Source organism: Paenibacillus lignilyticus (assembly GCF_017942085.1).
Lineage (GTDB): Bacteria > Bacillota > Bacilli > Paenibacillales > Paenibacillaceae > Paenibacillus_Z > Paenibacillus_Z lignilyticus.
Genome location: NZ_JAGKSP010000014.1, coordinates 1 through 115343 on the forward strand (window position 1 = coordinate 1; position 115343 = coordinate 115343).

The following is a 115343-nucleotide window of genomic DNA, read 5'->3' on the forward strand; positions in this document are numbered from 1 at the left end:
AGGCACGCCGCCAGCGTTCGTCCTGAGCCAGGATCAAACTCTCCATAAAAGTGGTAAGCCCGAAGGCTTGGCCATTTTTAAGAATTCGCTTGGTAGCTCATTCAAAAAACTAGCTTTGCGAAACGTTCGTTTCGCGATTTATGACCATTTGACTGGTCGCTCATTGTTCAGTTTTCAAAGAACAAATACTTCGTGTTTTATGCGCCCATGTCTCAGCGGCGACTTGATTAATATATCACATTCGGTCAGTTAATTGCAAGCACTTTTTTTAAATTGTTTTTGCAACTCATGTTCCATTAAGTGACGCGAGAACTAATTTAACATATCCGCGCGCCCCCGGTCAAGTGTTCTTTTGCATTTCGCGCATTCTAATGTTATCCACTTAGAATAGTGTCATTTGCAGACCCAGAATTAATGCAATGCCCGGGATACCGAGCAGCACTGTAGTCCCGATCGTTACCGGATTCAGCGGCACTTCCATCCCCGAGATCAATCCCGAATAATTCAGAACGTACAAGGTTAATGCTGCCGCAATAAGATGCAAAGCAAATCGCCTTACCCACTGCAGCGGCAATCGATGCCTCAGCATAACAGCAATTAAGAGCAAGGAAGATACAATTAGACTAACCAGCCAAATGATTTTCATCCACTAACTCCCCCCTTTAAGGTCGACCATTCGACTGGTAATCGTTTCGCTTTTCTGATCAGCATTTCATAACGCTTCTCCGCTGCCCCAATCGCAAATATGGCATAGTCGATTTGATCTTTGCCAAGAGCGTTGTCGAAGTACCGGTAAGCATTATCCCACTCTTGCTTTGCTGTCTTAATCTCTGCATAAAGCTCCACCTGCTCATCCTGTTCACTCTTCTTTAACTTCAGTGCGGCAGCCTGTTTCTTCGTACGCAGCCATTTCGCCCACATCGCATTCACTCCTCGCTCATTCCTGTTTCCCTTACAGCTCGCAATTGGCACGGCATATAGTTGAAATGTATGAAAGAGAAAGAGAATTAGAACAAGCTTCCCACGCCGCTTCAAAAAGCAGCTCAAATCAGATGAACCGGCGATCGCCCCCTATTCATCGGTGCAGCGTTTGCTTCTTTCCGGAGAAATAAAAAAAAGCCCCGGGAGAGCGATCTCTCACGGAGCTTGTCTTCAAACATGATTATCCTAATTCTCTGCGGCCTTCAAGCGCCTTGGACAAGGTAACCTCATCGGCATATTCCAAATCGCCCCCGACAGGGAGCCCATGCGCGATACGGGTTACTTTGATGCCAAACGGTTTGACGAGCCGCGATAAGTACATCGCAGTCGCTTCGCCTTCAATATTGGGATTCGTGGCGAGAATCATCTCTTGCACCCGTTCGTCGCTCAATCGTCTCAATAGTTCAGCAATGCGGATTTCATCGGGTCCAATCCCCTCCATCGGCGATATCGCTCCTTGGAGGACATGATATTGTCCCTGAAACTCCTTCGTGCGCTCCATGGCAACCAAATCCCGCGACTCCTGAACGACACAGATAACGGAGTTATCTCTGCTCTTGTCCTGGCAAATTCGGCAAGGATCGGTATCGGTAATGTTGCAGCATACGGAACAGTAATGCAGGTTACGCTTGACGCTGACCAGCGCCTTCGCGAAATCTATAACGTCGTCTTCCTTCATTTTCAAAACATGAAAAGCCAGTCTGGCCGCCGTTTTCGGACCGATGCCCGGCAACCGGCTGAAGGCATCAATGAGTTTGGCTATCGGTTCGGGATAATACAAGGCGCAGCTCCTCTACTCGTTTGGAACGTTTCAAGGTGAAACGGCTGTCGCCTTGGTGACGCAGCGCGTTTCAATCCGGAGAATTCTAAGCTGATTTATACATGTGAAACCTATAAATTCCTAGAATTTAGAATAGGCCCGGGATCTTCATGCCGCCCGTGAATTTGCCCATGTCTTTGTTAGCCAGCTCATCTGCTTTAGTCAGCGCATCGTTAACCGCTGTCAGAACAAGGTCTTGCAGCATTTCGATATCGTCCGGATCTACAGCTTCCGGCTTGATGATGATGCTTTGCACATTCTTATGGCCGTTTACTTGTACAGTAACGACACCGCCGCCCGCAGAACCTTCGATCAGCTTAGTTCCTAGCTCCTCTTGTGCTTTAAGCATTTGCTCCTGCATCTTCTTAACTTGCTTCATCATCTGGTTCATGTTGTTCATCGTGAAAGTCACTCCTCAATTATAGTTAGATTCAAACACTCATTACGTCGCATGACATCAGTTGTCTTCAATAACAACAAGGTCTTCGCCAAACAGCTTAACAGCCTCTTCAACCCACTCCGGCTCCGCCGGCGCCGCACCCGCTTCATCTTGCTGGAGCATGAGCAGCTCCCCTGCAGGAGCAGGTCCGTTCTCGGTTGCCGTCTGCCATTCTTTCAGCATGACGGTGGCCAGACGAATCGGGCGATTAAACGCCTCATGCAGAACCCGTTCGATAACCTCGCGATTGGCAGGCTTCTCTGTCGTTTCCCGGTGAATGGAGTTCTTGAATGCAACAAGGATGGTATTATCAGCGGCTGAGACGGGATCGCCATTCACAAACCAAGCATGTGTCGAAATATTATTCCCTTTCACACGCTGCAAAATGTCGCTCCACCTCATGCGCACCTGCCCTGTCGCCTGGCTCTCCGCCGCGGCAAGGAATGGATCCAGCTTGACGCGGGCAATCGAGCTGGTTCCACCGCCGGCGCCGCTCTTCGCACCGAAGTTCGAAGAACCTCGCGCACCGCGCTGCGCAGCTCCCGCCTGATCGCCGCTTGGTGCAGCGCCGGCCTCCGGACGCACGCCGCTGGCCATTAGCTGTTCAATCTTGCGTTCCAGCGCATCGATGCGCTGCTGCAGGCGCTGAACTTCTCCCGCAGGCGCGCCGCCGCCCGTTGCAGATTCACCTGCGGCGACAGACGCCGATGCGGCAACCTGTGCACCGCCTGCCTCCTGCATCGTGCAGATCTTCATAAGCGCGATCTCGAATATCGTTTGCGGCAGTGCGGCATGCTTGATCTCCAGCTGATAGCCGTTTAGCACGTCTATCATGCGAAACAGCAGCTCGGCGCTAAACGCTTCGGCAACCTCTCGGTACTTCGCCTGATCAACGATTCGCTCCGTTGCGGCTTTCCCTTGCGGAGCAAGCTTCAATACGAGCAGGTCCCTGAAATAGTATATTAAGTTCTCCAGACACTTATCTGCACTCTTGCCGGCTTGCATCAGCCCTTCCACCAAAGGCATTACAGCCCCGGCGTCACGGGCTCTGATCGCATCGGCCAATTGCTCGAACTGTTCCGCAGCTAGTCCACCGGTTACATCGACGGCATCGTTCAGCGTGATTCGTTCCCCGCTGTAAGCCGACACCTGCTCGAGCAAACTGATTGCGTCCCGCATCCCGCCGTCCGACAATCTCGCAATATAAGCGAGTGCATCGTCTTCGGCTTGGATGCCTTCTTCGGTACAGATTTGGCGGAGACGCTCGGTCTGCTCCGGCAAAGAGACTTGACGGAAATCGAACCGCTGACAGCGTGAAATAATCGTAGCCGGCAGCTTATGAGGTTCCGTCGTCGCCAAGATGAAGATGACGTGAGACGGCGGTTCTTCGAGCGTCTTCAGCAGGGCATTGAATGCTTCGGTCGTCAGCATGTGCACTTCATCGATAATGTACACTTTGAAGCGTACTTCGGAAGGCGCATAACGAACCTTGTCCCGAATATCCCTTATTTCGTCTATACCGCGGTTGGATGCCGCATCGATCTCCACAACATCCATAATCGTGCCGGCGGTTATGCCTCGGCAAGCGTCACAGACGTTGCAAGGCTCGGTCGTCGGTCCACGTTCACAGTTGATGGCTTTGGCCAGTACTTTAGCCGCGGTTGTTTTCCCCGTTCCTCTGGGGCCGTTAAATAAATAGGCATGGGATACACGATCTTCGCGTATCGCATTCTGCAAAGTTTGAATGATATGCTGCTGGCCGACCATGTCCTGGAACGTCTGCGGACGCCAGGCACGATATAAGGCGATATGTGACATACGTTCCGTTCCTTTCGGCTGCTTTCGTTCGCGGGGCTTAAATGCCCGGTCCTTCTATTATACACGATGCCGCCAGCCAAAAAAACCGTTCTCCTGCACGTTTCTTCCTTCCCTTTAGCAGAAAGCGCGCAAAGCGGGGGTTAGCAAGGGAGCACAACCTGCAGAAGAGCCCCTGTCTGTTTGTCCGCTGCTGTAATACTTCCGCCAAAGTCATGCAAAATGCGCTGGCAAACCGAAAGACCAAGCCCGGTTCCGTTCTGTTTCGTCGTTACGAACGGATCGAATATTTTATCAATCAGACCAGGAGGAATCCCCGGACCTGTATCTTCTATTTCAATAAGCAGCTGCGACTTTCTGCCTGCCTTTACAACGGAACCCCTCACCGTGAGCGTGCCGCCTGCGGACATCGCTTCGATGCCGTTCTTACATAGGTTCAGAAACACCTGCTTCAGCATTTCGGCATCAGCCAGCACCCGGGGGAGCTCCAGTTCCTCGTCCCAGATTACGTTTACATTATGTAGCAGCGCTTCACTTGCTACGACAGGCATAATATCGCGCAGCACGGATCCCACTTGCACAGAGCTTGTCATGACTTCCTTCGGCTTACTCAGTAATAGAAACTCGCCTACAAGATGATTAATTCGGTCCAGCTCGCCCAGCATGATGTCCGTGTATTCCTTTTCTTTGTTCATTTCGCGTTCGATCATCGTTTTGCGGAACATTTGCAGGAAACCCCGAATCGCCGTCAGCGGATTGCGGATCTCGTGCGCAGCCCCCGCCGCGATTTGTCCGATCATGGCGAGTCGGTCGCTTCGCTGCACCTGCGTCTCAAGCGATCGCAGATTGGTGACATCCTTGAATATGATATAGGCACCCTCTCCGCCTTCTCCACAGCTGCGAAGCAAACCAACATCCATAAGCAGGTCGCTTCGCTTCTCATCGTGGATCCAGGTGATCGGATAGTTCCGGACCGGCTCTCCGCTCTCCAGCGCCTGACAAATTAGTGCATATTCCTTCTCCGCGCTTGCGAAAAATGACGACAGCTGTTCATTAACGAGAGCCGTCTTCGCAACGCCGAGCAATTGACAAGCAAGCGGACTGATGTCGAAAATTTGCAGCGTCTCCGGGTGAAGCAGGATCACGCCAATATGCTCATCTTGCAGCATCGTTTCCCCGAAACGCTCAATGAGGCTCGCGCCTTGCCCGGCTTCTTGATTATATAACAAGAGCAGACAACGAATTCCCTGCTCGGTTTGTGCGATAATAGGCACGGTCGTAGTGTGCATAACAGTACCGCCGGTTTTTCGTATATGTAACGAGATGGATTCTCGCGAAGGAAGAAGCAGATGGTTCACGATTGCTTCAATAGTACGTTCAGGTTCAGAGCGAAAGAGCTTGCTCTCCGCAATGCCGCGGAATGCTGTATGGAGCAAATCCATTTCCGTATAGCCCGTTTCTTTCATAAACTGCATATTTACATGGACCATGCGGGCGAACTCGTCCAATACAACAATCATTGTACCAGCAAACTGCGCACAATAATTCTCAAGCGCCTGCAAACTCAAGTGAACAATGGGAGCAGAAGGTATATCGTACATGCGTTATCCCCTTTACGTAGATCCAATCCGTCTCTATTCCTTTCGTCCACAAAAGTTGATAATCCTGCCAGAAAATAAAAAAACATCCTTATCGACCCATAAAGAGTCAAACAAGAATGTCGTTTATTGTTGTTTAATAGGACCGTGCACCTAACTTCGATTGATGTGACATGGACGGCACTTCCACTCCCAGCTCTGGTCAAGCACTCCTCCGGCACATGAGCTAACTTGCTTATGGCTGCTTCCTTCCGGACCTGACCCGTTCACAAGCGCCCATTGCGGAGGACCCAACCGTCAACACTGTTCATGAACACCAGCCCCACATCAGCATAACCTCAGAAAAGGGATTCAACCTCGCTACAGCGGATTGCGAGCTACAGGGCACCGCTACCTCCCCGTCTAGCACGGCAAAAATAAGTATAGCTTGTTCTATCTCAAAGTGCAACCGCCTATTGGCTGGAAGTTGTCACTGGGTTGTCGGGAGGCCCTTTATTATTACCCTGCCATTCGGACATGCACCTTATATCTCGGGAAGTTATCCCGCAATACGGCTAGCGCCTTTACGCGTAGCTTCTCTTTGTCGACACCAGGCTTAGCCTTGATGTTTACGTACATTTCAGGTCCTTGAAACATAATATTGGTTCGCTCGATGCCGCTAACCTGCTTCAGCTGACGCTGCGCAAATTCCCCGTCGCTATCATAATTCAGGAATTGACCGTTGCGGTTGGGCAGATGCGGGTTGCTGTTCGAAAGCCCCATATAGCCATCATGGCCATAGGAGTTCGAATTATAATTGTTGGTTGCGTCTTTATTGTTTCCGCAAGCGGATAACGAAATCGCAGTCATAAGTGTTAGTGCGCTAAGCAGAAGATGCTTCTTTCGCATAAAAAAACCTCCCTTTAACCATTAGGATGGCTGAGGGAGGTTCTTGTATTCTGCTAATTTCCGGAAATCCCGGCCAATAAGGCTTAGATACCGTATTTCTTTTTGAATTTGTCGACGCGACCGCCGGCATCCAGGAACTTCTGCTTACCCGTGAAGAATGGGTGACAAGCGGAGCAAATCTCTACGCGCAGGTTCTGTTTAATCGAACCAGACTCGAAGCTGTTGCCGCAAGCGCAAGTTACCGTCGTGACGTGGTATGTCGGATGAATACCTTGTTTCATCTCGTTCACCTCTTTCTGCCCTGAATCAACATGCGGACCCAGAGTGTATTACAAAACATAAGGAGAGTATAGCATGGACGCCCTTATGAAAGCAATGCTTTTGTCGATGACCCACAGCTTACCAAAAAAGCTCTATAACGGCTGCTTCACAGGCGCCGGAGGCACATGGGTGTAAGATCCGATGACTACATCGGGCAGCTCATCCGCGAAAATCTCCAGCATTTGCTTCATGCCGTAGATCTCCCCTTGCGGCTTCGGAATAAGCTCCAGATAGCTTTCCGGATCGATATTCAGATTCCGCATTTGGATAAGCTTGAGACCCGTGCGTTTGACGAAACCGAGCATCGCTTCGATTTCTTCCTCACGATCCGTAACGCCGGGGAAAATGAGATAGTTGATGGAGGTGTAGACCCCTTTATCCGTCGCGTAACGAAGTGATTTCTCGACATTCGCCAGGTTGTAGCCGCGTGGCTTGTAGTACGCATTATAATGATCATCGAGCGCGCTAATGGTACTAACACGCATCAGGTTAAGGCCGGCATCCACGATGCCGCGGATGTGATCCGTCAGCCCCGCATTGGTGTTGATATTAATATAGCCCATCGAGGTCCGTTTGCGGACTTCGCGCATGGCATCAATAATAATTCTGGCTTGCGTCGACGGCTCGCCTTCGCAGCCTTGTCCGAAGCTGATGATGGATTCCGGCGTGATAAGATGCTCCATCATCACATCCACGATTTCTTCTACCGTCGGCTTAAAGTTCATGCGCGTCTGCGGTGCAGGGAAGCCGCTGTCGTCAGGCTGCTCCGAGATGCAGCCATAGCAGCCGGCATTGCAGGAGAAGGAAACGGGCACTGCGCCTTCCCAGCGCTGCAGAAACGTATTGGATGCGGTTAAGCACTCATAACCGAGCGCGCAATTCGACAGATGCTTGTAGAGCCGGTTCTCCGGATACTTGGCAAGCAATCGCTCGACCCCGACATTGAGTTCATTCGTGTCGCAATTCAGCGGATTCCAGCGTTCCGGATCGTCGCATTTCTGCGCCGTCACGTAGAAGCCGTCTTCCTTCCAAACGACAGCCGAATACCCAAAGAGCGGCAGCTTCTGCGTCTTGTCACTCTTCATATAACCCGGGATGCATAGACGAGTATAGCCTTGCGGCAAAAGCGCTCCAACTGCCTGCACATTGCCCGGCAGCGGACGCATCTCACCGGACGCATTATGAATGCCGATCGGCCGCGTATGCGGCAGACCGACCATCGTTGCGCCTTCAGGAAGAGGAATCAGCTCATCCTCCATCAGCTCGACGATCATATCGCCGCTGCGGCCCAGCCCCGTCCAATCGGGATGATCGAACAAATTACCGTGTTCGTCTGCGTAAACGAGATTCATGATGTACCTCCTAAAAGTTTTGCTGCATGCATAATGTAATGCTGCGTGAGCAAAACGACTTTCAATCTATGTGACAGGTGTCGTACGTGTAGACGGTCTTCGCGAAGCGCTTGTTGCACCGCTGCTCGAGCCTGAGCTAGGTCTGCTGCTGCCCCCGGTCGTGCCGGGTCTGTTTCTCGGCGCCGGCGGCGGCGTTACGGCGGAAGTGTCCAGCGAGGCCAAGAACTCCTCGTTATCCTTCGTGTCGGCGAGCTTCTTCAAGAAGCCATCCACGAACTCCATGGAATCGTTCATGTTCTTGCGAATCGCCCATACTTTATCCAGCTGTTCTTTGGTCAGGAGCATCTCTTCGCGGCGCGTTCCCGAACGGCGAATATCCAGTGCAGGGAAAATACGGCGTTCCGCGAGCTTGCGGTCCAGATGAAGCTCCATATTGCCCGTACCCTTAAATTCTTCATAAATAATATCATCCATACGCGAGCCCGTTTCAATCAGCGCAGTTGCCAGAATCGTCAAGCTGCCGCCTTCCTCCACGTTACGTGCCGACCCGAAAAACCGCTTCGGACGGTGGAAAGCTGCCGGATCGATACCGCCGCTTAGCGTACGCCCTGATGCAGGTACAACCAAGTTATAAGCACGAGCAAGACGCGTGATGCTATCCAGCAAAATAACGACGTCTTTCTTATGTTCCACAAGACGTAACGCACGCTCCAGCACCAATTCCGCAACTTTAATATGATTTTCGGGCAGCTCATCGAACGTCGAAGCGACAACCTCGCCTTTTACCGAACGAGACATATCCGTTACTTCTTCCGGACGCTCATCAATGAGCAGTACAAATAATTCGATCTCCGGATTATTGGTGGAAATGCTGTTGGCGATTTCTTTAAGCAGCAATGTTTTCCCCGCTTTAGGCGGTGCTACGATAAGTCCGCGCTGGCCAAGACCAACCGGCGCAAGTAAATCCATAATCCGTGTAGATAATTTAGGCTGGGCGGTTTCGAGAACTAGTTTCTTTTCGGGATAGAGAGGAGTAAGGGCTGGAAAATGAAGGCGTTCTGCAGCATGTTCGGGGCTTTCTCCATTAACGGCATTTACTTGAAGTAATCCAAAAAAGCGTTCGTTTTCTTTGGGAGCTCGGCATTTGCCTGAAACTAAATCTCCTGTGCGGAGGTCAAACTTGCGGATTTGCGAGGCTGAGATGTAGATGTCCTCTGGACTTGGCAAATAGTTAATCGGTCGTAGAAATCCGAAACCTTCCGGTAAAATCTCAAGTACACCCTGCATAAACATAAGTCCGCTCTGCTCTGCTTGCGCGCGCAGTATGGCAAAAATCAATTCTCTCTTCTTCAGCTGACCATAGCCCTGTATTTGATGCTGTTTGGCCAGTTTATAAAGCTCTGTGAGCTTCATCACTTCAAGATCCGCGATCTGAAGTTCAGACATAGTATCACCACTTTTATCAAGGTTCACAAAATAATTCCAAGCCTCATCCATCATTGCCGGAATCGGCCCACTCTATTCCAGAGGCCGATTCCTATAGCGGAATAGCTTCCGGCTATCCGCCTATTCTACTACTCGCGCCAAACGTCCGCGCCGAGCATCCGTAAATTCTCGACCAAATTGTCGTAACCTCGATCAATATATTCCACACCCGTGATCTCCGTAACGCCATCGCTCACCGTCAATGCCGCTACCACAAGCGCCGCGCCTGCACGCAAATCAGCTGCACGCACTTTAGCCGCATTCAACGGACCACCTTCGACGATAGCCGAACGGCCTTCCACCCGAATGTTAGCGCCCATTCGCGTTAATTCCGGAACATGCTTGAATCGATTGCTGTACACATAGTCGCTTAGGATACTTACTCCCGTCGTCTGTGTCAGCAGGCTGGTCATCGGGGATTGCAAATCCGTGGCGAAGCCGGGGTACACCAGGGCTTTCACATCGATTGCTTCATACTTCGGCTGTCCTACAATGCGAATGGACTCGTCCATTTCATAGACATGAACGCCCATCTCTTGCAGCTTAGCCGTTACTGCTTCCATATGCTTCGGAATGACATTATCAATTAATACGTCGCCGCGCGTTGCCGCTGCGGCAATCATGTACGTGCCTGCTTGAATTCGGTCAGGAATGATGGAGTGTCTGCAGCCATGCAGCCGCTCTACGCCTTCGATACGAATCGTTTCTGTTCCGGCACCTTTGATCTTGGCGCCCATCGCGCTAAGAAGCGTAGCTACATCTATGATTTCAGGCTCTTTTGCCGCGTTTTCGATAATGGTAGAGCCTTTGGCCCGGGAGGCCGCAAGCATAATATTAATCGTCGCCCCTACACTTACAACATCGAGATAAATCTTCGCGCCGCGCAGTTCCTTCGCCACAATCCGTACGGAGCCGTGGTCGTTGGTTACTTGAGCACCGAGCGCTTCAAAGCCTTTAATATGTTGATCGATCGGACGCGGCTCAAAATTACAGCCGCCCGGCAAACCGATTGTCGCTTCGCCAAATCGGCCAAGCAGCGCACCCATCAAGTAATACGATGCACGAAGCAGCTTTACTTTTCCGTTGGGCATCGGAATGGATTGCATGGCAGAAGGATCAATGACGATGGAATCCCCGCTCCAATGCACATGTCCGCCAAGCTCTTCTAATATTTCACTGTATACGGCCACATCGCTAAGGTGAGGCAAATTGTCCAGCGTGACTGTTGATTCTGCCAATATTGCCGCAGGAAGTAAGGCAACTGCACTGTTCTTCGCGCCGCTGATTTGCACGGTGCCGCGCAGCGGACGTCCGCCGCGGATCATTAGTTTATCCATCAGTTCTTATTATCCTCCCATCCGGAAGAGAGCAACGAAACGAGCAGCCGCTATCCGGCGCATAACATAAACCCTATATGCCACAAAGCAAGCGCTCCTTCTATCAAGAGATTTCTTGACGGACGGGAGCGCCTGCTTCTGATTCGCGCTAAACGCGGCTGTTCGATTCTATAGCTTTCGGAAGTTAAGCCTGGTTGCTGCTGCCGAACAACCGGATTTTCTCTTGTACGACTGCTTTCATTGCGGAACGAGCTGGTACCAAATATTTACGCGGATCGTAAACGGATGCGCTTGCGCCAAGCACTTCGCGGATCGCGTTCGTGCAAGCCACTTGGTTCTCTGTATTTACGTTGATTTTGCCTACGCCTGCAGCGATGGACAAACGAATTGCTTCGTCCGGTACGCCGGAACCGCCGTGCAATACAACCGGTACCGGAATAGCATCCGATACTTTTTGAATGATATCATAATGAATTTTCGGTTCGCCTTTGTACATACCGTGAGCTGTACCTACAGCAATCGCCAAGCAGTCAACGCCTGTTTCTTCGTAGAAACGGATTGCTTCAGCCGGCTTAGCAAGCGATGCATCTTCTTCGTCAACGCTGATATCATCCTCAACGCCGCCGATTGTGCCAAGCTCGCCTTCAACGGATACGCCCATAGCGCGAGCCGCTTTAACAACTTGTTTAGTCAATTCGATATTTTCTTCTAGTCCGTAGTGGGAACCGTCAAACATAACGGAAGAGAATCCTGCACGGATACATTTCATCGCAACTTCAAAGCTGCTGCCGTGATCCAGGTGAAGGGCGATCGGCAAACCGGATTTCTTCGCTGCTGCTTCAGCAATAGCAACGGTGTACTCAATACCCATATATTTAAGGGCGCCTTCGGATACACCAAAAATAAATGGCGCGTTTTCTTCCATTGCGGCTTCTGTGATCGCTTGCGCGAACTCCAGGTTGTTCATGTTGAACTGACCGACCGCGAATTTGTTTGCTTTTGCCTTTGGCAGGAATTCATTCATCGAAACGAGTGGCATGGTTCTCTACTCCTCCTAGTGTTTTATGAAGCTTACCGCTCCATAAATTTGTCTTTGATATGCGACGCTTCGCAAAACCGCCTCAGCACGGATGCCGACAACCGGCATTGAAGACATGCGCTTAAATAACGAAAACACGCTTCAAATATCGCACCAAATGATTATAACACAATCATGAATCGTTTGGTACAAGTCTTGGAAATCGATGAATCGCTTCCGTGTTATGCGGGATTGGGTAAAAAAAAGCAGCAGGATCCTTGGCTTAGGATCCTACTGCATACCAGCCGCCTGCTTCTTCGCTGCGCAGCTGCAAGTTAACCGCCATTCGCATCTCATCGATATCGAACGGCTTGGTGAAATGCATAAGCGCGCCGTGGTCAGTCGCTTCTTTAATCATGTCAAGCTCGCCATATGCGGTCATCATGATGACTTTAATGTCTTTGTTGATCGCTTTGACATGCTTCAATATTTCCAATCCGTCCATACCCGGAATTTTCATATCTAGCAAAACGAGATCCGGTGCTTCGTTTCTCACGATCTCCAGCGCCAGCTTGCCATTAGGCGCCTGGAAAGTAGTGTAGCCTTCGCTGCTAAACACTTCCATGAGCAAGATACGAATACCATTCTGATCATCGACAATTAAGACTTTCTTGTTTTCCAACTTGAAACCCTCCTATGAATGTACGACAATCATCGTCACGATTGGATTTGAATTCCATATTCGTTAATGATTTCGCGCCCTGCCACTCATATTCCTGCTTTCACTGGAAAAAAACTTCAAACGATTTATTTCTCCGCTTTCTCAAGCGCCGCTCTTACGAAACCGCGGAACAACGGCTGCGGTCGGTTCGGACGGGAAGTGAACTCCGGATGGAACTGAACTGCCAGGAACCACGGGTGACCCGGAAGCTCGACCATCTCAACAAGGCGGCCATCCGGGGACGTTCCCGTAATGCGCAGACCAGCGGATTCGATCGTTTCACGGTACTCATTGTTGAACTCATAACGGTGACGGTGACGCTCATAAACAAGCTCATCATCGTACTCACGCGCGGACAGGGAGCCCGGCGTCAGCTTGCAAGGATATAGTCCAAGGCGCATCGTGCCGCCCATATCTTCAATGTCCTTCTGCTCCGGCAGCAGATCAATAACCGGATATTGCGTAAGCGGGTTGATCTCGGAGCTGTTCGCATCCTTCAAGCCCGAAACATTTCGTGCATATTCGATAACCGCAACTTGCATACCCAAGCAAATACCGAAGAACGGTACTGCGTTCTCACGCGCGTAGCGAATCGCGATGATTTTGCCTTCGATACCGCGATCGCCGAAGCCGCCCGGCACCAAGACGCCATGCACGCCGTGCAATTTGTCCGCAACGTTCTGATCGGTTAATTCTTCCGCATTAACCCAGCGCACCTTCACATCCGCATCCGCGTCGAAGCCTGCGTGGCTTAGCGATTCTACGATACTCAGATACGCATCGTGAAGCGCAACGTACTTACCGACAATCGCAATTTCGGTTGTACGGCTAAGCTGCTGCACACGGCGAACGAGCGCTTCCCACTCCGTCATATCCGGAGGCGTAGTTGTCAGCTTCAAATGATTGACAACGATATCGTCGAGGCCTTGCTCTCGCAGATTCAGCGGCACTTCGTAGAGTGTCGACGCATCGCGGCATTCCACAACGGCATTCGCATCAATATCACAGAATAGCGCGATTTTGCGTTTCAAATCGTCTGCCAGCTCATGCTCCGTACGACAAACGATCACATTCGGCTGAATTCCGATGCTTCTCAGTTCCTTCACGCTGTGCTGTGTCGGTTTTGTCTTCACTTCGCCTGCCGCTTTGATGAACGGAATCAGCGTAACGTGAATGTACATCACGTTATCACGGCCGATATCGCTCTTAATTTGACGAATCGCTTCCAAGAACGGAAGGCTCTCGATATCGCCTACCGTACCGCCGATCTCCGTAATCACAACATCCGCGCCCGTTTCTTTGCCTGCGCGGAATACGCGATCTTTGATCTCGTTCGTGATGTGGGGAATAACTTGAACCGTTCCGCCCAAATATTCACCGCGACGTTCTTTCGAAATAACGGTGGAGTAGATTTTACCCGTTGTCACGTTGCTGTTCTTCGACAAATTAATGTCAATGAAACGCTCATAGTGACCCAAATCCAAATCCGTCTCCGCGCCATCGTCCGTTACGAAAACTTCGCCATGCTGGTATGGACTCATCGTTCCCGGGTCCACGTTGATGTACGGGTCGAACTTCTGGATGGTCACTTTAAGACCGCGATTCTTGAGCAAACGTCCGAGCGATGCGGCTGTGATCCCTTTGCCCAGCGATGATACGACACCGCCTGTTACAAAAATGTACTTAGTCACTGATGATACCCTCCACGCCTGTATGTTAAGTATAGGTTCTCCAATTTCCGAAGAAAAATGGTCGATAAAAAAGAAAAAAGTGACACCCGTATAAACGGGGCACTTTCTGTTTTTGGCTTATTGCTTGCATGTCCGAACTTGAAGCCCATGCAATAGTTTACTCTGCGCGGATACCCCATGTCAAGAGACTCAGGGGTCCCGCAGAATCGAATCTATTTGTCTTCCTCTTCATCCTCATCGTCGAAGTCATCCTCAGCATCTTCTTCGTCCGTCGCGCCATCTGCGCCTTCAACATCGTCAATGCCGTCTTCTTCAAGTTCTTCGTCGTCGATGACAACTTCTTCGTCCACTTCCGCTTCTTCTTCGGCTTCGTCGAAGAGCTCTTGATCCTCATCATAAGAATCAAAGTCATCTTCTTCAGCAGCGTAAGTTTCCTCTTCCTCATCCGGATAGAGATCGTCGTCGTCCTCTTCATCATTGATGATGCGCGAACGCTTCGCATTACCGACCGGATCCTCGTTCTTCTCAACCGGATACCAGCGTTTCAATCCCCACATATTGCTGCCGACGCACGCGAAACGTCCGTCGATATTAATTTCCGTATATACTTGCGCAATCACTTGGTTGATTTGATCTTGGGAAAAGCCCCGAACTTTTGCAATTTCCATCATTAGGTCGCGATAGTAAAACGGCGTATTAGCCGCTTTCAGCAATTCAAATGCCAAATCAACCATCGGCATTTCCTTGATGCGCTCTGGATCGATTTTCAACACAATCTCGCTGCTCATTTCGGACACTTCCTCTCATGTCAAACTGCTTGAACGCTGGAAAACCGACTTCGCTGTCCTAGCAGGAGAAATCGTTTTGTGCGTTAGCAATCCATTATCAAATTATAGTAAAACCTATTTCTTTGGAAAAAGCAAGCGTACCTGCTTACGAGAGCAAAAAGAAAAAGCGAAGGAGGCGCCTTCGCTTTGACTGTATCCTTCCGGATGAGGCGTTGCCGCCGTTTCCGGTAATAAGAGCCCGTTAATGACTCTTGGTCTATACTATGTGCCCGTACGGCGAATGACACGGTTTGCAGCCTAATTATGTGAAAAAAGGCAAGTTGCTCATACAGCTTGTTGCGCTCGTTCATACAATACTGCAGCATGATTCGCCATGGAGGGGAAGCCAACTTGGACAGATCCGCAGTTCTCCGCCTGCTGCACAGCGCATTAACGCAAACCACATCGGCCGCCAAGCGACGAATCGTCCGCTTCCGGCAAAAGAGCGACTACGAGCGCTTCCTTCAAGAATGGTCGAATATCGACAAAACCGTGGCGAATGCGGCCGATGCTATCCGTCACCTGCCATTCATCCAAGGTTTCTCTTTGCGCGTACCGAATGATGTGCTTCGCTCTCATACCCATGACGGAATTTGGATCGAGAATGACCCGCTCCTATCGGTGCATTCCTCCTCCATATATAAACCGGTGATCCGTGAGAAAGGTATTCCTTGGGGCGTGCAGGAGATTAAAGCACCGCTGGCCTGGAGTACAACCACCGGGCACCGCGTGAAGGTCGGCGTCATCGATACCGGCGTTGATTTCAGCCATCCGGATTTGAAGCAATCGCTGGGCCGGGGCATCAACCTGCTCAATCGGGGGTCGCTTCCGCATGACGACAACGGTCACGGCACCCATATTGCCGGCACCATCGCCGCAGCCAATCAGGTGCATGGCATGATCGGCGTCGCTCCGCGCGCGACGGTCTATCCCGTGAAAGCGTTCGATCAGAACGGAAGCGCCTTTGTCTCCGATATCGTACTCGGCATCGATTGGTGCGTGCGCAATAATATGGACATCGTGAATATGAGCTTCGGCATGAAAACGCGGAGCAAGTCGCTGCTAACGGCCGTGACCAATGCTTATAACGCAGGCGTCATCATCGTCGCTTCCTCCGGAAATGACGGCAAACGGAAGTCGATCGACTATCCGGCGCGGTATCCGCAAACGATTGCCGTCGGCGCAACGAACCGACTGCGAAGAATCGCCCCGTTCAGCAACCGCGGATTATATATCGACGTCTATGCGCCGGGCGATAAAATTCTCTCTTCTTGGCTGCGAGGCAAGTATAACGAAATGAGCGGCACCTCAATGGCCACTTCGCACGTGAGCGGCGCCATTGCCTTGCTTCTTGCCCACAGGCCCGGATTATCGCCAAGCGATATCAAGGCTGTGGTGAAACGATCCATGCTGCCTTTAAGGGGCACAAAAGCTCCCCGGATCACCGGAGAGCTCGATGTAATGCGAATGCTGCAGGCCGGGGACCGATAAGGTTCGCGGCCTTGATTATTTGTAAGCCTGCTACATGCGCTCCGGCGCGGAAACACCGACAAGACGCAGCACGTTCGCGATTGCCGTGCGAGTCGCACCCAGCAAAGCGAAGCGCGCTTGCGTTTGTGCCGCGTCTTCGGTAATGACGCGATCCGCGCGGTAGTAGCTGTGGAACAGAGAAGCCAGCTCGTAAACATAGCGAATCAGGCGATGTGGCGCGTATTGCGAAGCGGCATCCGCGATTTCCTGCGGCAGCTCGCCGATTTTGCGAAGAAGATCGAATTCATGTTCCGTTGTCAGCTGGCTCAGATCCACTTGATCAAGCGGCAAGATCGCGATGCCTTGCTCTTCGGCCTGACGGAAAATGCTGCAGATCCGCGCATGCGCGTATTGCACATAGAATACCGGATTCTCGTTGGAAGTCGAGATCGCGAGATCCATATCAAAATCAAGATGGGAGTCCATCGAACGCATGGTGAAGAAGTAACGGATCGCATCGATACCCACTTCCTCGCGCAGATCCTCCATCGTAACGGCTTTACCTGTCCGCTTGGACATCTTGACCTTCTCGCCGTTCTGGAACAAGCTCACCATCTGTGCGATGAGGACAACCAACTTCTGCGGATCGTTGCCCAATGCTTCCATAGCCGCTTTCACGCGCGGAATGTAGCCGTGGTGGTCAGCGCCCCAGATGTTAATCATTTTGTCGAAGCCGCGGCCGAATTTGTCGCGGTGATAAGCGATGTCCGGCGTCAAATAGGTGTACGAGCCGTCATTTTTCACGAGCACGCGATTCTTGTCGTCTCCGTAAGCCATCGTGTTCAGCCACGTAGCGCCGCCTTCTTCGAACACTTGACCGCGCTCGCGAAGCGCTACCAGTGCTTGCTCGACTTGACCGGATTGGTATAGCGAAGTCTCGCTGAACCAGACGTCGAATTCCACGCGGAAGTCGCCGAGGTCGCGTTTGATCTTATTCAGCTCGCGCTCCAAGCCGTAGTCGCGGAAGAAGGTGAAACGCTCTTCGTCTGACAGCGACAGCAGACGGTCGCCCTCAGAAGCTGCCAGCTCCTTGGCGAAACCGATAATGTCTTCGCCATGGTAGCCGTCTTCCGGCATAGCCGCATCTTGGCCAAGCGCTTGTTTGTAGCGCGCCTCAATGGAAAGCGCGAGGTTCGCAACCTGGTTGCCTGCGTCATTAATATAGTACTCTCTTGTAACCTTGTATCCGGCAAAATCAAGCACATTACATAGAGCGTCGCCAACCGCGGCGCCGCGAGCATGGCCCAAATGCAGACTGCCCGTCGGATTCGCGCTGACGAACTCGACTTGCACGGTTTCTCCCGCTCCGGTATCGATACGTCCGTAGTCGGCACCTTGCTCAAGCACCTGGCCCACTACCGGATACAAATAGCTGCGGTCCATCCGGAAGTTAATAAAGCCGGGACCGGCAATCTCAGCGCTCTGAATGGAAGCCTTCTTCGTATCCAGGTTCGCAATAATCGCCTCCGCGATTTGACGCGGGTTCTTCTTCGCCAGCTTCGTCAGCTGCATCGCCGCATTGGTTGCGAGGTCGCCATGCGCCTTATCCTTCGGTACTTCCAGTACAAATACCGGAAGCTCTTCGCGGGCCGCCAGCCCTGCCGTTACGACCGCATCCGCGATCGCTTGTTTCACCTGCTCATGCAGCTGTACGATGACATTCGTTTTCATGTAATTCTTCAATCCCCCTGGTTCGCTTATCAATCTGTAAGTTAAAGCATAATCGGTATCGTTATGACGGTATGTCCTAGGCCAACAACAGCTCTTCCGCCTGCAGCCGAAGCCGGAACTCCCCTGTCGGTTCATCATTTACAAGCAGCGTATAATGCCATTCGATCAGCATCGGCAGATCCGGCTTCAACTGGCCATCGCTCGGTCCCGTCTTGGTCAAATCGCCAAACTGAACCCAAAGCAGCTTCGTCTCCGTCTCCAAATGAAAAGCGGCATGCGCCGATTCATAATGACCGGTCCGTTTCGTGCCTGCGACAAACGTCTGCAGCGACTCTACATCGCCGCGGCGCGTTACGCTAAGCTCGCCGTCGCGATAGCGGATAATCGTCCGCACGACGCTGTCGCCGTCGCCTTCGCTCGTTTCCTCGTATCGGACAAATACGGAGGCGCCTTTTCGAAACCATTCGCCCTTAAACGTATTCTGTTCCACTTCCCCGTCGATGTCGCTTCTCAGCGATATCGTTACATTCGCTCTGTCTGTCATGATCACGGTCTCCCGTCGCCTGAAATGCTTATGTCCTCACTATATACAGGAGCACCTCTAATTTCAATGCCTGCGCGTAGGGACGCAAGCGTCTAGATCTGTTCCGGTGTCCGCAGTCCGAGCAAGGCCAGCCCCGAACGAAGCACGCCGGCAACCGCCGCGGTCAGCAGCAGCTTCGCCTCGGTGTCCGCCGGATTCTCCGTCAGAATGCGCTCCTGATGATAGAAACGGTTGAAGCGTTTCGCCGCATCGAGCAGAAAACGCGCCACAACCGCCGGTTCATTCTGACGCAGCGCGCCGGCAATCGCTTCGGGATAGGCGGCCAGCAGCTTCATGCATTCCCACGCCGCAGTCCCTGAGAGATAACGCCCCAGATCGCTTCCGCTCACTGCACCGGATAAGCTGCGCGTTTCGGTTTCGGCTAACGTCAGCTTCCCTTTGGCCAGCAGTTTGAACGCTCTTGCCGCCGTGTATTGCACGTAAGGGCCGGTCTCCCCTTCGAAGCGAAGCGCCTCATCCAGCGAGAAATCCACTTCCAGCATGCGATGATGAAGCAAATCGCCGAACACGATTGCACCGATCCCAACGGCTTCAGCGGTATCCCGCGCATCTTCCAAATCCGGATTCTTCTCGGCGATAATGGCTGCAGCCTTGGATACGGCCTCGTCCAGCACCTCATCCAGGAAGATGACCTGACCTCTGCGCGTGGACATTTTGCGGCCTTCGAATTTCATCAGCCCAAACGCGAGATGACGGCATTGGTCTGCCACTTCCTCGCCCATGCGCTTCAAGACGGCAAACACTTGTTGAAAATGCAGCTTCTGCTCCGCCCCTACCACATACAGCAGTAAATCCCCGCCCATCTCGTTCTTCCGATAGAGTGCCGTAGCTAGATCGCGCGTCGGATAAATGGTCGTGCCGTCCGACTTCAGAATGAGGCATGGCGGCAACCCTTCCTCTTCCAAACGAACAACCTGCGCGCCGTTGCTTTCCTCCAGCAGTTGCAAATCTTGCAGGCGCGAGACGACGGCAGCCATTTTATCGTTATAGAAGCTCTCGCCGAGCGTATAGTCGAACCGCACGCCAAGACGTGTATACACGCGGTCAAATTCCTCCATGCTGAACGAGACAAAATATCGCCACAGCCGGTGCGCTTCCTCATCGCCGTTCTCCAGCTTCCAGAACCAATGACGCGCTTTGTCCTCCAAAGTCGGATCCTTCTCGGCTTCCTCATGGAAGCGGACATACAAACGCAAGCTCTCGCGAATCGGCTCTTCCTTGAGCTTCGCTTCATCCCCCCAGCGCATATACGCTTCCATCAGCTTGCCGAACTGCGTACCCCAATCACCGATATGGTTGACGGTCACAACCTCGTAGCCGGAGCTGCGGTACATCTGAGCAAGCGCGTTGCCGATCATCGTCGAACGCAGGTGGCCGACGCCGAAAGGTTTGGCGATATTCGGAGAGGACATATCCATGATGACGCGCTGACCCGTCCCGGCCTGCGATTGCCCGAAATCGGCCAGCAGCAGCGGAGCGAGCAGCCTCGGTGCCCACTCTTCCCGAACGAGGAAGAGATTCAGGTACGGACCTTTGGCTTCGGCGCGAATCGTCGGCGACGTTCCGGAATCGGCTCCGGCACCGATCCGCTCCGCGAGCTCTGCGGCAATCGCCGCCGGCGCGCGTTTCAGTTCACGCGACAGCGCAAAGCAAGGAAATGCGACGTCGCCAAGCTCCGGGTTTGGCGGGAGCTCCAGCAGCGCCACGATGTCTTCATAGGTCAGCGATGGTACATGCGGCTGCAGCTGTGAAGCTGCCCATTGCAATAACAGGTTCATCATGTTCATCCTCCCCGATTTGTGGTTAGAAACAAATAAAACCCCCGTCTCTAATAAAGAGACGGAGGTTCATTTCCGCGGTACCACTCTTCTGGTTTTCATTATGGCTGCACGAACAACGAACAACAAACAGCGGCGGCCATGCCGAAAACCTCTCAAGCACGATAACGGGGTGACCGGATTCATCTACTTACAGAGGCGCACTTCAACAAGCTCCCCGCATGTTCAATGGATCTACTCCCGGGTCCGCTTCCCTTACGCCGCTGCGCCGGCTTTCACCAAGGATGATTCGCTCATCCAGCCCGGCTCGCTGCTAGCACCGATCTGCAAGGTACTGTCCCGTTCATCGTATGTAGCTGTTATTACTGACTGTATTTTCCCTATTATATGCAACCTCGCGAAAAAAGCAAGCCTCTTGTGAAGGTTTGCCTAGGTCTGTTCGAGCGGAATTAAGTATGGCAGCAAAATGCGCCAAGCTTCGATCCGGTCTGCAGTCGTGCGCATCGCGGCCGTTGGAATCGGACTGGTCGACGGCAGCTTGAGCAGCGTAATGCCGCCGAGCTCGGGCAAGCTTTTGAAATACTTCAAGAACGTGTCATGCGACTTCGCCCCGTTGCACACAATGCAGCTAATTTCCGGATACTCCGCCAGCAAGCCGGGAATGTCATTGGGACGCTCCTCCCGGATGTTCACATCGAGACTGCCCTCCCGCTGACAGGATTCAATGACATCCCAGAGCGCAATTCCACGAGCCTTGGCAAAAGCGAGCCGTTCCTCATAGTCCGCATCCGGCGTTAGGCCGAACAGGCCATACACCACCGGCCATAAATGATTGCGCGGATGGGCGTAATATTGGTGCTTCGCGAGCGAAGCCGTTCCCGGCATGCTGCCTAGGACAAGCACCCGCGCACGATCGCCGATCTCCGGCGGAAATGAATGTACTCTCATCACGCAGTCCCTCCCCTCATCTCCATAGGAAACCAGAAAGAGACGTTTATTTCAAGCCCCGGCTAGAGCTGAGGCGATGCCGGCGGCGTTCCGGTCAGCCGTTCGATTTTGCGGCATATATCGTGCTGCCATTCCGTATCGCCTGTCATCGAAGCCAGCAGCGAGAGATTGTACAAATTCGCAACTTGTCGGCAAATCATCGCGTTCACCGCCAAGCAATGCTCAAAGTCTGCCAGCTCCTCCGCCGAGAGCTGTCTCTTGCTTCGAACCGTCCACAGCTCCGCGAGCCGCTCGTGAATTGGCAATAGGCTCATAACTTGCTCGCCCCCTTCAATTGTTAGACTACTACTATTCATTATGACCAAAAAATGAAGCCCTAAGCGGCGGGCATGCGGTAGTCCTCTAACCGGAGCTGCTTTATTGTTATTTTATAGCTGATTCCGGCACTCTGAAACTTGACCGTCGAAAAAGAAGAAGCCTGATTTGGGAGGCTGAATAGAGCGACGAAGGCTATTTAGAAAACAACAAAAAAGGACGGGAGCATCGCTCCCATCCTTCGCTATTATTTAATAAAGCCAAGCAGCATTTCGCGGATGACTTTCGCCGCGACGATCTGTGTTTGTTCCGTAGGGTCATAAGCCGGCGCTACCTCAACAAGGTCACAGCCGACAATATTAACGCCGGAACGAGCAATGGCGTGAACCGCGTCAATCAATTCCTTCGACGTGATGCCGCCGGCTTCCGCCGTACCCGTTCCCGGTGCCGCCGATGGATCCAGCACGTCGATGTCGATCGTCAGATAGACAGGACGGCCTTCAAGCTCAGGCAATACTTTCTTCAAAGGCTCAAGCACTTCGAACGGGTGGAAATTGATGTTCTCGCGCGCATATTGCCACTCTTCGCGGGAACCGGAACGGATACCGAATTGGTAGACGTTCTTGCCGCCGATAAGGCCGGCTGCTTTGCGAAGCGGTGTCGAGTGGGAAAGCGGCTCGCCTTCGTACGACTCACGCAGATCCGCATGAGCATCAAAGTGAATGATCGCCATGTCCGGGTACTTCTTGTACACCTCTTGGAAAATCGGCCACGACACGAGATGCTCGCCGCCAAGTCCGACAGGCATTTTGCCGTCGTCCAATACGCCGCGAACGAATTCACCGATCACTTCAAGCGAGCGAGCCGCGTTGCCGAAAGGCAGCAGCAAATCGCCGGCGTCGAAATATTCGATATCTTCCAGGCTGCGATCCAAGTACGGGCTGTACTCTTCCAGACCGATCGACACCTCGCGAATGCGCGGAGGGCCGAAACGGGAGCCTGGGCGGAACGATACGGTAAAGTCCATTGGCATGCCGTAAATAACGGCTTTGGACGTGTTATAGTCATCCGAGCTAAGGATAAACACATTGCCGGAGTATTTCTGATCGAGTTTCATAGGTTGCGTCGGTCTCCTCTTACTTCACCAGGTCTTCCACAAATTTCGGCAGTACGAAAGCCGCTTTGTGCAGACGCGGGGAGTAATATTTAGTATCGATTTCCGGGATGCTGGACTCGTCCACTTCAAGCGGATCGTATTTCTTGCTTCCCATTGTGAACGTCCACAGGCCGCTCGGGTATGTTGGCACGTTAGCCCAGAATACGCGAACGATCGGGAACACTTCTTTCACGTCGCGGTTAACGTTCGAGATCAGCTCCGGCGTAAACCAAGGGTTGTCCGTTTGTGCTACGAAGATGCCGTCTTCCTTGAGGGCATCATAGATCCCTTGGTAGAAGCCGCGTGTAAACAGGTTCACCGCTGGGCCAACCGGCTCCGTGGAGTCAACCATTACGACATCGTACTCGTTCTTGTGATCGTGGATGTGCATGAAGCCGTCATTCACGATCACTTCTACGCGAGGATCGTCCAAACCGCAAGCGATTTGGGGAAGATACTTCTTGGAGTACTCGATAACTTTGCCGTCGATATCAACCAGAACAGCCTTCTCTACGTTCGGGTGTTTCAGGATTTCACGGATTACGCCGCCGTCGCCGCCGCCAACAACGAGCACTTTGCGCGGATTCGGGTGCGTGTATAGAACAGGGTGAGCGACCATTTCGTGATAAACCCACTCGTCTTTGTCCGTTGTCATAACCATGCCGTCCAGAACAAGCATCGTGCCGAACTCTTCCGTCTCGATCATATCAAGCTGTTGGAATTCCGTTTGCTCGCTGACGTAGGTTTCTTTTACTTTCATCGTAATCCCATAAGTCGGGGTCTGTTTCTCCGTGTACCACAATTCCATTGTTAAATCCCTACTTTCGTTTATGTAGTGGTGCTATTGATCATATGGTCCAATGTATCAATCTGTATTATAAGTTAACGGGGGGAAAAAGCAACCTTTTGCCACCCTCGCACAAAAATTTCATAATACGCAAACGCTCTTTCTGAATAGGGTGTCCCATTGTTTTCCATACTAGTTGGATGAAGCGGACTTTCTTCCGGTTAGGAGACTTGCAGATGAAAAGATGGTTGAAACCCATATTCAGGCAGGGCGGCGGCATGAAGCGCCGACTGCCTGTTTCTATTCAATTGGAAAAATGGATGCCGCTGCTGAAGCATGTGAAACGGTGGCTGGTTTATTCGGGCGTGGCGTTGCTGCTGCTGTTCATATGCGCCTTCGGCTTCCTTTATTATTTGCGGGAGCAGGCGCTCCCCGCTTCGGCGATCAGCCAAACGTCGCAGATGCTCGACGCGCAGGGCCATATCATTGACACGTTTCATGCCGGCGAGAACCGCCAATCGGTGCCGTTAAAGCAAATTTCGCCTTATCTTGTAGAGGCTACGCTCGCCATCGAGGATCAGCGTTTCTACGATCATCTCGGCTTCGATATGAAAGGGATGGCCCGTGCGGCGGTCGTTAACGTTGAAAATATGTCGCGCAAGCAAGGAGCAAGCACGCTGACCCAGCAGCTCGCCCGCAACCTGTATTTGACGCATGAGCGGACCTGGTCGCGCAAGCTGAAGGAAGCGATGTATACGATTCAGCTGGAGATGCATTACTCCAAGGATGAGATTTTGGCGATGTATTTGAACCAAATCTATTACGGCCACGGTGCCTACGGCGCAGAAGCCGCAGCGGAGCTGTATTATGGAAAACACGCGTCGGAGCTCACTTTAGCTGAGAGTGCAATGCTGGCGGGCATTCCGAAAGGCCCCAAGTACTACTCCCCCTATATGGATATGAAAAATGCCAAGGACAGGCAGCGCACCATCCTCCAAACGATGGTGGATCAAGGAATTCTGCTGCAGCCCGACGCCGAAGCGGCGGGCGCTGAGCTGCTTCGGTTCGTGCCGCTCGGAACGAGCAAACAGGCCGGAACCGCGCCATATTTCCGCGATTATGTGCGCTATATGGCGGTCGATAAGCTTGGCATCGACGAGCGGACGATGAGCGAAGGCGGTATTCGCATCTATACGACGCTGGATCCCGATGCGCAGCGCGCGGCGGAAGAGGCTGTCGCTTCCGGAATCCCGGCGGATTCCGAGCAGCAGGCCGCGCTCGTCTCCGTCGATCCGCGTACCGGCTACATCAAGGCGATGGTCGGCGGCCGCGATTATAAGACCAACCAGTATAATCGCGTTTTTGCCAAGACGCGGCAGCCGGGGTCGTCTTTTAAGCCGATTCTGTATTTAACCGCCCTGCAGGAAGGGGTATTGACGCCGGTATCGCAGTTTAAGAGTACGCCGACGATCTTCACCTATGATGAAGGCCGCAAGACGTATTCGCCGAGCAACTACAACAGCAAGTACGTTGGCGATTTCATTAATATGCGTCAGGCCATCGCGAGCTCCGACAACATCTATGCGGTCAATTCCATCATGACCGTCGGACCGGAGAAGGTCATCGCCATGGCTCGGAAGCTTGGCATCGAGAGCCCGATGAAGCCGGTGCCTTCCTTGGCGCTAGGCACCTTCCCGGTTAGTCCTTTCGAGATGGCATCGGCATTCAGCGCATTTGCCAATGGCGGTGTACGCATGGAGCCGACGGCGATCTTGCGCATTGAGGACGCCAAAGGCGAGGTACTGTACGAAGCACAGCCCGCTTCCTCCGCCGTAGTCGATGCCGCGCATGCGTATGTGCTCACCAGCTTGATGGAGAGCGTGTTCGAAACCGGCGGAACCGGCAACCGCGTCTCGGCGATGATCAAGCGCCCCGTCGCCGGCAAAACCGGCACGACCGCAACGGACGCTTGGCTGGTCGGCTATACGCCGGAGCTGGCTACGGCGGTCTGGGTCGGCTACGACAAGGGCCGCAAGCTGACGCCCGTGGAAGCGCGCCGTGCCGCGCCGATCTTCGCCTCCTACACGGAAGCGGCGCTGTCCGCCATTCCGCCGAAGATCTTCCCGCTGCCCGATGGCGTCGTATCCGTCTACATCGACCCGCAGAGCGGCAAACTCGCCGGGAAGTCCTGCCCGGACCGGCGGCTCGAATCCTTCGTCAGCGGCACCGAGCCGGTAGAGGTCTGCGGCGTTCACGGCGAAGGCGATGCCTCGGGTGCGCAAGACAGCGGCGCGCAAGCCGAGCAGACGCGCCACTGGTGGAAGCAGCTCAAGCGCTGGTGGTCGAACTAGCGTTTGAGCTGAGGCTAGTGGGCGCTAGTCGCGGCGGGAGTTTGCCGTAGGCTAGTCGCGATAGAGCTTGCCTTGGGGTAGTCCATGGGCTAGTCGCAGTAGAGCTTCCAATGCGTGGTAGTCCATAGGCTAGCCGCGGTGGGAAAGGGTTGCTTTGCCATCCGAGTTCTCGGATGCGCGAGGTAACCCTTTTTTGTGCTGTCAGGCGAGTGGGATGCACCTTGTACGCTTCTCTCACATGTAGATCTCCTCGCGTGCTTCTTTGCACGAAATCATACATTTTGCTGAAATGTAGATCTCCTCGTGTGCTTCATGAGATCAAAAACCTTCAATTACTACATATGTAGCTCTCTACGCACGCTTATTACTCCCACCTCCAAATTAAGAGCGGTAACCAGTACCTTTCATGAGCTTAACTCGGCGATTTGCGCTCAATGAACGGCATTAGGTTCCTCTCTTTCAACTAAATTGCATTGTTGGGTCCAATGTACGGTACCTGTTACCTCTCACGTAAATAAACACCTCTAAAAGTTAGTTACTCAAGAGCTCACTTCGACGCATCCCCGCCAATGTGTTGCCCTGAGAGCTACTTTTTCGATCATTTCGCCGTTCCCCCACCAATGTGTTGCCCTAAAAGCTACTCTTTCGCTCATTTCGGCGCTCCTCCACCATTGTGTTGCTCTGGGAGCCACTCATGCTTTTTCCTCAGCATTTCGGTAACCCCCTGACAGGTGAATAGCTTGCAGCTGGGAATTGACACTCTTTTTGACGATTGGATAAGATAGCTGTGTAAGTGTATGGAAGATTGTGTAATCGTCTATGTCTGGCTTCCCAACTATGGAGAGGATGTGTTCGCTGTTGTCAGGACTACTCGGCAATAAAGTCATTACGCAAATCGGCATACTCGTCAACGATATCGACAAGTGAGTCAAGCTTATGCGGATTTTTTCGGGATCGATAAGCCGCAGGCGATCATTACCGATACGGTGGATAAGGCGCAAACGGAGTTTAACGGCGCTTCCACCGTGGCGCGGGCTAAGCTCGCTTTTATTGATATGGGCTCTTTGCAGCTTGAATTGATTGAACCGGACGAACATCCGAGCACGTGGCGAAATTATTTGGACGAGCATGGGGAAGGGCCGCATCATATCGCTTTTGAAATCGAAGGCATGAAAGAGAAGATCATGCTGCTGGAGGGGAAAGGTTTCCCGCTTCAGCAGAAGGGTGAATATACAGGCGGGCGGTATGCTTATATAGATACCATCCCGGCATTGAAGGTGCTCGTCGAGCTGCTTGAGAACGATAAATAGGAGTGATCAGTGAGCATGAATATACTGCTAACCGGCGCAAGCCGCGGACTTGGCTTAGCGATTGCCGCCGAGGCACTTGAGCGCGGACATGGCGTGATTGCCGGGGTTCGCGATGTGAGCGGCGACAAGCTAGCGACACTTAGCGCAACGTACGGGGACCGGCTCATTATAGCCGAGCTCGATGTTGCCAGCGAAGAGAGCGTTGCCGGGCTCGCTTCCGCATTGAAGCGCGAAGGCCGAACACTTGGCGCGATCGTCAATAACGCGGCCATCCTCAATGCCCGCAACACTCAAATAGAAGAGCTCGATATGAACGACGTTGCGCAAGCATTCGAGGTTAACTTGTACGGGCCTATGCGGGTCGTGAAGCATTTTCTGCCTCTGCTTACGGAATCGAATGGCGCGCTTCTGAATATCTCGTCCGAGGCAGGCAGCATTACGAACGCCTATCCCGGCGACTATCCCTACAGCATTTCGAAGACGGCGCTCAATATGTTCTCGCAGCAGCTTCACCGCTATGTAAACAAACGCCGCATTCAGGTGCTCAGCATTCACCCCGGCTGGATGAAGACGGATATGGGCGGCGAGAACGCTCCAACCGACCCGCGTGCCAGCGCCCGCGGAATCGTCGACCTATTGGAGCGCCGTATCGTCCCGGAAGCGCTCGGTTTTCAATTCGTGGATTACACCGGCAAGGAAATGCCGATCTAACCGGACCGAATCGGATCGGATCGCCCACGCCTCCACACGCAAATCACCACGAAAAAAGCCTCTGCAGCCAAGGCAACTTGCCGCCTGCAGAGGCTTTTCCTATGTTTCCGGCTGAAGCGCTGCCCCTTCGGGCAATGCAGCATCGGCCGTCCGTTCATCCCCGCTCCACAGCTCCTGAAAGGTCGCGCTTATGCGCAGCAGCTCCTCCGCCGTCCCTTCCGCTTCGATGCGGCCATCCTTCATGACGATAATATGATCGGCATGCGTCAACGCCGCTCTGCGATGCGAAACGACCAAGCAGGTCGCGTCGCCCCTGCTCTGGAACAACCGCTCCCACAGCTTCTGCTCGGTCTCGACGTCGAGCGCGCTCGATACGTCGTCGAACACATAAAGCTGTGCATCGCGCACGAGCATGCGCGCAGCTGCCGTTCGCTGCATCTGACCGCCGGAGAGCTTCACCCCGCGCGGCCCGATCATCGTCTCCAGTCCGTTCTGCAAATGGTCGAGGTCATACTCCATCACGGCCGTATGAATCGCCTGCTGCAAGTCATCCCCTCGCTCCTGCTGACCGAGCAAAATATTGTTGCGCAGCGTATCGCTGTACATCCGCGGAATTTGCGCCGAATACGCGCTGTTCGCCGGCGTGAAGAAGGTACCCGGATCAACAACGGTCTTTCCATTCCACACGATCGTTCCTTCATCCTTAGGCAGCAGCCCGAGCAATGTCCGGATAAGCGTCGTCTTCCCGGAACCGATCGCGCCGGTTACAACGGTGAACGACCCGCCATCCAGCTTAAGCCGAATATCCTCGATTCCTCTCCCCGTCTCGGGGAACCGATAGGTTAACCCTTCGACTTCCAAGGAACGCAGCGGTTCTGCATCCGATGGACCCGTTGCCACCGCCCCCGCAGCAGCCGCTGCGTTCTCTTTCACAGCGCTGCCTTTGCGGAGCCGCAGCCCTTCCTTCAATATGAGCACGCCGGCAGGCGCGCCTTGAAGCAGACCTTTCAGCCGATCCAGCGCGACACCCATCTGCTTGAAATACGTAATGAACTTGCCTACATTCGTAATAATCGAGGTTACGAACGTCAAATAGTAGACAAACAACGAGAAATCACCGACGGTGAACGAGCCTCCGCGGAGCTTCTGGCCTGCGAGCAAGAGAATGAGGCCGATGCCAAGGTTCACGGAATTCGTAAAGATGGAATCCAGCACCTCGCCCATCAGCTTATCCTTCAGCATCGTTTGACGCCTCGTATCATTAAACTTGCGGAAGCGCTCGATGACACGTTCTTCCGCACCGGCAATCTGAATGGCCTGCACATTCCCGAACATTTCGCTGATTGCCCCCGTCACACGAGAGGTCGCTTCGCGACTGGCCGCGCGATACTTCTGCAATCTGGAGGTCGCCAGCTGCGCAACTGCCACAACGAGAACGAGCGGCACGAATACAAGCAGGGTCATTTGCGCGTCGATCCCGATCAAAATATAGCTGGAGACCAAAGCGAAGCAGGTCATGCCGAACACATCGACCGACCAGCTGGCCGCTTCCTCGGACTGTTCCACGTCATCGCGGAAATAGCTGATCGCTTCTCCCGGCGAGCACGGAATCGCCCGTGCACCGGGCTGCTTCAGCACATGCTTCAGCATATTACGGCGCAGCATCATCCCCATGCGGAAGCGGAAATTCACGTCGGTGATGAATCCGACAATAATCAGAACAACACGGGCGAGCGCCGCAGCGAGAAGCAGCGCGATAATGCCCCAAGTCCCCATCTGCAGGGAAGCGTCGCCTGTGAGCGAATCGAAGAACTCCTTGGTTATAAGCCCCGGAATAATCGGCACCATGTAAATGACCGTCCAAGCGGTCGCATTGATGACATAACGCCATGTCCGGTATGTGATGAGCCCCATTAGAAATTGAAAAGTCGTCATACGAGCACCTCCTCAAGACCGGTTGCCAGCATGGCACTGAAACGCGATGCCGGATCGGATGCAAGCGCCGTTCTGCTGCCTGCTTCGACGACGCGGCCGTTCTCAAGAATCAGGATACTGTCGGCCCGCTGCACGGTAGCCAATCGATGCGCAATGATAATACAAGAACGGTTCGCAAGCAGCGTGCTGATGGCCTGCTCAATGCGCTGCTCCGTCATCGGATCAAGACGCGACGAAGCTTCATCCATGATGACAAGGCCCGGATTGGTCAGAAAGACGCGGGCAAAAGCCAATAGTTGAGCTTCTCCTGCAGAGAGGCTTCCTCCGCCGGAAGCGAGCCGCGTGTCCAGCCCTTCCGGCATCGCCTCGTACCAGCTTGTTAACCCAAGCTGATGCAAGACGGCAATGATTCGCTCATCCGGTATAGCATCATCGTAGAAGGTCAGATTATCCCGAATGGTGCCCTCCATAATTTCGATCGTCTGCGTAACCATCGCAACACGGTTGCGAAGCTGACTTAGCTTCAACTTGCGAATATCCGTTCCGCCCAAGGACACGCTCCCTTCCTGCGGATCATAGAACCGCAGCAGCAGCCGGGCCAGCGTCGACTTCCCGCTCCCTGTCCGGCCGAGCAGGCCGAGCACTTCGCCGGGCTTCAAGTCCAAAACCAAGCGATCAAGCGTAGGCTCGCCCGTACCATCCTCGTAGCTGAAAGTAACCTCATCGAACTTCACACCAAGCGCGCCGGAAGGGAGTGTTGCTCCGGGTCCGTCAACGATAGAAGATCGCGTCTCGAACAATGCCCGAATACGCGATATGCTGGCGTCCGCTTTCTGCAAATCCTCCATCTGGGTGCGGATCTTCTCAATCGGCTTCGTAAGCAGCTCCGTGTAATAGAAAATCAAATACACCGTACCGATCGAAATAGAGCCCGCCTTCCATAGATAGGCACTAATTGCGAATGCCATCGCATTCCCTAATGCAAAAACAACGATGGTCGTGCTCCACATCGCGCCAAAGCCCAAAAAAGCCTTCACGCGAAGCGGCAGCATCCGCTGCAGCATGCCGTAGAAGCGATTCATCACGAACCCGGAAGCCCCATTGGCCCGGATATCCTCCGTCCCTTCCAGCTGTTCGCCGATGAAGCCGTACAGATCGGCATTGGCTTGCCGCCAATCCTTCCACAGCGGCGCAGCCAGCTTCCGTATGCGCTGGATGACCAGAATCGCCGCAATCACGAACACCGTCATGCCGGCGCCGATTAACCAGCTCTCCCGAAACAGCAGGATCAAGATGCCCACCATCAGCAAGAAATTGCCGACTAAGTTAATGATCATGCTGGAGAAGAAATTCGCCAGCGCATTCACGTCTCCGTCCACCCGTTCAATAATAGCGCCTGATGTATGCGACTTATGAAACGGCATATCCAGCGACAGACAGTGCGCCGCCAAGTCCCCGCGGAGCACATTCGTTGTTTTCCAACCGATGTTCTCACTGAAGTATGTAGCTATGACCGATACCGCCCCTTGCGCAAGGGAAAACCCGATGAACAGGCAGGCCGCGATAAGCAACGGCTTCAAACTGCCTTCCGATTGTGCGGTATCAATAAAGAAGCGGATGATTTGCGGGTTGATCAGCTGTAAGCCGATCGACAGGAACAGCAGGAAGGCAAGACCGATTAATGTCCGCTTCTGCGGAAGCAGATAGCGCCGGAGCAGCTCCGAATAATGATTGCGCGATACGCGCGGTAAATTCATGCCGGTTCCCCCTAATTTTAGAACAAACGTTCTGTATTTCGACTATACCATAATCAGGATGCTCTTCGAAACAACAGAATAATAAAAAGCCGCTTCACCTTTCTCCACGTAAGAGAGACGGCAAAACGGCTTATTCGGCAGCAAAAGCGCTTGTCATACATTACGCAATTTACATTAAACGTTCAGTGCTTCCTTCAACTTATCCGGCGAGCGGTCCCACCACTCCTGATTGTTGGTGACGAGCAGCTTCTTGAGCGCCGCTTTCTCTTCCGTTCCAAGCTCATCGAGCACGAAACGGCGTTTGATCGCATAATCCAAGTTGTTGACGTGCTGGGCAAGGATCTTCCAGCCTCTGCGCGCTTCGGTGTCCACCAGCATCGGGCAAGCGGTTGCCCCTGCATAGAACGAGCCTTCTTCATTACGGTCAACGGCTACCCAGACGATCCAGCACAGACGGCCGTTAGGCACATCTTCCTTGTTCGTGCTGAATTTGATCCCCTTCTCGATCTTGCTCTTCGCATGCATCGCGCCTACATCAATATAAGCCTCGCCGTTATCGATCATGACGCAGGACACGCTGCTCAGGTCAATCGTCCCCGCACCAAAGCCTTTATGTTCCTTATTGCTCACCACGTTCAAAGAGAGAGACTTCTTCTCTTTCTTCTCCACGGGCTGTTGTTCTTTCTCTTGATCACTCATCTTACGCTTCAACTCCCATCTCCAAAACACTGCGAATTCCACGTCCGGCGCGGTTTTAGCGCCTGTCCGTACATTAATTCCATTTTAGCTAATAATCTCGGAAAAGCAAACATATACATGCTTTAGATGCTTGTCAACGGGAGGGAATCTTTCAATGAATCCACGTAACGCCAAACGTTTTCTACTCTTTGCCCTCGTCGCCGTGATTCTGGGCTTAACGGCAAGGCAAGGGTTCGGAGATGCCTGGGTTTCGCAATATACATACGCCTCCGCTCCTGCCAAGAAAGACACGGCGCCGAAGCCTGCTGCTCCGTCCACTGCTCCGGAGCCCGATATTGTGATGCAGCCAAAGCCGGTGTCGCTCAGCAAACGGGTTACGGAGTACCACATCGATGTGAAACTTCAAGAGGATACGCATATGTTGATCGGGGAGCAGTCTGTCACATGGACAAACCCCGGCAGGCAGCAGGTATCCGAGATGTATTTCCATCTGTATCCGAATGCCTTCCGCTCCAAAGACACCACCTTCATGAGAGAATCCGGCGGTCAGCTCCGCAACGATAAAGCGACTGCGGACAGCATCGGCTACATGAACCTGCTCTCCCTGGAGACGACCGAAGGCTACAGCCTCCTCCCTCGTCTGCATTATGTGCAGCCCGATGACAGCAATCCGAATGATTTAACGCTGGCCAAGCTGCGGCTGCCCCAGGCTGTCGCACCGGGCAAAAGCGTCACGCTTCGCATGAAATTCGAGGTCAAGCTCCCTGAAGTGTTCGCGCGGATGGGCTATTCCGGCAACTTCATTATGGCCGGCCAATGGTTTCCGAAGCTGTGCGTGTATGAGACAGCGGGCACGCGCGGAAGAGCGGCCGAAGGCTGGAACATCCATCAGTATCACGGCAATTCGGAATTTTACAGCGACTTCGGCATCTACAGCGTGAAGATCAATGTTCCGGACAGCTATAAGGTAGCGGCTACCGGCTTCCAAACCAAACCTTCCATCGTATCTAACGGACGCAAAACCTACCAGTACTACGCCGATGATGTGCATGATTTTGGCTGGTCGGCCTCACCGGATTTCGTCTATGCGGAGGAGCCTTTCTCCACGGACGGCGTTCCGGGCGTAAGGATCAAGCTGTACTTGGATCCGCTGCACGCCAAATTCAAGGACCGCTATATGCACGCAGCCAAATCCGCGCTCGCCAAATATGCGCAATGGTACGGCGCTTACCCCTATACCACGCTCTCCGTCGTGGTTCCGCCTAAAGGCGGCAACGGCGCCGGCGGAATGGAATACCCGACACTTATAACCGCGTTCGCCGCGGAGAACGAGAATCCCGGCTACGATCTGGAGCGAACGGTCGTCCACGAGATCGGCCATCAATATTGGTACGGCATGGTTGCCTCCAATGAATTCGAAGAGGCATGGCTCGATGAAGGCTTTACCTCCTATGCAGAGGACAAAGTGATGGAGAGCGAATACGGCGTGGAGCCGAATTTGCCGGTGGAAGCAAGCTACATGACGGACCCGGCCCCGCTGAAGCAGCTGTCCTGGTCCTACCACAGCAACAACCACTATGCCGAAAATGTGTACATGCGCGCGAAGCTGGTGCTCTTCGGCATCGAGAAGCAGGTCGGAGCCCAGACGATGCGCAAGATTATGCGGACTTATTTCCAAAAATATAAATTCAAGCATCCTTCCACCGCCGACTTCCAGCGCGTCGTGGAAACCGTAACGAAAACCAAGTGGAACGATTACTTCAGTCATTTCGTGTACGGGAATGCCATGTCCGATTACTCGGTCGCTTCCATTCATGTACGGCCGGTGAAGCAAGGCAATGAGACGCAGTACGAATCGGTCGTACTCATTAAGAAGACTGGCGGCAGCTCCGGGCCGGTGTCGGTCGTGTTCCATTTTGCCGACGGTACGCTGATGCCTAAAGTGTGGGATGGCCAAGAAACCCACATTCAATATAAAATCGTGCACCCTTCCAAGCTGCTGTGGGCCGCCGTCGATCCGCACAACGACAACGTGCTCGACAACAAACATATCAATAACTTTATGAAAGCCGAGCTGGCGGAGAAATCACGCACTCGCTGGAGTGTCGGCGTCTCCAAGCTCATTGAGAGCATATTTGCTTCCATCGCATGGTGATGAGTCCCACACTACTATTTCCAGGAGGTGATGATAAATGAGAACGCATCTGAAGCAAGGCTGGCGACTGACCGTTAAGCACTTCTACATTATCATTATGCTGTTTCTATATGAGTTGATATGGGGCTTCTTCCTCTATCGAACCATTGAAGGCATAACCGTACCGCTGCTAAAAAGGTTCCCGGACAGCATTGGCAGCAGCGGCACAGCCGTTCAGCTCTTCATGACGGAGGCGCAGTTCCAGCTCATCAAGACCGATCTGGTCCGCCCCTATCTCTGGCTCTTCTGCGGGCTTCTGGCCGGGCGCATCGTGATCACCCCTTTCCTCAATGCAGGGCTGTTCCACTCCCTCCACCATGTGACGGATGATACCGGCACGAAATTTCTAAAAGGCATTCGAGCGGCTTGGAAGCCGGTAGCGCTGCTTTACTTAATCGAGACGACGCTCACCCTTCTGCCGGCCATCTGGCTGTTGCCGCGGGCGTTAACGAAACTGCTGGGAAGCAACTCCCTGCTGGAGTTTGCGCAGCAAGCCGGACCGTGGGCGGGCGCTTGGCTCGCCTGGGCGGTTCTGCTCCACCTGCTTTTCCTCTCCATGCAGTTCGGAGCAGTCGCCGGAACCGGCGCCTTCCGGTCCTTATGGACGTGCATCGCGAACTTCCTGCCTTTCGCGGGCATCTCCATTCTAATGTGGGCCATCGGAGCCGTGCTCAGTATGACAATTGCCTCCGTATCGCTGCTTTGGGCGGGCCTGCTGGCGCTTATCCTGCATCAAGGCTACCAGCTGATTCGAACGATCATGAAGGTGTGGACGGTAGCCGCCCAGTATGATGCCTGGCAGTCGAAACAAGTCTAATCCATGCGGGGAGGCCGCCCACCATGTCATGTTGATGACAGTGGGACGGTCTCCTTTTTCACTAATAACTGGCATATATAAGACAAACCCCTCGACAGAGCGGGTTTTTTTGACATGGGTTTGTGTTCAAGATGAGACATGCTTTGCAAGGCGGGCGGGGACGTGAGCGAGCCTCTAAAAAGGCTGAAACCAGCGGCCGCTATACGAAAATGAGAGGCAAAAGGTTGCATTCTAATAATTTTAATTTGTGAACAAGTTGTGAACTAGGAAGGAGAAGGAAGAAAATGATCGAATAATTATGCCTAGAAATGAAAATTTTGCCGAATTCCCATCACGGGAAACGGGGGAACCATCTTGGGTGAATTGATCCCGACATCCGCAAAGCAAGACGCGGAATGCCAGAGGTGATCATAGGGAGCCTTCAACCGAACCCCACAGCTAACCTCGTAGGCACTGGAAGGAGTTTCCCGCTTTGAAAAAGGTTTCTGCACTTTTGATCGGACTGGCGATGCTTCTACTTTTTCAAACAGGAAGCGTTTTCGCGCAATCCAAAATGGATGGGGTCATCTCAGATCTGATCGGTACACCTTACGTGTACACCGGCACGACCACGAAAGGGTTTGACTGCTCCGGATTCACCATGTACGTGTTTAATAAACTCGGCGTGGATATCCCGCATGCATCCCGTTCGCAAGCACAGCTGGGCAAGAAAATCGCGAAAGCGGATTTGATTCCCGGCGACCTCGTATTCTTTAATACGACTGGCAAAGGAATCTCGCATGTCGGCATCTATGTTGGAGAAGGCAAGTTTGCACACTCCTCCAGCAGCAAAGGTGTTACCATCAGCGCTCTAAGCGATTCCTACTACTCCAAACGGTACGTTACAGCACGCCGCGTGATGAGCCCGAGCACGTATGAGAAATACGCGGACGAGCCTTCCGACGAAGCAGATGGCGGCGGCGACGAGTAAGATTGACCCGCACCGTCCTCAGGTGCCTGTGTGAGCACAAAAGAAGCCGCAGCTGTTCGTCCTTCGGGACAAGCATCTGCGGCTTCTTTTGTTTCGCTAAGGGGCGTATTCGGGATTACCGCCTTAAGTAGCGCACCCACCAAAATGTTCGGCCCACCTGGACATCGAGCTTGCTGCCGAGCGGCGCAAACAGATCATGCAGCTCGATCGGCGTCGCGCAGCCCTCGCTCCGGCGGTCGGCCATGACGACGATCGCGCCGGAGGCAAGCCGCTCATGCCAGGCCTCGAGGAAAGATTGACGCTCCCCCGCCGGCAGCTCCGCGAGGCAGAAACAAGCAAGCCCCGCATCGAACGTATCGGCCACGGCCTTCAGCTCCTCTTGTCGAACCGCCTTCGTCACCGGCGTCGTCAAGCGCGGCGTTCTTGGCCCCGTCACCCGCAGCACGCGACGTCCCGCCAGCGTATCGGTAAAACCCACCTCAAGCTTCTTCCACTCCGCCCGCCGATTCTCTAAGCTGTCCCGCCATCCTGCCATCCCGGATTCCTCCCGTATGGATTCTTTTTTAAAAGTTTATGTAACGAAGCTTAACAAATGACCGATTTTTAGCAGGATCGGACGGCGAGTTCTGTCTAAAGAGGAATCGATTGACTCATGATGAATAGTAGGATGATAGATGTGGGATGGGCGTTGGCGTGACGGTGGAGAAAGGCGTCGGTGGGATCGCTGATGCCGAGGAAAGGGCGAAAGGCGCTGCTGGCTCGACGGCTGTGTGCCGAGTAAACGGTGGAAGACGCTGGCTCGACGGCTGAGTGGCAAGGAAATGGTGAAAGACGCTGGCTCGACGGCCGGTGCCGAGAAGCGGTGGAGCTGCTGTTCGCCGGGACGGGCTTCGAGCCGGGGTCAGCGGCAGCGGTCTTCCGTGTTAATGCAGTGGTTGCACGCTAACGAATCGTAGAGGTCTTATTTTAGAGAAAATCACTACTTTTCGGTTCTAACGAATCGTAGAGGTCTTATTTAGGTGAATTGGGCTGGAAAAGGGCAATTTCCGGCCAAATAAGACCTGTAGGATTCGTTAGATTTTTATATCGTGATTATTGGCCGATATAAGACCTGTGGGATTCGTTAGAATTTTTTAGCGAGTTCTTTTGCTGAAAAAAGGGCTCTGAGGTGCGCTTTACCGTAAAAAAGTAGCTGCTAACGTCCTCTGGAGATGAAATTATACGTTCTGGGTTTTTCATAGAAAAGGAGGTTCCGCCATGTCACTCTCTTCTCCCGCGCTCGCGGGATTTCATAAGACGCTGGCCGGCTGGTTTGGGCATACGTTCGGTGAGCCTACCCCTGTCCAACTGGAAGCATGGGCCGCCATTGTGGAAGGCCGTCATACACTGATCGCAGCGCCAACCGGCTCGGGCAAAACGCTGGCGGCATTGCTGCCATGCTTGAATCGGCTTGCTCAGCGCAAGCTGGCCGCTGCCGCACGGGGAAAAGCTTTGTCATCCGGCGTGCGGGTGCTGTACATTACGCCGCTAAAAGCGCTCAACAATGATATTCAGCACCATTTGGTCGGGTTTATGGAGGACATTGAGCGGTTTGAAAGTGGCGAAGGCGGTGACGCTTCTGAGGCATGGCCGGGCATCCGCTCGGCGGTGCGGACCGGCGATACGCCTTCCAGTGAACGCGCACGCATGGCGAGGCGCCCTCCCGACGTGCTCGTGACGACGCCGGAGTCGCTCTACCTGCTGCTCACCTCGGAAAAAGGCCGCAGCATGCTCGGAACGGTGGAGACCGTCATCGTCGACGAGATTCACAGCCTTGCCGGCGACAAGCGCGGCGCGCATTTGTCGCTCTCGCTGGAGCGGTTGTCCGCGCTCGCGGCGCAGCCCGTGCAGCGGATCGGCGTGTCTGCGACGCAGAAGCCGTTGTCGCGAGTCGCGCGATTTCTTGGCGGCTGGGAGCCGCCGGCAGGCGCGGGGCTTGGCACGAGCGCGAACGACGGCGGAGCTGCGGCGCGAGATGGTGCGGCGCTGCACGGCGAGCTTGGCGCGAGCGCGGGCGATGGCGGGGCTGCGGCGCGGGATGGTGCGGCGCTGCACGGCGAGCTTGGCGCGAGCGCGTTCTTCTCGGGGCAGCTTGGCGAGACCGAGCCGGTGCATCCGCTCGGGTATGCGCAGCGCCGGGTGGTCATCGTCGAGAGCGCGATGACCAAGTCCATTGAGGTCCGGGTGACGATGCCGGACCTCAGCCGCCCTGCCCGCACGCGCGATGGCGTCTGGCAGCCCATCATCGAGCGGATGATGGCGCTGATGGAAGGCGCACGCTCCGTGCTGCTGTTCGTGAACAGCCGCCGCATGTGCGAGCGGCTCGTGCTGCGGCTCAACGAGCACGCGGGCTACGAGCTGGCGCGCGCCCATCACGGCAGCCTCTCGCGCGATCGGCGGCTTGAGGTCGAGCGCATGCTCAAGGCCGGCGAGCTGCGCTGCCTCGTCGCCACCTCCTCGCTCGAGCTCGGCATCGACGTGGGCCATGTCGACCTCGTGATTCAGGTCGACTCGCCCAAAGCGGCAGCCGCCGGCATTCAGCGGATCGGCCGCGCCGGTCACGCCGTCGGCGATGTGAGCCGCGGCTTCATCATCGCGCGATCGCGCAGCGAGCTGCCGGAGGCGACAGTGCTCTGCCGCAACATCGGCAGGCGCGACATCGAAGCGATCACCTTGCCGCGAGAGCCGCTCGACGTCTTGTCGCAACATATGACGTCCATCGTTGCGGCGGAAGATATCTCCGTAGATGCTTTGTACAAACTCATCATACATAGCGAATGTTTCCGCGGTTTTCCACGAGAACGGTTGGAAGCGGCGCTCAAGGTGCTGTCGGGATTTTATCCGTTCGCCCGGCCTCTGATGGAATGGGACCGCGCCACCGACATGCTCCGCAAACGGGCCAATACATCCATGGCCGCCATTACCGGCGCAGGCACCATTCCGCAAAGCTCCGCGTATCCCGTTCATCATGCGGACAGCCGCACACACTTAGGCGAGCTGGATGAGACCTATATAGCTGAAAGCCGCGTTGGCGACGTGTTTCAGCTTGGAACAAGTTCCTGGATGATTAGCAGCATCGAGAACGACCGCGTTTATGTTCAAGAAGCGCCGAATCGCTTTAGCGAGATCCCTTTCTGGCAGGCGGAGAACGCCAGCCGAAGCGTGGAGGTCGGCATTCAGCTCGGGCATTTTCTGGAGCAGCTTTCCGCTAGGCTGGCACTGGATGACCCCGCGAATAAAAGCGACTCCGAGCTGGCGAGAAAACGGGAAGACGTCACCATCGCCTGGCTCGACGCCGAATACGGGCTCGATCATTACGCGGCTTCTGAGCTGATCGGACTCATCCAGTCCCAGCATCATGCGCTTGGGCTGCCGACCGAGCGGCGGATCATCATCGAGCATTATCGCGATCTGATGAACCAGACCCGCATCATTATCCATAATCCGTTTGGCAGACGCGTCAACCGAACGTGGCTGCTCGCAATCGAGCGGCAATTTCAACGACTCCTGCCCTACTCGATGTACGGCAACGCCAAAGACAACGGCATCGAGCTGGTCGTGCCGGATTGGGATGCCTCCTGGCTGCAGACGCTGTGGCAAATTACGGCGGACAGCGTGGAGTCGCTTCTCACCGAAGCGATCACGGGCTCCCCGTTTCTCGGGTTATCATTCCGTCGCATTGCAGAGACGTCGTTACTCCTCTCCCGCAGCTTCACTCGCACGCCGATGTGGCAGAAGCGTCTGCGCTGCGCAGAACTGCTGAAGCAGTCGCTCCCCTATGCCGAGCAGTTCCCTTATCTTGAGGAGGCCATGCGGGAATGTCTGCACGACTATCTCGATACAAATGGACTGAAGCAGTTGCTCGAAGCCATCGCCGCCGGCCAAATCGAGGTACTGGTTAAGGAATCGCATGCGCCATCGCCTTTTGCCGTTCAATTTCTCGCCGACTACGCCAACATGATGCTCTATGAAGGCGATGGCTTGAGCGAAGCGACGCAGCTCCAACTGCTGAGCGTGAGCAAGTCGCTGGCAGGACAGCTCTTCGGCGAAGAGGCTGTTCAACGAGCGGTCGATCCAGCCATTGCGCAGACGGAGCAAGAGCGCTTGGAAATCGGCGGCCGACAAGCGCCGTCAAACGCCGAAGAGCTGTATATGCTGCTTAAACAGCGCGGCGATCTGTCGACCGAGGAGCTGACGGCCATAGCCGGTGAATCCGTACCGGGCTGGCTGCAAGCTCTGCGCGAAGCAGGGCGTATCGCGGAGCAACCGATCGGCCTCCGGCAGCATCGCTGGATATGCGCAGAGGAGCAGGACATGTACGCTGCGTTTCCCGGGAGCGACAGCGCCATCGCTTTTATTGCCGGTCGCTTCGCGGACCACCGGCTTTCTTTTACCGAAGAAGAGCTGCGTGAGCGCTATCCGCAGCTGTCACCGGCTGAGTCAGCGCATATTCCCGAGGTGCTGCTGCAGCTCGATCGGATCGAGTCCGCTCCTTTCGCCGACAGTGATGACGAGCGGATATGGACGAGCCGCCAAGTGGCCAAGCGTCTGATACGCCTGACCATGGAGCAAGCACGGAAACAAGCCGAGCCGATCGACCCTATTCGCTGGTGCGCTCATATGTCCATGCTCCAGCACGCTCTCTCCGGCTCACAGCTGAGCGGAATCGACGGCTTGCGCATGGTAATCGAGCGGCTGCAAGGCTTCTTCTTGCCCGCTTCGCATTGGGAGACCGTTGTGTTCCCTTCCCGGGTGATCGGTTATCGCAAAGACGACCTGGACTTGCTTTGCGCCTCCGGTGAAGTCATCTGGATCGGCCGCAAAGAAGAGAGCGAGAAGGAAGGCAAGATTGCCTTCTTCCTCTCGGAATCCAAGCCGCTCTATGCTCCCGTAATCGCACGTGCCGTCAAAGCCGCCGACAGCACGAAGCATCCGCGCCTGCTTGCGCTGCTGCAGGAAGGCGGGGCCAGCTTCCTGACTAAGCTAAGCCGCGATTACGGCAAGGTGCCTTCCGAGCTGCTAACAGATCTGCTCGATCTGATCTGGGAGGGCACGGTCTCGAACGACCAATTCGCTCCGCTGCGTCTGCAACTGCAGACCAAGGGCAAGCAGCTCGCCCGCACCGGCTCCGGCCTTGGGCGCTGGTACTGGACAGGCCCGCTAAGCGAGCAGCCCGTTCCACCTGCACCACCTGCAATACTCGCTCGGCCGGGGCAGTCCACACCGTCCGTTTCGCCAGCCCTGCCCGCTGAGCCCGGCCGGCCTGCCCTGCCAAACGATCCCTCGGGCGCTCCAACCGGAGCAATCGACGCCGCCCAGCTGCGCTCCGTATCCTCCGAGCTGTCGGAGTCTGCGCTTCACTGGACGCAGCATCTGCTGGACAGCTACGGCATCGTGTCCAAAGATCTCGTCGCCCAGCTCTCGCCATTCAGCTGGGAGGAACTGCTGCCGATGCTCAAGCAGCTGGAGCAATGGGGCGTCGTGACCCGCGGCCTGCTGGTGCAAGGCGTGCAAACCTTGCAGTTCGCGCGGCGCGAGCAAATTGCCTCGGTCCGCCAGCCGCTGCCCGGCCAGGACAATGCCGCCGTCACAGTCCTCGCCGCGGCCGACCCGGCCAATCCATTCGGCCTGGCCGCCGATTGGCCGAGCGTCCGCGGCGCCGGGTTCGCTCGCAAGAGCGGCAATTACCTCGTGCTGCAGCAGGGGCAATGGCGCTACTGGCTCGAAAATAACGGCCGCCACATCGTTGACCTGTCTGCTTTAACGACTTCGTCCGAGACGGCCGCGCCAAGCACTGCCGCCACCATCGGCGCTGCCGAGCTCAAAGAAATCTTCCGCATGCTGCTCCGCCAGCACGGACTGAGCAAGATCAAGATCGACCGATGGAACGGGGAACCGATTACCGAGTCGGTCGCCGCCCAAGAGATGCTGCGCGCCATGGGCGCCGAGCGCGACAACCGCTCACTTGTGCTGTGGCCGAGCAACCTCCGCTAACACAAGCAGCTTCCTTTCTACAGACAAGCAACCTCCGCTAACACAAGCAGCTTCTCTTTCTGCAGCCATGCTCCACTGGAACAAGCGGACTCTTGTTCTGCTCCGCTAAACACAAACAGCCTCTCTTTCCGCAGACCCGTACTGCAGGCTGAGAGGCTCTTTTGTTATGGAAATCCGTTATATTTTCATATCGTTCCTCTCTCCCATATATGTTATGGTGGAAATAATCTATCACGTGAGGAGCACTGGAATGTCTCGGTTAGTCTATCTCGGTTGTTTCGCTTATCTGGTCGTCGGGCTCGGTCAATTGGTCATCGGCGCAATAATGGAACCGATGGTTCACGCCTATGGCGTACAATATGGGGATGGCGGTCAGCTCGTCATGCATCAATTTCTCGGGGGAATGGCGGGGATTCTGTGCGCGCCATGGCTCATCGGAAAGATCGGCAAAAAAGCGGTGCTGCTGTCCGCCATCGGCTTCATGACCGTAGCTGAATTTCTATACACGCTGCTGCCGCCATGGTGGGTGATGCTCACGATTGCGCCTTTTGCCGGGGTCGGACTTGGCATGACCGAAGCGGTCGTGGGGTCCTTTATTATCGGGGCTTCAGGGGCAAAAGCCAACACGGCGATGAGCCGCGTGGAAACCTTTTTTGGCGTCGGGGCTTTGCTGATTCCGTTCGCGGGCGCAGCCTTAATCGAGGCCGGTTATTGGAAGCTGTCCTTCGGAATCGTCGGTGCACTGGCTGCCGTTACCTTCTTACTGTGGTCGATCTGGTGGCCCTCCGTTCTGGATCAACCCGCTGCTTCGGCGGGAGGCGCCAACGACTCAGGAGGGCATGAGGCACACGCGGGAGCCGCACCGAAACTCACTTCACGCTCGCTGGTTATTCTGGCCGCGTGCGCCGTTTTCTTCATCGTCTATGTCGGGCTTGAAATGAGCTACATCCACTACCTGCCTTCCTTGCTCGTTCAAACGAATGGTTTGGTGGAGTCGTCGGCTACGCTGGCGCTTAGCCTCTTCTGGGGCGCAATGGTCATCGGACGTTTGGTTGCCGGGCAAATCGCCGATAAAGTAGGCGGCTCGGTCTACTTGATCGGTACTTGTATCATCACGGCCGTTCTATTCATTCTGATGACCTTGTTTACCGGGGCATTGCCGGCATTCGTGCTCGCTTTTGCCGTCGGTCTGACGATGTCGGGCATGTTTGCGATTGCGCTTGTATTTGCCAACCGGGCAACGCCGGGCATGACCGAGCGGACGACCAGTTTGCTCATGGCTTGCGGCGGTATCGGCGGCGCGCTGCTGCCTAAAGGAACCGGCTGGTTCCTCGACCAGCACGGCCCGGAAGCGGTTCGCTGGTTATTCGCAGGTACGGCGGCATTGATGCTGCTCGTTATTCTGTGGGCTTCACTTGCAGCTCGTCGATCTGCTTCAGCGACGGCTTCCGTGCTCGTGACGATGCACAAATAATACTACTCAATACCGACTTGGAGGAGGCATTCTACCGTGAACGACGCGATTTCTCGCCGTAAGCGCGAGCTTATGAATTGCTCAGCGGAGCTGACGATGGATCCTGATCAGCTTCAGGCCTTCTGGGACAGGGTTTTGCGAAAATATGACGATATCCCGCTGGAGCTCCGCCGCGAGCGCGCGGACTCCCCTTTCCCGGGCATAACCGTGGATAAAATCACTTATAAAGGCTTCGACGACACGCCGATTCACGGCTGGTTTATCGTTCCGCAAGCCGCGGCAAGCGCGGGTACCAAGCTCCCTTGTATCGTAACCTTCCCCGGCTATACCGACGATCGCGGGTATCCGGAGCGCTACGCGAGCTGGCTGCTTCTCGGCTACGCCGTATTCGCCGTAGACGTGAGAGGCCAAGGCGGCGAAACCGGCAATTACATGCCGGAGCAAGCCGGCTCGGTGAAAGGCTGGGTATCCGGCAATCTGCTGGAGCCGGAAGGCTCGTATTACCATGCCCTGACGCTTGATGTCGTTCGCGCCATCGATGCCGCTGCAGCTCAGCCCGAGGTTGATCCGGACAGACTAGCTTCAGTAGGCGGCAGCCAAGGCGGCGGTCTCGCTTTAATCTCGGCGGCGCTGAATCCCAAAGTAACGGCCATTATTGCCGACATTCCGAATATGTGCAATATGGATCACGGCGTGCTCCATTCCAGCAGTTCCTTATCGGAGGTCGCGCAGCATCTCAAACGTTATCCGGACCAGCTGGAGCCTGTTCTGCGTACGCTAGCTCACTATGACATGCTCAATCTCGCATCACGCATCAAGGTTCCTGTCCTGATGTCTGTCGGTTGGAAGGACGGCGTCTGTCTGCCGGAGACGATCTATGCGGTTTACAACCGCATTACATCGGAGAAAGCGATCTTCGATTACCCTTTTAGCGGCCATGAAATCGGGGAGTATCACAACCGGGAACGGATTCTTTTTCTCCAGAAGCAGTTTCGCTAATTTTCGCCAAAAATAGCGATGGACGCATAGCTTCAATCCGCTATAATTTAGGTAAGTCTGACTACGGTTGCCTAAAGGAGTGAGCAGAGTGAACCGATCCATCTTGCCTCTCGTTTGTACGATTAGCAGCTTGGCACGTCATGCTGCCTCGCCTCTATTTACCGGTGGTCCGGCTGTGCCAGCGCCATACTCGAATATGCCATAATGCCCGGGTCCAACCGGGCTATCCGGAAGAACCTCTGTCACCCGCTGCGCCTTTCACAGCGAGCTGCCCGAGGTTCTTTTGTTCATTGGCGGCCCTTTCTCCGGCAAAATACCGCTTCAGCCGCTGCGCGATCTCCTTCTGGTTGAACAGGTCCGGCGCATTATGACCAAGTCCCTCCATGACGGAGTACGAGGCGTTCGGGATGACCGCCGCTGCAGCGCCGGCCCCTTTTAGCAGAAATGCGGGGCTATTGCCGCCGGCCAGAATGAGCGTCTCTATTCGAATGGCGCTGTAATTCCGGACAGTAGAGTCGAGGCGGAACACCTCATCCATCTCTTTAATGAGTGTCGGCAATTTCTCCCGCAGCTTGCGCCCTTCCCGGAACAGCAAGGAAGGGAGCAGCATCAGCTTGATAAGCCAGCGTGGCAGCTTGACCATCCGCTCCGACGTACCGACCCCTTTGAGAAAGGTAACAAAGGCATCCAGATCTTGGCCTTTCTCCATCTGGCGCTTATAGTCGGGCATCCAGCCGGAAGGAAACTCGTCGTCAACCGAGATAGCCGGTTCATACACAGCTAGCTTTACAATTGCGGGCAGGGTCGTTCGCGCCAGCTCCAGTGCGATCAACCCGCCATAGCTGTGGCCAAACACATAGGGAGCCCCCGTTGCTTGAAGAACGGCCAAGGCATCCTCGCATTCCTTCTCTATGCTGTACTGCATGCCTTGCGGTCCGCTGTACAAGCGCCCCCGACGATCGACGACATAGACGGTAAACGTGTCGGAGAGCTCCTGCGCCAGCTTCTCATATTCATGCCCGGATACGAAGGCGCCGTGAATGATGACAAGACCGGGGCCGCGGCCCGACTGTCTGTAGCCTATGACCGTCCCATCCTTGGAAACGGCGCTGTGAAGGGTATAATAGTCCTTCTTTTTCTTCATCCCGTGCTCTCCTCTCTGGACGCATCATGTTGTGTGTAGGTTGTGTTGTCCGTCGTATGGCCGATTATGCAGTTCAATGGGATTCATTGTGCCGAAGCTTGATTATGCAGCGGACGCAGTTTATCGATTAGAGGAGGCGAAATGTCCATGAAACAATCCATCGTCAAATGTCCCGGGTGCGGGCTGATGCTGCCCAATCAGTATTTTGCAGAGCCCTCTCGCTTTCATGCGAGCGGTGAATGCATGGAGCTGTTCAATCAATTATCTTATTACACAACGTCACACGGACAGCCCGAATTCATTCATCAGTTGGCACTGGACGCCTATGGCGCGCAGCATTCCGGCGGAATCACTCGTTCCATTACGACGGCCTTCTCGCTGATTGGCCTCTATCTGGTTGTGGAGCATGGGTTTACAGGCAAACAGGTGCAGCAAGCACATATGGAATTAGGCCGCAAAAAAATCACATGGCCCGAGCTCACCCCACCGCCAACGAGCGCCGCCATTACCATTCAAGAGGTGCTTCAGGCGGAAGCCGGCGAATCTCGAGATGCGATGATTCACCAATGGGTTCATGAAGTTTGGAACAGCTGGTCGCATGCCCATAGTTGGGTCAAGGAAGCCGCCCAGCCCGTCCTTCATGCCGAATAGCTAAAAGGGTCTCTTCCAGGCAGCTGCTGCTTAGAAGGGACCCTTTCTTTATAGTTGTACTATTTTCCCTGTAGCGAGGCTCAAATATACGACCGTTTATTAGCGTCCTGCCCAAAATCAAACACAATTTAAACATTTACTATTAAACTTCCTAAACACCTTGTCTCTATAATGGGCTCTAAAGCTGTCAAAGCTGGCTTGGACCAAGATAAAAGGGGTTGTCCGGATGCTGAATAACGTTTCGTTGAAGAAGAAATTGAGCGGCCTGCTTGCTATTCCGTTAGTGCTGTTTGTTGTAGTTTGTCTTTCTTTGATTCAAAGAAACAATGCCGATTTGAGTCAGATGAAAACAATGATGTACGACGTCAGTGCGCAAACCACTTCGCTGATTCTAAATGCTGACCGCGACATGTACCAGGCCTTGGCAGCTTATCAAGCCATCGCGAACGGCCAATTAGCCGGTGATGAACTGCAACAGCAGCAGCAGGATTTGAGCGAAAATATCGAACAAATCGCGGAACGGGTCGGCAGCGCCGGTACGATCCTAGCCGAGAACGGACTTTTGGCAGAAATCCATGAGCAATCCAAATTAACCGTTCAGCAGAACCTCGATCGGTTCACTACGCATTTTGAAGCATGGTCCGATAAGACCGCTGCCGGTACAAGCGATATCACGGATTTCGACACCGCGCGCGAGAGCTTAAATGAGCTCGGCGAGTTTCTCGATGCTTATGCCGTTACACAGGCAGAACTGGTTCAGAAGGACAATGTGAGCATGCATTTGTTTATCTATATCATCATCGCCTTAATAGTGTTCATCATCGGGATCACCGGTTTTGGCATCATTCGACGAATCACGAAGTCTGTCGATCATATTTTGCATCGTGTGAAGCAAGTTTCGGAAGGCAACCTTCATCACGACGGTCCTTCCCAGCATTATAGGGACGAGCTTGGCACCATTACGCAGTCCATTGATTCCATGGCAAACGGACTTCGAGAGCTGATCAGCCAAGTGCTGACATCCGCCGAAGCCGTAACCGTAGCCGCCTCCGAAATATCCGCAACAACCGATGAAGTGGCTAGAGGCAACATGTATCAAGCGGAGTCGGCCCAAACCGCCTCCGAAGTCGTTACGAAACTGTCGGAAGGCGTGCGCACGGTGTCGCAGCGTGCCAAGGAAGCGACTCATCTCACCATCAACACCAACAAAGAAGCTATCGCTTGCGGCGACACCGTGCAAGAATCGCTCCGCAGCATGAATCTATTGTCGCAGCGCATGAATGAACTGGAAAAGGATTCGAATCAGATCGGCAACATCATTGGCGTAATTGACGACATTGCCGAGCAAACCAATCTGCTGGCGCTGAATGCCGCAATCGAAGCAGCGCGGGCCGGCGACCAAGGACGCGGCTTCGCGGTCGTGGCGGACGAGGTGCGCAAGCTGGCGGAACGCAGCGGCGAAGCTACGAAGCAAATCGCCGATATCATTAAGGGCATGCAGCATAGTACGCATGAGAGCGTGAAGGCGATGTCGGCGACCGAGACGCTCTACCGGCAAGCCGGCGATGCGCTCGGCAGCATCGTGCTTCGGGTCGGCGAGGTAACGGAGCAGACCAAAGAAATCGCGGCTTCGAGCGTCAGCCAAGCTTCACAATCCCAGGAAGTCATGAAGCAGATCGAATCCATCGCTTCCATCAGCGAAGAAGCCGCCGCAGCAGCACAGCAGACGGCAAGCTCCTCCCAATCCCTCGGCTCGCTCGCGTATCAGCTCAACACGATGGTGAAGCGATTCCGCCTATAATAAAGCAGCAGCTTATGAAAAGGCCGCGTTCCATAGTGGAACCCGGCCATTATTGTGCTTATAAGGGTTAGTCGGAGCTATGCTCTGAGGCAGCCGATGAATTCGCTCCGATGTAGATTTCCTGATACGCTACACGTGCTAAAAGCTAACCATACATCTACCGCTTCAACTGCTGAGAGTCACAAAATCGAACTCTCATCACCAAAACCAATCAAAAAAGAAGCCGAGAGTACGATATTCGAACTCTCAGCTTTCAAACTAACCATATACCTACCACTTCGGCAGCATTTTACCGATATTGCTCCGAAAGGCTCTCCTGGCAGGTTACTCTTTCACCATTTCTGCTCGTTATCCACCATTGTGTTGCCCTACGAGCCACTCTTCCGCCTTTTGCACTCAGTTTCCGCCAATGTGTTGCCCTACGAGCCACTCCTCCACCGTTTCCACTCAGTTTCCACCATTGTGTTGCCCCACGAGCCGCTCTTCCCCAGGCGCCAAAACCGAGCGATCCGCGCCTAGCGAGCCCACCATCGCGCCGAGCGGCTACTTGCGCAGCAGCTCCGTGCCGAGCGCCCAGACAGAGCGGAGGCGCGATGCGCGGCCATGCTGCTGGATAAAGCTGTAGTCCGTCAGCGTGACGCCGGCGTCCTTCAATGCGGCGTGCAAATCGTCGTCGAGCATGAGGCGGTACTCCCAAACCCGCTTCTCCCAGTGGGGGATCGCTGCCAGCATGGCGGCATCCTCGATAGCGGGATGGATGTAGGTCTCGCTGATTCCTTCGGGCAGGCGGTACATTTTGGCGATGATGGATTGCTTGAAGGATTCGTACGTTTCCCCTTCTTCAACCTCGAAAGGATGCGACAGCAGATAGTCCGGTATCGCAACGCCGAGCGTACCCGCAAGCGCCGAGGCCTTGCCTACAGCACGTTCCACGCCGGGAACGGCTGCCATCATGTCCTCGGGATGAACATGGCGGAACAGTCGGAACGGCACTTTCCACTTCGCGCATTTCATCAAGACTTGCGGAATGTGGCTGCGGCCGGTCGCAATGCCGTACAGACTGCCCATGTGGTTGTCTGCATGCGTAATGGTAATGCCCGCTTGGCGCACCCGCTCATACTGAGCATCCATCTCCTGCACGACCGCTGCAGTATTGGCACCCCGCTCGAACGCCTCCACGGTCTGGTACATATGCCCGCTCGCATCATGCAGCGATGGATGACCCGTCAAACTGCCCCAGCGAAGCGCATCGAATTCACTGGTCAGCGTCAGGTGCAGTCCGATATTGGACTGCCCGCGTTTCTTGCACCAAGCCGCCGCTTCCTCGAAGCCGGGCGCCGGTGCCATGATCGTCGCCGACGACACTCGCCGCTCCTCCAGCAAATGCATAATGGCCGCATTCATCGGCGCGCTTTGGCCAAAATCGTCACAATTGATGACGAGAAACTTCCCTTTCATCACGCTCTCCCCCTCCAAGGACACTATCCCCGCCACCAAGCAGCAGTTGGATAATGCGCACTGCCTACGGTAACGGTTTCTCCGATCTGCGGTGTTGCCACTTCAACGCCCTGTGCATGAGCCGCCTTCACGGCACGTTCAACCGGATCTGTCCAATCATGATAAGCCAGCGTAAAAGCACCCCAATGAACGGGAATCAACAGCTTCCCCCGTACATCAGTGTGCGCCTTCACCGTTTCCTCCGGCATCATATGTATCGCCGACCAGCGCTCGTCATACTGGCCGCACTCCATAAGCGTCAGATCGAAGGGTCCGTACTTCGTGCCGATCTCTTTAAAATGCGGCCCATAGCCGCTGTCCCCGCTATAAAACACCCGATTGCTCTTCCCCGCTATTACCCACGAGCACCATAGCGTACTGTTCCGATCGAGCAGCCCTCTGCCCGAAAAATGCCGCGCCGGCATACAAGCAAGCATAAGCCCTGCCAGCTGCAGCTCATCGCCCCAATCATGCTCCGAGATCTTCGCAGGATTTACGCCCCACTTGCGAAGCCGTTTCCCCACTCCGAGCGGGACAATAAAACGGCCTACCTTGTCCTTCAGCTTCCGAATCGTGCCCTCATGCAAATGATCATAATGATCATGCGACTGAATGACCGCATCGACCGCCGGAAAATCCTCCGCCTTCAGCGGAAGTCCGCCACTATAGCGCTTGCCTCCGAACAGCGCTACCGGAGAAGGCGAATCCGCAAACATCGGATCAAACAGCAGCCGTTTTCCTTCGATTTCGAGCAGAAACGCGGAATGACCAAACCACGTCACCTGAACGCCTTCTGCCTGTGGCCGGGCAGGCAGAGCCAGCTTCTTATAAGGAATCGCCTGCGCCGGCTGGCGGTTCGGACTGCCTTTGAATTGATCCCGAAGCATGCTGACGATCGCCTTGAAGCTCATGTCCATTTTAGTCTCTATAGCGTTGACGAATTTATTATTTTGCCGGGTGGAGGCCATCTGCAATCATGCTCCTTCTATTGTCCTATTCATCTTAGTTATTCCCATTATAGTGCAAAGCGGTACCCAGCCACCATGAGCTCGGCCATCTATGCTACACTGGTAGTAATTCATTCGATAAGCAGCAAGGAGAAGAACGAACCGATGAAACTGGTCTCATGGAATGTAAACGGGCTGCGCGCCTGCGTGAACAAAGGGTTTATGGATTATTTTACGGAGATGAATGCGGATATCTTCTGTTTGCAGGAGACGAAGCTTCAGGCGGGCCAAATCGAGCTTGAGCTTGGTGACGACTACGAGAGCTACTGGAACTATGCGGAGAAGAAGGGCTACTCCGGTACGGCTGTTTTCACGAAAATCAAACCGCTATCCGTGCGCTATGGCATGGAAGAGGATTATGAGCCCGAGGGCCGCCTTATTACGCTGGAATTTGACGATTTCTACCTCGTCACCGTGTATACGCCGAATGCCAAACGCGATCTGGCGCGGCTCGATTACAGAATGGAGTGGGAAGATCGATTCCGCAGCTACTTGCTGGAGCTTGATGCGAAGAAACCGGTCATCGCATGCGGGGATCTGAATGTCGCCCATGAAGAGATCGACTTGAAGCATCCAAAGCCCAATATGGGCAATTCCGGCTTCACGCTCGAGGAACGCGGCAAAATGACCGACCTGCTCGCATCCGGCTTTACCGACTCCTTCCGCTATTTCTATCCGGACCTTACAGACGTATATTCGTGGTGGTCCTATATGCCGAAGGTCAGAGAACGGAACGTGGGGTGGCGGATTGACTACTTCCTAGTTTCCTCCAGACTTGCGCCGGTACTGACCGATGCCCAAATCGACTGCCACATCATGGGCAGCGACCATTGTCCGGTTGTGTTAACGACAGGCGAGCTAAGCTCCGTTACAGCATTAGCAGCAGCAACAGCGGAATAATCGAAAAAGCCGAGCATTCTCCAACATGGAGAATGCCCGGCTTTCTTTGTAGTAACACGCTTTACAGTGGCACACTAATTGCCATTCCACTCCTGCATGAACCGTTCTACATATTCCACCATGTAACGGTGCCGTTCCTCGGCAATTTCTTTGGCCGACGCGGTGTTAATGCGGTCCTTCAGCTTCAGCAGCTTCTCGTGGAAATGATTGATCGCCGTGCTTTTCCCCTTGCGGTACTCGCCGGGACTCATCTCATCGCGCGGCAGCAACTGAGGGTCATAGATGGGATCTCCCTTCCAGCCCGCATAGAGAAAACATCGTGCAATCGCAATGGCCCCGATCGCATCAAGCCGATCCGCATCCTGCACCACTTGGCCCTCCAGCGTCCGCATCGGCGGGTTGGCACCGCCATTAAACGACATCGTGGCGATAATCTCCATAATGTGCGCCTGCTCCGCCTCTGTCAGCGTTTGGCTCTCCAGCCAGCTGCTCACCTTACGCAGTCCGCTTTCCTTAGACTCGTTGAGCTTCTCGTCTGCCACATCGTGCAGCAGCGCGGCAATGATGCAGATCTCCGCATCCGCACCTTCCCGAAGGGCGAGCCGCTCTGCCATCTGCACGACGCGGTGCACATGCCACCAATCATGGCCGGTGGCATCATGCTCCAGCTCAGCTCGTGCGAACCGTTCCGCTTCTTCAATTACGTGCTGCTTCTCGCCAAGTTGGCGCTGCATGTTCACAACCACCTTTTTTCACGACTTCGTTATTAGTTGCTGCGTTCTTGCAGCTCGCGCCAAACCTTCTTATTGCTGTACTGCTTCTCTGTGCTGATATCCTTGCCGAACCACGCCGGAGGTTCAAACGCCACGGCTGCCTCTTCGGAATCAAACTCTACCTCGAGCACCATCAGCCGGATTTGATCATAGATATCAATCTCCACCACTCTATCGCCCCAATGTGCGGTGATGCGGTTCTTCGTCAGGGGAACAGCCCCGAAGGCTTGGATAACCTGTTCGTAAATCCCTTGCGAGATGCTGTATTCGACCTCTTCACGCGCCAAACCATGGCCGGATTTGAAGGTATGCGTGTAGCTCACCTCATCCGTAGCGAGATCAACAATTCTGCGGACTCTCAGCTCCTGCGGGCCATCAAGTGCCAGATAAGTCTGCTCGATCCGATGCTCCGACACCCTCAGCAACTCGCCGGTGCCAATAAGCCTCTCCGGGAATTCGGTCAACAAAAACTTGCGTTCAATTTCTAAAGGCATAACGACATCTCCTTACGGGGTAGACTGCTTGGAATCCAATACGACTAGTATAGCTGTCCGCGTGTAACTATGTTATACGTTCTGCAAAAATAAGCAAACGCTTATGCGCTCACTCCTCCGTATAACAGGCGGCAATATGGCAACGATGAAGGAAGGAGGGATTACGATGCCAACTGTTCAAGTTCAAGGAAGAGGTACATTCGAAGCAGAGGAAGGCAAAAAGCTTGTCCTCGTGCTCGAAGACAATGGGATTGATATTCTGCACCGCTGCGGCGGCAATGCGAAGTGCACCACCTGCAGCGTGGAGGTATTAGCCGGGGATGCCGGGGAAATGGGCGAAGCCGAAGCGGCCGTTCGTCAGGCAAAAGGGATCACAGAACCGAATGTCCGCCTCTCCTGCCAAATTCGGGTGCATGGTGATCTCACCGTGAATCCGCTCAAAACCGCTGCTTCGACAGGTTTAGAGCCGGGTACGCGTCCGCAGGATTAATCCGACATGCAGAAATGGCGGTGCCTCGAGTCCGGCGCCGCCATTTCTATTCCCCAAGCTATACCTTGCTGAGCCAAAACCCTTCCGATGCGTCCTCCCAATCCTCAAACGGATCGTTCTCAACTGCAGAACGGGCAGCGCTCACGCCGGCCCGGAACGCCTCTTCGGATTCCCAAATCGCCAGACCGATCAGTTTTCCGGTGCGGCTGTCCTTCAAGGTATGTACTTCTCTTAATCCGGCCGCTCCTTCGAGCGCGCTTCCGAAACGGTGCATCGAAGCGATCAAGTCCTCACTCTTGCCCGGCTTCGGATGATGGATCGACATATGAACAAACATGAACGCCGTGCCTCCTTATAGGCTGTATTTTGTCTATATTGTAGAGGAGTTGTCTGCTGTTGTCACTTCGCATGAATTATATGTTATATATATGTTATATATATTGGGAAATTTGGCTATTTTACAAATTATATGTAATGTTTATTGACACTTAAAACCTCCGTGAGCTACAATTCAAACTAACAACTACATAAAAAATAGCTTTCTAGGGTTCCGCCATTCAATCTTGTTGGGTTATACGTAACATAACCTAACAATTCGACTGGGTCAGGTCCAAGAGGAAGCGGCTGATGCAGCATCAGCTACACGGAGGGATAAAAACCCGGGAGAGTAGATACCATCTATTCTCCCGGGTTTTATTTATTTTAGAGGAGGGTTCGAGATGAGAACGAGATTACCGCTTCTACTGCTCATCATCATGCTGACGTCTGCCCTAATGCTTTCCGCTTGCAGCAAGTCCACTTCCGGCTCGGAGAAAGATGACATTACGCTGCGGGTCGCTTACAACCTCTGGGTCGGAAGCGCGGGGCTGTTCGTCGCCGAAAGCAAAGGTTTCTTCGAGGAAGCCGGCGTGAAAGTTGAACTTATCCAATTCCCAAGCCCTACCGAAGCAACGCAAGCCTTAATCAGCGGCAACGTGGATATTGCTCTCACGACACTGGATACGGCCGTGATGGTAAAGACCAATGAGCTGCAAGGACAACATTTGAAAGTGTTCAGCTTTACCGATTTATCCATGGGGGCAGACGGCATCGTCGCTTCGAAGGATATTAAAACAATTGCAGACCTCAAAGGAAAAACCGTGGCGGCTACGATCGGAACGGTGAATCATTTTCTGCTCAATCATGCTCTTCAGCTCGCAGGGTTAAGCGAGAAGGATGTGAAGTTATCCAACGTCTCGCCCGAACAAACCGGACCGCTGTTTATCGCCGGCCAAGTCGATGCAGCCGTAACGTGGGAGCCCTATCTGTCGGAGGCCTTAACCGGAGGCGGCAACCTGCTTTATTCCACGAAAGATGCACCGGATCTGATTGTCGACGGCGTCATGACGTCCCAGGCGATGATTGACGATCACGCCCAAGCGCTACGCAATCTGGTTACCGCGATTGATAAAGGCACTGCTTTCTACTATTCCAATACCGATGAAGCGGCCGACATTGCGGCCAAGAAGCTGGAAACGACCAAGGATGAAGTCATCGCCATGATGGGCGGCGTCAAGCTGCTGAAGCAAGATGAAGTCAAAGCGATGTTGACGGGCAAAGACAGCACTCTTGAAGCGAGAACCGAGGAATATTCCTCTTTCTTCTTCGAACGCAAGCTGATCGACAAGGAAGTCAAAGCGGATGACATTCTGGATTCCTTTTTATTCAAATAATCGGTGGGAGTGAGTGCTCATGAAGAAGAAAATCGATACGATTGTCGGTAAAGCTGCGCTGTTAATTATTGATGTGACCAAGGGTTCGCTGCTTCCGCCCGAGAAAACGCCTATTCCGATCTTCGATGCACAGACGGCTGTCGACAATATCGGCAAAGTACTTGAAACCGCGCGGCAGGCGGGGATTCCGGTTATATTTTTTCAAGAGCTGCATCGCGTCGATCTGATTGATTTTGGCAGAGAGCTGGAGGGCGTTGAGGATATCCACTGTTTGGAAGGGTCTGAGGATGTAGAATTCCTTGATTATTTGAAGCCTGCTCGGGGCGAGTACGCCATAGGCAAACGCCGCTATAGCTGCTTCTTCTCCACCGATCTCAATATACTGCTGAAAGGGCTGAAGGTAGAGACGCTGCTGGTTACCGGTTTCCTCACGGATGTTTGCGTTCATTACACTTGCGCTGACGCGCATCAACATGATTATTATGTTCGCGTGCTCCATGACTGCGTCAGAGGGTCCAGTCCCGAGGCGCATCAAGCTTCGCTTAACGCCATCGAGTATCTGCAAACCGCATCGAAAACCAACTCCTCCGAGATTATTGCCCTTTTAGAGCAAAGGGTGACGGTCTAATAAACAAGCTCGGAAGCCCTGCCTCCGCATGAGGTGGGGCTTTTGTATTATTGCGGCCGTACCGCTCTCTTACCTATTAGCTTCTTGTAAAAACAGCCGATCTGCCCGCCTTCAAATTGCTTCCGGCTCCATAATCTGGCACTATGGAAGATGTACCGACTATTGAAACGAAGGAGCGATCTCTTAGATGAAAATCCAATTCCATGGCCATGCCTGCATCCAAATCAGCACCGGCGATAAATCCCTTGTCATTGATCCTTTTCTTAGCGGCAACCCCGTGGCTGTCCAGAAGCCGGAAGCACTGAAGACCGATGCCGTGCTGCTGACTCACGCTCATCAGGATCATATTCTGGATGCCGCTCCGGTCGCGATTGCCAACGATGCGCCGATTGTATCGATCGTCGAGCTTGCTACATACATGTCCTGGCAAGGCGCGAAAACAATCGGAATGAATATGGGCGGAACGGTCGACCTCGGCTTTGCGCAAGCGAAATTGATTCAAGCGTTCCACAGCTCCGGCATCGTCGATATGGAAACGAAACAAATCATGTATGCGGGCATGCCTGCCGGGTTCCTGGTATTCGCGGAAGGCCTCACTATTCTGCATGCCGGAGATACATCCCTATTTGGCGATATGAAGCTGATTGGAGATCGGTATGATATTGACGTCGCATTCGTGCCAATCGGCGACCACTATACAATGGGACCGGAGGACGCGCTGCAAGCGGCAAAATGGTACAACGCGAAGCTGACCGTGCCCATCCATCACAGCACTTTCCCGCCAATCAAGCAGGATGCGGAGAAATTCGTCCGGCAGCTTGAGGAAAACGGACTCAAAGGCCGCGTCATGGCACCGGGAGACGAATTTGAAGTAGAAGGCCGGTAGCACCGAACGGTGCGCGGCGCAAATGTGCGGTAACAAGTACCTTTTATAATGCCATCATCACGTGGGGAGTGAGCGTATGCCGGATTGGTCCTATCAAACGTTGTTTCGTCCTCTGCTGCTGCGGCTCCCGAATCGGCTCGCTCGCTCCGTCACGCTCGGCGCTATCGGCGCGTTGAGCCGTCTGCCTCTGGGCTCCTTCGTCATTCGCACGCTGGGGCATATGGATCCCGCCCCTCTGCTTCGAAGCCGAGCAAGCGGCGTCGATTTCATCACGCCTGTCGGACTGTCGGGCACGGTTGATCCAACCGGCGTTGCCCATCGGGCCGTGGCGCAGTTCGGACTGGGCTTCATGGAGATCGGACCGATTACGACCGAGCCCATCCATGCCCCAAGTTCAGCGCCAATTCAGTTGAATCCAGAGGAACGAAGTATCACTTACCCATCCTATGGCGAGAATAGCGGCGCTGCCTCAGCAGCATCGCGGATCGCGAATCCCGGTCATAAGCTGCCGCAGTTTGCTAGATTGACGCCTCTGCCGGGGAGTACGCCGGAACAGGCGCTCGAGCAGCTGCTGGCTATGATGGAGCAGCTGCGAAAGGCCGGTGCTGCGGGGTTTTATCTTGATATTTTGCAGCGGCCCGCGTCAACGGAACAAATTATCGCGCTGCTCCAACTGATAGCGACTTCGCTAGCGGCAGTAGATAACCGCTTGTTCCTTTACATCCCGCATGATGCGGAAGACGGCACGCTAATAAGCGTGCTCCATTCCGTTGATTTCACGGCATGGAGCGGCGCCGTTGTGGGTGAATCCCGCGCAGCTGACGGCCGACTCACGGTCAAGCCCGCAGATAAGCGGTCGTGCGCTGCGAGACTGACTCTGCTGCGACGATTCGGCCCGCAGCACTTCGTGCTCAAAGCATCCTGCGGCATCTATGAACCACAGGATGCCCTGGACCTGACGGCTGCAGGCGCCGACTACATCCTGCTGCACGGCGGACTCATCGATACCGGACCCGGACTGCCCAAACGGGTCAACGAAGCCATCCTGTATGAGCGCGTCCGGCAACTCCCTGCACCAAAACCCGAATCCTTTTGGCGTCACTGGGGCTGGATGTGCTTGCTCGGCATTGGGATGATCATTGGCGGTATACTCGCGTGGATAATAGCGACCACAACGGTGCTGCTTCCCTATGACGAAGCGTTCCTAGGTATCCATCGCGACATGCTGCATCATCTGAATCACCGTCTGCTTCACTTCATGTCGCATGATCGCATTACGCTTGCCGGCACGATGATTTCCATCGGCGTGCTCTATTATCAGCTTGGCAGGCATGGATTACGACACGGCGTGCACTGGGCCAGAACAGCATTGCTCGTGTCCGGTATTACCGGCTTTGCCAGCTTTTTTCTCTATCTGGGCTACGGCTACTTCGATCCGCTGCACGCGGTCGTCGCACTCATTCTTCTTCCGATGTTTCTGCTAAGCATGCGTGCGAACCCCGACAAGCCGTTTCGCAATCCCGTCAACTTGCGCAGCGACCGGATGTGGAAGCGGGCCATGTGGGGGCAGTTCTGCATGGTAGTGCTTGGTTTTGCGCTGGCAATCGGCAGTATTACCATCTCCGGATTCGGCGTTACACGTGTGTTCGTGCCGCAAGATCTGGCCTACATGGGCCTTGCATCCGACCAAATTGCAGCCATGAATCCGCGGTTGATTCCACTTATCGCCCATGATCGCGCCGGATTCGGCGGAGCGCTGTTCTCCGATGCACTGGCGCTGCTCACGATGGCATTATGGGGCATTCAGCAAGGGGAACGCTGGCTGTGGTGGACGTTTCTGATCGGCGGAGCTCCGGCATTCTTCGCGGCCTTCTCGGTTCATTGGCACATTGGCTATACGGACTTCGTTCACTTGTCGCCTGCCATCTTCGCTTTATTGCTTTATATAGCCGGCCTTATCTTACTCTATCCTTATCTGACGCGGTCACCGGTCTCTGCTCAGCGCACCACATATCCAACGATCGGATCAAACCGTTTCACATAAGCAGCTCCCGGCGTTGCGGCCATGACCGCGTTACGGAAGCGGATAAGCAGCGCATTCTCAAGCTGCACCATTCTTCCCATGGAACGTGAAATTCGCACGACCCTATAGGCTCGCGCCATGCGCTCCTTCTCGTAAGCCCGCAGTGCCGCAGGCACGTCCTCCTCCGTCTGCTGCAGGCAGCGGGCCAGCACCACGGCATCTTCGATGGCTTGCGCTCCGCCCTGGCCCAGATTAGGCAGCATCGGGTGCGCCGCATCGCCGAGCAGCGTTATGCGGCCGGAGCTCCACCGAGCAAGCGGGGCCCGATCTACGATGTCATGGGCCAGAATCGTCGCCGGATCGGTCGCCTCAATCGCATCGACAACCGGCTTGTACCAGCCTCGGAACAAGTCCAGTAACGCCGGCTTACGCTCTGCTGCCGGCAGAATTGTTCCTTGCGGCGCATTAACCGCTGCAAACCAGAAAACGCGGCCGTTGCCCAGACTGGAAAAGCCGAATCTTCGGCCTTGGCCCAGTGCCTCAAACCCGCCGCCGGACGCTGCGCCAATCGGTATATTGGCCAACGTACATACACCTCTAAGCGCCGTATAGCCCGAATAACGGAGAGGACTTGCACCGAATAACTGCTCGCGAATCGCCGAATGAATACCGTCCGCTCCGATCACAAGCTCAGCCTTCTCGCGCATCCCATCATCAAACACGGCCGTTGCCGCATCATCCGTTTGTTCGCCGCGCATCCACTGCTTGCCGGTATAGACCGGGGATTCCGCCATAACCGCTTGCAGGAGAATCGATTGCAGCTCCGCCCTATGGATGACATAACTGTGCGTGCCATATTTCGCTGCTTGCTTCGCGGCAGGGAGGCTCGTAATCAGCCTGCCGTTCCATGTCCGAATGTCCGCCTGCATGACCGGGGCACCTGCTTCTCTGACATTGTTGCCTACACCGAGTACGTCGAGCGCCTTCATGGCGTTGGCCGCAAGCACGATACCCGCTCCCGCTTCCCGCAATGCCGCCGCTTTGTCGTACACCGCCACCTGCCACCCGCGCTGCTGCAGCGCCAAAGCCGAACACAGCCCGCCAATGCCCGCTCCAATTACAATTGCTCGACGCTTGTCCATGCTGATCATACCGCATCCCCCGCTCTTCTCCTATCACTGGTTTCATCATACCCAAGGAGGAATGACGATGACTACCCTAAAAGTTTGGCTCGACACCGACATTGGCGGCGATATCGACGATGCCCTTTGTTTAGCCTACCTGCTTGGCCAACCGAACTGTGAACTTATTGGCATTTCGACCGTAGGCGGCGAGGTCGCAAACCGCGCCATGGTGGCGGATGCGATCTGCAAAGCAGCCGAACGAAGCATCGCCGTGTATGCCGGTGCAGACAATCCAATCATGCCGAGCAGCGTCTACCCCACGCCGGACGGTGCATCCAAACTGGTGAATTGGCCGCACGAAACTACCTTCAAAGCGAGCCAAGCCGTCGACGCTATGCGCGCCGCCATCTACGGGCATCCCCATGAAGTGATGCTGCTCGCCGTCGGTCACCTCACCAATGTCGCCCTGCTTTTTCTGCTCGATCCCGAGATACCGAAGCTGCTGAAGGGGCTGTACATCATGAGCGGCGTATTCTCCGAAGAGCTCGAAGCCGCACCGGATATGCCGATGGCCAACTGGAATTCCTGGATGGATCCGCATGCCTGCGCCATCGTATATAACACCCCGGTGGCGATTCATCGCACATTCGGGTTGAAGGTGACATCGCAGCTTGTCCTGGGGCGGAGCGAAAAAGCAGACTTATTTGCCACTCCGGTCATGAGAGCGGTAGAGGACTTCGGAGCGCCGTGGCTGGAGCAGCATGTCATGACCTTCCATGATCCGCTCGCGGCAGCATGTTTATTTGAACCGGAGCTCTGCGTGTACGAGCGCGGCTCCGTTGAAGTCGACTACACTCACGCGGACACGTTCGGTCAAATGACATTTCAGGCGGGCGGCTCGGACGGTAACCATGAGATAGCGACAACCGTCGACCGTACGCGATTTTTCGAGCATTATTTCTCCATTACCGGCCAGCAGAAACACCTGCTCTAACGCAAAAAGAGCCTCCAAACCGCAGCAACGCGATAAGGAGGCTTTTTTTACAGCATCGAACCTATCTTCTTCTCCCCCGCTCCGAGCACACTCCCCAGTTTCTGCACCGGAACACTGGATAGAATGAGCAGTGCCGCGAGGCCATCCATCAGCGTGAGCCGCTCGTCGAGCAGCAGCACGATGAACAGCAGCGTCACGAACGGAGTAAAGAAAGTAAAGCTCGCGATCAGCGAAGCCGGCGAGTAGCGCAGCGCCCGGAAATACAAGAAGAAACCGAGCACGATGTTGCACATGCTTAACCAGAACACGCCGCCGAAATCGACAAGCCGAGGGAGCATGAGGTTCGAATAAACCAGCAGGCCGGCGGCAGACAGCACTAAAGCTACCACCGTGATCAAGAAGGTGCTGATCAGCATATCCTTCTTGTTCCGCTTCACCAGATTGGTGAACAAGCCCCAGCTGACCGCCGCCAGAATCGCCAGCACGTCGCCGGTCAAATTTGTCAGTTTTAGTGACGTAAGATCCCCTTTGGTCATCAGCAACACCGTCCCCGCGAAGCCCATTACGACGGAGAGCAGCTTGTATCGATTCATTTTCTCCTTATGGAGGGGGATTGCAAAGATGACGATAAAGATGGGAAACAGATAATTCAGCATGGAGGCCTCAACCGCCGGAATCCGAGCAAGCGCCTGCAGGTAGAGCGCATCATACAAGAAGGCGAACAACCCGCATGACACGATAAGCGCCGTTTGCCGCCATGACCACAGCCTCAGCGTTCTCCATCGCACCTTATACAAGACGATGCCCGCGAACACGACAACCCCGATTCCATTCATATAAAATAACACCTGGTAGCTGTCCAATTGGCCCAGCACCAGCTTGCTCACTGCCGCGACCGAGCCCCAGAGCAGCAGCAAAATCGGCATAAGCACATAGGGGCTCCGCGATAATTCCGACTTCGTCCGACTAGCTTGCATCCTGTCTTCTACTCCTCACTTCATACGTTCCTTATCGGCGATCAAACCGGCAAATCATCAGGGCATTGCCTTCGCAATCCTTGAAGCTGAAACAGGCATGATCGCGATATTCCTTAATAGGCTCCGGTTCCACGCCCAGCTCAGCCAGCCGTTGATGCGCCAGCTGAAGATCAGCCGTATCAAACGTGAACGGCGCCTGTGCTGCCGGCACGCCTTCACCTTCTGATTGTAGCAAATGCATCACGTAACGACCATCGATCGCGAGCTCGACGAATGAACGGTAATCATAGGCCGTGATTGTAAACCCGAGCGTGTCGCAGTACCATTTTGCCGCAGCTTCCAAGTCCTTTACATAGTGCATGACCCCGATAATTTCTTGCTTAATTAATGGCAGCATCCGCTCATTCACCTCGCCTGATTATTTAACAACCCCGTATTTGTTGCCGTCCGGATCGAGACAATCAAAATAACGGGTTCCGCTCGCATCCTCCACAATCGGCAGCACTTCCGCCCCTTTCTCGCGAAGCGAAGCATGGGAGTATTCGATATCAAAGGACTCGAAATTATAGTACGGAATCCTCACCCCGCCTCCCGCATCGAACTGTGTGGCTGCAGGCTTCTCTACTTTCCACAGATTAATGAACGTTGCCTCACCCGGAAAAGCGAGCCCTGTGCAGCAGTCCGACAGATCGATCGTCTCCAGATCAAACATCCTTATGTACCACTCCTTGGAGCGCTGCATATCCGTTACCGGAATAAAGATACCGCTAATTCTACTTACGCTTCGTCGCATGAGACTCCCTCCCATTTGGAAATTCACTACACCTATCATAACGCGGTCAGAAGATAGACAGATACGGGGGGTCAAAATTTTTTTCCAAAATGATAATTACTATCATTTTCAGTACATCTATTGAAAATTGGCATTTGCTGTTATACACTAGACTCTATTGATAATGATTATCAATACCAACTAGCGTGGAAACGCACAGATAGAGACGTGCCTGCACTACTTTCTCCCGTTTACGATCCACCCACTACAAGGAGGCATTTCCATGAAACAGCCCAACATCGAAGAATCACGCGGGAAGTACATCGACTTTATCGAAAGCCGCAAATCGCTTATCATCAGCTCGCAAGATGCCGAAGGTACGCCTTTTATCAGCTATGCGCCGTTCGTTAAAGTAGACGGCAACCTGTATATCTACATCAGCCGGATCTCCGATCATTACCGTTTCGTAGAGAACAACGAGCGGATTCACGTGATGTTGATCAATGATGAATCGGCTACGCCGAATGCGTTTGCCCGTGAGCGCGCTCGTTGGGTATGTGAATCGAGAAACCTCGGCAACGAAGGATATGAAGCGATCTTCGCCGCATTCGACGTGAAGTTCGGCGACAAAATGATGACGATGCTGCGCGGCCTCGATTTCTCCCTTTTCGAGCTGACGCCGTCGGCAGGCCGATATGTAGTCGGTTTCGGGCAAGCGTTCGATGTCGATCTGGCCGGCGACCGCTTCGAGCATGTTATCGTAGATCGCAAAGATAAATAATAATGAAGGACGGTGTAAGCATGAGTTACGAAGCGGTTGGTCCAATTTGGCGCGTTGTCCGTGATCGGTTTCAGAAAATGGTTCAAGGATTACAAGAAGAAGAGCTAAGCCTGGCCATGACTGCCGATTCCTCCTCCATCGGCCATATGATTCGCCATAACGCTGAGGTTGAATATATGTTCGCGGAATGGTTCTTCGGCGCAACGGCGCCTGAGGGAAGGGAATACATAGCGAGCGGTCAAGGCGGCGCGCACAATGGGCATGCTCTTACGCTGCAAGAGTTGATCGCGTTCTCTGCGGCAGCAGATGCATTTCTGACGGAAGCGATGAAGCAGCTTAGCGACGATGCATGGGATACGATCGTCGAATCGAAGATCGGACCGTCCTCACCGCGTGAAGCACTGGGCCGTGCCATCTATCATACGGGACTGCACGCAGGTCAAATCGGACTCATTCGTAAACATGCGGCACAACCAACGTCAGCGCAGTCATAATTAAAGAAGGCAGGACCTCGTCAATGAGGTCCTGCCTTTATTATTTTCAACCGAGCTTAGTGACCTTTGCTCTTGTTATCCGCATTGTCTTGATTGTCTTTGCTGCCTTGATTGTCTTGGTTGTTTTGATTGTCTTGGCCGCCGCCTTGGCTTCCGCCCTGCGGACCGCCGTTATCTTTGCCTTGCTTTTCAGTGCCTTCTTGCTGCGATTTCTCTTCGACTTGGCCTTTCTCTTGACCTTGCTCGGTGCCTTGCTCTTGTTTTTGCTCTACACCGCCGCCTTGGCCACCGCCTGCGCCACCACCTGCTCCGCCACCTGCACCGCCGCCTGCACCGCCGCCTGCACCGCCGCCTGCTCCGCCGCCTGCGCCACCACCTGCACCGCCGCCTGCGCCACCACCTGCACCGCCGCCTGCGCCGCCACCTGCACCGCCGCCTGCGCCGCCACCTGCACCGAAGCCTGCACCGCGACCTTTACCGCCGCCGCGAATACGTTGCGCGCCTTTACCCATACCTCTGCTCTTCGCCTTCATCTTCACGCCCGACTTCTTAGCATCGTAGGCGTATACGATCGACTTGAGCGTACGTTTATCTACGTTGCCGGTCATCGGCAAGCCATGCGACTTCTGATAATATTTGACACCTCGTACAGTCAGCGCATTGTAACGCCCATCAATTGGCCCGGAATAGCTGCCTAACGATTTCAACATCCCCTGAATGACGTAAACATCCGGTCCCTTTGCTCCTTTACCAATCGCCGAGCCGACATTTGGTGCTCCAACAAGAAGGGTAAGCACCAACACTAATGATCCGAGCATCTTAGCCGCCCATCTCACGGATTTACCTTTAGATCCATGAGAACGTTTATTTGCCTCCATTTAAACAAGACACCTTCCTTTTGGATATAGTGAGCATGATTTGCCACAGCCCTTACTATACCCAATACCTATTTTCCATTATGCTTCTTCGCGGTAAAGGTTTGACTGTTTCTTGCGGAGGTTTAAAGCGGGTATTTCTTAAACATGCCGAGCGATTGCGGCGCTGTGTATGTAAACCCGAATTTCTGGTATAATCTGTCTGCCGGTACATCGGCGAGCAGGCTCACATACGCACCATCCGGTGCATGAGCATCCATAGCATTCATCAGTTCTGTCATAATCCGTTTACCTAAACGCCGTCGCCGATAATTCTGCCCATGCCAACGAGTTTGTCGGAGCTCCTAAGCGAAACGGCATAAATCGAATTCTTCAGCGCTATCCTAGCCGCCGCCTCGTCCTTAGGGCTTAATCCGGCAGCCAGCCGCAAGGCGATATACTCACCTGCCTCCGGCGCTGTATGTTGTACCATGACTTCTGTATCCAGATCACCATGCCCCTCTCCGTTGCCATTTTCTCGCACATTATATCCATCGCGCATTTGAATCATGCAAGGCTCCCTGCATCCGCTGCCATGCAGCAACTTAAGGAGGATACCCGTTAATGATCCTTAATCGTTCCGTTCCGTCTAACCATCTGGTGCCGCATCTTTATTACGAGAATGTCGCCGAGGCGCTGACTTGGATAAGCCAAACCTTCGGTTTCAAAGAGCATTACCGCTTCGCGCTCCCGGATGGGCAGCTGCATGGTGCGATGATCTATCTTGGCGATGTATGGGTCATGTTGAAAAGCATCAGCCGCTTAACAGCCAGTCCGGCCAAGCTCGGAGCAACGACGCAGTCGTTAATGATCTTCGTGAGCGACATCGAAGCCCACTACAACGGTTCAAAATCAGCCGGAGCTCTTATCGTAGAGGAGCTCTTCGAGACGGAGTACGGGGAGCGCCAATATTCGGTAGTGGATATGGAAAACCACTTATGGCAGTTCTCGCAGCATGTCAAAGACGTGGATCCTACAGCTTGGGGGGCCACGCTTGCAGATCGTTCCTAAGAATGCCGGGAGCTTCTCGTAAAGAGAGGCCGCCCGGCTTTCTTTATTGATGTGGATTGAATTGACATCGGAGACCGTTCCATATAAAATTTGATTAAATAATCAGTTTTTTGATTAAATGCTCAATGCTTTTATAATCCGTATAATGAAAAGGAGAATGTCTGATGAACGAACCTGTCAACGAAACGCAATCCGGAACCGGCTGGAGATCGCTCCCATTAAACACGCTTGGTCTGCTCGCCGTATTAGCCGGTATTGCTTTTCCGCTGGTCACCTGGCTGCTCTTCCGCAATTCATGGGGATCATCTCCCGGCTTTCATTGGTATGAATGGCTCACTCCAATCCTGCTTCTGCTTGGAGGCGCAATGAGCTGGCTGGCGGCGGCAATGCTGTTCAGCCGCAGAGCTGCCGGCCGCGATGTGCTGGAGCTGGCGATAGCCATCGTTCCAATTACACTGGCGATGCGCTTGCTGATTGTCATCATTGTGTTTATCGGTACGGTCGCACGCAGGCTGCTCGATGGATCGGTTGTCGATTTTTTTAAGGATCTGGAACTTTCCTCCGGCAAATTGCTCATTAATATCGGGCTAATCATGGTTATCATCACGCTGATCATCGTTCGTACCAACGCGAAATCCAAACCACAACCCCCGAAGGAGAACAAGGATGACTGATCGTAAGGAGGGTGAGAAGCAATCGTTTATAACCGAAGCCAGAAGGTCGCAAATCATGAACGCAGCGATCACGACGCTCGATGAGATCGGTTATGTGAATGCAAGCCTCGCCCAAATCGCTAAGAGAGCCGGCATCAGCACGGCGCTTATTTCGTACCATTTTAAAGATAAGAACGATCTGATGGACCATACGCTGATGATGCTCGTTCAGGAATCGTCCTCCTATGTGCTGAAGAGAACGGCTACAGCGGCAACTGCCACGGAGAAGCTTCGCGCCTACATTAACGCCAGCATTGCCTATCAAGGCACTCGGCCCCAACATAACACGGCGTTGATCGAAATCGTGTTTCATGCTCGGACGCCTGAGAATGTGCCGTACTACAAGCTTGGCGACGATGAAGAGGATCCGATGCATGCGCAGCTTAAGCAGATCCTGCTCGACGGGCAGGCAGCAGGCGAATTCTGCGCATTCAACGTGCTCATCATGGCGTTCGCCATTCAAGGCGCCATCAGCGAGTATATGGCGAATGTGAATCTGATCGCGCAAGTAGACATGGAAACGTACAGCGCTGAGCTGGTCAATACGTTTGAACGCGCTATCCTCGCTTCGCGATAGCGCTGAACCCCCTATCATGATGAAAAGCCGGGTATCCACCTCATAAGGTGAGTACCCGGCTTTCTCGGTTACATCGGGCTTCCGCCCGTTAGGAACAGCAGCTGCTCCTTCGTTAAGGTTAGCGTTCCGGCCGCGCAGCTATCCAGCATATATTCCCGTTTGTTCGCTCCGGCAATCGGAAAGACGGGAAACGGCTGCGAGGTCAAATACGCGAGCGCGATGCGCGAGGCTGTCGTGCCGAGTTCTGACGCAAGCTGCTTGGCGCGATCCAGCCGGTCGAAGCTGGCTTCGTTGAAATAATGGGCTTTGACGATATGGGCGCTGCCGCCCATCTGAATCACCTGCCCTCTAAAGTAGCGTCCGCCAAAGAAACCGTTCGCCTGGGAAGAGAAAGGAACGACCGCCATACCGTGCTCCTTGTAATAGGCAAGCGACCTCTCATCCATGATCGCTACCGTCGGATCGGCGATTATTCCCTCATTGAGCACGGCCAGATTCCATAGCGGCTGACTCGCGGCGAAGCTCTTCAGTCCTCTCTGCTCCGCATATTGGCGCGCTTCCTCGATTCGATCAACCGTCCAATTCGAGCAGCCAAATGCACGAATCTTGCCTGCGGCCAGCTGTTCATTCAGCGTCTCCAAGATTTCTCCCGCCGGAATCGACGGATCATCCCGATGAAGCCAGTACAAATCGATATAGTCGGTTTGCAGATGACCTAAACTCTGTTCGAGATCATGCACAATCGCTTCCTTACTTAAACGGGAGACGGACATCGTTTGCAAATCCGGATGGCCGCCCTTAGTGGCCACAATCATCCGATCCCTGCACCCGCGTAACCGGAGCCATTCCCCAAGCGTTCGCTCACTCGTGCTTTTTCCTTTGCCGAGCCAATCTTCATATACGTTAGCCGTATCCAGAAAACTGCCCCCAAGCTCGGTGAATAGATCCAGCAGCTCAAACGCCTCTTCCTTCGGAAGCGTACCGCCATAGGCGGACGTGCCGAGACAGATAACGGAAGCCTCGATCGATGTCCCCGGTATTGCGCGCTTATTCATCCCAATTGCCTCCCCATTGAACGTTGACCGCTACTCCGTCGTACGAATCGCCGCTTTCTCCCTATATTCCTGAGGGGAAAGGGTCGTCATTTTCTTGAAATACCGGGAGAAGTAACCCGGATCCAGCCCGATTCGGAGCGCCACCTCGCCGATCTTAAGCTGAGGGTCACGAAGCAGCTCCTTGGCCTTGGTTAGCTTAAGCTCGGTGATGTACTCTGAGAGGCCGCTTCCCGTCAGCTGCTTATACAATCTGCACAAGTAGCTCGCGTTCAGTCCTACCAGATCCGCCAACCGAGACAGCGAGAGGTCCCCTTCGATATGCTTGTGAATATAGCCGTGGAGCTGATCGACGACCTCATTGCTCTTCGCCGACTTGTCCTGATCCAGCAGCGCGAATATACTGTCCGCCGTTCGCTTGAGATAGTCGCCTGCCTCCTGCCAAGATACGTGGCCATCCAAATGAAGCAGCCGATGGATGGGAAGCTTGAGGGATACGGCCTCGTAAAGGCCCCATCGATTCATGTTCGATAGCAGTAAGGTTGCGACCGTATAATAGGTTTCCTGCACGATGCCGTACGACCTTCCGGCCGCTCGTTCCAAGATGCTCTCCAGCAGCTGCAGAAAGGCATCCCGGTTACCACTCTCAATCAACGTACCCAGTTGATTAAACTCGCTTTGCCAGCGGGAGATTCGAGCTTCCGAATCGGGATCCTCCTGTTTCTCGTACAGCAGCATGCGATCGCCTTGTCCAAGGCCCCGAATAAGGAGCCGGTTCAAACGCCCGTAATACTCGGACAGATCACTCCATTCAATCGGCTGCTCCGTCGAAGCGAGCGATACCGGTACATGGAGCAGCAACTCGCATTGATTCTGAATGAAGTCAAGCGATTCCTGAACAAACCGCGACGGAACCTCGGCTTCCGCTGCGCCGCTTCCCACTTGAATGATCCAGAAGAATCGCGAACGATCGCTCATCACGGGATAGAAAGCGCCGGCATGTCCCACTACTTCTTCCGCGATATTCTGGACGGCATACAAGAGCAGCTCCTTGTCCATGGCCGAATACTTCTCATCCCAGCGGTCGATGCGTCCGACCACAAGCATGAAGGGTCGGTCGGCCTGCAGCCCCAGCTCCAGCTCTTGAAATCTCTTCTCCCTGGTTGCATCGGCAATCGGCTCGCCCTCCGCAAGCTCGGTCAGAAAGCCTCTTTGCAGCAAGGGCTGCGCCTGCCGCATACGCAGCTGCGCCTTCTCCATATTGCTCTGCAAACTCTGTTCACTGTTCATATTGGCGATGACGTTCGCTACGGCATGCACGATTTCCTCTTCCTCGTCCGTTTTGAGCAAATACCCCGCACTTCCTTGTCGAAGGGCTTCCTGCACGTACGAGAACTCATTGTGCCCGGATAGGAAAATCACTTTGCAAGCCGGCCATCTGCGCCGAATTTGTGCGAGCAGCTCAAGCCCTGTCATGCCGGGCATACGGATGTCGCTGAGCACGATATCGATTCGCGTCTGCTCCAGCCGTTCGATGGCATCCATGGCCGAGCCTGCACAGTAAATATCCAGTTCGAGATGAGCCGCCTCCTCGAACAATTCCTTCAAACTGGAGACGATATAAGGCTCGTCATCTACAATCAGCAGCCGGTGCATCATGATTCCTCCTTTACCGGAATATAAAGTTCGACCTTCAGCCCGCCGAGCGTTTCGCCGGTTGTTACACGTATACCGCTATCTTTGCCGTACATGAGCTGAAGCCGCTTGTGCACGTTGATCATACCCGTGGTTTCCAGCTGCGCCTGGGAATGACTGAGCTTGCGGTTCAAGGCGCTCATGTCCTCCTCGCTCATCCCTTTGCCGTTATCTTCAATGACGACGGTTAGCAGACCGCCTGCATGCTTGAACGAAATGTGCAGCTGTCCCCCGGAGACAACGTCCTCCAGCCCATACTTATAGCAATTCTCGATAATCGGCTGCAAGGTGAGTCTGGGCACCAGCAAATCGGCATAGCGCGCCGGCAATGGTTCGATATCAATCTGGATGCGGTCCTCGAACCGTATCTTCTGAATTTCCAAATACGACTGCGCAAAAGCCAATTCTTCCCGGAGCGCAACCTCGTCCGAGGCGTCACGCGTAATGAATTTGAAATAGTTGCCCAAGTGCTTCGTAAACGGCTTCAGCTTCGGATAATCCTCTACCTTCACCATCCGGTTCAGAATAAAGAAGGTGTTGTACAGAAAATGAGGATTAATCTGTGCCTGCAGCTGCTTCAGCTCCGAGCGCTGCGAACGGATTTGCTGCTCGTACACTTCTTCGATGAGTACGTTCACTCGTCCGATCATGGAGTTGAACTGGCTGTACAAGTATTCGAATTCATCGCGGGTTGTCGGATTGAGACGCACGTCGAGCTGACCTTTTTCCACCTTGCGAAACGTTCGGACCAGCTGCTCAAGCGGTTTATGGATAACCCGGTAAATCCAGTACGAGAAGAACAATACGATAATGAACGAGGTGAGCGAAAGCACCCACAGCCATAGGTTATATTTAGCAATCGGCCCCAGCGCGTTCTTCACCGGCATGTACATGACGAGCGTCATATCGAAGGAAGGCTCATGCTCCAAGGTAAGCAAGTAAGGCGTCCCTTCAAAATCGATCGTATCCATAGCCGTCACCGTATCGCCCTTCACCAGGCGCTTGGCGACTTGCCGTATATGTTCGATCAGATCGGCGTGATCGTCATTCGTAATCGACCAATTAAAGTCCGTCCCAAACAAGATCGCTTGCTCGCCTTGAATATTCGAAAATTGCTGCAATTCCTGCCGAATGGCCTTCTTCGAGATTTCTTCGTTTAAGAAGAAGGTGAGGGAATCGGGATACCCGATATCGGGGTACTTCTGCGTGATGAACAGACGATCCCGCCACGATTGGACAATGGGATGGATGCGGCCTGATTCGTCGATTAAGGTTTGCAAATAAGCCTGGTCAGCAGAATCATAGTTGTTCTGCGAATTGATGACCTTGCCGAGAGTCGGTATATAGGCATTGAAGCTGGCGATATAGTTACTGGAGTTCTTCACGAGCGCAAGCCGCTCCTGCAGCCTGATAATCGCCTGCGTTCGCTCGTTGTCCGACATGATTTCGCTCGTCACGCTCAGCTTCTGCAGATCGCGATCATTAATGAAATCCCACTGCAGCCGCTGTATGCGTTCGAATTCCACTACGAGGGATTGTATATAGAAGTGGACTCTGCCTTTCATCGACTTCGTGATTTCATCGCGGACGCTGGCTGCGCCCCACTGATTCAAATAGAGGCTTATCGTATACATCGGAATAATGACGAGCATGAAGGCGATGACGAGCTTGCCGAAAATCGGAATTCGGAGCTTGGCGGTGCGTCTCAGCGGAATCGACTTCCTTTCGGATGCTAACATTTGCTCATTATATCATGCCCTCGCGCATCGCCCTTGCTGCCGCTACTCCTTCACGCTGCCCAGCACGATACCTTTGACGAAGAAACGTTGAAGAAAAGGATAGATCATCAGAATCGGCAGCGAACCCATGAAGATTTGGGCCGCTTTGGAGGTGCGATCCGACACCTGCGCGAGGGAATCCAGATCCTTCGCGGATTGCATCGCCAAATCAATCTTGATGACGACCGTGTGCAGATAGCTCTGAAGCGGATAATTTTCCGGGCGGTGCATGAAGATCAACCCATCGAACCAGGAGTTCCAGTGATGAACGATCGTAAACAGCATGATCGTCGCCAGTGCGGGCATGGACAGCGGAACGAACACTCTCCACAGCACCGTCCACGCGCGAGCGCCGTCTACGAATGCCGCCTCCTCCAGCTCCTTGGGCAATCCGCGGAAGAAGTTCAGCAGCAGGATTACGTTAAACACCGGTACCGCTCCGGGGATGACGAGCGCCCAGATCGTATCCATTAAGTGCGTCTTCGACACGACGATATAACTTGGAATCAAACCGCCGCTGAACAGAATGGTGAGCACGAAGAACCAGGCGTAAACGGTGCGGTATTTGAACGTCCGAACTTCCTTGGACAACGGATAAGCGAGCAGAATGGTCAGAAACATATTGATGAGCGTGCCAAGACCAACCCGCTCCAAGGTAACGATGAATGATTTAGAGAATTCCGGCTTATGAAGCACGTATTCGTAGGATTGCAGGGTGAAGTTAACGGGCCATAACACGACATCCCCCGCAGCTGCCGCGGTTTTGTCGCTGAGCGAAATCGCGAAAACATGAATCAAAGGCAGAATGCACAGAATGGATAACCCGATCAGAAATATATAATTGGCTGCTTGGAACAGCTTTCGGCTGGTCGTTAATTGATAGAGCAAGTTCGCGCACCTCCTAGAATATGCGATAGTTGGCCAAACGGTAGGCGAGTAGATAGGAAGTCGAAATGAGCACGAACGAAACGAAAGATTTGAACAATCCGACTGCTGTCGCAGGTCCGAATTGCGCCTGCTCAAGTCCCAGGCGATAGACGAGCGTATCGATAATATCCCCGCTATCGAAGACTTGCGGCGAATAGAGATTGAAGATTTGATCAAAGCCTGCATTCAGTACGTTGCCGAGGCTAAGTGTCGTAAGGAGCACAATAATAGGCACCATGCCCGGAAGCGTCACGTGCAAGGTTTGCTTCCAGCGGCTTGCGCCATCCACGACTGCCGCTTCGTACAGCACCGGATTAATGGAAGTCAGCGCAGCCAAGTAAACGATGGTGGAGAATCCAAATTCCTTCCACAGATCGCTGATGACGATCGTAAACGGGAACCACCGATTATCACCGAGAAAATAGATCGGCTCGATCCCAAAGAGGCCCAGCACTTGATTCACGATGCCACTCGAGGGCGATAATACATCGATCAGGATTCCGCCAAGGATAATCCAGGATAGAAAGTGCGGCAAATAGATGAGTGTCTGAATCCCCCGCTTAATCGCGGTTTTGGTCACTTCATTAAGCAAGAGCGCGATAAGTACGGGAAACACGAGACCCGCCGCGATTTTCATCACAGAAATATAGATTGTATTCCAGAGCACCGTTAAGGTCTCCGGCATATCCCACACATACTTGAAATTGTCCCATCCGGTCCACTCCGAGCCGGAGTAGCCGAGCGCAGGGATGAAATGCTGAAACGCCATTACAATGCCAAGCATCGGACCATAACTGTAGATCAGCACCAAAATGACGCCCGGAAGCAGCATCAAATGAAACGGCATCTGGCTGATTCTATTCTTTACCATTGCGGTCCCTCCGTCTTTCGTATGTCGTATTTGGGGTAGATGAAAGAAGAAGAAGAAGGATAGGAAGATCACTATCGTTCTTCTTCTTGGTCTACTGCATTATTTACTTTGCTGCGCTGCCCATTCGGAAACCTCTTGCGTAATTTGATCGCCGCCAAGCTTCTTCCAGTCCGCTACGAACTTATCGAAATCATCGATTGGGGAGCCCAGAATGATTTTGGTGAACACTTCTTTTTGCATCTTATCAAGGGTCGCCATTTTCTCCGCCATTGTCTTCGTCTTGGAGCCGTAGAACTTGGTGAAATTGATGTTCTGCTCTTTGTTCTGATAGATGCCGTCCAGAACGCTATACGCGCTTTCCGTACCGAATACGCGCACCGTGCCCCAAGTTGTACGGTCTCCGCCTTGGAAGGCAAGGATTTTGTCGTAATAGCCTTTCTCTTCCGGATTGAGCGCCGTTGCATCCTTGGAATCAAGTGCCCCAATGACTTTCTTGTAGTGGCCGTAGTTTCCGATCGGATCGGAGCCTTTGACCATCATGACATTCTCTTTGAAGTGTCCGTATTCTTTGTCCCCAACGATTTCCGTATGGAACACTTTAGGATCCGCTTGGCCGCCATAGAGCTTCTCTTGGCTGGTGTTCAGCAGCTTGATGAGCGCTTCCGGATGCTCCATCTTCTTGCTCGCAACCATGTATTCGTTGAATTCCAATGCGCCGGTATACTGAACCGGTTTATCTGTCGCCGAAATGCCCGGAAGTACAACCCAGTCCGCATTCGCATTCTTCGTTACACTGTCTTGAAGAGGCCATAATGGATTCCACAGCGCTCCAAAGTTAATGCCGATCCGGTTATTGGCATAATCCTCGCCAACCTTGCCGGAGTCCTTCACCCCGAATTCGCGATCGATAAGTCCCTTGTTCTTCATGTCTTGCAGCTTCAGCAGCGCTTCTCTGACTTCCGGCTGAATACCGCCGTAGCCGATTGTGCCGTCTGCTTGCTGAACCCATGTGTATGGCTGTGCGCCGAATGCGTTGAATACGCCGGTCGCTTCCGCAACGCCGTTCTTGTACAGATCTTTCGTCAGACCCATGCCGAACGTATCCTTCTTGCCATTGCCGTCCGGATCCTGGTTCACGAATGCATCCATGACCTTCTCCAGTTCGGCCCATGTCTTAGGCACTTCCAGGTTCAGCTTCTTCAGCCAATCCGCCCGGATGTACATCAAGGACAAGCCGCCCTCGTAGGAGCCTTCATCCGGCGGAATCGCCATCAGCTTGCCGTTAAACGTCGCCGAGGCTTTGGCCAGCGGCCCCATCTCGATCGACTTCTTCGTTAATTCGGATGCATATTTGTCGTACACATCCGTCAAGTCCGCGATCAAATCCGCATCAACCAGCTGCTTCAATTGCGCGCCGTTCACTTTCATAATGTCCGGAATATCTCCGGAAGCGATTGCAACGTTGAGTTTCTCATAATATTGGTCAGATGGAGCGATCCAATCGTACTTTAGCGTAATCCCAAGCTCGTCCGCGTAAGCCTTGGTCCAATTGTTGTTCTCGAAGTCTTCCCCTTCTTTGAACGCCATGGACGGGTCTTGATCTCGAATGGCAGTAACGGTAATCGGTGGATCATACTTGGCATTAATGTCTACTACATCATCAGCCGCGCCGTTGGATTGGTTTCCGGCAGCAGTTCCGTTCGCATTGGCACCCGTGGATTCGTTCGAATTTGAATTCGAATTCGAGTCCGAGTTGCCGCACGCTGAGGTAAATACGACCATGGTCATCAGAGACAACAACAAAACATGTTTCATTGATTTCATCTTTGCAACCTCCCGTTTATATATACACTGTCATTCTTGCTGCTTCATCATACCGAACTCACCGGGAGGCGAAAATATGAATGTATTGACATGAAATGAACAATCTTTACTTTAGTCAATGAAAGAGCAAGGAAGTCAATACTTTCCTTATCTAACGGAAGAGAATCGGCTTCTTAGCTAACGCATCCTGCTTCGAGGCTTCGCGGATTGGGCGATAGATGGGCGAGAAATCGCGCTCATGCCGCTCATCCCTATAGACGGCGTTTCCTTTCGGCGCCAGCGTGGTATGCGCTTGGATGGACAACCCTTCGACGCCCAGCGGACCATGAAGGAGGAGGGAGCCGTGCCGCAGCATAAACGGAGCTTGGCCCTCGGATGGTTTGCTGCTTGAGGCTGGGATTTGCTGAAGCGCAATACCGAAGGACAGCTCCAGTTTCGTGCCGGTCGTAAGCGCAGCCGTAATCTCAATAAAACCGTTGTTCGGTATTATCTTGTCCATCGCTTCACCGTTCAGTAGAAGGGCAACCGAACCGGGTACGGCGTACTGAGGAACAAACAGTTTAATTGTTTTCTCGATGGCTCCCGGACTGCTGACGACGGTTAGCGCCGCCTGACCCTCATAAGGGTACCGTGTCTCCAGCTTCATCGCCACCGGCCCTTCCGCAAACAGAAGTTCAACCAGATTCGCATGGTAGAAAGGCACCGTCACTTCGTCGTCTCTCAGCCAATAGCTGTATTCCGCAGCGCGTGATAGTCCTTCTCCGCCGCGCATGGTACAGCACCAATACGCTTCATATACATTCTCGAGCGCATACAGCGAAGGCTCTTCTTCACGGGTACAGCAATCGCAGCCGAAGCCGCCGTTCTCGCGCTGTCCGTGACTGATCGCATTATAGTAGATGAGATGCGCGGTCTCCAGGTAGCGCGGTTGATCCGTATACCGCCACAGCTCAATGGCGGCCACGAAAGAATCCACGACTGCGCACGGTTCCGTCCACCACGGGCGGTTAAACCAGTTGCGATTCGCGTAATTCTCGGTCTTCCCTTCGCTCAAATAAAGCGAATAAATAGACTCCGCCGCATGCAGCAGGCTCTTGTTGCCGCTCATGCCATAGTAGCGGAGAATGCCCCGCAGCGCAGACAGCGTTGCATGGGTTTGAGCGTTGATGCCCGAAAGATCGATTTCGAGGAAACGACTAATCATTTCTTCAATGGTCGCCTTTAGCTCCGGCCACTTCAGAAGCTCGTACGCATGCGTCGCCCCATCGAGCATAATGAAAGCACAGCCAATGTCCGTCGACAGGTACCAGTCGCGAACCGTCTTGTCCGCGAGCGTACCGGACGCTTCGCCGCCCTCCGCCCGCTCAGACGGATCAGTCGGATAATGGGCAAAATGGCTATGGGCAGGCAGCAGCAGATTCTTCACGATGCGTCCGATTTGGTCCAGCACGGCAGGACTCTGCCTCCAAGCGTACAGCTCGCACAAAGCGCGCAGAAACCAGCTGTTGCCGGACAGCTGCTGCTCATCGGTAATCCCTTCGGGCAGTATATTCCCGAAATAGCCCAGCACATTCATGTGGAGCGGAAGCTTCGCCAAGATGGCATCCAAGTGAAGGGCGTCCTTGCCTGTTGCGCGGGCGGTCAAGATTTGCGCGAGCAAGGTTCTGCCCTCATTATCCCCCGGCCAATCGTAGCTCGATGGCTTAAAAACTTCTTCGGGGCTGTATAGCGTATCCGCCAGACGAGCAGCGTTGGCATGCAAACGATCAAGCAAATCCCCTTGTACAGCAATTTGTTCCAATGCTATCGTATTCCGAGACATCGCCATTCTCCTTCTCTCCTCGTATTCGGGCCATCTTCTTCCCTTTACTGCTCCCCCATTTAACTTGCAGCATCGTCTAAAATAAGAACCCAGTCCTCGCCAATTCCGGAGGTTGGCGGTAGGAAGGTTTGTTTGCCTTGGTTCGGAATGGCCTGCCCCTGCGGATGAGCGCTCGAAGTCTCGCCCGTGCGCGGGTCATACCAGCTGGCGCGTACGTGGTCGCCTGTGATCCGGCCCATGCTCACTTCGAAGGGCTGGCCGGTTGCGCTATATACGTACATATAACCTCGCCCTCTGGCCGCCCGAATATGGTCTGCCCCTTCCAGCTGATTCGTGATCAAGCTTTGATCCGGCACCAGCTCGAGGAACGGCCGCGATTCGAAGAGCGCACGCACATGCTTCATCTGGGCGGCGCCCGGGCGGCTCAAAGCCTCCTGCCAATGAAGCTTTGCTCCGCTATAAGCCGTCCGCCCGGGCTCATAGAATTGCCATACGCTCGTATGGCCGTAGACATGGCCGAAGGCGCCCGCCAAGACCGCCCAGTATGCGGCTTGCCGGACATCATAATCGAGGAAGAAACCGAGCTCCTCGTTCCAATTGACCGAGTGGTCTTCATAGCGGGGTTCCCCATCGATTGTCGGCTTAGGCGGGTAGATATGATAGTCTTTGGCAATCAAATTGTAGTTCGCCAAATGCCGGCCGAAATGGCCGGATTGATGCGTATGGTAATCACACCATTCGTCGTGATGGAACCAAATCGAGGAGGAAAAACCGCCCATGGGATGGTAGGTAATCAGGTGATTTCCGCCATCTCCTTCGCGCAATCCTCCTGCCATCGCCCGCCACACCGCAATACGTTCATCGGGGTTCCGATCGCCGCCGAGAATCCAGACGATGTTCGGCTTGTCCTTGTATCGCTTGCCCACGTAACGGCCGAATTGGCGCGCGTTGTCCACGTTGAAGATTTCCGGTCCCTTCGCAAAGGGATTGCCCAGCAGCACCTTGTCTCCCCAAGTCGGCACGATACCTATGACAAGATCGAGCGATGCCGCATAATCGACGACATAATCAATATGCTTCCAATAATCATAGCGGTCCGCAATTTCCGCAGGACGCGACGGATCGTACTTGCCCGCCCCGTCCTGCAGCAGCGGCACCTCGCCATATGCGTTCTGCTCAGCCAGCCCTTCAAGCTCGAAGAGAATGACCGCCTGCACGACATTAAAGCCCTGCTCCTTACGGGTTTCCAGATAGGCGGCTGTCTGCTCCCGGTCAAGCCGGTGGAACAGCTCCCATGCGGTATCGCCCATGTAGAAGAAAGGCGCACCGTCTTCTTTCATCATAAATCTTTTATTCTCGGATATGTTCAGCATGATGGCCTTCGCACCTTTCGAGCTTCATTTGTTAGCCTTGCGGTCTCTGTGTCCGCCACTCATTGCCCCACAGCTTCGTTCCTCCACCGAATGCTTTGCGGTATTCCTGCCGCCAATAATGCACATCGTGCAAATTAAGCAGCGGGATGTTTTGCCTTCCGGCCCGGTCAGGAAGCTTCGGATAAGGCTTATGCGGTTCTGATTGATACCAGTACGCCACCGTGGCGAGATCCAGCGTCAGCACGTTTCCATGACCATGCTCCATGCTCGCGCGCAACGATTTCTCGAAATACACCGGATCCTCCAGCATGAAGCGGTAGCAATGCGTCCTTCCCAGAAATCCGGTTTCCCCTTCATTGATCTTGGCGATGCCGAAGTAAGGATGCATGAACACTTCCTTCGGACACCAAGCCGTATTGAAATAATCCTCCGTCCCCGTGCCATGCAAGGATCCCGGCCATTCTTCGCCGTCGATCATCCACATGTCATCGCCTTCCCCGTACCACATGGGACTCGGGTTATCGACGAAGTAATTCAGCCCTACGAAATGACCTTTTCCTTCTATATCCGCAAACACATAATTGTTTTTGTCATCCAAAGTCGGCTTCAGCGGCACGATCTCAAGCAAACCCTCGTTCTCGCCGTCTTCGGGATCCGCCTCCGTCAGCTCACGCCGCCAATGCGCATGGAATCTTCCTATATCCTCTTCGAGCTCATCATGCTCTTCATAATCTACATAGTAATAGAGGGCATCCATCGGCAGGTCCGAATCATTCTCCACCGTAATGACTGCGCCTTGCCCAAACGGCATCGGAAAATAGCAATTCAGCCCTCTTCCCCCCTGCGGCGCGGCTGCCAGCGGCAAAGACATGAACGGGTAGGATTGGCCCCAGCCTTGTCCGAAGAAATCCCCGATCGGCGACTCCACGCTCGGCTCGCTTTCCCCATCCCAGTACATGCGCAGCACCGCATTTCGGCGAATCATATTATCGCTCGTGCTGATAGTCATCCAGATATGGCGGATAATGCCCGCTCCTTCGATCCGCGCAATTTCCTTGACCTCTCCTGCGCCGATCGGCACCGAATCCTTGTTAAAGCCGGCTCGGTCATAGCTGGAAATCCGCTTCGTTCTTCTACCGCTTTGAAGCTTGTAGATACCGTCAAGTATGGACATGCTGATCGCTCCTCTATGGATAGGATATATTGTACGATTTATAAATCTGCCTGCTCCAAAAAAACTCCTGATCCTTAACGGTCAGGAGTTATCGTATTACGCATACTTTACAGGTCCCGCATTCGCTTCCTATCTCGATTATAGGCGTGCGCAAGTGCGGCAACAACGTGAAATCATTGACTCACGTAGTCTTTCATTTACCTTTTTTCATGAAAGGAATACATTTTTTAACGCTGGTCTTTTCGAGTCGCTTCAACTAAGATAAGAGAGGTTCATTTAATCGTTCAATATTTTTTGAACAAACTTTACTAGGGGAGTGGAGCAGCATGAGAAACAGAGAAAGTAAACGAGCTGGCAAGTTTGTTGCAACTACATTAGCAGTAGGATTGCTTGCACTGCCATTTAGCGGGATCGTATCCGCAGAAGCAGAAGGAAGCTCAACATTGAAGCTTAGCATTATGGAAACGACGGACATTCATACGAATTTGATGTCCTACGATTACTACAAGGATGCTGCAGCTCCGACCGTAGGTTTAGCCAGAACGGCTAACCTCGTTAAACAAGTTCGCGAACAATCCCCTAATACGTTCTTGGTCGACAATGGAGACCTGATTCAAGGCACGCCGCTCGGCACGTACAAAGCGAAAGTCGCTCCGCTGAAAGCAGGCGAGATTCACCCGGTTTACAAGGCGATGAATCTAATGGGCTACGATGTAGCTACACTGGGCAACCATGAGTTCAACTACGGCCTTGATTACCTAAGCCAAGCGATCAAAGGCGCAAACTTCCCTTATATCTCCGCTAACGTATATGTAGATGATAAGGATAACAACCCTGACAATGACCTAAACAAATTCGAGCCGTACAAGCTCATTGAGAAAAAGTACAAAGACGAAGCCGGACAAGAGCAAACGCTCAAAATCGGCGTAATCGGTTTTGTGCCTCCGCAAATTATGGACTGGGACAAAGCATCGCTTGAAGGCAATGTCATCACGAAGGATATCGTGGAAACGGCCGAGAAATTCATTCCCGTCATGAAGGCTGAAGGCGCGGATATCATTATCGCCATGGCGCACACCGGCTTTAACGGCAACGCGGCGGCACATGTGAAAGCGGAAGATGCCGTATTGCCGCTAAGCAAAGTGCCTGGCATTGATGCCATCACGTTTTCGCACACGCATAAGGTATTCCCTGCAGTTGACGAGAAGTCCCTTGATGCGCTGTTCAAAGACGCTTCCGGCAAAGTATTGCCCGGCGTAGACAACGCTAAAGGCACAATCAACGGCGTACCTGCCGTTCAAGCCGGTTACGGCGGCAGCGACCTCGGCGTAATCGACCTTACGCTGGAGAAGCAAGACGGCAAATGGAAAGTGGCGGCTTCCCAGTCCTCCACGAAATCCATCTATGACAAAGTAGCGAAGAAATCGCTCGTTGACGAAGATCCTGCGATTGCAGCAGCGGTTAAAGCGGATCACGATGCGACCATTCAATATGCGAACAACCCAATCGGTACAACGACTTCGCCGATTCACAGCTATTTTGCCCTGGTTCAAGACGATCCATCGGTTCAAATTGTAACCAACGCGCAGAAATGGTACGTGGAGCAATACGTGAAGGACAACTTGCCGCAATACAAAGACACGCCGATTCTGTCGGTTGGCGCTCCGTTTAAAGCCGGCCGCAACGGCGTAGAAGAATATACCGAAATTAAAGCAGGCCCTCTTGCGATTAAGAGCGCAGGCGATCTTTACCTCTACGACAACACGATGAAAGCTATTCTGGTTAAAGGTTCTGTCGTTAAAGAATGGCTTGAAATGTCGGCAGGCAAGTTCAATCAGATCGATCCGACTGTCAAAGAAGAGCAAGCTTTGCTGAACGCAAGCTTCCCGGTCTACAACTTTGACGTCATTGACGGCGTAACGTATCAAGTCGATGTTACGAAGCCGGCGAAATACAAAGCAGACGGTACTGTCAGCAATGCGGACTCCAGCCGTATCATCAACCTGAAATACAAAGGTAAAGCGGTAGATCCGAACCAAGACTTTATCGTGGTAACGAACAACTACCGTGCAAGCGGCGGCGGTAACTTCCCAGGCGTTAAAGGAAGCAAGTACATCATTGATTCCACCGAAGAGAACCGTCAAATTTTGATGGATTACATCACGGAAAATAAAGAGATCAACCCATCGATCGACAACAACTGGTCGATCGCGCCAATCTACGGCGATGTGAATGTCACGTTCGCTTCTTCTCCGAAGGCTGAAGGTTATGCGAAAGCAACGAGCAACATCCGTTACTTGGACAAAACAGACGACAAAGGCTTTGGCATCTTCTCCATCAACTTGAACAAAACGTTCCGTGACGTACCTGCTTCGCACTGGGCTTACCCATCGATTCAGCGTCTGGCGGCTAAACAAATCGTGCAAGGCAAGAACGAAACCGACTTTGATCCGAATGCACAAGTTACACGCGCTGAGTTTGCGACTATGCTTGTGAAAGCACTGAATCTTAAGCCAACCGCAACTACAGTGTCGTTCAAAGACGTTCCGGCAGGAAGCTGGTACGCTGACGCGGTAGCAGCAGCTTATGGCAATGGTTTGGTTAAAGGCATCAGCAACGATCTGTTTGCGCCGACTGCAAGCATCACGCGTGAGCAAATGGCTGTAATGGCTAAGAATGCGCTGGATCTTCAAGCAGCGGAAGCGCAAGAAGCAGCTGCCGCGATTACATTCGCAGACGGCGACACGATCAGCACTTGGGCAAAATCCAGCGTTGATGCTGTAACCGGCAAAGGCATCATGAATGGCCGCGGAAACAACAAGTTTGTGCCGAAAGCGACTTCGACACGCGCGGAAGCAGCCAAAGTGATTGACCTGGTTATGACAAGCGTAACGAAGTAATCGTTCGGAAAGACCATAAGACCCGTGAGACGGACACTTGGATTCAAGTGACCTCTTGCGGGTCTTTTTTTGACCGAATTCATGGTAGATGCCGAATTTAATGAAAAAAGGGTACCCTAATTAGGTACCTTTTTCTTATTTATATATCAATATTGACATATAGTTAGTTCCGTAGCATAATACTTCGTATGCGAAATTTCGTATGCGAAATAAATTACGGCATGCTTAGGAGGCCCTCCAATGGATGAACAACAACGTATCCTTCAAATATTCCAGAGCTACCGCGAGGTTAATCAAGCCTTCTTCCAAGTGATGAAGAAAGTCGCGCAGCAGCATCGGATCACGCCGATTCAGCTCATCGTCATTCGCATCTTGAAGGAACATCCCGAGATTAAACTAACGGAGCTGGCCGAGAAACTAAACCTTGGCAACAGCACGACCAGCGGCATCATCGATCGAATGGTTCGGGATGATCTCGTGTGCCGGGCGCGCACCGAGGCGGATCGCCGAGCTATGACGCTAACGCTCTCCGATAAAGGAAACACCTTGTGGGAAGAGTCGAATACGACGCGCACGCTGCTGTACCAGCCTCTTCTTCAATTGTCCGAGGAGGATCAACAGCAATTCCTCCGTATCCAAACCGAAATTTTAGGCATCTTAAGAAAAGTGAAAGAGGATGGTGCTATATGACCAGCATGATAAGCTCAACCTTACGTAAAGGTCCGATCATGGCCTCGCTGCTTCTCGCAGCATTCGTAGCGTTGCTCAGCCAAACCGTATTAAATGTCGCCCTGCCCAAAATGATGGAAGACCTGAACGTGAACGAGAGCACCATCCAGTGGCTGTCCAACGGCTACATGCTCGTAAACGGCGTGCTCGTACCGATTAGCGCCTTCTTGTTCAATCGTTTCTCTACCCGTAAGCTGTTCTTGGTGGCCTCTTCATTGTTCGCCATCGGAACGATCATATGCGCTTTCTCCGGCGACTTTGGCGTGCTGCTCTCAGGGCGTCTTGTGCAAGCTGTCGGCGCCGGTATCCTTATGCCGCTCATGTCCGTCGTCATTCTAACGATCTTCCCTGTTGAAGAACGCGGCAAAGCGATGGGGATGATGGGGATCGCCATGATTTTCGCGCCGGCCATTGGGCCAACGATGTCCGGATGGGTCGTCGAGCATTACGACTGGCATGTCCTGTTCTACATCATCATGCCGCTTGCTATCTTGGCCGTCATCATCGGCGCCATCTTCATGAAGGATGTTATCAAGACCAGTCTTCCTAAGCTCGATACGCTTGGCGTTGTCCTATCCACCGTCGGCTTCGGCGGACTCCTGTATGGCTTTAGCGACGCTGGCACGGCCGGCTGGGGCAGCACGACCGTTATTGTCTGTCTCGCATTAGGCGGGCTATCTTTATTGCTTTTCGTTATCCGATCACTTACGGCCGAGAAACCGCTGCTTGATCTGAATGTATTCAAGTATCCGATGTTCTCATTGACGACACTGATCAATGCGATCATCACGATGGCGATGTTCTCCGGTATGATTCTGCTTCCGATCTTCCTGCAGAACATCCGCGGCTTCTCCCCGCTGGACTCCGGTTTGCTGCTGCTTCCGGGAGCCATTCTAATGGGCATTATGTCGCCGATCACGGGGATGATTTTCGATAAAGTCGGTGCTCGCTGGCTGGCTGTCGTCGGTCTCGTCATTACGACGATCACCACGTATGAATTCAGCCATTTGACTGCCGACTCGACTTATAATCACATGATGCTGATCTATACGCTGCGGATGTTCGGGATGTCGATGCTCATGATGCCAATCCAGACAGCCGGCATGAACCAGCTGCCGCGCCGCTTGAACGCGCACGGATCGGCCATGTCGCAGACGCTTCGTAACGTCTCCGGTGCACTCGGCACCGCGATTCTGGTCACGCTTATGACGAACAAGACAGCGTCCCACGCCAAGGAGCTTATCCTTGCAGGCAATGTCGATACGACCGACCAAACCAAAATGGCGGAAATCACGCAAACGGCGATGATCTACGGCATCAATCACTCCTTCGTCGTCGCTACTTGGCTGACTGTGGCCGCGCTCGTACTGGCCTTCTTCATCCGCAAGGTGAAGCCACATGAAGAGCCTGCGGCTTCACGCGCCGACTTCACTAATTTTGACGATGTGGAATAATACAAAAGGCCGGGAATTCTCCGCTTACGGAGATCCCGGCCTTCTTTATTGCTATATTAGGCGACGATACGATTTTCTTGCACGCCGCCGCGCAGATCCTCATAGAAATGAGCCATCGATGTGCTGAAATACGGTCCTAACCAGAGGAAGCCAACACCAAGCGTTGGAATGCACAACAGGAACCAACCCAAGAAGGACAAGTAGAGCACAAACAATCTCCATTTGTTCCCCGCCATCATGGCCTTGCTGCGGTTAATTGCTTCCGTAGGCGCCATGCCCGGATTATCCCTCAAAATATAATAGGACTGCGAGTAGCGCATTGCCGCGATGATCCCCGGAACGAGGAGCAACAGCGTCCACAGCAAAGTGAATATCGACATGACGACGTAAAGCACAAGCGAATCTCTATATCGCTCAAATCCTCTAAGAACTCCGGCAGCATCAGGCACGTTCCTCCGAGCATAATCCAAGTAATGATTATAGATTCCATACGTTAAGGGAGCTTCCATTAGGATACTGATGATCCATCCAATATAATTAATTTTATTGGTGACCGTACTAACGATAATTGAAATGATCACGAACATTAAGAAGTGCAGGACAGCCGGTTTCCAGTTCCCTGATAAGCTCTGTCTTGCTCTGGCACGAATTTGAGGACGAGTGAGCATGTGTCGAATTTCCCCCTGCTATCTGATAGTGGATTGCAATCCCATCTTACCTTGCCAAGCCGGGACTTCACAACCGTTTTATTTCCATTGCTTGGTTAGAATGACCCATTCCACGATGACAAGATCGATGATGATAGCCGTCCAAATATTCACTTTCAGTATCTCTTCGATCATTCCTTCCCTACCCGCCGGCAGAGAAAACCCGTTCAACAACCCATAGGTTAGCAGCAGCAGCGGAACCGCCAAACGTGCGCATACGGCTACCAGCGTAATACCATAACTGCGAATCATCCACTTGCGATGCTCATCGAACCTCCGATGTACCGCAGTCCGATACCCTTTCCAGCTGGTGAACAGCCAGAGACCGGTCAGCACGAGGAATGACACCGCTTTTGTAAATTCCTCGACGTACAGAATGACCACCAGAGATAGAATCCCGCTTAGGAAAACACTGCCGACGTACGCGCGTCCCAATAGACGATGCACACGAGGATAACGCTTGCGGATATATCCCACGAATTGACTCCAACCCGTCAGCAGGGCGACAAAAGCAAAGGAGATATGCGCAACAAGTGCCGGGTATTGAATACTCACGGAGGAGATGCTCACACGACTGTTATCCGGATCAAAAGTCATATACGGGAGCATGAACGGAATCATCACCCCAACCGATACCACCAGCAAAATCCACCAACGCCTATTCGTCCTCACGACAATCACGCCACCTACGTTTTCTTTTCATTGTACCTGTTCATTCTATCGAATCCGTAAAGGATTTCTAAAAAAAGGCTAAACAAGCCTAGGATGGCGGCGTAAGCTCAAATGTCCACGGTCCGCGGATCACGACTTCCGGACGGACGATCTTCACGCTTAACTGCTTGCTGCCCTGCTCCATGTCGACCTCCATATATAAAACCTCACCCGTTTGCTCATCCAGTTTGAACATGCTGCTTCTATCCAAGCCGAAATTAAACAACGATGCTGTCGCCTGCTCGTCATAGTGCATATCCAGGTAAAGCCGCAAATTAGTCTCACTTACGCGTTCCACTTTCGTAATCGTGACCGGAAAACCGGCGATTTCGAAAGTTTGATTCAGATGGTCGTTTGCAGCAGTCGGCACCTTAATTTGCGTCTCATCCTTATACGTAACGCTGATTTCAGGCAGCGTCAGGGTATAGCGGTCACTTGCAGCTCCCTTCGGTACGCTAAAGAAGAATTCGCTAGCCGGACTGCTGACACCCGGAATGTTCTCGATCTCCAGCTTCTTGCCAGCTCCATCAGCCACCTGCAGCTTCCGGTTATCATCATGCAGGTACACACCGAAAATGCCATAATCTCCGACTTGGAAATCATTAGAATGGCGAGCGACCAAGGAAACTCTGACCTTCTCGTCCATCCGGTCTGTAATGGCCGTTATGGAGACGCCGGCAGCTGTATCCGTTGCACCTAATTCCGAATAACTGGCGTAGGTCGCAGCCCTCGACAGGTTAACGTCCACTTCAACAGCAGGATCAAGCGGCAGAATCAGTTGAACGGATCCGCTAAGGTCCAGCTTGCCTTTATGCCAGAAATCGGAGGTCCACTTCGCCCCACCCCAAACGGCCATAGAAGAATCCAGGGTGAACTTCATTCCCTTCTCATTCACGACCTCAATCTGCTTGAACCGCGGCACATCTGTCCCTGCCATCGTGATATAGGTCATCTCTTCATCGGACATGAATCCCGTGATAAGAATCGACCCCTCCCCGACCTTAACCGTAATCGGCTGCTTCATCACATACCGTTCCATAGGAACGTCTTCTTCTTTCACAATGCCGATACCCGGCACAAATTGCAGCGCCTTCTGAAGGGCGGCCCATACTCTTGAGTGGTCTGCCAGTGCCGCCATCAATAGAAATACGGCTATCGCTGCTGCGACCGCGGCCATTCTTCGCTTCTTTGCCGGTTGCATGGCGCCGCTTATTGGAGTGCCGATGGCTTGCTTCTGTTCCGCAGCCGCTTGTTGAATGCCCAGCCGACTTCTCATCCCCAGCTCGGGAGGTATCGGTATCGATTCCAACCGCTCTTTAATTGGATTTGAACTCACGGCTATCGCCCTCCTCTACTCGCATTCGAAGCTTCTTAAGCGCCCGATACAGCAATGTTTTCCCCGTTCCCAGCGGAATGCCCATCATCTCAGCCGCTTCTCGGATCGTAATATCATAATAAAACCTCAGCAGGATGACGTGCTTCTCCTCTGCCGTCAAGTAGTCAATGAGATCCCGCAACGATACGGACAGCGGAATATCTTCTTCGTCCTTTACAGCCGCCAAATGGTCCAACAAGTCCGGACTCCATTGCACTTCTTTCTTCCGTTTGCGCAGCATGTCGATCGAACAACCGATGGCGATCTGGATGAGCCATGTTTTGAAATACTGCGGTTCCTTAACCGTTGCGATCGCTTTATACGACTTGTAGGCCGTTTCTTGTACGACGTCAAGAGCGTCCTCCGAACTGCCCAAATAAACATAAGCCGTTCGGTAAATATCCGCTTCATATTGCTGAAACAGCTCTAAATACGCCTGCTCATCACCTTGCTGCGCTTTCTTGACCCGCTCGATAATCCCCATCACCTGCTTTACTTTTACCTGCCTAACGATTAGACGCACAAGATCGCCATTTGGCTCTGCTTTTCAAATAAACGTTTCTATACCACCAAGCTTGATGCTTCCCTATTTCGAACGCAGTGTTGCAGCAGGCTTGGGTGATAGCTCCTCACTCATTCTAACGAATCCTACAGGCCTGGGCTCCTACGATTCGTTAGCGCAAAACCACATGAACACCATCCCCTCTTGCTGCCTCTGCCTCTTTGTCCCAATACAAAAAAAGCCGAGAAGCTCCACTAATGAGGAGTTCTCGGCCTTTCCTAATCCCCTTAGCTCAATCAAGCTGAACACTTATGATTACTTGGAAATATCTTCGTAAAAGTGTCCTGCCGCGGTGCTGACATACGGGCCCAGCCAGAGGTATCCGATACCGAGCGTCGGGATGCACAGCAATGCCCATCCGATGAAGGATAGGTAAAGTGTAAACAACCGCCACTTGTTCCCCGCCATCAAGGCTTTGCTTCGGTCGATCGCCTCAAGGGGCGCTATACCCGGATTATCCCGCAGGATGAAATAGGATTGCGAATAGCGAAGGGCCGCGATAATACCCGGAACGATGAGCAGCAGCGTCCATAACATCGTAAAGACCGCCATGACAACGTAGACTATGAGCGTTTCCTTGTACCGCTGAAACCCGCGAAAAATATCTGTAGCCGCCGGGATCTTCCCTCGCACGAAATCCAAATAATGATTGTAGATCCCATACGCCAACGGAGCCGTCAACAGAACGTTAATGATCCATCCGATGTAATCGATTTTATTCGTGATGCTGCTGATCAGGCCTGAAACAACCATGTACAGCAAGAAATGAAGTACGGCCGTCTTCCAGTTGCCGGCTAAGCTTTGCCTTGCTTGAGCGCGAATCTCTGAACGACTAAGCATGTATCAGTTTCCCCCCGAAATAGTATCGTTTAGCTTCAAACTATACTACGTCGGAGAGAGCGAATTTAGTCCGGTTCGGTTTATTTCGTCGTTTCCTTCCCTTGCGCGGCTTCACTTGCATCCCTTCCGCCAATAGGCATGGAGAGCAGTTCAATCAACGACAGCGGTGTATCCGCCATCTCGATCTGATCTCGCATTTCCGCACGCTCGTCCTCCATCTCTTGCATCGATTTATATAGATTATATAACAATCCCATTATACAGATCCTCCAACTTCGGCAAGCATGCCGACAAATTGTCTGCCAAACTGTTTGCAGACCTCTTTCTCGGCGGGACTTGGCCCGAATTCTATTTTCAGCCCATCCAACGCGACCTCTGAGCCCAGTTCCTTGAGTTCATCCATCAAGATGTCTACGGCAACTCCATACGCAGGGTAAGAGGAATCGCAAGATCCAATATATTAGCCATGCCTACAACACTCCTTTACCCTATGTCTCCATAGTCTCTTGCTTGGGTACACGTTCCTTGCGTCCCGCAATTCCTCTCTCATATTAGTTGATAATGATTCTCATTGTCAACTAATCTTTTGAAAATAGTTCCTTTTCCTTCATGACCCTTGTCCATTTGAGAGAACAATGTGCCAATGCGATGGGACTGATTTAGCGGGAGCGTGTTCCATGTTAAAAAGGCCGGAACTCCTCGTGTAGTAAGGAGTTCCGGCCTTTGAAGTCAAGCCATTTATTGGTACAAGACAACCTTAGCCATATCGGCTATGCGGTACAGCTTGTCTTTGTTAGTAAGTGATCGCGTAAGCACGCGCAGGCCCAGTAAATTGTTGTGCAGGCTTTCGGCGAGCTCCTCAGCGCTGCGCTTCGAAGTAAAATCGCCGTTCTTCTGTCCCTTGCTGATAACCTCAGCAAGCATTTGCTCCCAATAAGCGAAGCTCTCGCTCACTTTGGCTCTTGCCTCGGGATCGCTCGAAGCCAGCTCAACCGCCATATTTACCATCATACAGCCAACAGGGTTATCTGCACTCGTACCCTGGATCGTGTATTCGAATATAAAATCGATTGCCTGCTTGGGCGTAGAGTTCGGAATGAGCGCACCAAGCCGATTGTTGGTCAGCGTCTTGTACCGATCAAAAGCCCTCAGATATAACATATGTTTATCGCCGAACGTATCGTACAAGCTTCTGCGGTGAATGCCCATACGCTCGACAAGATCATTAATCGATGTTTTCTCGTAGCCCTGCTCCCAGAACAGCTTCATTGCCTTCAGCAGCACGACGTCTTCTTCGAATTCTTTCGCTCTAGCCATAAGCATACCCCTTTCCAGTCGATTTTACCATATTGAGAACAATCGGTAAAGAATCCCCTGACAAGGCGTTCTATACTCCGGCGACTTTTAGGTTTAACGATATACCGGTGCACCGAACGGGGATGAGCCGCCGCCGCCGTCAACACTGATTTCTGCGCCTTGCACGTACGAAGCATCATCCGAAGCCAGGAACAAAGCAACGTTTGCGATTTCTTCCGGTTCACCCAAACGGTTAAGCGGAACCGATCGCGTGAGCTTGGCTTCCATTTGCGCCAGCCCTTCCGGCTGACCCCAGATCGGCGTGCGTGTCGGGCCCGGAACGACCGTATTTACGCGAATCCCCCGCGGCGACAATTCGGAAACAAACACTTTGGCCATGCTCGTCACAGCCGCTTTGCTCGCTGCATAAGCCGCCCATCCCGGGCTGCCTGCATTAGCAAGCACCGAACCATTCAGGACCACCGAAGCGCCTTCCTTCAAGTAAGGCAATGCAGCTTGTACGGTGAAGAAGACACCCGTCACGTTCACGTTCATGACTTCCTGGAATGCGGCCAGCTCCGTACCGCCGAGCGGAGTATGACCGCCAATGCCGGCATTGGCGAATACGATATCCAATCGGCCAAATTTCTCAACTGCTGCAGCCGTTGCCTTCTCCAGGCTCTGCGGATCGGTTGTTTCGGCTTGAATACCGAAGCTGTTCGACGCACCAAGCTCCTCCACTGCTTTGTCCAGCGTAACCTGATTACGTCCCGTGATGACAACCTTAGCTCCTTCAGCTACAAACAACTTCGCCGTTGCAAAGCCAATCCCGCTGTTACCACCTGTAATGAATGCTACTTTACCGTTTAATTTACCCATATTGTATCGCTCCTTTGTCATTTGTTTATTATGATGCACCAATTGAGAATGATCATTCTCAAAAGGGTAAAAAAATAAAATTTACTGCAAACTATACTTGGCCGCCGACTTGACCGCAGCCCATACGAGAATGATCGTTCTACTATCGTTAAATAAAAAAGGAATGCATTCTCACTTCTCATTTGCTTCCTTCTTGCCTACGAGTTGATCATACCATATTGAGAACGATCAGTAAAGAATAAATTTAAAGCTAGCCCACTGCTGTGGACTAGCGCATTTTCTTTATGAACGCACCCAGTCGTATTCCATCAAGCTTGCCGCCAGAAGCGCTCGCTCCTCGCCCAGCAGCTTGCCGATCACATACAAAGACGCATCGATCCCCGCTGAAACGCCGGCCGACAAAATAATTTTCCCATTGTCCACATAGCGCGCTTCTTCGTGAATTTCTGCAGATTCCGGTGCAATAGCCCGCAGCTCATGCATCGCAAGGCGGTTCGCAGCCAGCTTCAAGCCATCCGCCAGCTGAGCCTTCACTACCAGAAGAGCGCCTGTGCACACGGACAGAAGCAGCTCTGCTTCTCCGGCAGTTTTGTTGATCCAATCCAACATGACAGGATTGTGCATTTCGGTTCTGGTGCCCGGTCCTCCGGGAATGACGAGAATGTCCGGCTTCGGACAAGTCCGGAAGCTGTAGGCCGGGTTAATGCTCAGATTGCCAAGCGCATGAATCGGGCCATCCTGTTCAGCTACGGTAAACACATTGAAGTCCCGGCCATAGTTGCTGCCGGATAGGAACGCCTCGAACGGACCTGCAAAATCCAGCACTTCCACGCGATCAAAGATCAGAATCGCCACATGTCTTGCCTGCCGCACCTGCTCCATCTCATCATCTCCCATGAAATAATAAAAGCGCTCAGTCCAAAGACCAAGCACTTCGCCCAGGCGTACGGCATATGAAATATGTGCTCCCTCGTGGTACTCCACGCTTACGCCAGTCACACACACCGAATACTGCCTTTATTGTAGTCCGAATATTTAGTCAAATCAACGATGAAGTTCTATTATGGCAGTATCGGCCTTCCCTTGCCCGATTGTCCAAATACCACTCGAATGACGAACTCGGCTGCAAGCAGCAGGAAGAGAATAGCCCCATAAACGCCGATAGTGTAGCTGTGCATGTAGGACAGGCCTAGTCCTTGGTGAACGACATAGGTAATCGCATGAATGCACAGATTCGTGTAGCAGAACGCGTAGCTTCTGACCATCCAATTGCGGTGGGCGATGCGCTGTTTTCGTCTTATTTTCACAATCGCAATCACCGTCATGGCCGCCCACAGCATGCTCAGCAGGTTCAACGGAACGCTGTTCAGCTTACCGCCGGTCGCGTAAGGCGCCATGTAGCCGGAAGTGAGCACTACGACAAGGATCGCGCCACAATAAACATAGCCGATCGCTCGGTGCGCGCGCCGGTATTGGGTCTGAACCTTCGTGGCAAAATTAACCGCTCCCGCCGCCAGCGCGATGCTCGCACATACCACATGAACATACATGACATTAAGCCAAACCGGCTTGTTTAACGGATGCTTCAGATTGATTTTGTGGCTCAGAAAACGCTCCGCCTGGGGATCCACGAAGAAATTGATGGTGATCACATATACGATAAAGCCGATCGCAATCGTCAGCATGCACCGATAGAGAATTTTGGATTTCTGCATAGCTAGGTTGTACCTCGTTTCAAAAATGAAAACTCAACGCCCCGGAACTCCGGACTGCGCTCATCGGAACCGGAATTGTTCAAAGTGAATGGAGCCCGCCGGAACCCCTCTTCGCCGAAAATCTTGTCGAAATGCCGCCAGCATGGGAGCCGGTCCGCACATATAAATCCGTTTTCCTGCCATCTCGCCTTGCATCATGCCGACTACATGCTCTGCGGTGAGTCGCCCTTGTTCCGCGGAATAGTGGACATGCACCTTGAAGTAATCATGACGTCGTGCAATATCAACGATTTCACTTAGAAACAATGCTTCTTCTTCCGTTCGTACCGTATAGACGAAATCGATTCGATGGGGAAGATGCTCCGGCATATCTCGCATCCAGCTGAGGAATGGCGTGACGCCAATGCCGCCGGCGATCCAGATTTGATTCATGCCGCCTTTGCGGTAATCCATGGTGCCATAACCGCCTTCAACGACGGCACGCGCACCTGATTTCAGGTTACGGCTCAGAAAGTCGGTATAATCACCGGCGGAGCGGATCGTCAGTCTGAGACCGGACTCCTTCGGCGAGCTGCTGACGGTGAAAGGATGCCATTCGGACAGCACCTTGTCTCTTCGGAACCGGATGAACAGAAACTGCCCCGCTTCAAACGACAGCCGCTTCTTCTCCGGAACGAGCGTGACCTCGACTGCTCCGGCGCTCAACTGCCGCACCTCGCGCACCTTGTAGCCCGCTCTGCGTCTGACGAATCTCGCAATGAGCTCGGTATACAAATACGAGGTGATGCCCACTACAATCGCAATCATCAGGAGCGTAAACGGTACTGTGGTCGTTCGAACGAGGGGATCAACAAGCAGCGAATGCGCCGTTCCGATAATGAAGAAGACCCCAATGAACCGATGCCAGATCCGCCATCCTCGGTAGCCTATCCGCACAACCCGCCGAACCCCCGGAATTCTCGGCGCCAGCGATAGGAGAATGAGCAGGACAAAACCTCCAAACGCAATATAGCCGGGAGCCCGTCCGGGAGGGACCTCATTCGGATTAAGCGGCATGACGAGCAGATGGAGGAACAGCAGCAGAAATACAAATATACCCGCGTTCCGATGGACGACATACAGCTTATCCAAGCCGCCTAATAATCGTTCCAATACCCGGATTCTCGTTGCGAGCAATAAGGTGAAGGCCATCATAATCATCATTGTCGAACCGATCACTTCGCCCAGATAGCGCTCTGAAAACGAAGGCTGAAGTCCGTGATCCACAGGCGGAAAAGCAATCCACACGGCGGCATTAACCAGCGGTAGCAAGAAAACAAAAAAATGGCGAGGCTGCAGCATGCACGTGCTCCTTTTTCGAGAGGAATCCTTGTCTACTTCTGATTCTACCATAGACCCCACTCGAAAAATCCCGCCGTACGATGAATATCTGCTGCAGCTTCACCACAATTGTATTACCCTTCGCTTACTTCGACCTTCTTCACCCAGCCGAACGGATCCGCAACGGCACCGGTTTGAATGCCTGTCAGCGTATCATAAATCGACTTCGAGAGCTGACCGGTCACGCCTTCGCTGATCACGAGCTTCTCTCCGTTCCAGTTCATTTCGCCGATAGGCGAAATAACGGCTGCGGTACCGGTTCCGAAAGCTTCTTCCAGCGTACCGTTGCGGCCCGCTTCATAAAGCTCCTCAATGGAAAGCACTCTCTCCTCAACAGGAACATCCCAGTGCTTAAGCAGCTGAATAACCGAGTTGCGTGTAATACCCGCTAGGATGCTGCCGTTCAGTGCAGGTGTTACGACCGTTCCGTTGATTTTGAAGAAGACATTCATACTGCCGACTTCTTCGATATATTTGTGCTGCGTGCCATCGAGCCACAGGACCTGCGTGTAGCCTTCTTCCTTAGCAGCTTGCTGCGACTTCAAGGCCGCCGCATAGTTGCCGGCTGTCTTCGCTTCACCTACGCCGCCTACAACTGCACGAACATAATGGGATTCCACGTGGATTTTGACCGGATTGATGCCTTCCGGATAGTAGGCGCCGACAGGCGACATGATAATGATGAATTGGTAATTCTCGGATGGAGACACGCCAAGCGTCGCTTGTGTGGCAATGACGAATGGACGAATATACAGCGATGTACCCGGCAGATCCGGAATCCAGTCTTGATCGACTGCGATGAGTTGCTCCAGCGCTGCAATGGCCACGTCAATATCCAATTCAGGCACGCTCATACGATCGTTGGAACGGTTCATACGGGCAAAATTATCGCGAGGACGGAACAACTGAATGCCGCCGTCTTCGGTTTTGTAGGCTTTCAAGCCTTCGAAGATGGTTTGTCCATAATGGAACACTTTCGCGGCCGGATCGAGCACGATCGGCTGGTACGGCGTGATGCGCGGGTTATGCCACTCTCGCTCGACACTGTAGTCCATTACAAACATGTGATCGGTAAAATAGATACCGAAACCAAGCTGATCCTGCGCTGGCTTCGTCTTCTTGTTCAGACTGCGTTCGATCGAAATGGCGTTATTGGCTGCTGTCATGGTTGAATCACTACTCCCTTACTTTCTAATTGGTGATTGCATACTACCACCTGTTGAGGTATATATAAAATATCTATTCTGTTCACTATCCATACCTTTAAAGTATGCAAAGAGAATATAAATTGGGGATGCTTAAATGGACTTTCGACAGCTCAAATACTTCTTGGCCATTGCACAGGAGAAGCAGATTACACGAGCGGCGAAGCTGCTGCATATGGAGCAGCCGCCCCTTAGCAGGCAGCTCATGCTGATGGAAGATGAGCTCGGCGCCCAGCTGTTCGAGCGGAGCCGAACCCAGCTGACATTGACCGCTGCAGGGCGGCTGCTTAAGGATCGGGCAGAGTCGTTGCTGCTGCAATTAGACGAGACAATGAAGGAAGTCAAAGAGCTTGAGCTTGGTGTGCGCGGTACGCTCTCTCTGGGTGCGGTTGTTTCCTGCGTTTCCATACTCCCCGGGCCGATCCAGCAGCTGCGCGAGAAGTTCCCGCAGGTCACGTTTAAGATTGCCGAGGGCGACCATTACCTGCTGGGCGAAATGCTGGAGAGACGCTCGATTGAGCTCGTCATATCCAGACTGCCGTTCGAGGCTCATCTGCTTCCGAATAAGCTGGATATGCTCCCGCTTCCTTCCGATCCTTATGTTGCCTTGATGCCTGCCGCATGGGCTTCCCCCCGCAGAGGGAACGATATCAGCATCGGGGAGCTCGCCCAATATCCGCAGCTTACGTTAAAGACCGACAAAACAATCAAAATGCACGAGCAGGTCGTGAACGAATTCCGCCGTCACGGCTTCGAGCCCAACATCATCTGCGAATGCTCCAGCGTCGCCATTATTATGTCCCTAATCGCCGCAGGAATCGGCGCAACGGTGTTTCCGAAATCGGTTATTTCCTCGTTTCCCTCCGGGGACGTGATCACGCTCCCTATTCGCGACGCCGATTTTCAATCCGAGGTCGGCATACTGTGGCTGAAGGATCAGCTGCTGTCCAAGCGAGCTCAGCATTTTATTGAATGTTTTCAATAGTCCTCGCTATACATTAATAAGACCGAGTGCACTGCCAGGCAGATGCGCTCGGTCTATTGTTTTGCCTTCTACTCGTTAATAAAAGCGAGCTGCTGCAGCATGCGCTTCAATGCCACAACGGCATTGGCTCTTGTAACGGACAGAGCCGGCTCAAACTTGCCCTTCAGTTCGACTTCCAGAATGCCGGCTTTCAGCAGCTGATTGATATCCTCCGTAGCCCATGCAGCAATCGAAGCAGCATCCGGCAGCTTATCGACGCTGATTGCAGTGTTGGCCGAACCTGTCTCAGGCTTGACTGTCACGTACTTCATGGCTCTGCCGATCATGACCGCCATTTCTTGTTTCGTAATAATGCCATTCGGGGAGAACCTGCCATTCGTATCCCCTTTAATCAAGCCCGTTTGATCTGCAACACTTGCAACACGTGCATACCATGCGTTCGGTTGAACGTCGGTGAAACGCAAGGAGCTTGTTTGCGGCGAAGCCAGTCCAAGCGCTCGTACAAGCAGCGCAGCAAATTCCGCACGCGTTACCTGCTGGTCCGGGTTGAACGTAGTAGCTGTCGCACCAAGAACTACACGTTTCGAGGCCATGATCTCGATATCCTTTTGAGCCCAATGTCCCGTAATATCCGTGAAGGTCTTCGAAGCGCTGGCTACGGTATACGTACTGTTATGTGGCACCTTCACCTCCATAACCGTATGATCCCCTTCCTTGCGAGCAAAAGCGGGCACAAACCCGGAGGTGCCTGTTTCAGAATCATAGACCAGAGCTGTAAGGTGATTCATATCCGCGTTTGCTTTGATGGTAAATGAACGTGTAACATAGGTGCCATTGAAATCATTCCATTCCGTGCTCTTACCGTCCTTCTCCAGCATTACGGTAAATGCGATGGAATCCGACAGTGGCTTAAATCCTTCTTGAGTCAATTGCTTCGTAATCTTGTTGCGTATCAAGTTGCTTGATTTGGCGATGCTAATGTCTACTGTCATATCATCCGTAATCACAGTACTGCCTGTATCCAAAAATGCTTTGACAGGCAGCTCATACGTGACATCGTGCGATTGAACTACAAGAATCATATCCGAATATTTCTTACTTGCCTCCAGTAGTACACTTGATGGGAAGGCTACCGATAGATTAACTTCAAGCTGTTCAAGGGAGATGATAACCTTCGGAACAACCGGCTCGTCCTCTTGTTTTGCCTGTGCATCAGCCTGCTCCTGCGCCTTAAACAGTGCTGCACGGAGATCAGCTGACTCCAATTCAAAGTGCATGCCTGAACTATCTGTTGTCGTCTTCATATCATCCGGACCTAGTTTTACAGATGGATCTACCGGTTCTGCCGGGAAGAACCCGCCGAAGAACCCTCCTCCAAAGCCGCCTCCGCTATTATCGCTTCCGTTATTCTCGGAAGGATCCGGTGAGTTTGGCGGAATTGGACAACCGTTTACCAGCGAGCTTGCAGCTTGTGCGACAGATTGCCCTGTGATCGACGGCTTGCTCAAGCCAGATACAACCGATGGTACAAGGGAGTACGGCGATAGCGTCGTCTGGCCTCCCTCACTGTATGCGATAAGCAGCTCGTCCTGTTTATCACCCGGCAAAATATCTACGATCGTGGTCGGCATTGCAAGCTGCTGCTTACGCTGGAAGGTTGCATAGTCATACACATTAAGCGTACTTCCGTTTAACGTATAGAACGTTGTCAGGTCTTTAGAGAAGACAACTCTGCTGAATGGCTCAATTGTTCTGACATACCGCATATCATCCGCTTTTGTAGTCGAGCTCGTAAATATGGTTCCGGCTCCATTGAACAGATATTTATAATCCGGTGTAATCTGTAAGTACGTCGACATGTTGTAGTCTCCGTGGTAAGGAGAATCGTAACCGCCTGGATACTTCGGATCCGTAAAATGTCCGGTGTCATCAACGTTGTAGGCACGGATGTCCCTAGGTGATAGATCTGTATCAATCGAATACACATGATGTGGACTATATTGAAGATAAGACGACTGTCGAACACCGGTTTGTTCAACGAATACATTAGTAGGCGCATAGGAATTGATATACGTCCATTGATCCCAGCCCGACGAAACATACATATAACCGTTATCATCTACAACAAGGTCAAAAGGATGGATCGTCGTGTTAAACTCTTCTACCTTCTCGAGCGTATCAGCCTTCAATATCGCAATTCCATTAACTAAAGCTACATAGAGCTTTCCTCCGGATACATACAGCCTGACCGGTTGATCAAGTGTAACAGTATGGACGTCACCTGTCTCAAGACTCATCGAAGCTACGGTATTGCTGCCATTAAATATGCCATAGATAACCGGATCGGTCGGATGCTTAATCATTTGTTTCACGTTGCCGTTGAAATGAGCCCAGCCTATTCCGGCACTCACCCCTGTAATCCCTGTACGGTTTATTACCTCCAGCTTATTGAAGGCAGAGATATTATTCCCACTGAAGTCAGTTACCTGTGCCACGGTAGAAACAGGCGTATGGGAGATCGTCACTCGGTCTGTTGACGTTACTTTATTATCCAACGTCAATATAATCTTCCGTCCAACAGAGGTGATTTCGTACAGCATAACTGACCTATTATTTACTTCTACATGAAACGTGTCCCTAACTGCCCCATATGCGTTCTTCAAAGGTTCATTGTAGGTCAACGTTAATTGATTCCCGTTAATTCGAGCCGTGCTTAATACGGGCTGCACCGTATCATCCATCAGGAAATACCCGTTCGTCGCATCGGGACGCACGCTGCGGCCATTGGTTCCTTTCAAGCCTGATACCGTAATCTTATAGCCGTTCTTGGACACAAGCGCTGAAGTCGTCAAATAGACGACATTGTCATAATCGCAATCCACTTCCACTTTCGAAATTTGGGGATTGGAATAACCGGAAATCAACGATTCCAGCTTATAATTGGCTATATTGCCAAGTGCTGAAAGACTCATCGCCTGATCAAATACAACCGCTACTGTTGTGTTGTTCTCCGCATACCCGCCAAGAACCTTCGGGCTATCGGAATCCTTGATTGCCGTGACCGTCCATGTTTGAACAGTGCCATTCTCGGCTGTAACGGTATAGGTAACCGGTCGATTCAGGTTCACCGCACTGCCACTCGCAGGTGAAACCTTCGCACCAGCAGAAACCTCAACCGTCGGTTGGATAGCGGATACGTTATCGATCTTTTCCACATATAACGTAACCGTGTGCTGAATAGGATCGATAATGGCCGGCCCTGTCAATACATCCGAGTTGAATCCGACAATATTACGATCCGCCTGCGGATCAGCGACAGACCCTTGAATCATCCACGTCTGTGACTGCCCATTCTGTGAAGTTACGGTGTAAGCGACCGGATTCGTGAAGTCCTGCGCGACATGAATATCAGGCGTAATGCTGGCACCCGGTGAAATAGCAATCTGCGGAGCAAGTGCAGTTAAGTTAGTCCCATATGCAGTCGAGAAGGTAACGGTATGCGCTAATGCGTTGATGTCCGGATTTCCGACCATTCCGGCAGCACTGAAGGATACAATACCGTTCTCATTATTCGAATATGGAAGGCCAACTGTTGCCCATGCCGCTTTCACAACTTCAATAACAGCATTCTTCTGCTCTTCCGGAAGCGTAAGATCATTAGCTGCAAGGACAAAGGAGTCCCTTGCTTCAATGAAACCGGAAGTAGGCGTCAGATAGGAGGTCAACGCCATATAAGTGATATCACCAAGGATTGAACGCCCTTGACCAGTCAAAGCAGGCAGCGCATCAATACCTTTTGCAATCAAATAAGCAGCATGATTGGGAATACCGCTATTCATATGAACGCCGCCGTTATCGTGATCGATATCCTCAGGTAAGTTCTCATATCCCGCCATTGTCGAAGGCTGCGGCGGGATTCCACGCTCCGGATGCTCCAGATCACGCAGCACACCGCTTCCGCCTGCAACGCCGGCATTCTCGGCAATGGACCAATCTTGATCGTCATAGACGACAGCCATAATGTCGGAAATCGATTCATTAAGCGCTCCGGACTGTCCTGAATATTCCAAGTTCGCTGTATATTCAGTTACAGCGTGTGTCAGTTCATGTGCGATAACATCATTCGCGCAAGTTAAACATTCGAATAATTCGTTGCCATCGCCATAGACGATTTCATAGCCATCCCAATAGGCATTATCAATCGCACCCGCATTCACGACAGAGATAATGGACATTCCATTGCCGTCCAAACTGTTCCGATTGAACCGGCTCGCATAGAAGTCATACACTTGACCTGCAAAATAATGCGCATCTACCGCTTCGGGGTCGTCAAACGACGGTGATGGTGAGTTAACAGGGAAAAACGGATTCTCGGCATCATAGGTTTCAATTACACCTGTTTCGATTCCATTTTCCATGTGATACATCGGTTTGGTTTTGTCAGAGAGGTAGTACTCACTGCCTTGCAGTGCCAAATTTAATGCCCTTGTTTCCCCATAGTAGCCTCTGCCCCAGCCGCTCGTGCTGTCGTTCGGGGCTGACTGCTCTAATCGACTGAACTTCTTAAGTACAATGCCGGTATTCGCATCGACGAAACCAATCCAGCGTCCCAATTTGGGCTGCATGTACTCCATATCTACTTTATAAGCCAAACTGTAGGTTCCGTTCGACGGATATACCATCAATTGGGCTTTAGGTTTGCCTAACTCTCGAGAAGCCAGTTGTCCACCTAGTGTTATGGCATAGCCGACTGCTTGTTCCACGTCCGACTGGAACGCGGCAGCTGCTTGGTTCTCATCTATAGTGGGCTGTGTATCTAACTTGATTCCTTCAAGTTCCGTAGAAGCATCATTCGTAATGGCATACATCCGCTTATCTGTGCCGACGTGCGCCGTTATGTATTTACCGTAAACAGGAAGGCCTCGATATTGCTGCTGCAGCATGTAGTGCTGTCTTCCTTGGGCGTCGCTTATTTTCTTCGCTATTGTCAGGCTGGTCTGCGCCTGGGACTGCCTAAGAGATTGTTGATTCGTAGAGAAATATTGAATAACGTCCGAATCGGTACGTAATTCACCTGAAAGTTTGCCTTGCAGCATACGCGGAGCTTGTTCCTGCGAGCCCTCCATTACATTGCCGATACCCGGCGTCAAAGGGCCGGTTAATCCTGACGCCATCGCAGGTGGAATGGCAACAGATAGAACGAGTATGCCCGTAAGCATGCTTATACAGATGGACTTGAAACGACGAGACAGCACTGATTTTCCCCCTAGATATTAAATTCAAAAAATTACCACCACTATAGAATATAGTAAAATAATCTATTATGACAACGCTATTTACTAGATTTATAGATGCTAGATTTTACCTACACCTTAGTAAACTGGCACTCAATCCACCACTACGTTCCGTACTGCAAAAAGAAAGGCCGATATCGCTCCGTCGAAGGAGAATATCGGCCTTTCTCGTTTCACACTTGTTATTACTCATACTCCTCTTCACACGCCTATCTGTTCTCGTCCCGCGATGACCGGAATCTTCCTCTGAGAACGCTCCCGATGGTGTAGTTGATGGCATGGCTGGCATAGACACTCTCTCCCCTGAATATGTTGTCTTGTATCTCCGATATGTGGAACCCAGTAAAGGGGCGAAACGCAATGATGAGACGATATCTCGTGATGCTTGCGAACGTAGTGCTGTATGTGGCCATGATCATAGCCGCGATTGTGATTTACAATGTAGCTGTAAATCCGCTGACGGAGTGGGGAGCCTTCGGGGAAGGCGAACAATTGCCTGCGCAAGTTTTTATCGTGCTGGCGCTGTCCGTCGTGTTGTGTTATTTGGCCTATACGGTCAAATACAAGCTGATGGGTTCGCAGACGCCGCCGGGCTTTATAAGGATGCAGCAGTACCTGCCGATTTCAACCTTGCGAGCCGTGCATATGATCACCGTCGGCATCGGGTTTGCTTTCTTCTTCACAGCCGCCCTCAAGCTCCTGCTCCATCAAGGGGTAAGCGAGCTGGCAACCTTCACCGATCAATATGCCGACGTTCCGACCGGCTACCTCATCGTCTCTGCCGTCATCAACACCGCGCTGGAGCTCATCTTGTTCATGGGCATCCTCTTCAATGAAACGCGCCGCAATGTGGCTGTCTTCTGGGCGGTTCTCCTCGTTTCCATCATTATTGCCGCTCTTCAGCCTGGCGGGTTCGCCATGCAGCTGCTCGGCATTCCGCTTGGCTTCCTGTATGGCTACATGTATCTCCGCTTGCGGTCGATTTGGTCAGTCATCCTCATCGGATGCATGTTTAATGTGTTGTTCTTTGCTTTTGTCAAAACGTCCGCTTTCGATTGGTTCGACTCGCTTCATGACGGCTGGCTTATCGTCATCATTGCTGTTGCGGCGATCTATATGGGCGCGAGCGTCTTGAAGTACAACGGGAAGAAGAGTTCGAAGCCAATGTAAGCATCCAAAACGTCTCTCTCAGGAGAGACGTTTTGGGCTGCCGGAGAGAGTCGCTCCCCGATGTCTTCGAAGATAAATTCGGCGGCTCCGCTTAGAGAGATGATGATCGCGCATTTCGAAGTCGGCTTGTCCACATGCCCGTTGTATACTTGGTTCGCTTCAAGCTGCGTCCGGTACACACCAAACAGATCAACAGGGGTCTGTACAAATTTTCTCGCCAGCTCTTCATAACTGTAGGCCATGTGGTTCCACTCCCTTCATTAATTCTCCCAATCATATTACAAAATGTACAGGCTGACGAGGTGACTATATGAGCGGCTGGGAAAATCGTCCGTTGCGATCCCGGCAAGGCTTTCCATCATCTCCGCGGTCTCGAATTATGATATACTGTCTACTACATATACACTTATAGAAGCAGTAAGCTGACGGAGGATTAATGGCAATGTCCGATACTAAGGATCACTATGATGATGAAGCGATACAAAGCTTGCCGGAGAGCGTAAAACTGAGCTGGGGTATTATCAAGCCGTCGCGCAGAGGACCAAAGGGCGAGCTCAGTATCCCCAAAATCGTGGACACCGCCGTCGCGATCGCCGATCAAGACGGACTGTCCGCCGTATCGATGAGCCGCGTGGCCGGAGCGCTCGGTTTCACTACGATGTCCCTATATCGTTACATAACGAGCAAAGAGGATTTGCTGCTGCTGATGCAAGATCGAGTCTGCCCTCCTCCACCGGAAGCGGAGCCCGATTCGGGGACGGGAGCGTCAAAGAAACATTGGCGCGCGGAGATGCAGGACTACGTGCAATTCTGTATCAAGGTCTTCCGGGACCATCCCTGGTTCGCCGATATTCCCATCCGAAGCGTCCCCATGATGCCCGGTAATCTTCGTATTATTGATTGGATGCTTCGCATTATGCGTGGCTTCCCCGTTAATGATTTTGAGAAAATGTCCTTCGTGCTCTTGATTAGCAGCTATGCGAGGGCATGCGGCATGATTGCCAGAGACATGGATTTGGTCATTAAAGCCGGTGACAGCTTCTCGACTTTCTCCGGCTTGAGTTACACGGCCGCATTGAAGCAGCTCATTACGGAGAGCAACTTCCCGGACCTGCAACCGATCGTCATGTCAGGCGCGTATACAGGAGAGGTCGAGAGTCCGATTGGAGACGACTTGGCCTTCGGACTGGAGCGTATACTGGATGGTATCGAGCAGTATCTTGAAGTGAGGCGTCAGATGTAAAAAAGCAGCGATTCGAGCTCATCGGCTCTGAATCGCTGCTTTTTTATTTTACGGCTGGCCGGCTTTGCGGCGGAACGCGAGCGTGCACCATACGATGGCCAGAATCAGGATGACCGTGCACCAGCTAATCGCCCACCAGCCGTTGTCTCCGATCGGCGTACCGGAGAGCAGGCCGCGAATCGTCTCGATGACCGGCGTGATCGGCTGATGATTGGCTAAACCTTGCAGCCATGATGGCATCGTGCTGGTCGGCACGAAGGCGCTCGACAGATACGGAAGGAAGAGCAGTGCGAAGCCGTAGCCGCTCGCGGCCGAAGGGCTCCCGGTCACCAGCCCGATCGCGGCGAATAACCAGGTGAACGTCAGGATGAACAGGATGATGACGCCGAGCGCGCCCGCCCACTCCAATACGCTTGCGTCCGAGCGGAAGCCCACGGCCAGAGCAACGCCGATAACGATACAGGTCGCCAGCAAATTACGGACCAGGCTCGCGACCACGTGCCCAACGACCACGCTAAGTGAACGGATCGGCATCGTACGGAACCGATCAATGATGCCGTTCGTCATGTCTGTCGCGACATCGACTGCGGTGCTGGAGGAACCGAATCCTGCGCACAGCAGGATGATTCCCGGTACGACGTAAACGACATAATCGCCCGAGGGATCAATGGCGCCGCCGAACACATACGTGAACAATAGCATGAGCATAACGGGGAGCATAATCGCCATCACCAGCGACTCGACGTTGCGCAGGCTGTGACGGAGGCTGCGTCCGATGAAGACAAGGTTGGTCACGCCGAAGGATGCGGGCTTCGGTGCCCGTTGCTGCAAGGTTCTCATGCCGGTGACGCCTCCTTCTCTATGCTCGTTAACGCCAGAAAAACATCGTCCATGCTCGGCTTGCGAATACTGATTTGCGTGCCTTCCGGGAAGGAATGAACGACGCTGCCAAGCGTTTGCCACACATCTGCGATGGTCCCGCTCGTTGGCAGGGAGCGAAGCAGCTCATTGTCCTTATTTCGCAGCTCGATTACTTCGCCGCCCACACGCGTCTTCAGCTCGGCGGCCGTCCCGGATGCGACCACCCGACCATGGTTAATAACCGCAATCCTGTCGGCTAACTGATCCGCTTCCTCCAAATACTGCGTCGTCAGGAAGATCGTGATGCCCTGCTCCTTCAATTGCTGGATATTCGCCCAGAGTGCGCGGCGGCTCACCGTGTCGAGCCCCGTTGTCGGTTCATCCAAGAACAGCACCGGTCGGTGCACGACTAGGCTGACCGCAAGGTCCAGCTTGCGTCGCATCCCGCCGGAATAGGTCTTCACGCGCTTGCCTGCAGCAGCTTCCAGATCGAAGCTTCTGAGCAGCTCCGCCGTGCGGACGCGGCTTTCCGCAGCCGACAGACCGGACAAGCGGCACATCATGTTCACATTCTCCGCCCCCGTCAACACCTCGTCGACCGCGGCGAACTGGCCGGTCAATCCGATCGACTGGCGCACCTCTTTTTTGCTTGCCACGATGTCATACCCTTCAATCCGCGCGCTGCCGTCATCAGGTTCGATCAACGTAGATAGAATATGAATAAGTGTCGTTTTGCCTGCGCCGTTTGGTCCAAGCAACGCGAAGATCGTCCCCTTCGGTACCGCCAAGTCGATGCCGTCCAGCACCGTTTGACTGCCGAAGCTCTTACGCAGCCCGGCGGCTTCAATTGCAAGCTTTGCCATCACCATCATCCCCTCATTAATTGTGTATTGTATAATCAGTATATTATGTACACAGTTAATTTACAACAAGAAAAAAGGTCCCGTGCATCATAGTTAGATACAGCTCGGACCCTCTGATCTTCTCCAACCGCGCTTACCGTAGATCAACTGCAATGGTGAAGGTTGTACTTGCAGCTCATTCCATAGATGCATCGCCGCTTCCTCCCGGTGGCTAACTGTGTGGTGAGAGTTCGGTTTTGCGACTCTCAGCTCCGGTTGTGGAGTTAGATTGGTTAGTTTGGGAGCTGAGAGTCGTGTTTTGGAACTCTCAGCGTGAATTCGGTGCGTTTTTGGTGGTGAGAGTTCAGTTTTGCCACTCTCAGCTCCGGTTGTGGGGCTAGATTGGTTAGTTTGAGAGCTGAGAGTCGTGTTTCGGAACTCTCAGCGAGAATTGAGTGTGTTTTTGGTGGTGAGAGTTCGGTTTTGCGACTCTCAGCTCCGGTTGTAGGGTTGGATTAGGTTAGTTTGGGGCTGAGAGTCGTGTTTCGGAACTCTCAGCGTGAATGCGGTGTGATTTTGGTGAGGTGATTCCCTTCTCACTACTGTACCGGCAATACACCGGGCAGCCCCGCCTGCCCGAGCAGCGCGTTCATACCGGCCCCGATATTCGGCTCCTGCTTCCCGTAGAGCGCCACGCCTGACTTTACGTCCCGTAAGTAAAGCAGCTCATAAGGGTTGCCCAGAGACACAAGCGCATACCGTTTGCCCAGCCTATTGAGTTCATCGATTACCGTTTGGTAATCCGACCACCCGAACTGACTGGCTACGTTGCGGAATTGGTAGGAGGCTACCATTACGTAATCCGCGCCTTTCAGCTTAGGCAGCGCAGCCGATGTCTTCCCTGGCCCGATAATCACGATCTCCGTACTCAGATGCTGCGACGCTCCGGCTTGTCGTAATTGTGTATCCAATTGCTTGCCGATTTCTTCGTCGGCTGCAGCAATGACGACCCGGTCCCCTTCCCCGATACGATCGGGATCGTTTCCATCTCGCCCGGCGAGCAGCGTAACCGCGCGTTCCGCAATGTCCTGCTCAACCTTGCGATGCGCCGCAGTGCCGATAACCGCCGGCAATGCAGCCAGCTTGGAAGAGAGACTCCCGCCTCTGCCGCCAAACAAGCCGTATTTTGCTTTCAGCTGCAGAATTCGTTTGACCGAAGCATGGATCGCCTCTGAGGAGAGCGTTCCGTTATGAACGGCCTTCACCAGCGCTTGATGCGCAATCGCCGAATCCTGCGGCATCAGAATGATATCGATACCTGCGGATACCGCACGCACGACCGCCTGTTCCTCGCCAAAATGCTCCGCGATCCCGTTCATCGTAAACGCATCGGATATGATAACCCCTTGGAAGCCGAGCTCTTCCCGCAGCAGTCCGGACAGCACCTTCTTCGATAAGGTCGCCGGCACGGGTACGCTGCTGCCGTCTTTGCGAGAGATGACATGTTCATTATCTACAGCCGGAAACGCGATATGCGCGCTCATAATCATTTCCACACCCGCCTCGATGGCAGCGCGGAAAGGCTTCAGCTCAACCGCATCCAACCGCGCGCGATCATGCGTCAGTACGGGCAGTCCCAGATGGGAATCAACCGTCGTGTCGCCATGCCCCGGAAAATGCTTCACCGCCGGGATAATGCCCGAGGCTTGCAGCCCCTTAATCTCCGCCAGCCCAAGCCGCGTGACCGCATCCGGGTCCGAGGAGAAGGAGCGCATCCCGATAATCGGATTGTCCGGATTGCTGTTAATATCGAGCACCGGCGCAAAATCAAGCTGCATGCCGAGCGCCTTCAGCTCCTCGCCCGTGAGCTTCCCGGCGGCTTCGGCCAGCGAAGCATCCCGGGCAGCTCCAAGCGCCATCTGCCCGGGCAGGTTCGTGCCGCCGGGAATTCGCTTAATTACGCCGCCTTCTTGGTCGATGCCAAGAAACAGCGGTATGTCTCCCGCTTCGGCTTGCAGCCCATGCGTGAGTGTCGTAACCTGCTTGGCATTCAAGATATTTTTCTCGAATAGAATTAGACCGCCCAGATCCTGATCGCGAATCGTCTCCTTGATGCCGGCGTTCACCGTCGTCGTGGGCTGCCCCTTCCACTGCCGGATATCCGGCATGAGCATTTGCCCTACCTGCTCGCTGACGGTCATATAAGATAGGAGCTTATCCCAGTCCTTCGCCTGAATGGCGTTCTCTCTCTCGAACCGGATCACTCTTGTCATAAACACCGCAAACTCCGCGAGCGTAACGGATTTATCCGGTCGATAGGTGCCGTCCGCATACCCGCCGATCAGCCCATTCGAGCTCATCATCCCAATAGGCGCTGCAGCCCAGTGCGTTGTCGTATCGGACAGACTCACTGTGCGCTCCCCGGATTGAAGGGCGTATGCGCGAGCAAGAAAAGCGGCTGTTTCCGCACGGCTGACTGGGGCATCCGGATGAAACGTACCGTCAGGGAAACCGCCTGCCAATCCCATCCGGGCCGCAACTGAAATTTCTTTGTAGAACGGATGGCTTCGCGGGACGTCTGTATACGTCTGTTCGCCATCTGCCAACTGCTGCGGGTACAGCTCGCGCACCATGAAGGTGACCGCCTGTGCACGGGTAACCGCACCTTCCGGCTTAAAACGGCCATTGCCGTAACCGGCTACCGTCCCCCGCTTCGCCATGTACGTAATGCTATCTTCCGCCCACCGGGCTCCCTGTAAATCAGTAAATTGTTCCCCCGCAGCTGCCGCCGTTCCTGCCCATACCATAATGGCAATGCCGGCAGCCGCGCCAACCGCGGTTGCTTTCCATTTCGTCATCGTCATTCCAAACACACCTCTGTATCTTATTTCTCGTTGTATAGACGCAGAGGAACGTATTTAGTTACGTGGCAGCCATCTCTGAGTCCGTAGGCTGCAGCTTGTAATACATGATGGTTGCAGCTAGTCCGCCATCCGCTGACATGGCGTAATCGGGAATTCGGCCTGCTTGGATATAACCCATCGACGTATAGAGGAGATTGGATGGGTCACCTTCCCGGGTATCCAGCACGATTAAGGAGCGTCCCTCCCCCTTCGCATCAGCTTCGGCTGTCTGCATGAGCATCCGCCCGATTCCCATCCGGCGATATTCGGGATGCGCCATTAGTTTGGCGATCTCCGCCCGGTGACCGCCGTTTGGCTTCATGCACAAGTGTACCTGCACGCTTCCGACAATCCGGTTGTCCATCGTTGCGATATACAGCCGGACATCCGGAGCCGGCACATGAGCCCAATACTCTGCAGCTTCAGCATGGCTTAGCGGCGGGAGAAACCCAAGCGAAGCACCATCCTGAACAACCGCTGCCAGCAGCTCCGACAGTTCATCCCTATGATCGATAATCGAAGTGATTCTCTCTATTTCCACTTCATGCTTCATCCTTCTTCACACACCTTTTGCCTAATTTAGATGATTAGCGGCGAGGTGCTCATCACCATATAGGACGATGATACGCTAGGCCGTATGATTTGTATAACGAATGTTATCCATCATAGTAATCAATAATTTCAATCATTAGGCCACAAAAACATAGACCAGCAATACGACGATCCCGGCTACCCAGAGCATTGGCACGGCATTAGCCGCCTTCGCTAACCCTTTACGACGCTTATGAAATACCCAGGCAAGGATCGAACAAACAATTGCAGCCGCCGGATACGCCGCAATGGCGGAGACAAAAGCCACATTCCACGTACTGAAGCCGGCGTCGAAAGACATGAACGACATGATGAATATCCCGAACCATGGCAGCAAGAAGAGGACGTAAATAATCTGGCTAATGATAAAGTACTTTTTCATTTCTAATGGCCTCCCTAAATCCCCCAGTTGCCGCACAACTAAATTATGATATAGGGTCGGCGAATTTGTAAATGGAACATGCAGCAATCTGCCCAAGAAAAAGGCCGTGAAGCTGACTACAGCGAAGTCAGTTCACGGCCTTTTCATACCCGCAGCAGCAACTTCAGCGGCGCCGACCGATATAGGGTACAATTCGGGAAGCTGCAAATACGAGCAGAATCAACGCCAAGCTGAGGCCCAGCCCAATCCGCTCATTGCGGTGCAGAAGCGCGCCGGAGATGGCCACAAGAATTAACACCATGCCGACATACGCGCCATAGGGATGCGTAAAGATGCGAAGCTTGCCCCTACTCGTTTCACAACGGCTGCGTAATTTGAGCGAAGAAGCCAGAATGAGAATCCAATTTAGGATCAGCATCGCCCCGGCAGCCGTACTCACATATTCATACATCGTATGAGGCAGTATGTACGAGCAGACAATGGTGACGGTCAGGGCAGCCGCTGTAATCCAGAGTGATTTTGAAGCGACGCCGCGACTGTTTACCTGCTTCAATGAACGCGGGGCATCGCCATCCTCCGCCAGCGATACCATCACGCGACTCACGCCGAATAACGCCCCGACCATGGTAGAGAAGGCCGCGCTGATGATAATGAGATTAAACAGCGTTCCCAGATACGGAATGCGAAAACCGGAAAGCGCCGTGACAAAAGGGCTGGCAGCGTCGCTGATGGCTGACGGCTCCGTCATTTTGAGTACCCCGAACAAGGCAAGCACATAGACAAGAACCAGCACCACAAGGAGCGTAAGCCCGGCCTTCGCAATCTCTTCCCCGCGCTTCAATTCGGATGCGGTAACCCCGACGACCTCAATGCCCCCGAACGAAAAGAAGACAAAAATCATAGCAGACCACAGCCCGCTTAAGCCGTGCGGAAACCAATCATGCCTGCCAATGGGTTGAATCGGCACCTTAGGCGAATCAGAAAGCAAGCCGCACACGAACAGTACGCCAAACAAGATGAACAAGATAAGAATGGTTAGCTTGATAACGGCAAACACCGACTCGATAGCGCCGAAATTACGCACGCCCATAAAATTAATGCCAAACCCAAGCACAGCATAGAGCACGGAGAAGATACCAAGCGGAATGTTCGGGAACCAATATTGCGTAAAGGTAGACAGCGCGACGATTTCGCTGGACATAATCAGCACGCCGGCCAGCCAGTAGATCCATCCGGACATAAAACCCGCCGAGCGGCCAAAGGCCAATCTGGCATAGGTGCGGAACGAACCCGGCTGCGGGTCGTTCACGGTCATTTCGGCCAAAGCGGCAAACACGATAAAGGTCGCAAGCCCTGCAATGATGTAGCCGATGAGCACGGATGGCCCCGCCATCCCAATCGAGAGACCGCTCCCCAGGAAGAATCCTGCCCCGATAATCGAGCCTATACCGATTAACGACAGCTGCCACCATGCCAATCTTTTATGCATCCCGGAACCCTCCACGTCGAATCTTCGCGTTAGTATGCCCGGGTTATAGCACAAAAACAAGGATCATCCATACGAGATGATATAGGGCCAACAGACCGTAGATGAGGGTAACGATGAGAATCCATTTTTTTAGAAACGATGTTTCTGATACATTTTGTATCAAGAAGTACAGAAGCAGCGGCAAAATAATCTTATACGCGTAGAAGACGGTCGGATCGGTCTCGTATAAGTAAGCAGCGAACGGGTTTGCTTCATGAATCGCACGCAGTCGAATGCCCATATCTGTCGCAAACGCATCGAAAAAAGATAATACAACCAGCCATTTCAACGTGCTTTTACCCGGTCGCAAGCTCCTGATGGCCGCTTTCGCTCGAGCCGGCATCGCATCACCTCCATAATTTAGATACACATTGTATCATAATTTTCCAAATAAATACATCCCCTTCTATATAGCAAAAAGAGCAGCGGCGATACCCTCACCCTGCTCTCCTATACGGTTCAATCTCTCGAAGCCTCATACAATTTCTGCGCCAGAAGCCCGGGCTGTGTTCTGAAGTAGGTCATATGGTCGCCGTGCGAGCGAATCAGCCTGAACACGCCAAGCCGGCTCGACATATGCGGATGCCAGCCATAGCCCTCCCCCTGCGGCAGCAAGTTATCTTCCGTCAGATAGAGATAGCTTCGCGGAATGGTCAAACTATAAAACTTCTTTAAATCCAGCTTCTCAAAAGCAGGCTTAGCCGGCTCCGGCTTCGCTTCATTGTACAGCTGCTGCGCAAGCTTGATATCCGCCAAATTCACAAACAGCTCGCGAAAGACCGGGAACGGCAGCACGAGCGAATCATCCTTCGAGGTTTGTCTTAGCTGCTCGAACATTTGCTGCACAGGAAGCGGAAACTGATCCACCACGGATTGCCCGTCGCCCAGCACGAAACCGTCCATGAAGACGAGCCGCTTGATCCGGTCCGGAACGAGCTCCGCGGTCTTCTGCACGACCGATCCGCCGAAGCTGTGTCCGACCAGCACAATGTCGCGCAAGTTATTCGCGATGATGAAATCGGCTACCGCTTTCGTAATCATGGCATGCGTCACATTCTTATTCGGATCGCTGCCATGGCCCGGATATTCAGGGGTATATACGCGATGTCCCATCCTGCGCAGCATGGCCGCGACCCCATTCCAGAAGCCGGCATCCGCCCATGAACCGTGGACGAGGACGAAGGTAAGCGGCTGCTCGCGCTCCTTCGCTCTTTGCTCCATCACATACTGCCAGCCGGGAACCCACTCACTCACGCTATTCCTTATATCGAGATACATGACCTAGTCCTTTCGTACATAGCATTGGTTTATAGCCTAGTCTATGTCCGAAGCGGCCTCAGGGTGCCTGACTCGGCACAGCCTCCATTTGATATGTGTACATTCAACCGGCCGGAAAATTGCTATATAGTGAAAGAACAATAATCAATTCCGACTATTGGAGGAACTAGCCGATGAAAACAAGCAGCTCGATTATCGTTCAGGCCGAAGAGGGCCGTTTCCAAGGCGTTGCGGTTGCACATGTGACACCTGGTTTTAGCGGAGCCGGTTATGTGATTGGCACGGAAAATGAAGGGGATTGGCTCGAGGTTGACGTACAGATTCAGGAGGACGGCTTCTATGAGCTTAGCGTTCGCTATGCGGTACCTGACGGCTATCGGTCCAACGCGCTCCTCGTCGACGGCAATTGCTACGGTTACGTAAGATCACGGCCGACGGACGGTTTTGTAACAGAGCGTCAATGCAGCGTTTATCTAAAGACCGGCACGCATACGCTTGCTTTGCTCAAAGCCTGGGACAGCGGCGTGGAAGTCGACTGCTTCCTGTTATCCGCCGTAGACTCGCCGGAGCTGAGCCGTACGCCGCGCCAACTGATCAATCCGAAGGCAACGGCGGAAACCGTGTCGCTGTGGAACTACTTGAACAGCCAGTTTGGCAAGAGCCTCCTTACGGGTCAGCATACCGCTTCCGGGTTTACACCCGCGAAGGAATTCGCTTATATCGAAAGTCTAACGGGCAAACAACCTGCTATTCGCGGGTTTGACCTGCTCAGCTATACGCACGCTACCGAGACGGCAGATCCAACCCCGCATAAGCTGCTGGAAATCGCAGAGAACAAAGGCTCCATCGAGTCCGCTATCGAGTGGACGACCGTCCACAATGGGATCGTAACCTTGACCTGGCACTGGTTCGCGCCTACAGGCGGTACGGACAAAACGTTCTACACGAAGAACACCGACTTTAATCTTCCGCTCGCGCTGAAGCCTGATTCGAACGAGCATCAGCTGCTGCTGGCCGATATCGATGCCATTGCGGCGCAACTTAAGAAGCTGCAGGATGCGAACGTACCTGTGCTATGGCGGCCTTTGCACGAAGCAGACGGCGCTTGGTTCTGGTGGGGCGCATTCGGCGCTGAACCGTGCAAGCAGCTATGGCGATTGCTGTACGACCGACTGACGAACCTGCACCAGCTTCATAACTTAATCTGGGTCTGGAATTCGCATGTGGAGGAGTGGTATCCGGGCGAAGACGAAACCGATATCGACAGCTGCGACATCTACGCGCCTTCTGCCAATTACGGACCGCTGCGCAAGCCGTTCGAGCAAGTGGATGCGCTTGCCGGAGGCAAGAAGCTCATTGCGCTAGGCGAGAACGGATCCATTCCGGATCCGGATCAGCTCATCGCGAGCCGCACGCCTTGGCTATGGTATATGACATGGGGCGAAGGCTTCGTAGTTAACGGCAAATCAACGTCTGACGAGCAGTTGAAGAAGGTGTATCACCACCCGAGCTGCATTACGCTTGATCGGCTTCCGAACTGGAGACATGTCGGCCAAGCTTAGCTCTCCGATCATCGGGAGTGTTAGAAATGATGCGGATTTTGCAACATTTAGCTCGCTATATGGTTTAAAGCAACCTAAAGTTGCAGATTTTGCAACAAATTCAGGTAAATCGGCATCTACATGACGATAGGAGAAGAGATTGTTGCAGAACAGGCAACATTCTTCGGAAGATCGGCAGATGATTCTTAAAGCAACTTCCTACATGTTGGTGGAATTGCTTAAGCTAATCGATAGTGTCCCCTATATCCTTGCCTGCTGGAGCAGCCTGCCTGAGCTTCGGTTCACGCGGAGATCCATTGGATAGTTATAACTTAATGGTATTACCTGCCATAAAAAGCTCCGAGCGCGCTCGGAGCTTTTTTTTGTAAATCAGTCGACCGCACTGTCACAGAATGATAGCTTGAATTGTCTTACCCGTGTATCTACAAAAATAGAATCCGACGGAGGAATCGATATGCACTTACGAATGAACGCATCCAAAGCCAACCCAGCCGCTTACCAAGCGATGCAAAAACTAGATGGAACGGCAAAAGAGCTGATTGCGGATAATGTGATCTATGAGCTTGTCAAAATCCGGGCTTCCCAAATCAACGGCTGCGCGTTCTGCGTGGATATGCACACAACCGATTTGCGCGCCATGGGCGAAAGCGAGCGCCGGCTGAACCTGATCGTGGTGTGGCGCGAGTCCCCTCAATTCACGGAGAAGGAACGGGCTGCACTCGCGTTGACCGAAGCGGTTA

Annotated in this window: 105 protein-coding genes, 1 other RNA gene, 1 pseudogene, 3 riboswitches and 1 other annotated feature (1 of these 111 running past the window's edge); of the genes and pseudogenes, 35 read left to right on the plus strand and 72 right to left on the minus strand. The window is 53.1% G+C overall.

The window, feature by feature from the left end; translation table 11 throughout:
- On the plus strand, positions 1–253 hold a 253-nt coding region (locus tag I8J30_RS24850; protein WP_210662740.1), incomplete at its 5' end, for a hypothetical protein.
- A 129-nt stretch (positions 254–382) separates the two neighbouring features.
- On the opposite strand, the gene I8J30_RS24855 is transcribed toward I8J30_RS24850, so the two are convergent.
- The 16 genes from I8J30_RS24855 to rpoE form a co-directional block, all read right to left on the minus strand.
- Positions 383–646 carry a pro-sigmaK processing inhibitor BofA family protein gene (locus I8J30_RS24855; protein WP_210662742.1) on the minus strand — a complete coding sequence of 88 codons (264 nt, stop codon included), beginning with the start codon at positions 644–646 and terminating at the stop codon, positions 383–385.
- The gene (locus I8J30_RS24860) at positions 643–921 is read right to left on the minus strand and encodes a YaaL family protein (protein WP_091225094.1); all 279 of its coding nucleotides are present in this window, start codon (positions 919–921) and stop codon (positions 643–645) included. Before I8J30_RS24860 ends, I8J30_RS24855 begins: the two co-directional genes overlap by 4 nt.
- A gap of 241 nt (positions 922–1162) precedes the next feature.
- Positions 1163–1762, minus strand: coding sequence for a recombination mediator RecR (recR, locus tag I8J30_RS24865; protein ID WP_091225095.1), 600 nt, complete (start codon positions 1760–1762; stop codon positions 1163–1165).
- Between the two features lie 127 nt (positions 1763–1889).
- Positions 1890–2201, minus strand: a complete 312-nt coding sequence (locus I8J30_RS24870; protein ID WP_091225096.1) for a YbaB/EbfC family nucleoid-associated protein — start codon at positions 2199–2201, stop codon at positions 1890–1892.
- Positions 2202–2258: 57 nt separating this feature from the next.
- Positions 2259–4058, minus strand: coding sequence for a DNA polymerase III subunit gamma/tau (dnaX, locus tag I8J30_RS24875; RefSeq protein WP_210662744.1), 1800 nt, complete (start codon positions 4056–4058; stop codon positions 2259–2261).
- Positions 4059–4198: 140 nt separating this feature from the next.
- Complete coding sequence (locus I8J30_RS24880; RefSeq protein WP_240548364.1) at positions 4199–5656, minus strand: ATP-binding protein; 1458 nt, start codon at positions 5654–5656, stop codon at positions 4199–4201.
- 142 nt (positions 5657–5798) lie between these two features.
- Positions 5799–6064: signal recognition particle sRNA large type (ffs, locus tag I8J30_RS24885), an RNA gene on the minus strand.
- Between the two features lie 87 nt (positions 6065–6151).
- Complete coding sequence (locus tag I8J30_RS24890) at positions 6152–6541, minus strand: hypothetical protein (RefSeq protein ID WP_210662746.1); 390 nt, start codon at positions 6539–6541, stop codon at positions 6152–6154.
- Between the two features lie 83 nt (positions 6542–6624).
- Complete coding sequence (gene rpmE / locus I8J30_RS24895) at positions 6625–6822, minus strand: 50S ribosomal protein L31 (RefSeq protein ID WP_091225099.1); 198 nt, start codon at positions 6820–6822, stop codon at positions 6625–6627.
- Between the two features lie 132 nt (positions 6823–6954).
- Positions 6955–8214, minus strand: coding sequence for a radical SAM family protein (locus I8J30_RS24900; protein WP_091225100.1), 1260 nt, complete (start codon positions 8212–8214; stop codon positions 6955–6957).
- Between the two features lie 66 nt (positions 8215–8280).
- A complete protein-coding gene (rho, locus tag I8J30_RS24905; RefSeq protein WP_091225101.1) occupies positions 8281–9660 on the minus strand; it encodes a transcription termination factor Rho in 1380 nt (459 codons plus the stop codon).
- A gap of 128 nt (positions 9661–9788) precedes the next feature.
- Entirely contained in the window at positions 9789–11036 is a 1248-nt protein-coding gene (locus I8J30_RS24910; protein ID WP_210662748.1) for a UDP-N-acetylglucosamine 1-carboxyvinyltransferase, read from the minus strand.
- Between the two features lie 184 nt (positions 11037–11220).
- Positions 11221–12075: a class II fructose-1,6-bisphosphate aldolase gene (gene fba / locus I8J30_RS24915; protein WP_091225103.1), complete on the minus strand. Its 855-nt coding sequence runs from the start codon at positions 12073–12075 to the stop codon at positions 11221–11223.
- 262 nt (positions 12076–12337) lie between these two features.
- The gene (locus I8J30_RS24920; RefSeq protein ID WP_091225104.1) at positions 12338–12736 is read right to left on the minus strand and encodes a response regulator; all 399 of its coding nucleotides are present in this window, start codon (positions 12734–12736) and stop codon (positions 12338–12340) included.
- 125 nt (positions 12737–12861) lie between these two features.
- Entirely contained in the window at positions 12862–14466 is a 1605-nt protein-coding gene (locus I8J30_RS24925; protein ID WP_091225105.1) for a CTP synthase, read from the minus strand.
- Between the two features lie 212 nt (positions 14467–14678).
- Positions 14679–15254: a DNA-directed RNA polymerase subunit delta gene (rpoE, locus tag I8J30_RS24930; protein WP_091225106.1), complete on the minus strand. Its 576-nt coding sequence runs from the start codon at positions 15252–15254 to the stop codon at positions 14679–14681.
- A 390-nt stretch (positions 15255–15644) separates the two neighbouring features.
- Between rpoE and I8J30_RS24935 the strand changes: the two genes are divergently transcribed.
- Complete coding sequence (locus tag I8J30_RS24935; protein ID WP_240548365.1) at positions 15645–16784, plus strand: S8 family peptidase; 1140 nt, start codon at positions 15645–15647, stop codon at positions 16782–16784.
- 30 nt (positions 16785–16814) lie between these two features.
- Here I8J30_RS24935 and argS (I8J30_RS24940) read toward each other — a convergent pair whose 3' ends face one another.
- The 7 genes from argS (I8J30_RS24940) to speE form a co-directional block, all read right to left on the minus strand.
- A complete protein-coding gene (gene argS, locus I8J30_RS24940) occupies positions 16815–18494 on the minus strand; it encodes an arginine--tRNA ligase (protein WP_210662750.1) in 1680 nt (559 codons plus the stop codon).
- A gap of 76 nt (positions 18495–18570) precedes the next feature.
- Positions 18571–19038 (minus strand): YwiB family protein, encoded by a 468-nt coding sequence (locus tag I8J30_RS24945; protein WP_210662752.1) that lies wholly within the window; start codon positions 19036–19038, stop codon positions 18571–18573.
- 92 nt (positions 19039–19130) lie between these two features.
- Positions 19131–20870 (minus strand): arginine--tRNA ligase, encoded by a 1740-nt coding sequence (gene argS, locus I8J30_RS24950; RefSeq protein WP_420831254.1) that lies wholly within the window; start codon positions 20868–20870, stop codon positions 19131–19133.
- Positions 20871–20930: 60 nt separating this feature from the next.
- Positions 20931–21232, minus strand: a binding site (T-box leader).
- A gap of 73 nt (positions 21233–21305) precedes the next feature.
- Positions 21306–21824, minus strand: a complete 519-nt coding sequence (locus I8J30_RS24955) for a DNA-deoxyinosine glycosylase (RefSeq protein WP_210662756.1) — start codon at positions 21822–21824, stop codon at positions 21306–21308.
- Positions 21825–21886: 62 nt separating this feature from the next.
- Positions 21887–22138, minus strand: a complete 252-nt coding sequence (locus I8J30_RS24960) for a DUF7667 family protein (RefSeq protein WP_090985995.1) — start codon at positions 22136–22138, stop codon at positions 21887–21889.
- Between the two features lie 248 nt (positions 22139–22386).
- Entirely contained in the window at positions 22387–23256 is an 870-nt protein-coding gene (gene speB / locus I8J30_RS24965; RefSeq protein WP_091225111.1) for an agmatinase, read from the minus strand.
- Between the two features lie 19 nt (positions 23257–23275).
- Complete coding sequence (gene speE / locus I8J30_RS24970; RefSeq protein WP_091225112.1) at positions 23276–24103, minus strand: polyamine aminopropyltransferase; 828 nt, start codon at positions 24101–24103, stop codon at positions 23276–23278.
- 299 nt (positions 24104–24402) lie between these two features.
- Here speE and I8J30_RS24975 point away from each other — a divergent pair, with 299 nt between their 5' ends.
- The 3 genes and pseudogenes from I8J30_RS24975 to I8J30_RS24985 all read left to right on the plus strand — a co-directional run bounded on the left by I8J30_RS24975 (position 24403) and on the right by I8J30_RS24985 (position 28454).
- A complete protein-coding gene (locus tag I8J30_RS24975; RefSeq protein WP_420831255.1) occupies positions 24403–26433 on the plus strand; it encodes a transglycosylase domain-containing protein in 2031 nt (676 codons plus the stop codon).
- Between the two features lie 855 nt (positions 26434–27288).
- Positions 27289–27743, plus strand: a pseudogene (locus I8J30_RS24980) (VOC family protein).
- A 15-nt stretch (positions 27744–27758) separates the two neighbouring features.
- A complete protein-coding gene (locus I8J30_RS24985) occupies positions 27759–28454 on the plus strand; it encodes an SDR family oxidoreductase (RefSeq protein WP_210662758.1) in 696 nt (231 codons plus the stop codon).
- 99 nt (positions 28455–28553) lie between these two features.
- Here the strand turns inward: I8J30_RS24985 and I8J30_RS24990 are convergent, their stop codons facing one another.
- The 3 genes from I8J30_RS24990 to I8J30_RS25000 form a co-directional block, all read right to left on the minus strand.
- Entirely contained in the window at positions 28554–30389 is a 1836-nt protein-coding gene (locus tag I8J30_RS24990; protein WP_210662760.1) for an ABC transporter transmembrane domain-containing protein, read from the minus strand.
- Positions 30386–32146: an ABC transporter ATP-binding protein gene (locus I8J30_RS24995; RefSeq protein WP_210662762.1), complete on the minus strand. Its 1761-nt coding sequence runs from the start codon at positions 32144–32146 to the stop codon at positions 30386–30388. Before I8J30_RS24995 ends, I8J30_RS24990 begins: the two co-directional genes overlap by 4 nt.
- Before the next feature lie 174 nt (positions 32147–32320).
- The gene (locus I8J30_RS25000; protein WP_210662763.1) at positions 32321–32845 is read right to left on the minus strand and encodes a YwhD family protein; all 525 of its coding nucleotides are present in this window, start codon (positions 32843–32845) and stop codon (positions 32321–32323) included.
- 154 nt (positions 32846–32999) lie between these two features.
- Here I8J30_RS25000 and I8J30_RS25005 point away from each other — a divergent pair, with 154 nt between their 5' ends.
- From I8J30_RS25005 to I8J30_RS25015, 3 genes are all read left to right on the plus strand, one after another.
- Positions 33000–35000, plus strand: a complete 2001-nt coding sequence (locus I8J30_RS25005; RefSeq protein WP_210662765.1) for a M1 family aminopeptidase — start codon at positions 33000–33002, stop codon at positions 34998–35000.
- A 37-nt stretch (positions 35001–35037) separates the two neighbouring features.
- Positions 35038–35856: a hypothetical protein gene (locus tag I8J30_RS25010; RefSeq protein ID WP_210662767.1), complete on the plus strand. Its 819-nt coding sequence runs from the start codon at positions 35038–35040 to the stop codon at positions 35854–35856.
- Between the two features lie 308 nt (positions 35857–36164).
- A riboswitch (cyclic di-AMP (ydaO/yuaA leader) is annotated at positions 36165–36324 on the plus strand.
- Positions 36325–36328: 4 nt separating this feature from the next.
- Positions 36329–36826 carry a C40 family peptidase gene (locus I8J30_RS25015; RefSeq protein WP_240548367.1) on the plus strand — a complete coding sequence of 166 codons (498 nt, stop codon included), beginning with the start codon at positions 36329–36331 and terminating at the stop codon, positions 36824–36826.
- 115 nt (positions 36827–36941) lie between these two features.
- Here the strand turns inward: I8J30_RS25015 and I8J30_RS25020 are convergent, their stop codons facing one another.
- Entirely contained in the window at positions 36942–37361 is a 420-nt protein-coding gene (locus I8J30_RS25020) for a hypothetical protein (RefSeq protein ID WP_210662769.1), read from the minus strand.
- A 249-nt stretch (positions 37362–37610) separates the two neighbouring features.
- Here I8J30_RS25020 and I8J30_RS25025 point away from each other — a divergent pair, with 249 nt between their 5' ends.
- The 4 genes from I8J30_RS25025 to I8J30_RS25045 all read left to right on the plus strand — a co-directional run bounded on the left by I8J30_RS25025 (position 37611) and on the right by I8J30_RS25045 (position 45332).
- Entirely contained in the window at positions 37611–37772 is a 162-nt protein-coding gene (locus I8J30_RS25025) for a hypothetical protein (RefSeq protein WP_210662771.1), read from the plus strand.
- A 311-nt stretch (positions 37773–38083) separates the two neighbouring features.
- Positions 38084–42859 (plus strand): DEAD/DEAH box helicase, encoded by a 4776-nt coding sequence (locus tag I8J30_RS25035; protein ID WP_240548368.1) that lies wholly within the window; start codon positions 38084–38086, stop codon positions 42857–42859.
- A gap of 250 nt (positions 42860–43109) precedes the next feature.
- Complete coding sequence (locus I8J30_RS25040; protein ID WP_240548369.1) at positions 43110–44333, plus strand: MFS transporter; 1224 nt, start codon at positions 43110–43112, stop codon at positions 44331–44333.
- A 36-nt stretch (positions 44334–44369) separates the two neighbouring features.
- Positions 44370–45332 carry an acetylxylan esterase gene (locus I8J30_RS25045; RefSeq protein WP_338044941.1) on the plus strand — a complete coding sequence of 321 codons (963 nt, stop codon included), beginning with the start codon at positions 44370–44372 and terminating at the stop codon, positions 45330–45332.
- 223 nt (positions 45333–45555) lie between these two features.
- Here I8J30_RS25045 and I8J30_RS25050 read toward each other — a convergent pair whose 3' ends face one another.
- Positions 45556–46476, minus strand: coding sequence for an alpha/beta fold hydrolase (locus I8J30_RS25050; protein ID WP_210662773.1), 921 nt, complete (start codon positions 46474–46476; stop codon positions 45556–45558).
- A gap of 147 nt (positions 46477–46623) precedes the next feature.
- Between I8J30_RS25050 and I8J30_RS25055 the strand changes: the two genes are divergently transcribed.
- Together I8J30_RS25055 and I8J30_RS25060 are read left to right on the plus strand one after the other, a co-directional pair.
- Complete coding sequence (locus tag I8J30_RS25055; protein WP_210662775.1) at positions 46624–47127, plus strand: DUF5946 family protein; 504 nt, start codon at positions 46624–46626, stop codon at positions 47125–47127.
- Between the two features lie 226 nt (positions 47128–47353).
- Positions 47354–48928: a methyl-accepting chemotaxis protein gene (locus I8J30_RS25060; protein ID WP_210662777.1), complete on the plus strand. Its 1575-nt coding sequence runs from the start codon at positions 47354–47356 to the stop codon at positions 48926–48928.
- A 543-nt stretch (positions 48929–49471) separates the two neighbouring features.
- Here I8J30_RS25060 and I8J30_RS25065 read toward each other — a convergent pair.
- The gene (locus I8J30_RS25065) at positions 49472–50386 is read right to left on the minus strand and encodes a polysaccharide deacetylase family protein (protein ID WP_210662779.1); all 915 of its coding nucleotides are present in this window, start codon (positions 50384–50386) and stop codon (positions 49472–49474) included.
- A gap of 23 nt (positions 50387–50409) precedes the next feature.
- Entirely contained in the window at positions 50410–51393 is a 984-nt protein-coding gene (locus tag I8J30_RS25070; RefSeq protein ID WP_210662781.1) for an MBL fold metallo-hydrolase, read from the minus strand.
- 144 nt (positions 51394–51537) lie between these two features.
- On the opposite strand from I8J30_RS25070, the gene I8J30_RS25075 reads away from it, so the two are divergent.
- Complete coding sequence (locus tag I8J30_RS25075) at positions 51538–52332, plus strand: exodeoxyribonuclease III (RefSeq protein WP_210662783.1); 795 nt, start codon at positions 51538–51540, stop codon at positions 52330–52332.
- A 74-nt stretch (positions 52333–52406) separates the two neighbouring features.
- On the opposite strand, the gene I8J30_RS25080 is transcribed toward I8J30_RS25075, so the two are convergent.
- Positions 52407–53066, minus strand: coding sequence for an HD domain-containing protein (locus tag I8J30_RS25080; RefSeq protein ID WP_210662785.1), 660 nt, complete (start codon positions 53064–53066; stop codon positions 52407–52409).
- A 32-nt stretch (positions 53067–53098) separates the two neighbouring features.
- Positions 53099–53599, minus strand: a complete 501-nt coding sequence (locus I8J30_RS25085) for a CYTH domain-containing protein (protein ID WP_210662787.1) — start codon at positions 53597–53599, stop codon at positions 53099–53101.
- Positions 53600–53765: 166 nt separating this feature from the next.
- Here I8J30_RS25085 and I8J30_RS25090 point away from each other — a divergent pair, with 166 nt between their 5' ends.
- Complete coding sequence (locus I8J30_RS25090; RefSeq protein WP_210662789.1) at positions 53766–54089, plus strand: 2Fe-2S iron-sulfur cluster-binding protein; 324 nt, start codon at positions 53766–53768, stop codon at positions 54087–54089.
- Positions 54090–54147: 58 nt separating this feature from the next.
- Here the strand turns inward: I8J30_RS25090 and I8J30_RS25095 are convergent, their stop codons facing one another.
- A complete protein-coding gene (locus tag I8J30_RS25095) occupies positions 54148–54426 on the minus strand; it encodes an antibiotic biosynthesis monooxygenase family protein (protein ID WP_210662791.1) in 279 nt (92 codons plus the stop codon).
- Between the two features lie 194 nt (positions 54427–54620).
- A riboswitch (guanidine-I (ykkC/yxkD leader) is annotated at positions 54621–54757 on the plus strand.
- 51 nt (positions 54758–54808) lie between these two features.
- Here I8J30_RS25095 and I8J30_RS25100 point away from each other — a divergent pair.
- The 4 genes from I8J30_RS25100 (at position 54809) to I8J30_RS25115 (ending at position 59359) form a co-directional block, all read left to right on the plus strand.
- Positions 54809–55801: an aliphatic sulfonate ABC transporter substrate-binding protein gene (locus I8J30_RS25100; RefSeq protein WP_210662793.1), complete on the plus strand. Its 993-nt coding sequence runs from the start codon at positions 54809–54811 to the stop codon at positions 55799–55801.
- Between the two features lie 19 nt (positions 55802–55820).
- Entirely contained in the window at positions 55821–56429 is a 609-nt protein-coding gene (locus I8J30_RS25105; protein WP_091225130.1) for a cysteine hydrolase family protein, read from the plus strand.
- A 187-nt stretch (positions 56430–56616) separates the two neighbouring features.
- The gene (locus I8J30_RS25110) at positions 56617–57315 is read left to right on the plus strand and encodes a metal-dependent hydrolase (RefSeq protein ID WP_210662795.1); all 699 of its coding nucleotides are present in this window, start codon (positions 56617–56619) and stop codon (positions 57313–57315) included.
- 76 nt (positions 57316–57391) lie between these two features.
- Positions 57392–59359: a beta/alpha barrel domain-containing protein gene (locus tag I8J30_RS25115; RefSeq protein ID WP_210662797.1), complete on the plus strand. Its 1968-nt coding sequence runs from the start codon at positions 57392–57394 to the stop codon at positions 59357–59359.
- On the opposite strand, the gene I8J30_RS25120 is transcribed toward I8J30_RS25115, so the two are convergent.
- The gene (locus I8J30_RS25120) at positions 59314–60480 is read right to left on the minus strand and encodes an FAD-dependent monooxygenase (protein ID WP_240548370.1); all 1167 of its coding nucleotides are present in this window, start codon (positions 60478–60480) and stop codon (positions 59314–59316) included. The two genes, I8J30_RS25115 and I8J30_RS25120, sit on opposite strands and share 46 nt — an antisense overlap.
- A 67-nt stretch (positions 60481–60547) precedes the next feature.
- On the opposite strand from I8J30_RS25120, the gene I8J30_RS25125 reads away from it, so the two are divergent.
- On the plus strand, positions 60548–61456 hold the full coding sequence (locus I8J30_RS25125) for a nucleoside hydrolase (RefSeq protein WP_210662801.1): 909 nt from the start codon (positions 60548–60550) through the stop codon (positions 61454–61456).
- Between the two features lie 47 nt (positions 61457–61503).
- Here I8J30_RS25125 and I8J30_RS25130 read toward each other — a convergent pair whose 3' ends face one another.
- The 3 genes from I8J30_RS25130 to I8J30_RS25140 are packed head-to-tail and all read right to left on the minus strand — an operon-like array spanning position 61504 to position 63226.
- The gene (locus I8J30_RS25130; RefSeq protein WP_210662804.1) at positions 61504–62433 is read right to left on the minus strand and encodes a DMT family transporter; all 930 of its coding nucleotides are present in this window, start codon (positions 62431–62433) and stop codon (positions 61504–61506) included.
- 31 nt (positions 62434–62464) lie between these two features.
- Entirely contained in the window at positions 62465–62830 is a 366-nt protein-coding gene (locus I8J30_RS25135; RefSeq protein WP_210662806.1) for a VOC family protein, read from the minus strand.
- Between the two features lie 21 nt (positions 62831–62851).
- Positions 62852–63226, minus strand: coding sequence for a VOC family protein (locus I8J30_RS25140; protein ID WP_210662808.1), 375 nt, complete (start codon positions 63224–63226; stop codon positions 62852–62854).
- 262 nt (positions 63227–63488) lie between these two features.
- On the opposite strand from I8J30_RS25140, the gene I8J30_RS25145 reads away from it, so the two are divergent.
- Positions 63489–63986, plus strand: a complete 498-nt coding sequence (locus I8J30_RS25145) for a HugZ family pyridoxamine 5'-phosphate oxidase (RefSeq protein ID WP_210662810.1) — start codon at positions 63489–63491, stop codon at positions 63984–63986.
- Between the two features lie 20 nt (positions 63987–64006).
- Positions 64007–64480, plus strand: coding sequence for a DinB family protein (locus I8J30_RS25150; protein ID WP_210662812.1), 474 nt, complete (start codon positions 64007–64009; stop codon positions 64478–64480).
- A gap of 56 nt (positions 64481–64536) precedes the next feature.
- On the opposite strand, the gene I8J30_RS25155 is transcribed toward I8J30_RS25150, so the two are convergent.
- The 3 genes from I8J30_RS25155 to I8J30_RS34095 all read right to left on the minus strand — a co-directional run bounded on the left by I8J30_RS25155 (position 64537) and on the right by I8J30_RS34095 (position 65905).
- Positions 64537–65298, minus strand: coding sequence for a peptidoglycan-binding domain-containing protein (locus tag I8J30_RS25155; RefSeq protein ID WP_240548371.1), 762 nt, complete (start codon positions 65296–65298; stop codon positions 64537–64539).
- A gap of 182 nt (positions 65299–65480) precedes the next feature.
- A complete protein-coding gene (locus I8J30_RS34090; RefSeq protein ID WP_338044944.1) occupies positions 65481–65636 on the minus strand; it encodes a hypothetical protein in 156 nt (51 codons plus the stop codon).
- Positions 65637–65647: 11 nt separating this feature from the next.
- Complete coding sequence (locus I8J30_RS34095) at positions 65648–65905, minus strand: hypothetical protein (protein ID WP_338044945.1); 258 nt, start codon at positions 65903–65905, stop codon at positions 65648–65650.
- A gap of 53 nt (positions 65906–65958) precedes the next feature.
- Between I8J30_RS34095 and I8J30_RS25165 the strand changes: the two genes are divergently transcribed.
- The 3 genes from I8J30_RS25165 to I8J30_RS25175 all read left to right on the plus strand — a co-directional run bounded on the left by I8J30_RS25165 (position 65959) and on the right by I8J30_RS25175 (position 67695).
- The gene (locus I8J30_RS25165) at positions 65959–66405 is read left to right on the plus strand and encodes a VOC family protein (RefSeq protein WP_210662816.1); all 447 of its coding nucleotides are present in this window, start codon (positions 65959–65961) and stop codon (positions 66403–66405) included.
- A gap of 164 nt (positions 66406–66569) precedes the next feature.
- The gene (locus I8J30_RS25170; protein WP_210662818.1) at positions 66570–67079 is read left to right on the plus strand and encodes a hypothetical protein; all 510 of its coding nucleotides are present in this window, start codon (positions 66570–66572) and stop codon (positions 67077–67079) included.
- Positions 67072–67695, plus strand: a complete 624-nt coding sequence (locus I8J30_RS25175; RefSeq protein ID WP_210662820.1) for a TetR family transcriptional regulator — start codon at positions 67072–67074, stop codon at positions 67693–67695. Before I8J30_RS25170 ends, I8J30_RS25175 begins: the two co-directional genes overlap by 8 nt.
- A 68-nt stretch (positions 67696–67763) precedes the next feature.
- On the opposite strand, the gene I8J30_RS25180 is transcribed toward I8J30_RS25175, so the two are convergent.
- The 9 genes from I8J30_RS25180 to I8J30_RS25220 all read right to left on the minus strand — a co-directional run bounded on the left by I8J30_RS25180 (position 67764) and on the right by I8J30_RS25220 (position 80211).
- Entirely contained in the window at positions 67764–68750 is a 987-nt protein-coding gene (locus I8J30_RS25180) for an aldo/keto reductase (protein ID WP_210662822.1), read from the minus strand.
- 30 nt (positions 68751–68780) lie between these two features.
- On the minus strand, positions 68781–70406 hold the full coding sequence (locus I8J30_RS25185) for a response regulator transcription factor (protein ID WP_210662824.1): 1626 nt from the start codon (positions 70404–70406) through the stop codon (positions 68781–68783).
- A complete protein-coding gene (locus I8J30_RS25190) occupies positions 70403–72181 on the minus strand; it encodes a sensor histidine kinase (protein ID WP_210662826.1) in 1779 nt (592 codons plus the stop codon). Before I8J30_RS25190 ends, I8J30_RS25185 begins: the two co-directional genes overlap by 4 nt.
- A 42-nt stretch (positions 72182–72223) precedes the next feature.
- Positions 72224–73108 carry a carbohydrate ABC transporter permease gene (locus tag I8J30_RS25195; protein ID WP_210662828.1) on the minus strand — a complete coding sequence of 295 codons (885 nt, stop codon included), beginning with the start codon at positions 73106–73108 and terminating at the stop codon, positions 72224–72226.
- Positions 73109–73121: 13 nt separating this feature from the next.
- Positions 73122–74018 (minus strand): ABC transporter permease, encoded by an 897-nt coding sequence (locus I8J30_RS25200; RefSeq protein WP_210662830.1) that lies wholly within the window; start codon positions 74016–74018, stop codon positions 73122–73124.
- A gap of 99 nt (positions 74019–74117) precedes the next feature.
- Complete coding sequence (locus I8J30_RS25205; protein ID WP_091225155.1) at positions 74118–75842, minus strand: extracellular solute-binding protein; 1725 nt, start codon at positions 75840–75842, stop codon at positions 74118–74120.
- A gap of 151 nt (positions 75843–75993) precedes the next feature.
- Complete coding sequence (locus I8J30_RS25210; protein WP_210662832.1) at positions 75994–77670, minus strand: glycoside hydrolase family 127 protein; 1677 nt, start codon at positions 77668–77670, stop codon at positions 75994–75996.
- A gap of 53 nt (positions 77671–77723) precedes the next feature.
- Entirely contained in the window at positions 77724–79037 is a 1314-nt protein-coding gene (locus I8J30_RS25215; protein WP_210662834.1) for a glycoside hydrolase family 140 protein, read from the minus strand.
- Positions 79038–79068: 31 nt separating this feature from the next.
- Positions 79069–80211, minus strand: coding sequence for a glycoside hydrolase family 172 protein (locus I8J30_RS25220; RefSeq protein WP_210662835.1), 1143 nt, complete (start codon positions 80209–80211; stop codon positions 79069–79071).
- A 326-nt stretch (positions 80212–80537) separates the two neighbouring features.
- Between I8J30_RS25220 and I8J30_RS25225 the strand changes: the two genes are divergently transcribed.
- The 3 genes from I8J30_RS25225 to I8J30_RS25235 all read left to right on the plus strand — a co-directional run bounded on the left by I8J30_RS25225 (position 80538) and on the right by I8J30_RS25235 (position 85294).
- Positions 80538–83111 carry a bifunctional 2',3'-cyclic-nucleotide 2'-phosphodiesterase/3'-nucleotidase gene (locus tag I8J30_RS25225; RefSeq protein WP_210662837.1) on the plus strand — a complete coding sequence of 858 codons (2574 nt, stop codon included), beginning with the start codon at positions 80538–80540 and terminating at the stop codon, positions 83109–83111.
- A gap of 240 nt (positions 83112–83351) precedes the next feature.
- On the plus strand, positions 83352–83801 hold the full coding sequence (locus tag I8J30_RS25230; RefSeq protein ID WP_091225159.1) for a MarR family winged helix-turn-helix transcriptional regulator: 450 nt from the start codon (positions 83352–83354) through the stop codon (positions 83799–83801).
- Positions 83798–85294, plus strand: a complete 1497-nt coding sequence (locus I8J30_RS25235; protein WP_210662839.1) for a DHA2 family efflux MFS transporter permease subunit — start codon at positions 83798–83800, stop codon at positions 85292–85294. Before I8J30_RS25230 ends, I8J30_RS25235 begins: the two co-directional genes overlap by 4 nt.
- A gap of 56 nt (positions 85295–85350) precedes the next feature.
- On the opposite strand, the gene I8J30_RS25240 is transcribed toward I8J30_RS25235, so the two are convergent.
- The 13 genes from I8J30_RS25240 to I8J30_RS25300 form a co-directional block, all read right to left on the minus strand.
- Entirely contained in the window at positions 85351–85962 is a 612-nt protein-coding gene (locus tag I8J30_RS25240) for a DUF975 family protein (protein ID WP_210662841.1), read from the minus strand.
- A gap of 78 nt (positions 85963–86040) precedes the next feature.
- A complete protein-coding gene (locus I8J30_RS25245) occupies positions 86041–86673 on the minus strand; it encodes a DUF2306 domain-containing protein (RefSeq protein WP_210662843.1) in 633 nt (210 codons plus the stop codon).
- Positions 86674–86761: 88 nt separating this feature from the next.
- Complete coding sequence (locus I8J30_RS25250; protein ID WP_210662845.1) at positions 86762–88048, minus strand: hypothetical protein; 1287 nt, start codon at positions 88046–88048, stop codon at positions 86762–86764.
- Positions 88029–88610, minus strand: a complete 582-nt coding sequence (locus tag I8J30_RS25255) for a sigma-70 family RNA polymerase sigma factor (protein WP_338044946.1) — start codon at positions 88608–88610, stop codon at positions 88029–88031. The genes I8J30_RS25250 and I8J30_RS25255 overlap by 20 nt, the downstream gene beginning before the upstream one ends.
- Positions 88611–88904: 294 nt before the next feature.
- Entirely contained in the window at positions 88905–89489 is a 585-nt protein-coding gene (locus tag I8J30_RS25260; RefSeq protein WP_210662847.1) for a DUF975 family protein, read from the minus strand.
- An 80-nt stretch (positions 89490–89569) separates the two neighbouring features.
- Positions 89570–89746, minus strand: a complete 177-nt coding sequence (locus tag I8J30_RS25265) for a hypothetical protein (RefSeq protein ID WP_210662849.1) — start codon at positions 89744–89746, stop codon at positions 89570–89572.
- A complete protein-coding gene (locus tag I8J30_RS25270; RefSeq protein ID WP_210662851.1) occupies positions 89746–89895 on the minus strand; it encodes an NADPH-dependent FMN reductase family protein in 150 nt (49 codons plus the stop codon). The genes I8J30_RS25265 and I8J30_RS25270 overlap by 1 nt, the downstream gene beginning before the upstream one ends.
- 332 nt (positions 89896–90227) lie before the next feature.
- Complete coding sequence (locus I8J30_RS25275) at positions 90228–90806, minus strand: TetR/AcrR family transcriptional regulator (protein WP_210662853.1); 579 nt, start codon at positions 90804–90806, stop codon at positions 90228–90230.
- A 93-nt stretch (positions 90807–90899) separates the two neighbouring features.
- On the minus strand, positions 90900–91664 hold the full coding sequence (locus tag I8J30_RS25280; RefSeq protein ID WP_210662855.1) for an SDR family NAD(P)-dependent oxidoreductase: 765 nt from the start codon (positions 91662–91664) through the stop codon (positions 90900–90902).
- 282 nt (positions 91665–91946) lie between these two features.
- Positions 91947–92546, minus strand: coding sequence for a DJ-1/PfpI family protein (locus I8J30_RS25285; RefSeq protein ID WP_210662857.1), 600 nt, complete (start codon positions 92544–92546; stop codon positions 91947–91949).
- Between the two features lie 47 nt (positions 92547–92593).
- Positions 92594–92673, minus strand: a riboswitch (ZMP/ZTP riboswitch).
- A 52-nt stretch (positions 92674–92725) separates the two neighbouring features.
- The gene (locus tag I8J30_RS25290; protein ID WP_210662860.1) at positions 92726–93379 is read right to left on the minus strand and encodes a DUF2306 domain-containing protein; all 654 of its coding nucleotides are present in this window, start codon (positions 93377–93379) and stop codon (positions 92726–92728) included.
- Between the two features lie 60 nt (positions 93380–93439).
- Positions 93440–94720, minus strand: a complete 1281-nt coding sequence (locus I8J30_RS25295) for a ferredoxin reductase family protein (protein ID WP_210662862.1) — start codon at positions 94718–94720, stop codon at positions 93440–93442.
- Between the two features lie 113 nt (positions 94721–94833).
- Complete coding sequence (locus I8J30_RS25300; protein WP_210662864.1) at positions 94834–95925, minus strand: branched-chain amino acid aminotransferase; 1092 nt, start codon at positions 95923–95925, stop codon at positions 94834–94836.
- 136 nt (positions 95926–96061) lie between these two features.
- Between I8J30_RS25300 and I8J30_RS25305 the strand changes: the two genes are divergently transcribed.
- Complete coding sequence (locus tag I8J30_RS25305) at positions 96062–96949, plus strand: LysR family transcriptional regulator (RefSeq protein ID WP_210662866.1); 888 nt, start codon at positions 96062–96064, stop codon at positions 96947–96949.
- Positions 96950–97017: 68 nt separating this feature from the next.
- On the opposite strand, the gene I8J30_RS25310 is transcribed toward I8J30_RS25305, so the two are convergent.
- Positions 97018–102204: a M4 family metallopeptidase gene (locus I8J30_RS25310; protein ID WP_210662868.1), complete on the minus strand. Its 5187-nt coding sequence runs from the start codon at positions 102202–102204 to the stop codon at positions 97018–97020.
- A 399-nt stretch (positions 102205–102603) separates the two neighbouring features.
- On the opposite strand from I8J30_RS25310, the gene I8J30_RS25315 reads away from it, so the two are divergent.
- Positions 102604–103413 carry a CPBP family intramembrane glutamic endopeptidase gene (locus tag I8J30_RS25315; protein WP_210662870.1) on the plus strand — a complete coding sequence of 270 codons (810 nt, stop codon included), beginning with the start codon at positions 102604–102606 and terminating at the stop codon, positions 103411–103413.
- Here the strand turns inward: I8J30_RS25315 and I8J30_RS25320 are convergent.
- Positions 103356–103655 carry a hypothetical protein gene (locus I8J30_RS25320; RefSeq protein ID WP_210662871.1) on the minus strand — a complete coding sequence of 100 codons (300 nt, stop codon included), beginning with the start codon at positions 103653–103655 and terminating at the stop codon, positions 103356–103358. The genes I8J30_RS25315 and I8J30_RS25320 overlap by 58 nt on opposite strands.
- Before the next feature lie 200 nt (positions 103656–103855).
- On the opposite strand from I8J30_RS25320, the gene I8J30_RS25325 reads away from it, so the two are divergent.
- Positions 103856–104656 (plus strand): TetR/AcrR family transcriptional regulator, encoded by an 801-nt coding sequence (locus I8J30_RS25325; protein WP_210662874.1) that lies wholly within the window; start codon positions 103856–103858, stop codon positions 104654–104656.
- A 48-nt stretch (positions 104657–104704) separates the two neighbouring features.
- Here the strand turns inward: I8J30_RS25325 and I8J30_RS25330 are convergent, their stop codons facing one another.
- The 8 genes from I8J30_RS25330 to I8J30_RS25365 form a co-directional block, all read right to left on the minus strand.
- Positions 104705–105496: an ABC transporter permease gene (locus tag I8J30_RS25330; protein ID WP_210662876.1), complete on the minus strand. Its 792-nt coding sequence runs from the start codon at positions 105494–105496 to the stop codon at positions 104705–104707.
- Entirely contained in the window at positions 105493–106380 is an 888-nt protein-coding gene (locus tag I8J30_RS25335) for an ATP-binding cassette domain-containing protein (RefSeq protein WP_210662878.1), read from the minus strand. Before I8J30_RS25335 ends, I8J30_RS25330 begins: the two co-directional genes overlap by 4 nt.
- A gap of 578 nt (positions 106381–106958) precedes the next feature.
- Positions 106959–109223, minus strand: coding sequence for a glycoside hydrolase family 3 N-terminal domain-containing protein (locus I8J30_RS25340; RefSeq protein ID WP_210662880.1), 2265 nt, complete (start codon positions 109221–109223; stop codon positions 106959–106961).
- Between the two features lie 58 nt (positions 109224–109281).
- The gene (locus tag I8J30_RS25345; RefSeq protein ID WP_210662881.1) at positions 109282–109815 is read right to left on the minus strand and encodes a GNAT family N-acetyltransferase; all 534 of its coding nucleotides are present in this window, start codon (positions 109813–109815) and stop codon (positions 109282–109284) included.
- Positions 109816–109950: 135 nt separating this feature from the next.
- Complete coding sequence (locus I8J30_RS25350; RefSeq protein WP_210662883.1) at positions 109951–110235, minus strand: hypothetical protein; 285 nt, start codon at positions 110233–110235, stop codon at positions 109951–109953.
- A 163-nt stretch (positions 110236–110398) separates the two neighbouring features.
- Complete coding sequence (locus I8J30_RS25355; RefSeq protein ID WP_210662885.1) at positions 110399–111724, minus strand: amino acid permease; 1326 nt, start codon at positions 111722–111724, stop codon at positions 110399–110401.
- Between the two features lie 43 nt (positions 111725–111767).
- Positions 111768–112106 (minus strand): DUF5658 family protein, encoded by a 339-nt coding sequence (locus I8J30_RS25360; RefSeq protein WP_210662887.1) that lies wholly within the window; start codon positions 112104–112106, stop codon positions 111768–111770.
- A 116-nt stretch (positions 112107–112222) separates the two neighbouring features.
- Complete coding sequence (locus I8J30_RS25365) at positions 112223–113017, minus strand: alpha/beta hydrolase (protein ID WP_338044947.1); 795 nt, start codon at positions 113015–113017, stop codon at positions 112223–112225.
- Between the two features lie 197 nt (positions 113018–113214).
- Here I8J30_RS25365 and I8J30_RS25370 point away from each other — a divergent pair, with 197 nt between their 5' ends.
- From I8J30_RS25370 to I8J30_RS25380, 3 genes are all read left to right on the plus strand, one after another.
- Positions 113215–114603 carry a glycosyl hydrolase gene (locus tag I8J30_RS25370; RefSeq protein WP_210662889.1) on the plus strand — a complete coding sequence of 463 codons (1389 nt, stop codon included), beginning with the start codon at positions 113215–113217 and terminating at the stop codon, positions 114601–114603.
- A 142-nt stretch (positions 114604–114745) separates the two neighbouring features.
- Positions 114746–114907: a hypothetical protein gene (locus I8J30_RS25375; protein WP_210662891.1), complete on the plus strand. Its 162-nt coding sequence runs from the start codon at positions 114746–114748 to the stop codon at positions 114905–114907.
- A 150-nt stretch (positions 114908–115057) separates the two neighbouring features.
- On the plus strand, positions 115058–115343 hold the 5' portion of the coding sequence (locus I8J30_RS25380) for a carboxymuconolactone decarboxylase family protein (protein ID WP_210662892.1). Its footprint extends 164 nt past the window's final position; the window shows 286 of its 450 coding nt (coding positions 1–286); its start codon is at positions 115058–115060; the stop codon falls past the right edge of the window.

Excerpts from the sequence above, each read along its gene's own strand:
- I8J30_RS24855 (WP_210662742.1), bottom strand. The coding sequence starts at position 646 with ATGAAAATCATTTGGCTGGTTAGTCTAATTGTATCTTCCTTGCTCTTA.
- I8J30_RS24860 (WP_091225094.1), bottom strand. The coding sequence starts at position 921 with ATGTGGGCGAAATGGCTGCGTACGAAGAAACAGGCTGCCGCACTGAAG.
- I8J30_RS24870 (WP_091225096.1), bottom strand. The coding sequence starts at position 2,201 with ATGAACAACATGAACCAGATGATGAAGCAAGTTAAGAAGATGCAGGAG.
- dnaX (WP_210662744.1), bottom strand. The coding sequence starts at position 4,058 with ATGTCACATATCGCCTTATATCGTGCCTGGCGTCCGCAGACGTTCCAG.
- I8J30_RS24880 (WP_240548364.1), bottom strand. The coding sequence starts at position 5,656 with ATGTACGATATACCTTCTGCTCCCATTGTTCACTTGAGTTTGCAGGCG.
- I8J30_RS24890 (WP_210662746.1), bottom strand. The coding sequence starts at position 6,541 with ATGCGAAAGAAGCATCTTCTGCTTAGCGCACTAACACTTATGACTGCG.
- rpmE (WP_091225099.1), bottom strand. The coding sequence starts at position 6,822 with ATGAAACAAGGTATTCATCCGACATACCACGTCACGACGGTAACTTGC.
- I8J30_RS24900 (WP_091225100.1), bottom strand. The coding sequence starts at position 8,214 with ATGAATCTCGTTTACGCAGACGAACACGGTAATTTGTTCGATCATCCC.
- rho (WP_091225101.1), bottom strand. The coding sequence starts at position 9,660 with ATGTCTGAACTTCAGATCGCGGATCTTGAAGTGATGAAGCTCACAGAG.
- I8J30_RS24910 (WP_210662748.1), bottom strand. The coding sequence starts at position 11,036 with ATGGATAAACTAATGATCCGCGGCGGACGTCCGCTGCGCGGCACCGTG.
- fba (WP_091225103.1), bottom strand. The coding sequence starts at position 12,075 with ATGCCACTCGTTTCGATGAATGAATTCCTGCCAAAGGCAAAAGCAAAC.
- rpoE (WP_091225106.1), bottom strand. The coding sequence starts at position 15,254 with ATGAGCAGCGAGATTGTGTTGAAAATCGATCCAGAGCGCATCAAGGAA.
- argS (WP_210662750.1), bottom strand. The coding sequence starts at position 18,494 with ATGAAAACGAATGTCATCGTACAGCTGCATGAGCAGGTGAAACAAGCG.
- I8J30_RS24945 (WP_210662752.1), bottom strand. The coding sequence starts at position 19,038 with ATGACAGACAGAGCGAATGTAACGATATCGCTGAGAAGCGACATCGAC.
- I8J30_RS24955 (WP_210662756.1), bottom strand. The coding sequence starts at position 21,824 with ATGAGAGTACATTCATTTCCGCCGGAGATCGGCGATCGTGCGCGGGTG.
- I8J30_RS24960 (WP_090985995.1), bottom strand. The coding sequence starts at position 22,138 with ATGAGCCTATTGCCAATTCACGAGCGGCTCGCGGAGCTGTGGACGGTT.
- speB (WP_091225111.1), bottom strand. The coding sequence starts at position 23,256 with ATGAAACTCGATCAGAAATACTCCGGCAATGTGTTTATCCTTAGCTCG.
- speE (WP_091225112.1), bottom strand. The coding sequence starts at position 24,103 with ATGGAATTGTGGTACACGGAGAAACAGACCCCGACTTATGGGATTACG.
- I8J30_RS24975 (WP_420831255.1), top strand. The coding sequence starts at position 24,403 with ATGCCGCTGCTGAAGCATGTGAAACGGTGGCTGGTTTATTCGGGCGTG.
- I8J30_RS24985 (WP_210662758.1), top strand. The coding sequence starts at position 27,759 with ATGAATATACTGCTAACCGGCGCAAGCCGCGGACTTGGCTTAGCGATT.
- I8J30_RS24990 (WP_210662760.1), bottom strand. The coding sequence starts at position 30,389 with ATGACGACTTTTCAATTTCTAATGGGGCTCATCACATACCGGACATGG.
- I8J30_RS24995 (WP_210662762.1), bottom strand. The coding sequence starts at position 32,146 with ATGAATTTACCGCGCGTATCGCGCAATCATTATTCGGAGCTGCTCCGG.
- I8J30_RS25000 (WP_210662763.1), bottom strand. The coding sequence starts at position 32,845 with ATGAGTGATCAAGAGAAAGAACAACAGCCCGTGGAGAAGAAAGAGAAG.
- I8J30_RS25005 (WP_210662765.1), top strand. The coding sequence starts at position 33,000 with ATGAATCCACGTAACGCCAAACGTTTTCTACTCTTTGCCCTCGTCGCC.
- I8J30_RS25010 (WP_210662767.1), top strand. The coding sequence starts at position 35,038 with ATGAGAACGCATCTGAAGCAAGGCTGGCGACTGACCGTTAAGCACTTC.
- I8J30_RS25020 (WP_210662769.1), bottom strand. The coding sequence starts at position 37,361 with ATGGCAGGATGGCGGGACAGCTTAGAGAATCGGCGGGCGGAGTGGAAG.
- I8J30_RS25035 (WP_240548368.1), top strand. The coding sequence starts at position 38,084 with ATGTCACTCTCTTCTCCCGCGCTCGCGGGATTTCATAAGACGCTGGCC.
- I8J30_RS25040 (WP_240548369.1), top strand. The coding sequence starts at position 43,110 with ATGTCTCGGTTAGTCTATCTCGGTTGTTTCGCTTATCTGGTCGTCGGG.
- I8J30_RS25050 (WP_210662773.1), bottom strand. The coding sequence starts at position 46,476 with ATGAAGAAAAAGAAGGACTATTATACCCTTCACAGCGCCGTTTCCAAG.
- I8J30_RS25055 (WP_210662775.1), top strand. The coding sequence starts at position 46,624 with ATGAAACAATCCATCGTCAAATGTCCCGGGTGCGGGCTGATGCTGCCC.
- I8J30_RS25060 (WP_210662777.1), top strand. The coding sequence starts at position 47,354 with ATGCTGAATAACGTTTCGTTGAAGAAGAAATTGAGCGGCCTGCTTGCT.
- I8J30_RS25065 (WP_210662779.1), bottom strand. The coding sequence starts at position 50,386 with ATGAAAGGGAAGTTTCTCGTCATCAATTGTGACGATTTTGGCCAAAGC.
- I8J30_RS25070 (WP_210662781.1), bottom strand. The coding sequence starts at position 51,393 with ATGGCCTCCACCCGGCAAAATAATAAATTCGTCAACGCTATAGAGACT.
- I8J30_RS25075 (WP_210662783.1), top strand. The coding sequence starts at position 51,538 with ATGAAACTGGTCTCATGGAATGTAAACGGGCTGCGCGCCTGCGTGAAC.
- I8J30_RS25080 (WP_210662785.1), bottom strand. The coding sequence starts at position 53,066 with ATGCAGCGCCAACTTGGCGAGAAGCAGCACGTAATTGAAGAAGCGGAA.
- I8J30_RS25085 (WP_210662787.1), bottom strand. The coding sequence starts at position 53,599 with ATGCCTTTAGAAATTGAACGCAAGTTTTTGTTGACCGAATTCCCGGAG.
- I8J30_RS25090 (WP_210662789.1), top strand. The coding sequence starts at position 53,766 with ATGCCAACTGTTCAAGTTCAAGGAAGAGGTACATTCGAAGCAGAGGAA.
- I8J30_RS25095 (WP_210662791.1), bottom strand. The coding sequence starts at position 54,426 with ATGTTTGTTCATATGTCGATCCATCATCCGAAGCCGGGCAAGAGTGAG.
- I8J30_RS25100 (WP_210662793.1), top strand. The coding sequence starts at position 54,809 with ATGAGAACGAGATTACCGCTTCTACTGCTCATCATCATGCTGACGTCT.
- I8J30_RS25105 (WP_091225130.1), top strand. The coding sequence starts at position 55,821 with ATGAAGAAGAAAATCGATACGATTGTCGGTAAAGCTGCGCTGTTAATT.
- I8J30_RS25110 (WP_210662795.1), top strand. The coding sequence starts at position 56,617 with ATGAAAATCCAATTCCATGGCCATGCCTGCATCCAAATCAGCACCGGC.
- I8J30_RS25115 (WP_210662797.1), top strand. The coding sequence starts at position 57,392 with ATGCCGGATTGGTCCTATCAAACGTTGTTTCGTCCTCTGCTGCTGCGG.
- I8J30_RS25120 (WP_240548370.1), bottom strand. The coding sequence starts at position 60,480 with ATGGACAAGCGTCGAGCAATTGTAATTGGAGCGGGCATTGGCGGGCTG.
- I8J30_RS25125 (WP_210662801.1), top strand. The coding sequence starts at position 60,548 with ATGACTACCCTAAAAGTTTGGCTCGACACCGACATTGGCGGCGATATC.
- I8J30_RS25130 (WP_210662804.1), bottom strand. The coding sequence starts at position 62,433 with ATGCAAGCTAGTCGGACGAAGTCGGAATTATCGCGGAGCCCCTATGTG.
- I8J30_RS25135 (WP_210662806.1), bottom strand. The coding sequence starts at position 62,830 with ATGCTGCCATTAATTAAGCAAGAAATTATCGGGGTCATGCACTATGTA.
- I8J30_RS25140 (WP_210662808.1), bottom strand. The coding sequence starts at position 63,226 with ATGCGACGAAGCGTAAGTAGAATTAGCGGTATCTTTATTCCGGTAACG.
- I8J30_RS25145 (WP_210662810.1), top strand. The coding sequence starts at position 63,489 with ATGAAACAGCCCAACATCGAAGAATCACGCGGGAAGTACATCGACTTT.
- I8J30_RS25150 (WP_210662812.1), top strand. The coding sequence starts at position 64,007 with ATGAGTTACGAAGCGGTTGGTCCAATTTGGCGCGTTGTCCGTGATCGG.
- I8J30_RS25155 (WP_240548371.1), bottom strand. The coding sequence starts at position 65,298 with ATGCTCGGATCATTAGTGTTGGTGCTTACCCTTCTTGTTGGAGCACCA.
- I8J30_RS34090 (WP_338044944.1), bottom strand. The coding sequence starts at position 65,636 with ATGACAGAACTGATGAATGCTATGGATGCTCATGCACCGGATGGTGCG.
- I8J30_RS34095 (WP_338044945.1), bottom strand. The coding sequence starts at position 65,905 with ATGATTCAAATGCGCGATGGATATAATGTGCGAGAAAATGGCAACGGA.
- I8J30_RS25165 (WP_210662816.1), top strand. The coding sequence starts at position 65,959 with ATGATCCTTAATCGTTCCGTTCCGTCTAACCATCTGGTGCCGCATCTT.
- I8J30_RS25170 (WP_210662818.1), top strand. The coding sequence starts at position 66,570 with ATGAACGAACCTGTCAACGAAACGCAATCCGGAACCGGCTGGAGATCG.
- I8J30_RS25175 (WP_210662820.1), top strand. The coding sequence starts at position 67,072 with ATGACTGATCGTAAGGAGGGTGAGAAGCAATCGTTTATAACCGAAGCC.
- I8J30_RS25180 (WP_210662822.1), bottom strand. The coding sequence starts at position 68,750 with ATGAATAAGCGCGCAATACCGGGGACATCGATCGAGGCTTCCGTTATC.
- I8J30_RS25185 (WP_210662824.1), bottom strand. The coding sequence starts at position 70,406 with ATGATGCACCGGCTGCTGATTGTAGATGACGAGCCTTATATCGTCTCC.
- I8J30_RS25190 (WP_210662826.1), bottom strand. The coding sequence starts at position 72,181 with ATGTTAGCATCCGAAAGGAAGTCGATTCCGCTGAGACGCACCGCCAAG.
- I8J30_RS25200 (WP_210662830.1), bottom strand. The coding sequence starts at position 74,018 with ATGGTAAAGAATAGAATCAGCCAGATGCCGTTTCATTTGATGCTGCTT.
- I8J30_RS25205 (WP_091225155.1), bottom strand. The coding sequence starts at position 75,842 with ATGAAATCAATGAAACATGTTTTGTTGTTGTCTCTGATGACCATGGTC.
- I8J30_RS25210 (WP_210662832.1), bottom strand. The coding sequence starts at position 77,670 with ATGGCGATGTCTCGGAATACGATAGCATTGGAACAAATTGCTGTACAA.
- I8J30_RS25215 (WP_210662834.1), bottom strand. The coding sequence starts at position 79,037 with ATGCTGAACATATCCGAGAATAAAAGATTTATGATGAAAGAAGACGGT.
- I8J30_RS25220 (WP_210662835.1), bottom strand. The coding sequence starts at position 80,211 with ATGTCCATACTTGACGGTATCTACAAGCTTCAAAGCGGTAGAAGAACG.
- I8J30_RS25225 (WP_210662837.1), top strand. The coding sequence starts at position 80,538 with ATGAGAAACAGAGAAAGTAAACGAGCTGGCAAGTTTGTTGCAACTACA.
- I8J30_RS25230 (WP_091225159.1), top strand. The coding sequence starts at position 83,352 with ATGGATGAACAACAACGTATCCTTCAAATATTCCAGAGCTACCGCGAG.
- I8J30_RS25235 (WP_210662839.1), top strand. The coding sequence starts at position 83,798 with ATGACCAGCATGATAAGCTCAACCTTACGTAAAGGTCCGATCATGGCC.
- I8J30_RS25240 (WP_210662841.1), bottom strand. The coding sequence starts at position 85,962 with ATGCTCACTCGTCCTCAAATTCGTGCCAGAGCAAGACAGAGCTTATCA.
- I8J30_RS25260 (WP_210662847.1), bottom strand. The coding sequence starts at position 89,489 with ATGCTTAGTCGTTCAGAGATTCGCGCTCAAGCAAGGCAAAGCTTAGCC.
- I8J30_RS25265 (WP_210662849.1), bottom strand. The coding sequence starts at position 89,746 with ATGGGATTGTTATATAATCTATATAAATCGATGCAAGAGATGGAGGAC.
- I8J30_RS25275 (WP_210662853.1), bottom strand. The coding sequence starts at position 90,806 with ATGGCTAGAGCGAAAGAATTCGAAGAAGACGTCGTGCTGCTGAAGGCA.
- I8J30_RS25280 (WP_210662855.1), bottom strand. The coding sequence starts at position 91,664 with ATGGGTAAATTAAACGGTAAAGTAGCATTCATTACAGGTGGTAACAGC.
- I8J30_RS25285 (WP_210662857.1), bottom strand. The coding sequence starts at position 92,546 with ATGGAGCAGGTGCGGCAGGCAAGACATGTGGCGATTCTGATCTTTGAT.
- I8J30_RS25290 (WP_210662860.1), bottom strand. The coding sequence starts at position 93,379 with ATGCAGAAATCCAAAATTCTCTATCGGTGCATGCTGACGATTGCGATC.
- I8J30_RS25295 (WP_210662862.1), bottom strand. The coding sequence starts at position 94,720 with ATGCTGCAGCCTCGCCATTTTTTTGTTTTCTTGCTACCGCTGGTTAAT.
- I8J30_RS25300 (WP_210662864.1), bottom strand. The coding sequence starts at position 95,925 with ATGACAGCAGCCAATAACGCCATTTCGATCGAACGCAGTCTGAACAAG.
- I8J30_RS25305 (WP_210662866.1), top strand. The coding sequence starts at position 96,062 with ATGGACTTTCGACAGCTCAAATACTTCTTGGCCATTGCACAGGAGAAG.
- I8J30_RS25315 (WP_210662870.1), top strand. The coding sequence starts at position 102,604 with ATGATGAGACGATATCTCGTGATGCTTGCGAACGTAGTGCTGTATGTG.
- I8J30_RS25320 (WP_210662871.1), bottom strand. The coding sequence starts at position 103,655 with ATGGCCTACAGTTATGAAGAGCTGGCGAGAAAATTTGTACAGACCCCT.
- I8J30_RS25325 (WP_210662874.1), top strand. The coding sequence starts at position 103,856 with ATGTCCGATACTAAGGATCACTATGATGATGAAGCGATACAAAGCTTG.
- I8J30_RS25330 (WP_210662876.1), bottom strand. The coding sequence starts at position 105,496 with ATGAGAACCTTGCAGCAACGGGCACCGAAGCCCGCATCCTTCGGCGTG.
- I8J30_RS25335 (WP_210662878.1), bottom strand. The coding sequence starts at position 106,380 with ATGGCAAAGCTTGCAATTGAAGCCGCCGGGCTGCGTAAGAGCTTCGGC.
- I8J30_RS25340 (WP_210662880.1), bottom strand. The coding sequence starts at position 109,223 with ATGACGATGACGAAATGGAAAGCAACCGCGGTTGGCGCGGCTGCCGGC.
- I8J30_RS25345 (WP_210662881.1), bottom strand. The coding sequence starts at position 109,815 with ATGAAGCATGAAGTGGAAATAGAGAGAATCACTTCGATTATCGATCAT.
- I8J30_RS25350 (WP_210662883.1), bottom strand. The coding sequence starts at position 110,235 with ATGAAAAAGTACTTTATCATTAGCCAGATTATTTACGTCCTCTTCTTG.
- I8J30_RS25355 (WP_210662885.1), bottom strand. The coding sequence starts at position 111,724 with ATGCATAAAAGATTGGCATGGTGGCAGCTGTCGTTAATCGGTATAGGC.
- I8J30_RS25360 (WP_210662887.1), bottom strand. The coding sequence starts at position 112,106 with ATGCCGGCTCGAGCGAAAGCGGCCATCAGGAGCTTGCGACCGGGTAAA.
- I8J30_RS25370 (WP_210662889.1), top strand. The coding sequence starts at position 113,215 with ATGAAAACAAGCAGCTCGATTATCGTTCAGGCCGAAGAGGGCCGTTTC.